The organism is Rhizobium sullae, assembly GCF_900169785.1.
Taxonomy (GTDB): domain Bacteria; phylum Pseudomonadota; class Alphaproteobacteria; order Rhizobiales; family Rhizobiaceae; genus Rhizobium; species Rhizobium sullae.
This window is the reverse complement of sequence record NZ_FWER01000023.1, coordinates 1-114499: the sequence shown is the minus strand read 5'-3', so window position 1 is coordinate 114499 and position 114499 is coordinate 1. Positions and strand designations below refer to the sequence as shown.

Here is a 114499-nt window from a genome sequence, read left to right as displayed (position 1 = left end):
TCCGGTTACTATAGGAAGAAGTGTCGCGTGGCATTTTGAGAATGCGGACGTTCCGTCGATGTCTGGGCACTTAAATTCGGGTCTTCCTCAATTTGTGTGGTTAACAGATCCTTAGCGATGATACCGGTATGAGCTGGCATGCGAACGAAATCGAAATGGTCGCTCGGTCCGGGTATTAGAGTGCAGAGCGTAGTAATTACCGACAAAGGCATTGGGTTGTGTCTGCCTACGGGCCAATGTCAGGCATATGCCCTGATTGTCGATGCCGGAGTAGAAATCGGCACGGCTGGTCGTACCGCAGGCTTCAAGACCAGCCGATCCAAGGTAATGCCGTGACGGTGAAGCTCCAGTTGAGCCGCTGGCGTTGCACACATCGGCAGTGCAAACGGAAAACGTTTAATGACCGGATCCCAGCGATTGCCTCCCCATATGCCTGCCGCACAAGTAGGTCGCCGAAACAGTCGGACTGCTTGGCCATAATACGGGCGGGCGAGCCGGCGAACGCTTGATGCAACGGCTCGGGATGTCGATCAGCGACGACACCATCCTTAGACAAGTCCAGCGGAATGCTGCTCTCTTGTCGACGCCCCAGAAGACCGTGCCGGGGGCAGGCGGGCTGATTTTGCTCCGGTCGCCGCCGACAGGAAACAGCACGCTCGGTAGGCTTCGATGCGAAGTGCAGGAAGTCGCACTTGCCATATTTTTCATGACCTGCCTACCGTCTATCCATGCCCCTTTCATGTTCAGAGGCCTCGTAGAGCGTGCGGACCGTCCCTTCGCGGCATCTGCCCTGCGCGATTTGCCGAAATTGGCGGCACTGGCGCCGGCCGTCAGCCGCACCAGCGTTCGGCCGCCACAAAGCGACCATTGCCCATCTCACGCCGGCAAATTGATCGTTGCAAATAAAGTGCATGACCCTAAAATGATTCAAGGGAAGACGTCGCACCGTTAGGCGGGAGAATGTTCGCAGGGCACGACCCCCTCCTGGTCGCGCTTTCGGTGGTGATCGCCATCCTGGGGGGATACACAGGATTCGGGCTTGCGGCCCGTGTGCGGGGCACCGGTAGTGCCGACCGCCGGCTGTTGCTTGCCTGCGCGGCTTTCTTCCTTGCGGTCGGCGTCTGGACCATGCATTTCGTCGCCATGTTGGCAGCGCCAATCCCCCTCGATGCCACCTATCTTGTCCTGCCGACGGTCGTATCCTTTCTTATCTGCGCCCTTGTCATGGGGATTTCGCTATTCTTCGTCTCGCTCGGCGAGCCTTCGAATGCGCGGGTGGTCCTCTCGGCGTTGCTGCTCGGCCTGGGCATCGCATCGATGCACTATGTCGGCATCCATGGTCTTGCCGGCACCATCAATATCGAGCATCAGCATGCAATGGTTGTGGCTTCCGTCGTGATCGCCGTGGGCGCGGCCTATGGCGGTCTGCGTATCTTTCTCGCCCGGCATGGCGGCATGCGGCTAGCGCTAAGTGCCACTGCGTTCGGAGTCGCCGTCTCTGGCATGCATTTTACGGCCATGTACGGCATGCGCTTCGTTCCGGGAAGTCCCGTCCACCATGCGGCGAACGGACTGGCTGTCTCCCGGGAGGCTTTAGCCCTAATAGTATCCCCTTTGTGTTTTCTGATTATCTTCGGCTTTCTGCTGCTCCTCGTACCCGAACCACGGTCCCGCTCGCTGAATTCAGCGCGCGCCAGCCGATCTGATACTATGGATGGTGAGGCGTCGGCGTTTGACCGGAATGGTTTGGGTTCCGCCGACGCACAGACACAACTAACGCAGGGCCCTGGTGGACAGCCGGGTGTCGCCGTAGCGACGCGGGTGCCTGTCGAGGGCGCCGACGGAACCCGTTTCATCGAGATCGGACGGATCCGCAGCATAAAGGCAAATGCCCACTATACACTCGTTCACGATGGCAGCCGAGAACGCATGTGTCCGTGGGCAATCTCGCAAGCCGAGGCGCGACTCGATCCTGCCACTTTCATGCGCGTCCACCGTAGCCATATCGTGTCCATTCCCCTCGTTTCGTTGATCCGCAAGGAAGGCGATGGTGCCGTGGTCGAGTTAGACGGGGAGGTGCCGCATCTGGTTCCAGTAAGTCGCGTCAAAATTGCCGAACTTAGGGCGCGCCTAGGGTTGGCCAGGCGCGGCGATTCATAATTACAGTGCATAGATTACGATAGCTGACGCAATTCGTGCTGGCTGGACCCCATTCTGTGCGATTTCCGACGCTTCGTGCCGCGGTTGGCTTGGCCATCTTGCGAGTATTGGCTGTCAGTAACAGCTTGCCGCCGCAATCTCCTAAGAGTGTTGATCCGCAAGGATCCCCACCGGGAAAGATATTGTGGGTAGGATGTGAGCCGTAATTCTTCACGAGCCGCCGGAACGCTTGGGCATGAGAAGCAATCTCGCGGCAGATCTTTCGCGCCGGGAGGATTGCATGGTTGATCTCGATTTGCTCGATGAGCGGCACGTCTCCATTGTCCAGGAAGCGATTGCCGAAGATCGTATCGGCTTCATCGTCCAGAGCATACATGCCATTGATGATCCGGCCCAGGTTCTATACGGCGAGTGCTTTCCTCACCTCACTGACCAAGACGGGATAGAACACGCCGACGCCGTGTTTGTTCCCGCACTGGAGGCTTTGGGGGAAGCGCCGGTCCTCGACCGGCATATGCTCAAGCTTGTCCTGAACGCGCTTGAATCCAATTCTCTGTCGGTTTTGGGATATAGTCTCTCAAGTGACAACGTCTCCGATCCTGGGAGTTGGGCTCATATTCGCGACCAGATTGCCGCTCGACCTGAATTGGCCTCGCGGCTTGTTCTCAAGTTTACCGGCATTCAGACCTTTGCCGACGCTGCGCTGGCGATTAGTTCACTTTCAGAGGCAAGAGATCTAGGGTGCCGGATTGCGATTGACGACGACCTGTCGTGGACTGGAATCATCTGCGCATTGACTCGCAAACATTGGCATTCGACCACATTATGCGAGAATGGATATATCACAACGTGACTGATCAATCTTGAAGTGATCTTGGCTGGATCCGCAAACGGTGTCTGTGCTCACGCAAAGACCGGGTAATCGGTGAAATGCAGTGAGTTGACAGCAGCCACATCAATCAGCCGCCGGCCACCGCGAACTTGTGTGGCAAATCGGAAACATCTGTTATCACGTCACGTGGTGCCGGATTTTTCTGAAAGAATCCGGATTTTTCCGAAATACATCCATCGCCAGATGTGTCCATGGTCATATGACGACAATCGATCGGTCATCATATCTATGACTCCAATAGAGCACTGAGGGAACTTCCGATATCCATGCTGCTTTGGGCGATTCGGACGCCAACAGGCAGTGCGGCTCGACCTTGAGACCTACGAATTCTGCAATCGAGACCGAGGCCGATGCCACAGGCAGACCATCACTGCCTGTGCGCTGAAGCAACGGTTTCGACCGATCAACGATACTGAGGTTAGGCCTGGGATGCTGGGAAGAAGTGAAGTCGCAGAACGCCATTCTCCGATCGAATGGCCAAAAGCAAATACACACATCTTCGACGAAATTTCGGAAAGCAAGGGGCTGTGCGTTATCACGGACCAAGGTGCGGCGGCTCATGTTGTTCGGCTACCCGGGTCACATGCGCTCAAGGCTCGGGAACATTTGGCGACGGTGATGCTCGCACCTTCGCCTGGAATAAGGGTGTCTTTCAACGATCACCTCGTGCACGAATACGATGGCGACGCCGGGATGATATCCGTTACTCCAGCAAATACAGAACGCAACGTGACATGGTCTTCCACTTGCGAGAAAGTAATCGTTACTGTGCCGCCTCAACGCTTTCTGGAGCTGGCGGCGCATGAGTTCGGCGCGGGTCATACCATACTTCAGCCGCCCCCACTCGGCGCCATAGACCTTCGGGCGCTGTATCTCGCGGAGATGTTGAAGGCGGAACTGGCACGCAAAGTTCCAAACAAGATCTATATCGAATCGCTAATCACCATCTTTGGTGTGCATATCGTCCGAAATTATACAGGCTTGGACACATTGCCGTCGGGCCGAAGGAGAGGGGGCGGCCTGTCGAACCGCAGTGCCGTGCGTGTTCGCGAGCTGTTGGAGTCAAGGTTTTCCAGCAAGATCACAGTGGCCGAGCTTGCGGCGGTTTCAGGCCTTTCTCCCCGCCATTTCATCCAGGCCTTTACGACGACCTTCGGCGAGCCTCCGCACAAATATGTTCTTCGACTGCGCCTGAATTTCGCTGAAAAACTCCTCGTCGAGAACGTACTATCGATCGCCGAGATCGCCCATCTGAGCGGATTTTCAGACCAGAGCCATCTGACGGTGACCATGTCGAAACACAGAAACAGGACTCCCAGACAGGTAAGGCAGCAACGGTGATGTCCTGTCGCTGCGACGTCTTGATCTCGTGAATGAATTCGGTCTCATTTTTTCAGGGAGAAGCATGAAAGCGACGGCACGAGTTCGCCTCACGCAAATATACTTATCTGATCTCACCTGATCATTTTATTTTTACTGAAAGTCAACGCTGGTCGATATTGCGTTTTGTCGCGACGAGGGTATCTGTTCTGAGCTTTTACGACGGAACGGCCGCACTTACTACAAGGCGAGCTCAGACCGGATCTTTCTAAAAAGAAACCGGAATTTCGCAAAATACGTGCACCATCGACTGTGGCTATCCTCGCGACAACACAATCATTTGGTGCGCCGTGGAGCTTTCTGGAAATCAGTCGATACGGTGTGTTGGGTCGTCCGGGGACATTCAGTTCCCGGAAACTGAAGTCTTTGTCCCAAGGGTCGAAGCGGCCTGGAGTGCTCTGCAGCGCCAATACGCCGGTCAGATAAGCGGGGCGGAGATTGACTATTTCTTTGCTTGTTTCGTGTTTGGGCTGACCACACCGGCTTATACCAATCAGGACCCATCCCTCCATTTCGACGTCTGCCGCGCTCTTGTGTTGATCAAGCTACCACCGGACCGGGCTGACGCTGCGCTGTATTCAGTGCCGGCCCCTACTCAGGCAGGAGTGGAAAGCGCTCGCGAGCTGATCGAGAGCAAAGGGATGAAGATGGGGCGTGCTCTGCAAGATGAGTGCTCCGATCCAGCAATCTTTTCAACGGCCAAGGCGAGCTCCGCGGCATCGGCGCGCCCGGGTAGCAACGAGGAAATGTACAATGATTGAACGCATTGAAGGGCATACTCAGCGCATGGCCCGGTTCGGTGTCCCCAACAACCGCATCGCAGGTGAAAGCGGCGACCGGTCACGTCGTCGGCGGCTGATGGCGATCCTTCGCATGGCCCATCGTGTTCTTGGTATTCGGCGCAAGGGTCTGGGTCTCGGAACGTTGGGCGTCGGCGGCGGACTGGCGGCGATCGCGATCGGCCTCGCGACGCCCGCCCATGCACAATATGCCGCCGGCGGCGGCACGGCATCAGCCGGCAACGCCGTCGCGATCGGTAACGGTGCCCAAGCGAATGGCGCGAACAGCGTTGCGTTGGGCACCTCTAACAGTGCAACGGGCAACGCTTCGATAGCCATCGGCTATTCGATGGGTGTCAATGGCCTCAACGCCATAGGCATAGGTGTCTTCGCGGGCGCGACCGGCGTCAACGCACTCGCCTTGGGCGGGAACGCTCAAGCCACCGGGGACGGAGCAAGCTCCATCGGCGTCAACTCGGTTGCAGCCACAGGGGCGGCCGCCTTTGGCCTGAACGCGCGTGCCGACGGGACGAACTCGACGGCGATCGGCTATGTTACCCGGGCGACCGGGCTGCGCGCCACCGCGCTCGGGTTTGGGGCAACAGCGTCCGGACTGGATGCCATTGCCCAAGGCAATTCCGCCGTCGCAAGCAATCAGAATGCAATCGCCATCGGGTTCCAGGCGAGAGCGACCGCGATCAACGCTATCAATCTTGGCAACCGAACTGTTGCGGGAGTGGGCGCCCTTCAAGAGAGCGCCATCGCCCTCGGCACAGACGTACTGGCGTCTCAGGTCGACGCCATTGCGGTGGGGCGCCAGAGCCGGGCGACTGCAGGAAGCGCGGTGGCTCTCGGCTTGAATGCGGCGGCCTCAGGCCCCGCCGCGATGGCGCTGGGGTCCGGCTCGGTCGCGAACAACACCAACTCTGTCGCGCTCGGCGCCGCTACCCAGGCCACGGGCGCCGGTTCGGTTGCTCTAGGCACCTTCAGCGTTGCTTCGGGAGCGAATTCCGCTGCGGTCGGCAACGCCACGGCCAGTGGCGACCGTTCGTTCGCCGGTGGACGTATTGCCACCGCCACCGGCGCCGATTCTGCCGCCGTCGGCTTCTCGTCCATTGCTGCAGGGATTAGCTCGTCAGCGTTCGGTCCCGTGGCCAATGCCTCGGCAGATTTCTCGTTGGCCCTGGGCAATCAGTCCGTGTCGAGCGGATTCGGCTCGGTCGCGGCGGGGTCGGGAGCCCAGGCCACGGCCGTCTCCACCACGGCGCTCGGCAACAACGCCACGGCGACCGCCGCGAACGCAGCCGCGCTTGGACTGGGCGCAGCCGCCAGCGGAATCAACAGTACCGCCCTCGGCCGCGGCGCCCGAACCACTGCCACTGATGCCGTCGCTGTCGGCGTTGGGACGACGGCGTCCGGCATAGGCTCCGTCTATGTCGGTTCGACCAATTTTGGGAATAGCGCCAGTGGAGACAACGCCATCGCCGTCGGCACGGACGTGACGGCGTCCGGGAACGACGTCATTGCGATGGGACGCGAAAGCTGGGCGACTGCAACCAACGCCATCGCGGTCGGTCGCGAGGCTTTCGCGGACTCCGCCGACGCCGTCGCCATCGGCACCAGGGCGTTCGCGAGCGGCGGCAAGGCTGTCGCTATCGGCTTCGAGAACGTCGCCTATGGCGACGGCGCGGTCGCCATCGGTGATCCGAGCTACGCGAGCGGCACCGGCGCCTTCACCGGCGGCGCCAACAACATCGCCAATGCCGACGGCACGGCGACCGCTACGGCGGCCAATATGGCCAATGGCGCGGTCGCGATCGGCAACAACAACGTTGCGATCGGCCAGGGCTCGTTGGCGCTCGGCAATTTCAGTCGTGCGGGCGCTGCAGGCGCGGTCGCGTTCGGTGACGCTGCCATCGCCAACAATGCCGACGATGTCGCCTTGGGTTCGGGCTCGGTCACGGCAGCGGCGGTGGGCACGGCGAACACCACGATCAACGGCACGGTCTATACCTTCGCCGGCACGGCGACGCCGACTTCCACGGTGAGCGTCGGCGCAGCGGGTGCCGAGCGCACCATCACCAATGTCGCAGCAGGCCGGATCAACGGCGGCTCGACCGACGCGATCAACGGCTCGCAGCTCTTCGCCACCAACCAGGCGGTCGACAGCCTCGCCACCACCGTCAACAACATCAACACCGGCGGCGGCATCAAGTACTTCCACGCCAATTCGGCGCTGCCGGATTCGCAGGCGCTGGGGATCGACTCGGTAGCGATCGGGCCGAACGCGGTGGCCAACAATGCCGGCGACGTCGCCATCGGCCTCAATTCGGTGTCGGGCACGACGACGCCCGTCGGCGGGGCGACGATCGGCAGCACGGCCTACACCTTTGCCGGCGCGACGCCGGCCGGCGCGTTCTCGGTCGGCGCGCTGGGCGCCGAGCGCCAGATCCAGAACGTCGCGGCAGGGCAGCTCTCGGGCAGCTCGACCGACGCGGTGAATGGATCGCAGCTCTTTGCGACCAATCAGCAGGTTACGCAGAACGCCACCGACATCGCCAATCTCGGCAATACCATTGGCGATATCGGTACTACGATCAACAACATCGCCGGCGATACGTCGACAATCTTCACCGACGCAAATGGTGACGGCATCCGGTATGTGCGCACCAATGACAGGACGCTGCCCGTCAGCGACTCCTCCGCTCAAGGCATCGGTTCCACAGCGGTCGGCTATGACGCCACCGCCGTTGCGGACAATTCGCTCGCCTTGGGTCGCGACAGCCAGGCGACGATCGACGGCGGCATAGCGCTCGGCTCCGGATCGATCTCCGACCGGGCGCTCGCGCCCGCCACCGGCCAGATCGCGGCCGGCCCAACCAACTTCATCGAATACAACACGACCGACAAGACGCTTCTGGGGGCGGTAGCGGTTGGCACGAACACTTCATACCGGCAGATCACCAATGTCGCGGACGGCACGAACGCCCAGGACGCGGTCACCATTCGCCAGCTCCAGGGCGCCATCGCCTCGGTCGCAGCGACGCCGAGTCAGTATTTTCATGCCAATTCGACGGCCGGCGATTCCCTTGCTGTCGGGGCTGAATCGATTGCTGTCGGTCCGACGACCGTGGTCAACGGTGACAACGGCATCGGCATCGGCAATGGCGCGATCGTCGACCAGCTAGCACCGGGCGGCACGGCGATCGGTCAGAACGCGCATGTCATGCTGGCCGACGGTGTTGCGCTCGGCACCAATTCGACGGCGGCAGGCGTTCAGTCCGTTGCGCTCGGTGCGGGCGCAACGAGCAACCACATCAATAGCGTCGCGCTTGGTGCGCAATCGATCACCACGGTGGGCGCGCAGACGAACTACGCCGGCTTTGGCCTTGCCGCCTTGCAGAACTCGGCCGGCGAGGTGTCCTTCGGCTCGGCCGGAGCGGAACGCAAGCTGACCAATGTCGCGGCCGGTTCGGCTGATACCGACGGTGTGAACGTCAGCCAGCTCAAGGGCCTCGGCACCAACATCACCAACCTGATCGGCGGCGGCACGACGATCAACCCGGACGGCACGGTCACCGGCCCGACCTACAACATCCAGGGCGGCAGCTATACGACCGTCTATGATGGCTTCACGGCCGTCGACAATGCCCTCACCAACATCGCCAATGGCGGCGGTATCAAATACTTCCATGCCAATTCGACGCTGGCCGACTCCATCGCCTCAGGCACTGACAGCGTATCGATCGGTCCTGAAAGCGTGGCGAGCGGGACCGACAGCGTGGCTGCCGGTCACGGGTCCACGGCGACGGGGACGGGTGCGGTCGCACTCGGCCAGGGCGCACAGGCGAACAACGCCAATGATGTCGCTCTCGGTTCGGGTTCCGTGACGGAAGCGGCCGTTGGTACGTCGGGGACCACAATTCGAGGCACCCGGTACGACTTTGCGGGAACCGCGCCAGTCGGGACCGTCAGTGTTGGCGCCGATGGCGCGGAAAGGACCGTGACAAACGTCGCCGCCGGGCGCATTTCCGCCGATAGCACCGACGCCATCAACGGTTCCCAACTTCATGCGACCAATACGGCAATCGAGGATCTGCAGGGCGGCATCGGAAATATCAACGACAGCGCGGTTTTCTATGACCTCAACCCGGATGGCAGCAAGAAGAACAGCCTGACCTTGCAGGGCGGTGACGTAAATGCACCGGTTGTCATCTCGAATGTCGGCAGGGGTGTTGCCAACACCGATGCGGTCAATGTCGCTCAATTGAACCAGAGCTTCACCGAGGCAAAGTCCTACACCGACAATCGCGTGAATTATGCCATTGAATCAGCCAACGATTATACCGACCAGAAGTTCGGCCAATTGAACCGGGAGATGGGCAACATCCGCTCAGAGGCCAGGGCGGCGGCCGCGATAGGACTTGCTGCGGCTTCCCTCCGCTACGACGATCGTCCAGGCAAGCTGAGCGTGGCGATGGGCGGCGGTTTCTGGAAGGGCGAAGGCGCGCTTGCCTTCGGTGCCGGCTACACCAGCGAAGACGGACGCGTTCGAGCCAACCTTTCCGGCACGGTCGCCGACGGTGATGTCGGTGTGGGCGCGGGTCTCAGCTTCACCTTGAACTGAGGCCGGCATGTTCAGGAGAGCGGGTTCTGGCTCCTCGGTTTTCATTGCATGCCTTTTCCTGTCCGGCCCACAGGCGGCCGGGCAGGAGGCAGCTTCCTCAGGTTATCGAATCAGGCCGCCCGAGGTCGCGGTTCCTGGTGACGTAACTCTCGGCCAATATCAGAGAATGATCAGACCGTTCGAGAATTGGACGCTGATCTGCGACGAAAATCTGAAAGCCCGCCAAAGGGTCTGCAACGTCACTCAGACGATTGAAAACCAGGCAGGACAGCTCGCTTTCAGTTGGTCACTTGCCGCCACACCGGAAGGCAAGCCATACATGATCTTGCGGACCGCACCGGTTGCCAAGAGCGACGGCGTTGTCTCGTTGAAATTCGAAGACCGGAAAGAGCCGGTAAAAGTTCAACTCGATGGATGCAATCAGGCCGTCTGCATCGGAATGCTGCCGGTCGGCCCCATCATGCGCGAGCAGATCTCGAAGAACTCGGCATCAACGGTGTCCTATTCGATAAGAGACGGGAGAACCGTCAGCGTAAACGCAACCCTCAGGGGCCTTTCCAAGGCCGTTGCGGCGATCAATTAACGGAGGCATTTCACGATGGACCAGCAATCGATTCATGACCGGATAATGTCTCGCAAGAGCAGTGATGTTGTTCCGAATCACGCCGATGATCGGAATAGACCGCGGCGGAACTGGCTGAAAACGACAGCCCTGTCGTTCCTCGGTATCGTTACCGTCGGCGCCGCCGGTTACGTTGCAGGGCGCTATGAAGCAATCGGGAATTTCCTGTCGCAGCCGGCAGTCGCAGAAACGAATGCAGCCGCTTCGACGCCGGCCGATACGCCATTTCGTCAGCACGCTAAACAGGCGGGTTTGCAAGCTTGCGCCAACATCTTTCCGGGCTTGGGAGCACTGTTGACGAACGGCTCGCAATACAGCGTTCAGTCGACCTGGAACATCGAAACCCCGGACAAGCACGCGGTGCAGGCCCTTGTCGGCATGAACTACGCCACCGAAGGATACAGCGGTACGGCTGCGGGTGTTGTGGTTGCGGCACCTACCGGTTCTCTTTGTGAAGGGTCGATGGTCCGTGTGGCACCATTTACAACTTCATGCGCCGATATGCCGGCCCTGCTTCCGAAGGGAAGCAAGCTTACCAACAATCTCGCACAGATAAGTGTCTACGAACTTCCCGATAACGGCGGCAACGCGATGCTTCTGCCGACCGGCGACGGCTGTGCCGTTGTTTCCGTGGCTTCGGCAACAGGAACACAAGGAGGTGGGAAATGAGATTAGGTTTTGCCCTTGGCGCAATCTGCATGGCGCTGCTCCCGACAGCGCATCTGGGGGCGGCTGATTTCCCCACAACTGCGGATGTACCCGTTCCACCACCTCAAGAGGAGCGCGGCATCTGGGGAGCAATCGCCTATTCAGAGACCGACGAAAAGCACGGTTTCTTTTGGGGTGCCGATAAGCGGCAGGAGGCCATGGATATCGCGCTCGAGCATTGTGAGAATGCCGACGGCAAGGGATGCGTTGTCGTCGAGGTGTTTCGCAACCACCGGCATTGGGACGACGATGATAATACCGGTTTTCCCTATCACCATTGCGGCGTGCTCGCCATCGGCGAGGAAAAGGCAAGCCGCGTCACGCCCTGGAGCGCAAAATCCGCACCGACCCGTGACGAAGCGGAGGACATGGCTATCCAGGCTTGCGAGGCGTCAGGGACACAATGCAAGGTCCGTGAATGGGTATGCACATGATTGTCCAAGCATAAGGGCGGAACTATGCAGCCAGTCAATTGCGCCGTTCGCCAACGAATTGAAGAAAAGCAGCATCGTGTCGACGAGATGCGACCGATCTCGCCGCCGCAGTGCCGGCAAGGAGCGAGGCGGCGGCTATGCGCGTTTGAGTAGACGAAATTGATTCGGAGTATTCTGCCGCAATTTGCGCATAACCGATGTCAGATGGCTCTGGCTTGAGAAGCCGGACAAGTAGGAAACTTCCGCTACGCTCACATCTTCATTTGAGAGCAGTCGTTCAGCGCAATCCAGGCGAAGATTGAGAACATATTGGTGCGGCGGTTGCCCGAACGTATTTGTAAACGCCTGTATAAAATGGCTCTTTGATAACTTTGCAATGCCCGCAAGCTCGTCGATCGAGAGCTTTCGACTGAAATTCTCGTCCAAATAATCCTGCACCCGTCTTGCGGCGAGCATAGGCAGTCGCCCTCTGCGCGCAGGCGTTTCAATAGCCACGCTGTAGTTTCGAAGCAAATGAATCCCGAAAATGGTGATCAGCGAATCGAGGTAGAGGTCATTGCCAGCATCCTTTCGCGACAGCTCCGCCTTCATGAGCCTTGCCAAATGTAAAGCCTGGGCATCTGGCTGCTTGGATGGTCCGGGACGTAGTTCCAACGAGAAGCCGGGATTTTCGCTTTGCGCGAGCTCCTGCAAGCTGGAAGGAGGAATCGAGACTGTCACTGTTTCGCAAGGATATGACCAGATCAGCCGACCGTCTATCTCCGCGGGATTAATGGTGACTGTACCGGCAGATGAGTTGAGCGTTTGAAATTCACCGGCACCAAAAGCGAAGGCGAGTCCTCGCGGCGGGACGAGATAAATAGTCGCCACGTGACTGTTCGGCCGATATGTAAGAGAGCCGGAGCCAGTCCGCTTCTCATACACAACACCACCGCGAAACGTTGTCGCCCGTGGACCGGCGGATTCAGGAATAATCTGAAACACATTGTGTTTTGCATTCAGCTGATCATCGTCAGCCGACGGCCTACTGTTGACGTCGGTACATTCAAGCATCGTCCGGTCTACCCCTCGGGCCTGCCTTGTCGCGACAATCCGGTCCAGTTCCTCCGCGCGGTGAAATCGTCAAATGCCATCTCCAAAACTCCTCGCAATGGATGAGAGCCAACAGAAAATGTCAACTTAAGATTATTGTTTTCAGAGCGTTCACGAAAAATTGCCAATCCTCGCGTGGACGTCCACGAAAGACTGGAACGAAGTCGCTTGCGCGGAAGAAAGTCCATCGAGGAACTGTATCTAGATTGGCCAATGCAGTAGCGAAAAAATTGGCGGCTAGCTTTTGGGTGATGGCATCACTGCCGTCGCCAAGTTCGAAAATAATTTGGTTAAGCAGGCCAAAATGTTTAACGTCAGTGGAGTACGGAAAGAGATAAAAAATGTGTGGCCGCTTCGAATTGAGCCCTATCTGCTGGTTTTGATTTCTAAAAAACGCATTTGTACTATTAATGCATTCAATGTCGTGCTGGGGCCTAACAATTGTGCCGGGACTTGTTGTTTTGAGCTTTAGGTTTTAAGCAATCCATTATTGGACTGGGAGGTCGGCAATGGAGCCACTATCGACATGGGCCTGCGATGGATGCGGCGAAAAAAGACCAGATGTATTAGCAGACGTATGGAAGCTGCTGCGCGTCTCTATAGCCAGACACAATGGGAAATGTTTGTTTGACGGCACCCTAAACCTGTGTCCTACTTGCCAACGTCAGCTTCTTCATCAGATCAAATCGCATAAGGTGTTAAGCCGTTAATCATCGCGATAGCCCTGACCGAGGGAGAACTTCGTGGAGATGTAGGAACACCCACCAAACACCATCAGCAACCAGAGGTGGAATTAATCGTGGCGCATTCGTACTTGCGTCGTCAAGATCAATGTCGCTAACAGTGAGTGAAATCGAGATCGGTAGATAGATGGCTCGCGGGCCGAACACCATCTTGCGAAGCATCGTGCCCCCTTGAAGGTCACGTGATTCATGATCTCCTTGTCTGCGAAGAGCTGAAGCAGGTACGTCAGGATGACGTCGATCTCGACGTTTGCGATGTCGCGCCCTGGATCGAACTGCAACTTTACGAAGGTCGTTCGCGGACAAACTGGCGGATCACGTTCCGGATTAACCAAGCCGAAATCGAGATCATCGACCTCGATTATGAAGATTACCACTAGGAGGTGGCCATGAGTGCGACCAGGGCATCCGTATGAAGAGTCCCGCCCACCCCGGCGGCTTCATCAAAAGTGAAATCATCGAACCGCTTGGGCTTTCGGTGACGAGTGCCGCGCAAATTCTCGGTGTTACACGGGCGGCGTTGTCGGCCGTGCTGAACGAGCGTGCGCATCTCTCGCCGGAAATGGCGCTGCGGATCGAAAAGGCGTTCGGCGTGTCGATGGACACGCTAATGCGGATGCAGAACAGCTACGACATTGCCCAGACTCGCAAGCGGGAAGGGGAGATCAACGTCGCGCCCTTCAAGGGCAAGCCGCTGGATCCGCAACCGGCGCTGATCTGAACGAGCAACAACTGGGAATACGGGCCGCGACGAGAAGTGCGGGCAAGAGGCACTGCATGAAAGTCTGTTAGACCAACTTTCGTCCATCGTCGCGGAAGGCAAAGAAAAGCCGAGCGCGTGATGGAACGAGCCGACAGCAACTGTCGCCTTGGCTTATAGACCATAGAACCGGTCGTTCCTTCCAAGGATAGCAGCCGGCAAGAATATTTCGCGAGGCCGATCAAGCGCCCGCTGACACTCCACTCCGAGAGATCTTTCAGATTTTACGGATGTTCCGCCGGGTTTATGGAGTTAAATGCGACGCCGAGGCGTTTTCCGGAAGCAATTCGCCTGGTCTCCGTTAAGGGAACGCTAGGATACTCATGGAAAAATATAGTCCCTAGTGCTATAAGGTAGATGGCAAATGAAGAACCAGAAGCCGTAGAATGGTAGGGTCGTCACTGGACGACCTGCGGGAGTGTCCGGGGGAGGTTCATCGCGTTATGGGGTTCGCCATCAACGATGCCCGGAACGGAGAAGAGGAGCTTTCCGACGTCAAAGCTCTTAAGGATTTTGGTGGCCGGAGCGTCCTCGAAATGGTGGATAACTATGATGGCGACACTTATCGCGCCGTCCACACCGTCCGCTTTGCGAGTGATCTGTATCCTTCGTTGCTTCAGAAGCAGTCAACGAAGGGTGCGGAGACGCCCAAACGCGACATCGAGGCGATCAAGCCCGCCTGAAGGCGGCGGCTCACCACCGCGAAGACTACGAAAAGGAGCAACGTCCCATGAGCGAAGAGACCCCCGCCGTGAAGAGCAGCGGCAATGTGTTTGCTGATCTCGGTTTTGACAGTCCTGAAGAAGAATTGCTGAAGGCCAAACTGGCGCGCGAGATTGGCATCATCATCAAGCGCCGGCGCCTCACCCAGGCGAAAGCCGGTGAGCTGCTGGGCTTGCCCCAACCCGATGTGTCGGCGATCGTTACCGGCCGCACAGGTAAGTTCTCAATCGGACGGCTGCTGCGTTGCCTTGACCGGCTGGATTATCGGATTGACGTGTCTGTGCGCCATAAGCCGCGCGGCGGCAGCCGTACCGCGGCAGCGGCATAAAAACTCTCGCACCCTTTGATGTGCGAAGGCTTCATTTCTTTGCAAGGTGTTTGCCGCCGAAGGCCGTCTGCCTTGATTTGATAATTGGCCTTAAATCCGTACGTTATGTCATGCGCTATAGTCGTGTCACGAAATGAGGTCCTGCCTGCCGATATCGACACGCGGTCGTGGCTGGCAGATCTCCTCGCCCGGATGCTGAATGTCCCTGAACCCAGACCGCCCGAACTGCAGCCCGTCCATGTAAAGCATCCGATAGAGCCGGACTAACGCCGCCGCCATACCGCATAAATTGGTCGGACCAGTTTTGGCCTTTAAAGCTTGCAATAGGCTCTCTATGTTCTAATGTGTCAACATTAGGTATTCGCGAGGAGTATTGCCATGTCGATCACAACGATATCGAGCCGCGAATTTCAGCAAAACGCCAACCGGGCGCAGAAGGCAACGCGCCAGGGGCCGGTGTTCATCACGAACCGGGGAAGGACAGCGCAGGTTTTGCTGAGCATCGAGGACTATCATCGTCTTACTGGGAAAAGGCAGAATATCGCGGACCTGCTGGCCATGCCTGGACTTGAGGATATCGAGCTGGAAATTCCGCCGCGTCTTGAGCGCGCGGCACTGATGGATCTTGATTGATGCTACTACTGGATACGAACGTCATTTCCGAACTGCGCAAGGTTCGGCTTGGCAACGCTGATCCTAACGTTGCGCGGTGGGTTGAATCGCTGGAGACGGCCACCCTTTTCATATCGGCAATTACACTTCATGAACTTGAAATCGGCGTTTTGCAAAAGGAGCGCCGCGATGCAGAGCAGGGCTCTATCTTTAGAGACTGGCTTGAAACACAAGTTTTGCCGGCCTTCGAGGACCGGATCCTAGCCGTGGATGGCGCCGTGGCAAGGATGGCAGCCAGACTGCATGTTCCAGATACCCAACCGATCAACGATGCGTATATTGCCGCAACAGCACTGGTCCACGGAATGACGGTCGTAACGCGCAACGCCGCTAATTTTGGGCCGACCGGCGTTAGTATCTTCAATCCTTGGAACCATGCACACTAACCTTGTTGACTCGGTCTAGCGCATCATGGCGACAGGGGTGACGGCGCTGACGACCAAACCCCACGATCGCATGAACGACGCCCAATTCCCTAGACTCCAACTTTCAACGATTAAAACATACTCCCGTCGTTTCCTGGAAAAAGCTTGTCGTTGAGCTGGAACTTTCGATAGGTGAGTTCAGGGAGGCCGCGTCCACAGGAGATCATCCGTCGAGCAGCGGCGGATCGCAAAAGGGTTAGATTTAGGGCCGCGACTACGACTTCATCCTCGACCGTCGTGATGATTTGACCGTGTCCGTCCAGATAGTTCGACTTTCTCATTTCCCTTCCTTCATCTTCTCCCGCATCACTCTGTTCTTCTCCCTTGCATGGTACCGACGCTCGAAGAACTCTTTATTGGCTTTGTTGTAGCTGCTTGGAGGCGATCTCCCGAGCAACACGGATTGCAGGCGTCGACTGCGGCGGGATAGCCACAACGGTACCACATTCGTCACATGTAGCCGCCATGATCTGCTTCGCCACGCCGATCCCGCTTTCGAAAGGCCCATCATGGTAGTCGAAAGTCGTCGCAACGACTTTTCGGCACTTCTCGCAGACCGCTTTGGCCTTATCTCCAGCATACCAGACTTTCATGATCGCCTACTTTGTTGGATGTTCAATTGCGAAGACCGTATCGGGGTCAACGAAGTAGAACCATCCATCTCGTTTGAGGATGCGGACTTCAATGCCCTCGAATTCATGGTGTTCAGAACTCTCACGATGCGTGCCATCGCACCTGTCGATGATCGTTATCAGCCGTTCGGGGGAAATTATCACCAGTCATCAAGGCATTCTTGTCCTCGACGCTCCCTCGAGCTGCGTGCAGATCATTCCCTTCCTTCAGTGCCTTTATGACGCGACACTTGAGGCCCTTGAAAGCCATTCCGTCCCTAAATTTACGAATCTCTTGGTAAGTTCAACAAAAAAGACGCGCTGCAAACGAGAAAGCTGCGGGCGCTGGCACTTTCCGGACGAAGCCCGTCGATGGAGCTCATGTGCAACAGGCCGCAATTTAGCGCGGTCAACGTCTGGAGGCATAGGTGGAATTTCGGCCGGCCACCGAAAGCGCTGCGCACGGCGTATCTTCGTAGCTGACGTGGACGGTTTCAAGTCCGGACAAGAGGACAGAGCCAGCTGCTCGAGTCGATCAAAAGGAAGGACGCATCGAGTGCGCCGATCTCTTCGGCGCGTGTTCGGATTAGATTGTGGCAGCAAGGTAGGAATGTCGGCTGTGGCGCAAAGTAGAAATGTTCATGGCACGGCCAGGGTATCGATCGTGACCATGTCGGATGTCCTAAATGCAGATCAAAGGCACGCACTCGGCGGTCAGCCTCAACAAGCTGAATTGAATTGGATATCAAACAGACGACCCCAGCGGGACGCCTCCGCTGCATGGTGACCTGTCAAGCGCAATGCATTCCAGACAGTGAGCGAAACTGAATCCAGGATCGGGATATCGAGGTCGTCCTCCAATTTGGGGAGCGTGAATGCGGCCGGGAAGTTGGTGCACCAGGTTAGAATGGCGTCCGGCTTTGCTTCGGCGACACGGTACACCATTTCGGCAATCGAGGTGTCCGAGGCGGCGGCGAACGCGAGGTTGTCATCGATTCTCAAGCACGCATCAGCGACCACATAAAAGCCCTGTCGCTTGAACGCCGAGACGAGCTTCTGCTGGTAGTCTTCCATATAGGGAGAGACGATCGCGATACGTCTGGTATCAATGACATCGAGCGCAGAATGCAATGCAATGGTCGAGGTGGTGGCGCGTATTCCGGTTTTGTCCTCGACCCGCCGGCAGAATTCCTGGTCGACTGAAAGGCCGAGCATGGCACCCTTGCTTCCATTCCAGGCAATGATATCGGGCTGAGCCTGTGCCAAGAGCGTTGCCGCTCCAAGCATTCCTTCCCAATCATAGTCATCGGGGAACAGATCGCGCGACCCATACACCGGCGTGCGAGAAAAGTGTGCCGAAACTTCTGGAAAATCCGACAGAATTGCCGTCGTAACACGCTCGACAACGACGTTCGCCGAGGGCGTCACCATAGCGATGGCCGTTCTGAATGCCGGCCTCAGGTTTGCGAATTTAGACGTCAAGCGGCCTCCTCAAGAACAAGACGATTGCTGCTCGCCTGCCAGCTGACGGGGACTTCGCTACCTGGCTCGATGTTGAACGGCAGCTTGCCATGATCGTTCTGCCGAACGGCCAGAAGCTGCTCTCCGTTTGAACGCCTCAGATGATAATGCGTGTTCAAGCCATGATACACGATTTGCTCGACGGTAACGCGTACCTGGTTGGCGCTCGGATTGTCCGATGGAGGTCCAATGTGGATTGCTTCCGGCCTCAGTGCAACCGTCACGTTTTTATCGGTTGGCGCAGCGCCTTCCAATGCAAGCGTCACGCCATCATCGCTTGTGACAACAAACCCCGTTGCATGACGCGATGAGATCTGTCCGCTGAAGAAGTTCGACGTCCCGATAAAGCTCGCCACAAACCGGGTCGTCGGGCGCTCATAGATTTCCTTCGGCGTTCCGATTTGTTCGATGCGACCGTTGTTCATAACGGCGATCTGGTCCGACAGGGTCATGGCCTCGTCCTGATCGTGGGTCACCATGAGTGTCGTGATGCCAAGCCGTTTCTGAAGTTGCCGCATTTCGATCTGCATGCTTTCGCGAAGCTTCTTGTCAAGCGCACCGAAGGGCTCGTCGAGCAATAGAACTGCAGGCTCGATGATCAGGGCTCGGGCCAGGCCAACACGTTGCTGTTGACCACCAGACAGCTGATGCGGCAAGCGCGCGCCGAATTCCGCCAGCCGCACCATGGCGAGCGTAGTTTCGACCCGTTTGGCGATCTCGGTCTTTGCCAACTTCCGCATCTCAAGGCCGAAGGCGAGGTTTTGGGCGACGGTCAGATGCGGAAAGAGAGCGTAATTCTGGAAAAGCATGCCGATGTTCCGGCGGTGCACTGGAACCTTCGTCACCGGCTCGCCTCCGATCAGGATATCGCCAGCCGTCGGATCAATAAGACCGGCGATCATCCGCATGACCGTTGTTTTTCCACAGCCGCTAGGTCCGAGCAGGGACAGGACATGTCCCCGCTCGACTTCGAAAGAAAGGCCTTTGACGGCCTGAGTGCCGCCATAGCTCTTGGCGATATTCCTGATCGAAATGTCCTTGCTGTGAAGGCCGAGAGCGGTCATCGCCATTACGCCGTGAAGATCTGGTTGATTTTCTCAATCCAGGCGGAGCGATTTGCGTTGACGTACGACCAATCGGGGCTGAACAGGCCAAGTTCATCCATCTTAGTATCGGGATAGGCGAGGAGGCCGGCGATTTCGGGTTTGAAGCTCAGCCCGGAGATAGAGGGAGCTGCCAGTGCGGTTTCTGCAAGTCCTGACTGCACCGATGAATCCAGCATGCGGTTCATGAACGCCGCGCCAAGATCGGCATTGGGCGCATTCTTGACCAGGACTTGGCAGTTGACCCCAGCAAAGGCTCCCTCCTTCGGGAAGCACATGTCGATACTCGCACCTTTCAGCTTGTACGGATAAACGTATTTGGAATATTCCGGCCCCCCAATAGCGCCCTGTCCCTGCGCTACCAAGAGGGCTGCGTCGTCGGTGCTGTAGAGATTGAGGATGTTGGGTTTCAACGCTTCCAGTTTCGACCATGCCGCGTCCGAGAGGTATTGCGCTTCCTTGTATGGCTTGCCGGTTGCGACAGCTGCAGCGGCAATCACGGTGAAAACGCTCGGGGTCGTCTTGGTTCCAACCATCGAAAACTTGCCTTCGAAGCGGGGATCCCACAGATCGGCATAACTTTCGAGCGGCTTGGTCGCAGTCGGGTTATAGAAAAGGCCGGCAGACGAGATAGCCAAGCCGACGCCGTATCCGTCCTGGAAGACGAAGCGAGGATAGACCTTGTCCATGTTCGGCATCTTATCCTTGGGGAGGGCATCGATCAGGCCTTCACGCTTGGCGATTTCGACGCCTAAGTCGTCAACGAACATGACGGTGAACTTGGGGGCATCTTTGGCCGCACGCAGAAGGGCGATCTGGCCGAGCGTCGAGCCCTGTTGAGCCTCCACTTTGCAATCGAAATCGCGCTCGAAATTCGGCAGCACGCTCTTGCGCATGAACTCGCCCTGGGCGCCGCCCCAGATACCGATCTGCATCGTCTTGCCGGCGGCCCAGCTATTGCGGACGAAGAAGTTCGGGGCGGCCAGCGACGTTGCCGCGGCAGCCACTGTCAAGAATGTACGTCTGTTCATTGCCGAGGAAAGCTTATCGGTCATTTCAGGCTCCTTTTGGGACGGTCGGGGTCAAGGGCATTAGAAGCTCATGGCGCGTCGGAGGCCCGCAAGCCGCTCCAGCACGAGGACGATTGCGAGAGAGAAGAAGATCATCAGCGAAGCGATCGCCGCGATGCCGGGATCGAACATGCGGCTGATCAGGGACACCATCATCATTGGTAGCGGCACGTGGCCGGCGTCGAAGAGCCACATGGAAACGGCGTAGTTGTCGAATGATGTCACGAAGGCGAACAGTGCGCCTGCTACTAGCCCCGGAACGATCTGTGGCCGGGTGACGCGCCAGAATGCCACCATTCGGTTTGCGCCCAAGGTACGCGCGGCGTCCTCGATGTCCGGATCGACCGTGACGAGACTTGCCGACACGGTGCGTACCACATAGGGCGTCGTCACCAGTACGTGCCCTACGACAAGGTTCAGGAAGGCGTTTTGTGAGCCGATCGACGAGAAAAGCCGCAGAAGCGCGATCCCGGTCACCAGGGTCGGGAAGATCAGCGGCGACAGGATCAACCCCTGGATAAGGCCTTTGCCCGGAAATCGAAGGCGAACCAGTCCGACCGCGGTCGGGGTTCCCAGGATGACCGCACCGACGGCGGTGACTGAACTCAGCAGCACGCTGAAGGTGAACGATCCCGTGAAGTCGGGTTCCGCGAGCACGCTGGCGTACCATTTCAGGGTAAAGCCCTGTGGCGGGAACGTCACGAACGGCGTGTCCGAAACAGACATCACGATCGGCATCGCAAGAGGCAGCATCAGGAAGACGACGATAATCGCCGTCAATGTGTAGATAAGGGGAGCGCCGCGCCCCAAGCCGTGCTCAGACATCAGAGGCCCTCCGATGCGCGGGAGCGAAACCGACGCTCGATCAACACCACGTAAAGAACGTTGATCATCATCACGATAACCACCATGACCGTCGAAATCGCAGCCCCGAACGGCCAATCGAAGACAGACAGGATCTGCTCTTCGACTAGGGTGCCCAGCATCTTGGTGAAGTTTCCGCCGAGCAGGGCGGGCAGGATGAAAGAGCTGGCGGTCAGCGAAAACACGAGGGTGCAGCCGACACCAAGGCCCGGAATGCTCAAGGGCAAGGTGACGCGGCGGAAGACGGCAAAGGCGGAGGCGCCAAGGGTTCTGGCCGCATCTTCGACGGCCGGATCTATTCGGCCGATCGCCGCCGCCAAGGGTAATGCCATCATCGGCAGGAAAACCTGGACCGAACCGATGACAATCGCCCATTCGGTGTAGAGAACTTCGACCGGACCAAGCCCCAGGCGCGACAGCGCCCAGTTCAGGACGCCGCTGTTGCCACCGCCAAGGATAATGCGCCAACCATAGGCACGCACCACGACATTCACCAGCAGAGGCGCGATTACCAGGATCGTCAGGACACGACCGATCACCGCCGGACCTCGCGCAATCACCAGCGCCAAGGGATAGGCAAGAACAGCGGCGGCAAGTGTTGTGAAGAGGCTGATCCGCAGAGTGGTCATAACAACCTTCTGATAGAGCGGAACAGTCGCCAGCCGCGTGTAGTTGGCGAGCGTGGAGCTGCCACCGACATAGCCATCTGCCATCTGCTGGAGAAAGCTGTAGCGGACCATCAGACCGACCGGGATTACGAAAATGACAAGAAAGAAAATCACGGCCGGCCCGAGCAGAACCAAGCCCGTCACGAAACGGCCGAGCGCGGGTGCGGTCTTCCGCATCGTGGCGTCACCTGAAAGCGTTGATGTTGCTTGCAATTGCATGGAGCGTCCAAAAGTCCGAGGTAATCGTCACAGCATGTCAATAATTATGCATCAGATTGTCGACAATACAACGAAAATATGTGCGCAAAAACTATCCATTAGCGCTGAGAAATTAAGCAAAATGCCTAAAGAATGGGTTTTTGCGAGGCTCCGAAAGGATCGGGCCGGAGGGCCAGACGCGCGGCCCATGACTGCGCACCACGACCAACGGCTCGACGCTGCCTCAGGGGAGGTCTTCTCATGCGGCGAGCGGGCGATATCAACTGGGGCGGAGGGCGCGCCCGCTCACGCAGTGAAAACCTTGGCGAGCGACACGGTCGGTCGTTCGTCCCGATCGAGATCCAGGCGGCCTTCGATGTTCGATAGATGTTCGGACATCAGGGCGATCGCCCTCGGCGTATCCTTGGCCTCGATGGCTTCCAATATATGCTCGTGCTCGTGGTAGGAGCAGCTTGGCCGCCCGGGGCGTTCATAGGCCTGGATGACGAGAGATTCCCGCGTTATCAGTTCGCCGAGGAACTTGGACAGGAGACTGTTGTCCGCGAATTCAGCCAGAAGCGTGTGAAATTCGCCCGAAAGTGCGATCATTTCGGCATGGTCACGCTCCTCGTCTGCGCGCCGCTCCTTGTCGACGTGCTGCTTCAGAACACGCCGCTCGGCATTCCCAAGCTTCTTTGTGACCGCTGTCACAATTGTCGCTTCAATGCCGCGCCGTGCTTCGAACAGTTCCCGAGCGTCCTTGACCGAGGGCCTGGCAACTGATGCACCCCGGTTTGGCTCGATCACGACCAGGCCCTCATAGGCGAGCCTCGAGAACACCTTGCGGATACGACTGCGACTCACCGAGAAGATCTGACGCATTTCGTCTTCGCGGAGGCGCGTCCCTGGGGGAAGCTTCTGCCCGCCAATGGCATCCCGGATTTTTGCATAGATGGCATCCTCTACGGAATACTCATCTTCAGAAGTTTGCGAGTCGGTCATTCCCCTTTGATAGCCCAACGTGATTTCGTTGACAATGTCAGCAGCAAATGTCCATCAAGCGGCCAAACTGCGTTTTTGGTCCGGGCCGAGCGACCCAGCCTTGGTGTTGGACACTTTGCGCTTGCATTTGGGTGTGTTGCCAAGGTGGCCTATTTTTATTGCCAAAATTATATTGTATTGTCGACAATAACATGCATTGTTGCCGACGCAATCATCTGAATTCAGTTAGCAGCCTTTTCAAAGACCATTGCTCTGCAGGAGAACTGCGCACATGCCGCACGAAAGTGCCGTAACCCTGTTTCGCGGGGTGTCCGTCTACGATCCATCAGTCGAAGCGGCGATGAGGGGTCCGCTTGACGTCCTGATAGAAGCCGGCCGGATAACACGGATCGCGAAGACGATAGAGCCGCCGCCCGGCGCCAGGCAGATCGCCGGGATCCAACATCTGTTAATGCCCGGCCTCGTCAACGGGCACTTCCATTCGTCGGTCAACCACATGAAGGGTCGCCTGCCGGGCCTACCACTCGAAATTTTCATGCTCTATGAATCGCCCGCCCTCGACGTCCTGATGCCCACGCCGCGGGAGGCGTACCTGCGCACCATGTTGGCGGCGATCGAGATGCTGAAGAGCGGCACGACCGCCGTCCAGGATGACGCGTTCTTCGTGCCGCAACCGACCACGGAGATCATCGATGCTGTTTGCCAGGCATATGCGGACTGTGGCATCCGCGCGACCGTTGCGCTTGACGAACCGCAAGTGCCTGAGCTCGAAAAGCTGCCGTTTCTGGCCGACCTCGTGCCGCCACACATTCTCGACGAGCTTTCCAGGTCACCGGCGCTCGGAAGGGAAGATCTGCTCGGACTCTACGACCATCTCATAACAAAATGGCACGGGCATGCGAACGGGCGCATTCGCGCGGCCGTCTCCTGCTCCGCGCCCCAGCGCGTGACGACGGACTATTTCCACACCCTCGACGAGCTCAGCCGCGATCACCAGATTCCATTCTATGCCCATATGTTGGAAACGAAACTGCAGCGCGTTCTCGGGATCGAGAAATACGGTGGGCGTTCGCTGATCCGCTATGTCCATGATCTCGGCCTGTTGTCGGAGCGAATGAACATCATCCATGCTATCTGGGTCGATGACGCAGACCTCGACCTGATCGCAGCGTCCGGCGCGGCGGTCGCCCACAATCCCATCAGCAATCTCAGGCTGGGAAGCGGGGTTATGCCGTTTCGCCGGATGCGCGAGCGCAACATCCCGATTTGCCTCGGTGTCGACGAGGCCATCGCAGACGATGCGGTCAACATGTGGTCGGTCATCAAGACGGCCGGGATGATCCACAACCTGTCGGAGGCGGACTACCGCCGCTGGCCCCAGGCTGCAGAAATCATGGATTGTGCCATCGAAGGCGGCGCCCGTGCGATGGGGATGCAGGGCAAGCTCGGTCGTGTCGACGTCGGCCAGATCGCCGACCTTATCCTGATTGATCTGAGATCGATGGCGTTCTCGCCGCTCAACGACCTGCAGCGCCAGCTTGTTCATTGTGAGGACGGGCGATCGGTCGCAATGACCATGGTGGACGGTCAAATTGTCGCCGAAAGGGGCACGACGACGCTGGTCAACGAAGCGGACATCCTGGCGGAGGCGCGGGAGATCTTTTCACGGAAAGCGCCGGCGCTCGCGGATGCAGCAGCGGCGATGAACCGCCTGCTGCCGTTCTACGACGAGATGTATTTCAAGGCGGCGGCCGTCGACGTCGGGATGAATCGCAAACTGGGCGAGACGAGGAGTTCATGAACATGCGCCAGGAATGGTACTCTTATTCTGCGATACCAAAGCGACCTCGGACACGTTGGCCGAACGGCAAGCGGCTAGCGGTCTACGTTGCATTGGGGATCGAGGAATATGCGTTCGGTACGGGTCTGAGCGAGAACCTTATCACCGGAACTTCCCATCCCGACCTGGCGAATACCGCATGGCGTGACTACGGCAACCGCGTCGGTGGATTCCGGCTGATCGACCGCCTCGGAAAATTCGGGATTCGGCCAGCGATCCTCCTCAATACCGATGTCTACCAGACATCTTCGGCCATCACGGATGCTGCCCGAGAGGCTAACGCCGAATTCGTGGCCCACGGAACGTCGAACTCCGATACTCTCGCGACCATGAACCCGGCCGAGGAAGAGCTCTACCTCAAAAGGGTAGCAGCCGAGATTTCCAAACAGGAAGGCAACCCGCCACTTGGTTGGTCAAGTCCGTGGCTCGCTCATAGCGCCACGACGCTCGACAACCTGCATGGCGCAGGGTTCAGGTATCTCCTGGATCTGCGGCTCGACGACCAGCCCGTCTGGCTCACGACGAAACACGGCAAGCTGCTGTCGATTCCCTACGCGCTCGAAATCAACGATAGTTCGACCATGATTGGACGGCAGACCGCAGCCGGCGACTTTGCCGATATGATCATTGATGAATTCGATGAGCTGCGAGCGGCATCCGAGGATCGCGCTCTCGTCATGAGCATCGTCGTGCACTCTTTCATCTCAGGTCAGCCGTTTCGGTTGAAGGCACTCACGCGGGCGCTGGAGCACATCAGCCAACATGTCGACGATGTCTGGTTCACGCTGCCGCGCGAAATCGCGGACGCCGTGGCGAACTATCCTGACCTGGCAGTTTGAGAGACCCAGGGCCTTGCATTCCGATTTCTGCATTTCGATGCGCGGCGTAAAACGGGTAAGAACAAGACCCGGTCCTGCGCAAGGTCGAACCAACCAAATGCGGCGCGCGCTCGGCTTTAACGCCACCGTGCCCGTGTCGGCGAACGCAAAGGCATGGAAGATGGAAGCTCACATTCCGAGAGTATCACGTAAGTGCTTCTGCAGTTGGTCCAAACACTAAGTGCTTCGTGTGCCAAATGTGCGCCCCGAAATTCTCAATATCATTCCGGAATCGGCCGGACCGCGTCTAGCCACGAGCAGAGGCGGCGCAATTTACTCGGTGCGCCCTCCGGGATCACAGGTCATTGCTGCAGCGGACCATTATGCCGCGGTGACGCTTGCGCCTGCATCGAGAATACGAGCCTGCTTGGGGAGCGACAGGATGCACGAGTACAATGCTGTGGTCGGGGCGATTACCATTCGACCGGCGCAAGTCGATGGCTGGGCGGAATGGGCAAGCATTAAAGAAACCCTCATTTTTGCTCTGAAGCCGCAAAGTCTCCTCGAGCTAGCCACCGGTGAATTTGACCTCGCCGAGGTCGAACTTCAGCCGCCGGCGTTCGGAACGGTCGACTTGAAAGCCTTGCGGATAGCCGAACTGCTGAAGATGGAACTGATGCAGCAGGGTCCGCCAAGCGCACTCTATGTGGACTCGCTGCTGACGCTCTTTGGCATCCATCTCCTGAGAAACTACTCAGCACTGCGCAAGCACACCATGAACCTGAAAGGCGGCCTATCTGCCTCGGGTGCTCGAAGAATCCACGAATTCGTGCATGAAAATTTCACTCGGAAAATAGCTGTGGCAGAGCTTGCGGCGATAGCCGATCTGTCTCCCTACTATTTCATTCGCGCGTTCACAAAGAGATTTGGGCAACCACCGCATCAGTATGTTCTCTTCTTGCGACTGTCCTTTGCCGAGAGGCTGTTGGTCGAGGGAAAGGAGACCATTGCTGAAATCGCCTATCTTGCCGGCTTCTCGAGCCAGAGCCACCTGACCGCATCGATGCGCAAATACCGGCAGGTGACGCCGGCAGAGCTCCGCGCAAAGAAATGAGGGTGTCAGCGTGGCGCGAGGTCGCAAACGCTGAATTAGTTGATTCTAAATAACAAAACCCCCATAAAAACAGACTTGAATCGATGAAATCTTTGCGACGAATGAGCTTTGCCGCAATTTTCTGACACCCGAAGCAATATCCTGAAATACCGCGAACCACCATTTGTGACCCCCTGAGGCGGTGCAACGATCCGGTGCTCGAGCGCTCTCTGCATTCAAAAAAAGCCACCCGTTAACGAGGCGGAGGCGAACGGTAACCTGGGCACTTGGCCACCGAAACTGCAAAGCCGAGGAGGCATCAATGGACAATCTCGACACGTTCACGCCGTCGCCGACAGTGCGCCAGTTCCGGCCGCCAGTAATAACGCATGACATCATCGGCTATGCACGAGAATGCAATCGCCAACCGATAGAAGTCGATCCAATGGGTGCGCAAACCAGTCTCGTTGGCGGCATTGGTTCAGGCTTTCATACCTGCGCATCGGCTCCGCGCACCAGTACGGTGAAGGCGTTCTCGAACTCAGTGGCGCTCTTTTTGGGGAACGCCGGTTGCCTTGATCATGCGAAGCCCACCAGTCCTTTGCTTTCCAAAGCAACGGAAGCAAACACCGGACCCCTGCTAGGTAGACGCCACACCGAGGGAGGCTTCGCGCGATGAGGATTGCCATTATAGGAGGCGGACCGACGGCCGTTTCCCTGCTCGATAGCTTGATCCACGCGCGTGAGACCATCGGCCCGGTGTCGCTGGACGTGACCGTCTTCGATCGATCGCCGCACCCGTGGTGTGGCACCAGCTTTGCCGCCGATAGGCCAGAGGCACTGGCGAATACGTATGCGCGCGATATGTCAGTGCGGCACTGGCAGCCCGAGCATGCGGATATCTGATTGAAGGCGAGCGGCTACGCAGAGTTCACAGGTGACAATTTCGCGCCGCGTTCGGTGATTGGGCAGTACTTCAAGGACTCTGCACAGCAAGCAGTTGTGAAACTGGAAGCCTTCGCGTTCATCCGCGAGTGGGTGACGGAACTGACCGTCATCGACGGTCGCGTCCGGGTGTCCACCCAGAAAGGAAGCGACGCATTCGATTACGCAATCTTGTCCGTGGGCCGTTCAGCGAACTTCGACCCCTACGGGCTGGAGGGCAAGGAGAACTTCTCCGCCAAGGTCTATCCCCTTGCCGATGCTCTGCGCGGCGTGGATCCTGACGAAAACATAGGAATTATCGGCTCTGGGCTGACCGCAATCGATTTGACTATGGCATTGAAGGCGAACAACCATCGCGGCCGAATTACCCTTCTGTCCAGACATGGTCTGCTGCCCGCGGTTCGGCCCCCGGCACTCAAATACGAGCTGAAATATTTCACAGTAAAGGCCGTCGAGAAAATCGCCGCGGCAAAGGGCGGCATCTCCTTGGAGGATCTCGTGCACCTCCACCGCAAGGAACTTGACAGCGCCGGGACGTCCCCGCAACCTATCCTAGATGAAGTATTTCCAAGAGACTACGGCATTGATCGGCTGCGGCGTCAGTTGATGCACATTGAAGACGGCCGGGCTGCGTATTCGATTACGATCAAAATGCTCTTAGCTCTCCAGGACGCGTGGTACTTCCTTGAGTCATCAGAGAAAGCACACGCGGCTAGGTTTCATCATGTTTGCAATAGTCTCTGCTGCCCAATGCCGAGACACCGCGCGGCGGACCTCCTCGACCTCGCCGACACGGGCCAACTAGACGTTATTCGTGAAGTGAAGTCAGTGGCCAAGCATGCACATGGACAGTTCGTCGCCATGACCGCAGGCCATCCACCGCTCACTTTCGACAGGGTGTTTTCCGCGGCTTCCAATGGGAATGCGCTCGATCCCAGAGCCGCATCGCTCCTCAATAGTCTGCTGCAGTCTGGACAGTCACGTGCCCATCCGTTCGGAGGTCTCGATGTTGAACGTACCACGAGTCGGCTCTTGGATGCCGGCGGCCGCCCACAGCCGTGCCTCTATGCAGTGGGCACCACGACGAGTGGAGCGTTTCAAATCTTGAACGGCTACAGCGTACTTAGGCTGCGTGCAGCCCAAATTGCCGACACAATATTCGAGAACCACCAAGAGAGGCGTGATCGCACACAAGAACGCCGCCGGAGGGCAGTCGTAATCGCGGGCGCCGAGCTCGATGCCCCGGCCCATGTGCCTTTTGATGCCGTCTCGACGTGAAGGCTTTCCAACGAGAGCTGTGAAGCCTCTCGAAAACAGAGCTGATCTGAGATCGTCTAGATAAATTACGGCTATGGGTCGCGTGGTTGTCGAGAATAACGTGGCGCCGCCAGGGCAGCGGAGATTCGGTGGCGACCGAACACCAGGCCTCGAGATAGGCCGGGTCGGAGCGTGGCGTCCCTTTTCTCCAGCGACAACTGGCTGGCAAACCGCGTGGCCGTTGCGGACCCGTGCAACGGTGCTATAGCGAACTGCTTCAACCGATCGAGCCGGGTTGTTTGGCCGCCCAGCCAGCCCCAAGGACGGCGTGCTCGTGATGGACCTCGACGGTTCCGGAGCCATCGAAAAGGGCGATCGCCGCCTCAGCCTTCGCCGCCTTGGGAGGGGAGGGAGGTCGCTATGGGGGCCCTCTAGGCTCGAATGACACGTCCGCGTTCCGCAGATCTGTCGACACTGATATGTCGATGGTGACGAGATGTCAGCAGAACATGTCAATCGTTGTTGGAGGCTGCTAGTCTGAGCCGCGTCGGTTCGATTCCACGACCAAATCTAGCACAGCCCCGCTTCCGGAGGTACGAATCCCGCTGCCCTCGGCGTTATTTCAGGCCGATGGCTTGGGTTCGAGCAATGAATCCTTCGCGGAGAAGACGAATAGTCATATTTGCAATCGCCATTGTCATCCCTCTGGTTTTAGCTTGCCATTTGCGTCCCGACGTAAGCCCGCCATCCGCCGAGCGCGGTCACTTCCTCGGCGTCTGCGACGGCATAAGCCTCACAGAGAAAACCTGAGATGCTGCTGCCATCTTCGAGGGTTACCTTTCCAATGCCGAGCGGCCCCGGAATTTTCTGGACGAAGTTGCCGAAGGCTGCGGGTGGGAGCGCCCAGACTTCGACCTCGAGCCCGTTGCCGGCGAAACCGGGTTCGCGGATGAGGCCGGGTTTTGGCGGTACAGTGTTCGGCAGCACGAAGAGCCGGTAGTCACCGGCTGTGCGGCAGGTTTTCAGGCGATATCCACCCGGTCCGGTGAGTTCGTGGTTGAGTGGCATGCCGGTCAAATGGGCGCCGACGACAGCGATCGGAACAAAGCCGTCGTCAAGCGGTGCAACCCGGCTTTCTTCTGGGAGCGATGCCTTCTTGTCCTTGCCCATGCCGGCCCCAAGCGCCCGGTGCATGGCGTCGGCAAACGGGGCGAGTGCATCATCCGTGAATGTCGGGCCGATCAGCGTCACGCCGCCAGGCAGACCATTGTGCCCGAAGCCCGCCGGAATGGCGATTGCGGCATAGTCGTAGAGATTGACGAAATTCGTGTAGCGCCCGAAATGGCCATTCTTCACGATCGGATCGGCCAGCATCTCCTCGACCGTGTAAGTTGTGGGCGCGGTCGGCAGCAACAGGATGTCCACCTTCGTCCACTCGGCCTTCGTCTTTTGCCGCAGCGCTTCGAGTTTGTATTTACCCTCGAAGGCAGCGACGGCATCATAGGCCTTCGCGCCTTCGATGATGGTGCGAACCGTCGGGTCGAAATCATCCGCGTTGCTGGTCAGGAAGTCCTTGACCGCTGCCAGTCGTTCGGCGACCCACGGGCCATTGTAAAGAAGTTCCGCCGCCTGCCGGAACGGCGCATAATCGAAGGGCACAATGGTCGCGCCAAGTGATTTCGCGCACTCGATCGCCGTACCATAAAGCGCCTCGATATCCCCGTTTCCGAAGAATTCTCGCTCGGTGCTCTCCAACACCCCAATCCGCAAGCCGGTGGCGGGGAGGGCTGCGGGCACGGCGTGACGCGAGAAGGGATCGGTTGCGTCGTAGCCTTCCATCACTTTGCGGATCGCAACACCATCGCCAACCGTGGCGGCAAACACGGTGACCACGTCCACGCTGCGGCAGGCTGGAACGACGCCGACGTTCGGCACAAGCCCAGGGGTCGGCTTGATGCCGACAAGATTGTTGAAGGCGGCGGGTACGCGACCGGACCCGGCCGTGTCCGTGCCCAGCGCGAAGGTCGCAAGGCCGGAGGCGACCGCGACCGCCGAACCTGAGCTCGAACCGCCCGACACATAAGCCGGATCGAAGACGGAGCGCGGTGCGCCATGGGGAGAGCGCGTGCCATTGAGCCCGGTCGCGAACTGGTCGAGGTTGGTCTTGCCGATGACTATAGCGCCTGCCGCCTTGAGGCGCTGGACCACGGTTGAATCCGCAGCCGGCTCATAGGCAAAGGCCGGGCAGGCGGCTGTGGTTGGCAGGCCAGCGGCGTCGATATTGTCCTTTACTGCGAAGGGGATACCCCAGAGGGCCAAGCTGTTTGGCTCGGGCGCGCGCGCCATCAGGTCGCGGGCAGCAGAGCGCAAATCCTCCTCCGGCGTGGCGGTGATGAAGATCGCCGGATCCCTGGAGGCGGCGCGCCGCTTGATCACCTCTTCAACGAGATCGAGCGGCGTCAGGCCGGATTGATAGGCAGCACGAACGGTTGAGAGGTCGAGAATTGTCGGCAGCATGTCAGCAGTTCTCCAGAACGACGATGATATCACCGGCTTTAACATTGCGCCCGGGTCCGGCGCGCAGATCGCGGACGCGTCCGTTCGCGTGGGCAGTGACGTTGATTTCCATTTTCATGGATTCGATGATGGCAACCGTATCGCCGGCGGTGACGGAAGCACCCGGTTCGACCAGCAGTTTCCAGATATTGCCCGGAACGCTGCTGGCAACGCCGAAGCAGTCAGCCGGAATATCGCCGTCAAGGCCTTCTCCCGTGCCTTCGTCGCTGACGAAACTGTCGAGGCCAGCGTCTATCCAGCTTTGCCGCTCGGCGTCGAAAGCCGCCTGCTGCGTCGCCTTGAAGCGGCCGATCGATTGAGCGTTTGAGTGCAGTTCTTCCTCATAGGCTCCGTAGGAGAATTCCGTCTCCTCGATCCGCACCGGATAACCGCCATGTGGAAAGATGGCGCGGGCCTCTGTCAGTTCCTCATGGCTGACCGGGAAGAAGCGGATCTGGTCGAAGAAGTTGAGCAGCCAGGGCTTGCCCTTGGCGAATTCTGGCGTCTGCCGCCAGGTGTTCCAGACTTGGATGGTGCGGCCGAACAGCTGATAGCCGCCTGGGCCTTCCATGCCGTAGATACACATATAGGCGCCGCCGATGCCTACGGCATTTTCCGGGGTCCAGGTGCGGGCCGGGTTGTACTTGGTGGTGACAAGGCGGTGGCGCGGATCGATTGGTGTTGCCACCGGCGCGCCGAGATAGACGTCGCCAAGACCCAGCACCAGATAGCTGGCATCAAAGACGATGTCCTTGACCGCTTGTTCGTCCGGCAATCCGTTGATGCGGCGAATGAACTCGATGTTCGACGGGCACCAAGGCGCGTTCGGGCGCACCAGTTCCTGATACTTGCGCATGGCAAGCTCGGTATCCGGATCGTTCCATGACAGCGGCAGATGGACGATGCGGCTCGGCACCGTCACGTCCTGCGCCGGCGGCAGTGTCGCCTCGATCTCGTATAACAGTCCAAGCAGACGCTTTCGCGTCAGCATTGTCCCGTCGTAGTGGATCTGCAGCGAGCGGATGCCGGGGGTGAGATCAATCAGGCCGGGAAGGCGCGCTTCCACAACGGCTTTCATCAGCAGGTGCACGCGTAGCCTGAGCGCGATATCGAGTGCCATCGGGCCATATTCGACGAGCAGGTTGTCGTCACCCTGGCGGCGGTAGACCACGCAGACAGGGCCTTCTTCCCGCGCTCCGACGATCGCCGAGCCAACATCCGAAACCCGATGGACAACGGGGCCCGCGACGGGATCGTCCGGGCGAGCGAGCGCATGAAAGCGGATGCGATCACCGGGTTTGAACTGACCCATCTTCCACTGCTCGTCACGTGCAATCACCGCCGGGCAGACGAATCCGCCGAGGCTCGGGCCGTCCGGACCGAGAATGATCGGCATATCGCCTGTGAAATCGATCGCGCCGACAGCATAGGCGTTGTCGTGCAGATTGGAGGGGTGAAGCCCAGCCTCGCCGCCATCGCTGCGTGCCCATTCTGGTGCCGGTCCGATGAGGCGGACGCCAGTGCGGGCGCTGTTGAAATGCACCTCGTAGGCGGTGGAAAACAGGGTGTCGATATCGTCCTGCCGAAAGAAATCCGGTGCGCCATGAGGGCCGTAGAGGACGGCGACGTCCCATTCGCGTGTGAGGTCGGCGGGCTCGTTGGCAGCCTGCGGTGGTTTGACGGGTGTCTGCCGCGCAAGGTGCAGCACATGACCGGTCTTCAGCGTGCCGGTCGTGTTGCCGCCGAACTGGCCGAGATCGAAGGTAGCCCGCGAGCCGAGTACGACCGCCGCAGCGAAGCCACCCGCGACCGCAAGATAGGCGCGCTGGCCGGGACCGTCGATGGCGCCGATGGAGAGCACTTGTCCGGCGCGAATGGTCACCCCCGTGCCGTGCGGTAGACGAAGGCCATCACAGGTCATCGGCATGTGCGCTCCGCCGAGTGCAATCACCACATCGGTGTAAAAGCGCAGTGTCGGGCCGGACACGGTCAGCTCCAAGGCAGCCGTCGTGTCATCGTTGCCGACGAGACGGTTGGCATGGCGGAAGGATCGCTCGTCCATCGGGCCGCTCGGCGGCACGCCGACATGCCAGAGGCCAAGGCGGCCGGGCAGTTCCTGGAGACTGGACTGGGCGCCCGGGGACAGAACCTCGATGACATCCGGCACGAAGGCAAAGTCGGGCAGAGCCGTCGTCGCGACGTTGCCGCTTGCGAGAAGATCGGAAGCGGCGATTGCGCGAAGGTAGTCGAGATTCGTCTCGATCCCGGTGATCGACGTCGCGGCAAGCGCTGCCTGAAGTTTTGCGATCGCCGCCGGGCGGTCGTCGGCCGCGACGATGATTTTCGCAAGCATCGGATCGTAGAACGGCGTCACCTCCGTGCCGGTTTCGATCCAGCCGTCGATGCGAGGGTTTGCGGGAAACACGACCTCCGTCAGCAAGCCGGCACTCGGGCGGAAGTCGGCGTGCGGCATCTCGGCATAGACGCGCACTTCGATCGACGCCCCTTTCGGTGCCAGAGCTTCGGCACCCGAAAGCACATCCTCGCCCGCGGCCTGCCGGATCATCCATTCAACGAGGTCGATGCCGAAAACGGCCTCGGTTACCGGGTGCTCCACCTGTAGCCGCGTATTGACCTCGAGGAAGTAGAATTCCCCTCGCGCCGGATCATAGATGAATTCGACCGTGCCGGCCGATGCATAGGACACCGAGCTTCCCAGATCGACTGCCGACTTGTGCAGCCGCGCGCGTGTCGCAGGCGAAAGGCCCGGTGCCGGAGTTTCTTCAACGACCTTCTGGTTGCGCCGCTGCAGCGAGCAATCCCGTTCGCCGAGCGCCACGACCTTACCCTTGCCGTCGCCGAAGATCTGCACTTCGACATGGCGGGCGTCGGCGACGAAACGCTCGAGATATACCCGGGCATCGCCGAAGCTGGCGCGCGCCGTGCGCTGTACGCTTTCGAAGGAGGTCTTGAGTGAAGCCGGATCGGCGCAAAGCTGCATGCCGATGCCGCCGCCGCCCGCAGTCGATTTCAGCATGACCGGATAGCCGATCGTTTCGGCCGTCGTCAACGCGATCTCCAAACTTTCCAGCAGACCGCTGCCCGGCAGAAGCGGCACGCCGCTTCGCTGTGCAAGTTCGCGTGCCGTGTGTTTCAAGCCAAAAGCCGAAAGATGCTCCGGGCGCGGGCCGATGAACACGATGCCCTCGGCGGCGAGCCGCTCGGCAAAGTCGATATTTTCGGAGAGGAAGCCATAGCCCGGATGCACGGCCTCTGCGCCCGTTGCCTTACAGGCGGCGATGACGGCGTCGACGTTCAGATAGCTTTCCGTGGCCGCTGCCGGACCCAGGCGCGCCGCTTCGTCCGCGAGCCGTGTTGCCATGGTAAACCGGTCGGCGTCGGAATAGACGGCGACGGAGGCGATGCCCATTGTCTTCAATGTCCGGATGACCCGGACGGCGATTTCGCCCCTGTTGGCGATGAGGACCTTCTTGAACATGCTCAGGCCACGGTACCTGGTGTAGCGTCCCAGATCAGCACGCGGATCGGCGTCGGATCAAAGCCGTTGCAGGGATTGTTGATTTGCGGGCAGTTGGAAATGACGCAGAGCACGTCCATCTCGGCCACCAGCTCCACATAGTCGCCAGGCGCGGAGATGCCATCGACGATGGTCATCTTGCCATCGGGGCTGATCGGCACGTTCATAAAGAAGTTGATGTTGGGCACGATGTCGCGCTTGCTCATGCCGTGCTTCATCACCTCCAGCAAAAAATTGTCGCGGCAGGCATGAAGATATTTGGTGCCGTGGCCGAAGCGCACGGTGTTGCTCTCGCAGGAGCAGGCGCCGGCCGACGTGTCGTGGCGGCCGCAACTGTCAGCCGTCATCCTCAGCATGACATTGCCTTCGTTGGAGATGATTCGAGTTCCGGTTCCGACATAGGCTGCCCCCTGATCCCGCATCGTGTCCTGGTTGGAATAGCGTTCAGCGAAATCGTCGGCCTTGTAGAACAGCGTGTCGATCGCCTGCTGACCGTAGCTGTCCTCGATACGGATCGTTTGCCCCCTGCGCACGACGCCGGACCACGGCGCTTCGGCCGGGATGAAATGATCCTGGGCTGCGTTTTCGACGGTACGCGAGGCGTCGGTCTGAATGAAATCGATCATGGTCGGCCTCCTCAAGCCTGCATCATGGCGTTGTTCTCGAAGCCGCGGACGGCTTCGGCGGTGGCGGTGCGGGCAAGATCGTCTGCTGCCGGCGCAGCGGCGCGGAAACGGGTGACCGTCACCGGTGCCGGCGCATGCACAGGATTGGGATCCAGCGGATGCGGGCAGTTGGAGAGACCGACGAGCATGTCCATCTCGGCTCGCAACTCGGCGTAGTCGCCGCTGTTGGATGCCTTGCCTTGCCAGCGGAAACCACCGGCATCATCGATTTGGACAGGCGCGAAAAGATTGAGCACGCCGGGAATATCGCGTCGATCTAGACCGAGCTTTCCGGCTGCGAGGATGAAGTTGTCGCGCGTGTTGCGGGTATTTGCGCCCGGATATCTGGCGGCGTTCGATGCGGCCGTCGATCCGCCCATCAGGCAATCATGGGCGCCGGAGCTATCCTCGATCATCGAGAACATCACGCGGCCCATGTCCGAGAAGACCACCCGGCCCTTGCCGAGCGCGGTCGTCCACTGAACCTTGACGGTATCGACCAGATTGAGCCTTTCGCTGGTGTCGGCCGCGTTCCAGGCGATCAGCGCGACGGTCGATAGGCCCTCCTGCTGATCGATCCGCAGCGCCTCGCCGCGCTTCAACAGGGTCGACCAATACCAGCCGCCCGGAATCGTTTCCTGATGGATGACGCGGCCAGCCTCGATTGCGGGCGCAGGTAGTGGGCTCGGTACGGGCAGCGCCTTGGGGGCGAACTCCAAGCCCTTCCTCTGGTGTTCTTCGTAGTGTTGCCGGTTGGCGGCGATTTCCTCTGCGGAACGTCGGACGTGCATGGCTATCTTTCTCCTGACGGGCTGGAAGACGGGTCGTCCCGGCGAGGGCCCTGCAAAACAACCGGGCCGTCCCGGTCAGGGCTAAAGTGTGAAGGCTCGCCCGCACGGCGGGGCGGCCAAATGGCAATGTCCTTGGTGATGGTCGCGCCGTAGCGCTGTTTTTCCTCCGCTCGGTCGCGTGGCCGCTCGAAGGCGACGACGCGGGTGGCGAGTGTGAAGGCCTCGCGCATGTCATGCGTGACCATGACGACAGTCATCTGCGTTTCATTCCAGAGCCGCTTCATCAGCGTGTGGATTTCGGCGCGGATCCCGGGATCGAGCGCACCGAAGGGTTCGTCGAGCAGTAGAACCTTCGGTTTCATGATTAGTGCCTGGGCCAGCGCCAGCCGTTGCTGCATTCCGCCGGAAAGCTGCGCCGGATATTTGGTTTCTGCGCCGGAAAGGCCGACTTCCGCGATAAATTGCCGGGGTTCCTCGAGGGCTGATCGCCGGGCTGCGCCGAAAAGCTTCGCCTTGTATCGCGAGGCTGTCAGTTCCTTGCCGAGCAGAACATTGCCGAGCACAGTCAGGTGCGGGAACACCGAATACCGCTGGAAGACGACGCCGCGATCCGGACCCGGTTCGGGCGGCAGCGGCTCGCCGTCCAACAGGATCGTGCCTCTGGTCGCCCGTTCCTGGCCAAGAAGCATGCGAAGGAAGGTCGACTTGCCGCAACCGGAGGGGCCAACGAGCGCGACGAAGGCGCCGGACGCGACTGTCAACGACACGTTCTCCAGCACGATCTGGTCGCCATATTCCTTCCAGACGTTGTCGATGATCAGTTCGCTCATCCCTGCTTCTCCAGCTCGGACCACGGGAAGACGACGATGCGGATCCGATCGAGGACGAAGTTGGTCAGAACGGCAAGCAGGGTGATCCAGACGACATAGGGAAAGATGATATCCATCGACAGATAACGGCGGACGAGGAAGATGCGATAGCCGAGCCCGGAGTCTGACGAAATCGCTTCCGCTGCAATGAGGAACAGCCAGGCAGGTCCCAACTGCAACCTGAGGCATGTGATCAGGCGCGGCAGAATTTGCGGCAGCACGACGCGTAGTGCGATCTGCCAGGACGAGCCTCCGAGCGTTTCCGCCTTGACGATCTGCTCGCGCGGCAGTTCCAACGTCTTGAGGGCAAGGTCACGGATCATCGTCGGCGCGACGCCAATGACGATCAGTGCGATTTTCGAGGCTTCGCCAAGACCCATGACGATGAAAAGAACGGGCAGCAGCGCCAGCGGCGGGACCATGGAAATCACGACCGCGAAGGGCGCGAGCAGCGAACGCAGATAGGGCAGCATGCCGATCGCCATGCCGATTAGCAGCGCCGTTGCCGTCGAAATCCCGAGGCCTGCGAAAAGCCGGCTCAGGCTAGCAACGGTATCAGACCACAGCAGGTAGTCGCCGGTGCGCGTATCCGGCAGGAAGGCCAGTCGGTTGATCGCCTCGGCAAACACCGAGAGACCGGGCAGTAGCTTATCGTTGGGATTTTCCGCCAGCCGCGCAATCGATCCCGCCCCATAGGCGGCAATCAGCAGCACGAATGGCAGAAGCGTCAAGGTGAGTTGTGCACCCCGGCTCGGCCTGGTGTTGATCCAGCGCATGACATGGCTCCGGTGATGAAAGTAAAACGGCGGTACAGCGAACCCGCACCGCCGTTGGAGATCGTTCAGAGCGAACCGTCAGCGGCGGCCTTCATGTAGGTCTCCGTGAAGCGTAGCTTGACGTTGCCGCTGTCGCCGAGAACCTTGCCGTCCGGCATTTCGATGCCGATGACGTCTGCGGACGCGGCACCACTGCCGAGCAGGCCTTTTTCAAATAGGAATTTGCGCACCAGATCCATCGTCTTTGGCAGGCTCGGCGATGCAGTAAAGGCGACCGCATCGGCCGGCTTGTCGAACAGCTTGGTGGCGGCGATCTGGGCTTCGAAGCCCTTCAGATCGGTGCCGGATGCGGAGCCCATTGCTTCGCGCGCTGCTTTGCCTTCATCATTGTCTGCCGTCATCAGCGCCGCGGTTTCGTACCAGATCCCGGCGAGGGCCTTGCCGAAATTCGGATTGTCCTTCAGCACGCCGGAATTGGCGACCATCAGGTCAATGATCTCTCCGGGGATCTGCGCACTGTCGAAAACCTTCTTGGCCGTCGGATCTTCGAGAATGGTCGCGACGAGCGGGTTCCAGGTAACGATCGCCGTGACATCCGCCGTCTTGTAGGCGGCGACCATGTCGGCATCCGATGTGTTGACGATCTTCACGTCCTGTTCGGTCAGCTTGAGGCTCTCGAGTGCCCGGGCGAACAGATAGTGTGACACGGAAAATTCGACGAGGTTGACGTTCTGGCCCTTCACGTCGGCAAGGCTGGCCTTGTCCTTGAGAATCACCGCGTCATTGCCATTGGAGAAGTCACCGACGATGACGGCGGTCGTATCGACGCCGCCAGCTGCTGGAATGGAGAGACCGTCCATGTTGGTGAGCGTGACCGCGTCGAAGGCGCCGGCCGTGTACTGGTTCATCGATTCAACGTAGTCGTTGAACTGGATCACTTCGATCTTGATGCCGTATTTGTCGGCCCATTTCTTGACGATGCCATGATCGTTCGCGTAGCCCCACGGCATCCAGCCGACATAGATCGACCAGGCGACCTTGAAGTCGGTCTTCGGTGCTGCGAAGGCGTTTGACGTCGTACCGAAGGCCAGCGAAGCCGCCAGCGCGGTGATGGAGAGCATCGTCGAAAAAGTCTGCATTGACATTCCCTTTTTTGCTTTTCTTCAAAAAGGGATCGGCATGGACCATCGCGCCGCCAATCCCTTGGCTAACGAGGTCTCCCGGGCTTTTGTCCCGCCGTGCCCGGCGGGATGTCTCCCCAACCGGTGGCAGCTCTCGGACCAGCACGCTTGTCGAAGCGCCGGAACCCTAGCCACCAACTCTACAGATTGACAAGCAAAAGCCGTGCCAAACTTTAAGTAATTGATTTTGCTTTAATTCATTGAGGAAGCAGTTCCTCCGCCGCAAAAAGTGCATGCACTTGCACATCCTTTGGGCGCCTTGCGCCACTTAAATCATCAGTCCTCTATTTCGGTTATGTGCCGGCGTTCACGTCATTGGGAATGTGCCAGAGGAATTCGGGGTCGGCGTATTGTGGGTCGCGCAAAGGTCTGAGTTAATCTCGCGCCACAAAATCTGGCAGGCTGAGTCGGGCGACGTCTTCGGGCTTGACCTCATATCCCTCGCCAGTCGGGCCTTCTGGGAAAGCCAGGATTCCGACGATCATAGCGACTGGAGCAAGGCGGAGCGTGTTCGTCTGCCGAACCTGAAACCATCCTCCACATCGATCTCGCTACGACTACCGAATGCGCTGCTTGAGCGGATCAAGGTCGCAGCCAGCAAGCGCGACGTTCCTTATCGGTCGCTCATCAAGATCTGGCTTGCGGAAAAGATCGACACATCGGGTGCACAACGATGACGTCCGCGAGGATCGACGCAAGCGATGCACTGTGGCAGGCGCCCGTTCGTCCTGACGTGTAGGGGCAGCAGCATGACCGTCAACCTTGACGCTTCGGCGCGCGTTCAGATCAGATCGAGTCTTAATGTTCGTTCTGGAGCGGGCCAAGGACAGTCACTCCTTCGATCCGAGCTGCGGCTGCCATCTTGCGGTCTGCAGTTGCCAAAGATATCCCCTGCGCCAACGCCAATGCGAGATAGCTGGCATCATAGCCGCTGAGGCTGTGCCGGTTGGCCAGCTCGAGCACCCGCCCGTCACCGCCCGAGCCGGCGTCTTCGATCGACAGGGCTCGCAGCTGGGTCATTACCAGCAGCGCTTCTCCTCGCCGCAGTCGGCCGCGTCGTTCGGCCATGAGAAAGAGATTGCGAGTCTCGAACCAAAAAAGACTGGGCACGAAGCCGACTGTCGAGCGCAGATTGGACATCAGCTGATCGGCTGCTTCGTGCTGTTCGTCGGGGAGAAACCAGGCTGCGGCAATGGAGGCGTCGAGAATAAACGACATCAGTAGCGGCGGCCTTCGTCCCGCCACTGACGAATTTCATCCTGCGTTGTGTGCGGCCGGCCGGCGCGTTGGGCCTTGATCTCGGCGATCAGTGCATCAACGTCGTTTTCGCGGCGAATGCGGGAGAGGCGGGCCACAGGCGTGTTGCCGCGCGAGATGATGACCTCTTCGCCGGCTTCCACCTTGGAAAGCAGCTCCGACAGATGTGTCTTTGCTTCGGCGACCTTGACGTTGACGGCCATGCGGGCTCTCCCTGACGATTGCGCCCAGCGGATCTGCCAACGACGCGCTTCATTTTAGGAAAGGATAAGGGTGATACACTGGGTTGGTCAAGGGCTAACCAACTTGCTTAGATACGGTTCTTGTCGATCGTCACAGCTCCAACATGTCAAAGCCGCGGTAACCAAAACGCGTTAGGGATCTGTGGCGAAGACCAACGGTGCGCGCGGTTCGCACGTAAGGTGAAGGTCACAATGCCCTTTTCGGTTCCGCGGGCGCTAGGGCCTATGCATCTCATGACAACTCCGCGGGCGATCCCGCGCGAGCTGCCAGCGAAAGAGCTGCGCGCGCCGTATCTTCGTCGCAGACGAGGACGGTTCCAAGTCCAGACAAGAGGACAGCGGCAATGGCCTCGACTTTGTTGATACCGCCCGAGGCGAAAACAACGTTCGGAATCTTGCGCAGCGCTTCCAGCGGCGGCGCGATCGCTCTTCGATTGAGCGGGTGATCGATCGGGGTTCCGTTCCTGTCGATGAATTGCGCCAGAACATCGCCACAAGCGCCGGCGGCGACAAGCTCGTCGATTGTAACGTCCTGCGGCAGGCCGTAGCGCATCAGAAGTGAGCGCTCGCTCATATCTCCGATGCTGAGCACGACAAGATCGTTTGCTGCAATCTGCCGGAAAGCGGCCTGGAATACGTCCTGCGTTACGATTGCCGTTCTGGATTCCGGGCTGCCGGCGTAAATGGGAGCCGCAAGATAGGCGCATTGCGCGTTCAATTGACGGGCAAGGTCGCTTGCGATGTCGAACGTGTTGATCTCGATCCCGTGCGTCAGTCCGCCCATCACCGAATTCACGCAGACATCGGGCCGGCGCATGGACGGCATGTGACGCACCATTTCGCGCAGTGTGGCTCCCCAGCCGACGCCAATCCCCGACAGTTTGCTATTGTTGAGCAGCTGGGCGATATAGTCCGCCGTTGCCTGACCGAGCAGCACCGGTATCAGATCGGGATCTGCCGGCGTTGGCACGATGATGGCCCGGCTCAGCGAAAACTCCGAAATCAGCTTCTGCTCAAGTTCGACACAGGTTGTGAGCCGCGAATTCAAGGTGATCGTCACAAGGCCGGAGCGGCGGGCTTCGGCGATGATCTTGTTGACACGAAGCCGGTTGGTGGAAAGCGCGTCGGCAATCTCGCCTTGAGTGCGCCCCTCCATGAAGTAGAGCCATACCACACGAACCTGCATCTGTTCGTCGGGAAGTGCAGCTGGCGCGCCGGCCGCTTTTGCCTGTGTCATCGGACCGCTCTTACAACTTCTGCTTTCGCCGCTATGGGCACCAGATTGACCGCTCTTGTCAATTGCCGTGGCTCGGTGATTTTTGCGCGCATCTCAGTTAGTTGACCCGCCGGCCTGTCGCGCTGTTGAAAAGGTGCAGACTGTCTTCCAGCGCGAAGCACAAGACCGTCTCACCGTCGGAAATTCTCCGGTCGCCCGGAATGCTTGCGACAATCAGTTCGTCCTTCGCATCGTTGAGGCGCAGATGGACATGGTTCTCGTCGCCCACCGTTTCGACGAGTTCGACCGTGCCCTTGAAACGAAGGGCAGGCGAGGTGGTTTCGCCGAGCCTGATGGCACTTGGACGAATGCCGATCATATCGGCGTCGGCCGTCATAGCGAGCTCGTCTGTCGCAATGGTGCCGTTCGTTCCAACGTCGATGAAGTTCATCGGCGGCGATCCGATGAAGCCTGCGACGAAGAGCGTTTCCGGGCGCTGATAGACTTCGATCGGTGTCCCGATCTGTTCGATCCGTCCGCCATTCATGACGACCAGACGGTCAGCGAGCGTCATTGCTTCCAGCTGGTCATGCGTCACGTAGAGGCTTGTCGTCTTCAGCCGCCGCTGCAGGCGTCGGATTTCCACCCGCATCTGTACGCGCAGCTTCGCGTCGAGGTTCGAAAGCGGCTCGTCAAAGAGGAAAGCGGTCGGATTGCGCACGATTGCCCGGCCCATTGCAACGCGCTGGCGCTGCCCGCCTGACAGTTGCCGTGGACGGCGATCGAGCAAGGCGCCGATTTCCAGGATCGCTGCGGTTTCGGCAATGCGCCGGTCGATTTCGACGCGCGCGACGCGACGATTTTTCAATCCATACTCGAGGTTCTGACGAACCGTCATGTGCGGGTAAAGCGCGTAGTTCTGGAAAACCATCGCGATATCGCGCTTTGCGGGCTCGACATTGCTGACGTCGGTTCCGGCGATGCGCAAATGCCCGGAACTGATGCTCTCAAGGCCGGCAATCATCCTTAAAAGCGTCGACTTCCCGCAGCCCGAAGGTCCGACAAGCACGATCATTTCGCCGTCGGCGACTGTCAGGTTGACGCCCTTGACCGCGGGAACCTGCCCGTAATTCTTCTTCAGATCGATCAGTTCTATGGCTGCCATTCGTTCCTCCCGCGCGCCTGTCATACATTTGTAACACGCTATTGACATTTGTAACAAGTCGCCCCTAACCTGTTTTCATCGCCACCTTGGGAGGGGTCAGCCGCAGCCGACAAAACCGGTTCACAAACAGCAGGCGATGGAGAGGAAAACGAGATGACAGATAAGTCTTTAGAAAACGGCCCGCTCGGGAGGGCCTTCAAAACCGTTGCGGCTGGTGCCGCAGCGCTGGTCTTAGGCTTGCAGATTGCTGGAGATGCGCTCGCCGCAGATCGGGTCAAGGTCGAATGGTGGAATGCGGCCAACGGCCGGCTTGCCGAGATCACCAAACAGCTAATCTCCGATTTCAACGCCTCTCAGGACAAGTATGAGGTCGTCGGCGTCAGCAAGGGCAACTATGAGGAAACCATGGCTGCGATGGTCGCGGCCTATCGCGTTGGCCAGCAGCCTGTTTTGATCCAGGCTGCCGAACGCGGCTTCCAGACCATGTACCGGTCCGGCGCGGTTGTTCCGGTCCCTGAACTCATGGAACGGGAAGGCTTCAAGATCAATTGGAACGATTTTGTTGCACCCGTTGCGGGCTTCTATCTCATCAATGGCAAGCCGGCCGCGATGCCGTTCAACAGTTCGACTCCAATCTTCTGGTACAATGCCGAGCAGTTCAAGGCGGCCGGCTTCGAAAAACCGGGCGAAACGTGGCAGGAAGTTGAAAAGCAGCTTTATACGATCAAGGAAAAAGGCATCTCGAAATGCCAGATGGCGCTCGCCAATGACTTCTACTGGAGCCTGATCGAGAATTATGCGGCCATCCAGGACCAACCGTACGGCACCAAAGCCAACGGTTTTGGCGGGCTGGATACCGAGTTCGTCTTCAATAAGAGCCCGCTGATCGTCGGTCAGGTGGAACGCTTGAAAAAGTGGATGGACGATGGCGTGTTGCAGATCGCCGGCCAGGGACTGTCTCCCGACCAGCTCTTCATCTCGGGCACCTGCTCGACCTATGTCGCGTCGACGGCCGCGCATGCCGCGGTGGAGGCGGGTGCAAAATTCAAATGGAGCGCGACCTTCCTTCCGCACGAGAAGGGTATCGAACCGAAGAACAGCACGATCGGCGGCGGCGCGCTCTGGGTGCTCAAGGGCAAATCCGAGGACGAATATAAAGGTGCAGCAGCGTTCCTGAATTTCGTCGCTTCACCGAAGACACAGGTCTGGTGGAGCAAGCAGACGGGGTATGTGCCGGTCACCAACGCAGCCTACGAGCAGGCCAAGGCGGAAGGCTATTACAAGGAGCATCCGACGCGCGAGATCGCCATTCTGCAGCTTTCCAGGGGCACGCCGGACGATAATTCCCGCGGCTTCCGTTTCGGCAATCACAACCAGTCGATGGCGCTTCTTGTCGAAGAGATTCAAGGGGTCTGGACCGGCCAAAAGACGGCCCAGCAGGCGCTTGATTCAGCGGCTTCCCGCGGAAATCAGATCCTTCGCCAATACGAGCAGCTCCATGCGGGAAAGTAATCCCGTGCAGGTAATCGGAGGCGCTGCACGGCGCCTCCGCATCCTGGGAAGGCCATTTTCCGGCCTGGCAACAGCGCGCGCACCGGAAGCGGGTCTCAAGGCCGCGCATTTCAACAAGCCCTGGCTTGCGGGCCTGCTCGTTGCGCCGCAGTTGTTGATCCTGCTCTTCTTTTTCTTCATTCCCTCCTATAAGGCACTGTCGCTCGCCTTCGTGCAGGTCGACCCGTTCGGCGGGCTGCAGATCTTCGTCGGGCTGAAGAATTTTCGGATGCTGCTTGCAAGCCCGGAATATAGAAGCAGCGCCGTCTTTACCCTCTGGTTCACGCTCCTCCAGAATATCGCGACGCTTAGCCTTGCGGGGCTCTTTGCATTCGCGACCGATTTTGTCATCCGCGGTCGCGGCATCTACAAGAGCATCATCCTGTTGCCCTATGCGATCGCGCCTGTCATATCCGGCGTGCTTTGGGCCTTTCTCTTCAATCCGGCTGTCGGTCCGGTCGCACAGTTCTTGCATGCTCTGGGCATCGCCTGGGATCCGAACAGGCGACCGTTCGATGCACAGCTTCTGGTGACGATTGCGTCGATCTGGAAGAACGTCTGCTATGATTATATTTTCCTGGTCGCCGCATTGCTCGCCGTTCCAGCCTCGCTGCTGGAGGCTGCCAAGCTTGATGGCGCAGGACCCGTTCGGCGGTTCTTCACCATTTCCCTGCCGCTTGCCTCGCCGACGGTATTCTTCCTGGCCGTCATGAACTTCGTCTACGGCCTCTTCGAAACCTTCGGCATCATCGATGCCGTTACGCGCGGCGGGCCGGCGGGCGCCACGAACAGCCTCGTCTATAAGGTTTATCAGGACGGGTTTGTGCAGCTCGATCTGGGTTCGTCAGCTGCCCAGTCGGTGATCTTGATGATCGTCGCGGTTCTTTTCACCGTCCTTCAGTTCCGCGCGCTCGAGCGCAAGGTCAATTATCAGGTGTAGCCATGGGTGAACGCAATCTCGGTCTTTCGATCTTCTGTCACGCCGTCTTGCTGGTTGGCGCCGCTTTCGTATGCTTGCCGCTCTACTTTGCCTTCGTGGCAGGATCGCTCACGCTGGAAGAGGTCCAGCAGGCTCCTTTCCCGCTCGTACCGGGCTCGCATTTTATCGAGAATGTCGCAATCGCCTGGAAGCAGGGCGAATTTGCGCGGCTTTTCGTCAACTCGATCATCGTTACGGGCGGGATCGTCATCGGCAAGCTGGCAATTTCGCTGATTGCGGCTTTTGCCGTGACCTATTTCCGTTTTCCATTCCGCATGACCGCATTCTGGCTGATTTTCGTTTCTTTGATGCTGCCGGTGGAAGTCCGCATCATCCCGACTTACGAGGCCGTCGCTGACGCCGCCGGTCCCATCCGCTGGCTTTCGGGGATCACCGGTCTTTCCGGCCTGGTACAGGCTCTGACCGGCTACAGTATTGAAACATCCCTGAAGTGGAACATGGTGAACACGTATGGCGGCCTGATCCTGCCGCTGATTGCCTCCGCGTCGGCGACATTTCTCTTTCGCCAGTTCTTCCTGACCGTGCCTGAGGAGCTCTGCGAGGCGGCGAAACTCGATGGCGCGGGCCCCCTTAAATTCTTCAAGGATGTGCTGCTGCCGCTTTCCACCGCCAACATTGCGGCACTTGCAATCATCCTCTTTCTCTATGGCTGGAACCAGTATCTCTGGCCGCTGCTCTTTACCACCGACAAGAACATGGCGACTGCAATTCTGGGTCTCAAGGAGCTGGTCCCGGTGTCGGATTCGGTGCCTGCGTGGAACATCGCCATGAGCGCTGCTCTCTTCGTCATGCTGCCGCCGGCAGCCGTCATTCTCCTCATGCAACGCTGGTTTACCAAGGGACTGGTGGATTCCGGCAAGTAAGCCTTTGCCCAGACACAAGGACAATTCCGAACATGGTTTACATCATCGGCCATCGTGGCGGCCGCAATCTCTGGCCCGAAAACAGTCTTTCGGGTTTCCGCAAGCTCTCTGAAATGCCCGTCGACGGCGTCGAGTTTGACGTGCACCTGACCCGTTCGGGCGAACTGCTCGTCATCCACGACGCGACGCTTGATCGCACGACCGATCATACGGGGCCGGTCTGTGACCTTGCTCCAGGCGAACACAAAAACGTCACGCTGAAAGACAGCGACGGCGACGCGATACCGGCGCTTGAAGAGGTCCTCGAGATATTCAAGGACAGCTCCCTTGAGCTGCATATCGAGCTGAAGGCCGACGCGAATGGCGTTGCTTACTCCGGCCTTGAGAGGAGGGCGGCAAGCCTCGTCGATAGCTTCGGGCTTGCCGGCCGTTCGCTCCTGACGAGTTTCCACTCTGACGTTCTTCAAACTGTCCGTGAGGTTGCGCCGCATATCCGGACGCTGTCGTCATTTGACCGCGCAGCCGCCGAGCGCCTTGGCCTCAGATCTGGCCTTAAGAAAATTGCAGAACTATCTGATATAATTGCCATCGAGAAGTCTCTTCTTGCCACGCACTGGGACGAGATCACATCCTTGATTCCCCTCGACCGCCTCGGAGCATGGGTGCCAAATCACAGTGCCGACCTTGCCTATTGGCTGGCCAAACCCGTCCGGCAGATCACGACGGACAGGCCGGATCTTGCCCTTAGCGTGCGGGGTTCGTGAACGTGTCCTTATCGGCGACAGACTGCACCGGCGCCTCCGATTGCTCCAACCCCGATCTCCTTCAGAACATTGATCTGGTTATTTTCGACTGCGACGGTGTCCTCATCGACAGTGAGCCGATCGCGAGCCGCACACTTGCAGAAACCCTGCAGGAGGCGGGTGTCGCAATCACGCCTTCGGAAGCCCACGTAAAATTCACTGGCAATTCGGAAGCCGTGATCCGCGACATGTGCGTGCGCGACTATGGCTTGGGCGACGTCGCAAGCATCTTCCAGGCCTGGCATCGGCGGCTTTATGCCGAATTCGAGCGATCATTGATGCCAATGCCCGGCATCGGGGAGATCGTCGCCAGCTTGAGCCGGCCGAAATGTGTTGCGTCGAACAGTACGATGCACCGGCTTCGCGCCAGTCTCGGCAAACTCGATCTTTGGCAGAGTTTTCACCCGGGGGTTTTCAGCGCTGAGATCGTGGCCCGGCCAAAGCCGGCCCCCGATCTCTTGTTGCATTGCGCCGAGAAATTCTCGGCGCGACCGGGACGCTGCGTCATGGTCGATGATAGCCCGCATGGCGTTGCGGCGGCGGTTTCCGCTGGCATGATCGCCATAGGTTTCGTCGATCCTGCCGACCCAAGGCCGGCAAGGAAGGCCTTGCTTGCCACTTCCGGCGCTTTTGCTGTCGCAACCGGAGCCGAAGAGTTAACGTCGACGTTGTTGGCAGCCAGTCAGTCAATTGAAGCATAGCACTCTCAGAAGCTCCATGACACGTGGAGCTTGCCCTCCCAGGCGTCGAGGTCCTTCTGGCCGAAGCTCAGATAGCCCCCCGTCGCTTCGATCTGCAAATTGTCGTTGAGCAGCATTCTGAATCCGGAGCGAAGCGAAAACGCCCAGGGCGAAGGCGTCACTTCCGACAGGTCGCCGGTCAGTATCTTGCCGTCGTTCGGTCGCTCGAATTCGTACTGCGCGCCAAGCTCTGCGAAGACAAGGAACGGCTGCCCGTCCGGCAGACGGAAGTAACGGCTGGCCTCGGTCGAGAGATCGAGGACGCCATAATTGAAGCTGTCGCCGGGAAGGGAAACGCTGACCGGTATGTTGAGGATGCTGCCCGAGAGGTCGTAAGCGTCGCTGTCGATATGGGACCAACTAACGGATGCCTTGGGGCGGATGAAATAGGCATCGACTTTATATTGGCCGTGGAGCGAGATTTCACCGGCAAGACGTTCCGAATCCTGTCGGCCACTCAGCACGCTCAGGTCGATATCGTTGTTGTAGCGCCCGTATGTCAGCGATCCCTCGATCGCCCAGTGTTTCGACAGGCGGTAGGCCGCATAGGGGCCGAAGCTAAAGCCCTCCGTGTCGATGCCCAATGTGCCGTCGAACGCATCGGTCGAACTGTTCTCAAGGGAAACGGTCATGCCGACGACGAGGTCGTTGGTGATGCGGCGATCGAGACCCATCGTCAACGAGCGGGCGAGCGTGCCGCTGTCGCGGTCATAACGTTCGTCGGATATGTCTGCGAACTGGATATCCGCCCAGAAGTTCCAGAGCGAGGGCGCCGGCAGATCGCGGCCCGGCGTCAACGGCACCTGGGGTGATCGGTCGGCGCTTTGGGCGGCGGCTCCTTCGGCAGCGAGGTCCCGGCAGATCGGCAGGTCGCGTTGCTGCTTGTTGGAATTTATCGACCGCGGGTCGATACAGGTGTCCGGCGTCCGGGCCGCAACCACGCGGCCGCCTCTGATGGCGGTCGGGGTGCGCGGCGTGACCCCCGGAAACACCGGTTGCGGGCCGACATCCGGCCGCCCGTGGGGCCAATTGAAATCCGGCGGGATAGGCTGCGGGCCGACGTCGGGGCGGCCATCAGGCCAGGCGATGCCCGGGAAGACCGGCTGGGGGCCGACGTCCGGGCGGCCATCGGGTCGGTCGAAACCCGGAAACACCGGCTGCGGGCCGACGTCCGGCCGACCATCGGGCCAGTCGAAACCCGGGAAGACTGGCTGTGGGCCAACATCCGGCCGTCCGTCCGGCCAGTCGATGTTCGGAAGGATACCACTACGCATCTGGTTCTGCGTGTCGAGCAGACACGGTTTTCCGCTCGATATATCATAGAGTTTGTGCGTGCCACCGTTGCCGTTTGAAACGACCGGCGAAAGCGAGAGATGGAGGCCGCGCTTGCTCTTGCTCCAGGTGTCAACCGTCTGATTGCCTTGCGCGGCTTCGAGACCGAAAGACCCGGCGCTCGTTCCCGAAAGCCAGACGGAGCCGGTGGCCCCTTTCGTGTTGCCGAGATAGGCAAGGCCGCCGCGGGAACTGCAGTTCGCGGCAAATGCGTCGCCGGCTACCCCGCAGAGGCCAGCGATCAGCGCCGCACCCAGATATGCCATCGATGCCGCTTGTCGGAAATGGAATTCAGCTCTGCGCATGCTTCCCCCAGGCGAGGGCGACGAAGAGGGCCGCGCGCGGTGCAGCACGCAGGCTATTTTCCTTAAGGAGCTTCAGCTGCACCTGCAGCTGATAAAAAGGCCCGCCATGCGATGCCAGGAACTCGCCGATCCTCCGCTCGTCGCGATGCTGTGGCGAAGCCGTGGCTCCGACGGACGAAGACGAATGCGTATCGGTCATCGTGCGCACCCCGCTTTGACGCTCGCCAACTCCAGGCCGGCCAATGACGCAAGATCACGGGCGGGAAAAGCCTCCCTCAGCAGCGAGCTTGCGATTCATCTTGCATAATTTACCTCGGCGCGCTTCTGGGGAACATGTTCGTACATGTTCGCACCTCCCCCCTTGGCGAAATCAAGCAACACTACTCGTATCGGGGACTAGTCCGAGGTTGCCATCATGTCGGAGTTGGCCACGGTTGTCAGGAAATTCCCAACGCATGAACTGATCGTCCGAAGACTTTATGCACGAATGCCGGAATTCCGGAGCCTTTGTGAAGATTACGCCACCGCGCGAGGTGCACTCGAACGTTGGCGGGCGGATGAGGGCAGGGCGCGCGATTTTCAGCAGCTGACTGAGGAAATCGAAGCGGAGATTGAAGAATTCATCCATGGCGCGCTGAAAGCGGTCCGCCACGCCAACCCGGAAAACGAGAGCTAGGGGCCAGTTGACCACACAGGGGGAATGCCAGGTCGCAAATTTCTCGACGATGACCAATGCCAACCATGCCAATACTGTCCCCGCTCTTTCTCTAAGCTCGGGCCGAATTCGGAGGTTCCCTTGTCTCGATTACATAGGATCGTAGCGCCTGTCGCCGCACTCATGCTGATGCTGTCGCCGCTTGTGGCTTGGGCGGATGACCTCCCGTCCTGGAACGACGGTGCAACGAAGCAGAGCATCCTCGATTTCGTCGCGGCAGTCACGACCGCAGGTGGCACCGACTACGTGGGGCCCGACGAGCGCGTCGCAGTCTTCGACAACGATGGGACCCTCTGGGGCGAACAGCCCATGTATGTCCAGCTTGCTTTTGCGTTCGACCGGATCAAGGCCCTTGCCCCCGACCATCCTGAATGGAAGGACACCGAACCGTTCAAATCCGTCCTGGCAGGCGATGTTGCTGGCGTTGCTGCGTCCGGCGAGAAGGGGCTGGTCCAGCTCATCGGTGCCAGCCACGCCGGCATGACCAGCGACGACTTCACGAAAATCGCAAGCGACTGGATCGGCGCCGCGAAACATCCGAAGACGGGCAAGTCCTACACCGAAATGGTCTATCAACCCATGCTCGAATTGGTCTCTTATCTGAAGGCCAATGATTTCAAGGTGTTCATCGTCTCGGGTGGGGGCATCGAGTTCATGCGACCTTGGACACAGCGCGTCTATGGCATTGAGCCGGAAAATGTCGTCGGTTCGTCGATCAAATCGAGATATGAGATGACGAACGGCAAACCAGCGATCGTCCGCTTGCCAGAAATCGACTTCGTCGATGACGGACCGGGCAAGCCGGTTGGCATCTATACCCATATCGGCCGTCACCCCATTGCCGCTTTTGGCAACTCGGACGGCGACTTTCAAATGCTGGAATGGACGACGTCCCGCCCGGGGCGCAGCTTCGGGCTGATCGTTCACCACGACGATGCCGAACGGGAATATGCCTATGATCGCCAGTCCCATATCGGGCGCCTGGACAAGGGCCTGGACGAAGGGCCGAAACGCGGTTGGACAATCGCCAGCATGAAGAGCGACTGGAAACAGGTTTATCCGCAATAGGCATCGACGGCGCGCGGTAACACTGTCAAGAGCCGCAAAGTGCCCACGAAGCGCAATGACGTGCAGACGCATTCAGGACCACGGATTGGGAGTTGATGGCATGTCAGACCTTTTAAGCCTTATCGGGCGCTCGCTCGGATCGGCAGCGCTTTGGTTGTCGGTCGCCGCGACGCCTGTCTTAATGTCCGAAGCGACGGCGCAGGATACTTCCCAAACGGCTGCAGCTGCGGCCAATGCGGATGCGGGTGCGGATGATCTTCTTACGGAAGACGAACTGGAGGTGCTCGTCGCTCGCATCGCCCTTTATCCCGACGAGCTCGTCGCTGTGATTACCTCGGCGTCGATCTTTCCGCTGCAGATCGTGGAAGCGCAACGGTTTCTCGATCAATCGAAGACCAACAAGGACTTGAAGCCCAAGGATAGCTGGGATGGCAGTGTCATTTCCCTTCTGAACTACCCGCAGGTCGTCAAGATGATGAGCGACGATCTCGAATGGACGCAGGCGCTCGGCAGCGCTCTCACCTATCAGCAGAAGGATGTGCTGATCTCCATACAGACGCTGCGCGACAAGGCGGTTGCGGATAACGTCATCAAAAGCGACGACAAGATCACCGTCGTCAACCAGGGCGATACCGTCGTCATACAGGCCAAGGATCCCGAGAAAGTTTATGTGCCGCAATACGAGCCGCAAATGCTCTATGAACCGGACTATCCGACGGCTCCGATCAGCTACTATCCCGATCCATACCCCAACTACTACTACCCGACGGCAACGTTCTTTGCGGGCGCCGTCACGGGGGCAATTTGGGCCTCGGTGGTCGACTGGGACGATTGGGGCGTCTGGGGTGGCGACTGGCACGGTGGTGACGTCGACATCGATTGCGACAAGTGCTTCAACAACATCGACATAGACCGCGACAAGTTCAAGATGGGCGATGTCGACTGGAAGAACGTCGACCGGTCCAAGATCAAGTTCGACAAGAACCAGTTCAATCGCATCGACCACAATGCGATGCGCAACGACTTCAAGGCAAACCGCGAGAACAACATCGGCATCAAGGCGAAGGATATTCGCCGCGAAGGCGGCAATAAGATCGTCAACAACCGACAGAAGATTACCGCAAACGACATCCGCAAGAGCAAGGTGGAAGCAGACCGGGTTCGCAACCGAAACACCAATGCCGCCAACCAGCGCCCGCGCAACGCAGCGCAAAATGCTTCAGTCAACCGGCAGAAGGCGTCGAATGTACGTGCAGGATCGGGCCAAAAGAATGTAACGCGACAGATCAAGCAGCCGAAGGCGGGCGCGCGAGTCCAGAACCGCCCACCAAGACACAATTCGGTGCTCGGCAATCCCGGAAACCGCCACCACACCAACCTGTCCTCCAACCGTGGCCGGCATTCCATGGGAGGCGGGCATCGCGGCGGCGGCGGTCACAAGATGGTCAGGCACGGTGGCGGACGCCGCCGATAATCCGGGCGTAAGGGAGAGCTGACAATGAACACAGATTACAAGAACATTCTTCGCTCGCTGGCCTGCGCCGCAGTTGTCTCGGGCACAGCGCTGGCGTCGGTCGTCCACGCACAAACCGCTGACGAAAACATGTCGATTTCGGACTTCGCTTCCGCGCAGGAGCCACCGACCTTCGCCACGCCCGAAGAAGCCGTCGATGCGTTCAAATCGACGGTCGAAGGCGGCGACGTGAACAAGCTCACAACCCTGCTCGGCCTGGACGCCGCCAAAACCAAGTCAAGCGACGGCGTGACGGAGGCTTACGCAGACATAAAGGCGCGTCTGAAGGAGAAGCTGGACGTTCAGGATGTGAACGGGCGCAAGGTTCTGGAAATCGGCGGCGAGCGGTGGCCGTTCCCCTTCCCGATCTCTAAGGGCGACGACGGGAAATGGGCGTTCGATACCTTTGTCGGGCTTGAGGAGGTGGCAAATCGCCGGGTCGGGGCCAACGAACTTTCAACCATCGACACCATTCATGACTATGTGGCCGCGCAGGAACAGTATGCCCTCGCCGATCACGACGACGATGGTGTACTGGAATATGCGCAGAAACTCATCAGCAGCGAAGGCACGCAGGATGGTCTCTACTGGCCGGCCGAGGCTTTCGGTGGCGAGGAAAGCCCTGCCGGCCCGGCGCTTGCCGACGGCGAAGATTTGAAGGTGGCCAAGGCCGGCAACGGATTCCATGGTTATCGCTATCGCATCCTCACGCATCAGGGAGATGCGATTGCCGGCGGAGCCTACGACTATGTCATCAACGGCAACATGGTCGCCAACTTCGGGCTGGTGGCATGGCCCGTCCATTATGGCATAAGCGGGGTGAAGACCTTCGTCGTCAACAAGAACGGCATCATCTACGAAGTTGACCTGGGCGACGACACGTCGAACATAGCTGCGAAAATCGAGACATTCAATCCGAACGACGACTGGCAAGCCGTCGAAGAATGACAAGGTAGCCCTAATGGAAAACCGGTTTTTCGCCGTCCTCCGGATGCTGTGCGGGCTGGTCGGCGTCGCGTTCATTCCTGGCGCTGCCACGGGCCAGGAAACGGCGATTTCGCTGGGTAAATATACCGGCGATTTCGGCGCGATGGAAAAGCGCCGCCTCGGCATCAAGGATATTTCGTCGAGCGCTGACAGCAACATCCAGGCCGGCAACAAGTATCTGCGCCATCTGATCGACACTTATATCGCCGACCCGCAGCTGACGCCGCGCGAACAGCTCCTCTTTGCTTTCGCCGCCTACAATGCCGGGCCGGGAAATCTGCGCAAATTCCGCGCCAGACAAAGGAAATGGGGCTCGACGAGAACCGCTGGTTCGGAAATGTCGAAAACGGCGCGGCTGCCATCGTCGGACGAGAAACCGTCCAGTACGTCAGCAACATCTATGAATACTACGTCGCCTACGACATGCTAGCCGAGCACGCGAAAAAGGGAGAGGGCCAGACAGCGGTCGCGGTGGACGACAAGAAATAGCTGAGAGAGCAACGATCGCGGGTTCGGCGCTTCTGGAGGCTGGCCCTCAGCGAAAAGCACAGGAAGACGACACATGCAGATATCCGAATTGCGCGTCGAACAGGAAGGCCTACAGCCGGGCATGGTCTGGATCGGCGGCGGAACCTTCATGATGGGATCCAACGATCACTACCCGGAGGAGGCACCTGCCCATCCCGTCAAGGTCGATGGGTTCTGGATGGACGAAGTGCCCGTCACCAATCGCGATTTTCTCGCCTTCGTCAATGCGACCGGCTATGTCACCTTTGCCGAAAAGCGACCCGAGGCGCACAACTATCCCGGCGCGCCGCAGCAGAATTTGCGGGCTGGCTCGCTCGTCTTCACGCCGCCGACGAAGCCGCTACAGGGACGCGATATCGCGCAATGGTGGATATTCACCCACGGCGCGAACTGGCGCCGGCCGCTTGGCCGCAAGAGCAGCATCGGCACGATCCTCGATCATCCCGTCGTGCACATTGCCTTCTGCGACGCCGAAGCCTATGCCGCCTGGGCCGGCAAAGAGCTGCCGACGGAAGCCGAGTGGGAGTTTGCCGGCCGCGGCGGGCTTGACCAGGCGGAATTCGCATGGGGCGACGAACTGACTCCTGGCGGTAAGCACATGGCCAACACCTGGCAGGGCGGCTTTCCGACCCAGAACCTGCTGGAGGACGGCTACGACCGTACGTCGCCGATCCGTTCCTATCCGCCGAACGGATACGGCCTCTACGACATGATCGGCAATACCTGGGAATGGACGACGGATTTCTGGACGACACGCCATCCGGAAGCGGCCGCGAAGCCCTGCTGCATCCCCTTCAATCCGCGCAACCTCGATGCTGACGCGAGCATCAACCCGGCCCAGGCCGAGCTCGCCATCCCCCGCAAGGTGCTTAAGGGCGGATCGCATTTGTGCGCGCCGAACTACTGCCGGCGCTACCGTCCTGCCGCACGCCATGCGCAGGAGACCGACACGTCCACAAGCCATGTGGGCTTCCGCTGTGTCGTTCGGAAATAAGCCCGTCGGCAGGCAGGATGTGACGCAGGCCTCCCTAGGCGGGGTCCTTATTTCCGGCGAGCTCACGCCAGCCTGCCTTGCGAAGCCCGGAAACCAGAGCGTCCACGATGCTGTCGATCGCCTGATGGCGGCGATAGCCAGCAGCCGGATCGCGGGCAAGCTGCGGAGAAATTTCCGCCATTTTAGCGAGCGCCTTGCGCGCCGCGTTCTCCTCGCCAAGCGCTCCTTCGGCTATGGCCACGAAAGACCAACTGATGCCCGAACCGTCAATGGTCGCGCGCTGCGCGGTCGCCAGCATCTCCTCATACTGTCCATTCTGATACTGGTCGATCGCAATCAAATGGTAATACCAGCCGGGCGGATTGACTGAGCGTTCGATCGCTCGCCGCAGGAAGGGAATTCCTTCAGCGGCGTTGCCGCGCACCGCCAGCCGCCAGCCGAGTTGGGCGAGCGTGTCCGGGTCGTTGGGATTGATCGCCAGGGCTTGGCGCTGGATGCGCACACTCTCGGCATAATTGCCCATATAGTGCTGTGTCGACGCAAGCGCCTTCAGGCCGGAGATATTGTCGCGCTCGAGCGCAATGGCATGGCGCGCCGTCGCAAGCGCGCGATGATAGGCGCTCTCCTCCTTCCCGTCGGCTGTCCAGCCGAAGCGCCCTTCGTCCATATAGAGCCAGGCCAGCATCGCCCATGCCTCGGCATATTTCGGGTCTCGCTGCACGGCCTGCTCCAGGCAAGACAGGGCGGATTCGTGCTCTACCCTTTTGAAGGAGCGGCGGTAGGCATAAGCGCGCAACACGCATTGATAGCTCGACATGTCGGACGCAGGTCCCGCCATCCGGGTACTCTCGTCCGTACGCAGCACCCCATAGGGCTGTCCCAAGGCCGTGGCAACCGCAGCGGCAATCTCGCGTTGCACGGCGCGCAGTGAATCAACGGTGTAATTGCGGTCATAGCTACCGATCCAGAGAATCCGCTGACTCTGGACATCGATCAATCGCGCGTTCACGTTGAGCGTTCCCGCGGCGGCGTCGGCATCAACCATGCCATTCACCACATAAGCAAGATTGAGACGGTTGCCGATTTCGATGGGATCAGAGCCCGAAAGGCTCTTGTCGCCCGCTGACGGCATGTAGAGGCGGAATACCCCGAAACGGTTGATGCCGCTCATGATCTCATCAGCCATGCCGTTGGCTAAAAGCACTTTAGCGGGATAGTCGCCATCCGCGTCGAATGGCAGCACGGCAAGGGCCGTTCCATTGGCGCCGACATCGCGCATCGAAGAGCTTGGCTTTGGAAGCAACACTGCGTAGGCGACAACCGCCAAAATCAACACGACGGCGATTGGCGCAGCCAGCACCTCAAGGCGAAGGACCTTGGACGTTGGCAGGATGCTGTTGTTTCGGGCGCCGGGCTCGCGGGAACCCTCGTCGCTTTCGGTCGGCACGGCGGAAGAGACAGCGGTACTGGTCTCCGCCGCTTCGATCGCTGGAGCATATTGCCCCTTCGGAATGGAGATGCGCAACGGATTGCCCCGCCCAGCCGAAACGTAATAGCTGTCCAGGTCGTGTCGCAGGCGGCGTGCTTCCAGCCGGACGACCGGATCGGTCTGGGGGTCGAAGTTCTCGTCGCGGCCAAAAACGAGGGTGGCGATCGTGTAGCCTTTCAGCTCGCGCGCACGGCCGGAAAGCAACTCCTCGACGAGGTACTGAAGAAGTTTCTTGCGGCGCGGCGTCGCCTTGAAAGCGGTGCTGGCTAGAACCCGTTGCAACTCCTCCCTTACGCCTGCCTCACCCGGATGGGCGTATGCGGGCGTCTTAACCCGCTCCGTCAAGCCGTTCGTCAGCATGCGACTTCACTCCCCGTGATCGATTGCTAATAAACTGCCGGATCATTCAACTTCAAAGAAGATAGAAATTCCACCTCAATTTCAACTTGCGAACCAATTCGGTTGCCAAAAAAGTGATCGCACATCCTTGCGTAAGCAAAATGATACACGTTCGCACCTGTTCGTACCTAGCGCGAAAGCAGGAGAATTGTTCTCCTGCGGAGGCGAAGCATGACCGATATCGAGGTAAAAGATGAAACGTCATTTGGCAATGTTCGCGCTCGCTCCTGTACCGGCCAGTTCAGCTCTCGCTCAAACCGGCCCCCACGGCGATGACGCCGGAAGCCTTGGCCAACGCGCCGGTTGAGAAAGGCCTCCTCTCCGAGCGTGTGATTACGGCACTGCTTGAAAAGCAGGTCTAGCAACGGGCGACACCAGGCGAAGGCAAGAGCTGGAGAAAGACGATCCCGACCAAGGTTTCTTTGCAATCCTCCCGCTGTAATGACCGAGGAAGGCCGTCGTAGACAAAACGTGGAAGCCGGGAGATTTTGTGAAAATCCCGTAGACTGTTCGCCCATTCCATTGGCCCGGCGCACGTTCCGCCCAGGCCCGTTCGGGGAAACATGATGGCACATCGGGAAGACATTCAGACTCTTGGCAACCGCATCGGACAATCGATCATCGGTCAGTCGGCAATGATCGAGCGGCTGCTGATCGGCCTGCTTGCCAACGGACATCTTCTGGTGGAAGGGCTGCCGGGTCTTGCCAAGACCCGCGCGGTCAAGAGCCTCGCCAAGAACCTGGAGGCCGACCTCTCTCGCATCCAGTTCACGCCAGACCTGCTTCCTTCTGACATTACCGGCTCCGAAGTTTATTTCAGCGCCGGGGGCAAGGGCGAGTTCAAATTCCAGGAAGGACCGATCTTCGCCAACCTCATCCTTGCCGACGAAATCAACCGCGCGCCGGCCAAGGTGCAATCAGCCCTTCTTGAAGCGATGGAGGAACGGCAGATAACGGTCGGCGGCCAGACCCATCCACTGCCAGAGTTGTTCCTGGTGATGGCTACCCAGAACCCGATCGAGCAGGAAGGCACTTACCCGCTGCCGGAAGCTCAGCTCGACCGCTTCCTCATGCACGTGCGTGTCGACTATCCGGATGCCAAGTCGGAAGCAGCGATCATGGAGCTGGTGCGTTCCGAAGAGAAACAAGCCCATGGTCACAGCGCCGGCCCGGAGAAACTCGCAGCTGAAGTGGTACTCTCTGCCCGCCGGGAAATCTCCGACATCACGGTCTCGAAAGCGATCGAGGACTATATAGTGGCGCTGGTGATGGCGACCCGCTATCCCGACAAGATCGATGCCGATCTTGCCAAATGGGTGCAGGTCGGCGTCAGCCCGCGCGGTGTTATCGGCCTTGACAAGGTTTCTCGTACCCACGCCTGGATGAATGGTCGCGATTTTGTCACGCCCGACGACGTACAGCAGACGGTTAACGACGTCTTCCGCCACAGGCTCATACTGTCCTACGAAGCCCATGCCGGCGGCATTACGGCGGACCAGGCGATCGACCGGATCGTGGAAAAGGTGGCGACTGCCTGACCGGGAGGGACTGCAATGGCAATTTCTGTGTCCGCCTTTGCCAGGACGACGGGGATCAAGCGATCGACGGAGACCGGCACGAAAGGCGTCTATGTCAGCGTCGATGACCTCGCTGCGCTCGAGCCGATCGCCCGCGATCTGACTTTCCTGCGCAAGACGCCCGTACATCGCCTGCTTGCCGGCCGCCATGAGTCACGCATACGCGGCCGGGGCTTGAGCTTCGAAGAGCTGCGCAACTACTTGCCGGGCGACGATATCCGGACCATCGACTGGCGTGTTACGGCTCGCACCGGAAAGCCCTTCGTGCGCGTGTATGACGAGGAGAAGGATCGGCCGGCGCTGGTCATCGTCGACCAACGCATCAACATGTTCTTCGGCAGTCGGCGATCGCTGAAGTCGGTCGCGGCGGCTGAGGCTGCAGCACTGTGCGCCTGGCGCGTGACCGCGCTCGGCGATCGCGTCGGAGGCCTTGTATTCAACGACGTCGCGGAGGAAGCGCTGCGCCCCCACCGCAGCCGCGAAGCCGTCATTCGCTTCTCTGAGGCGATCTCCAAAAAGAACAAGGCACTCAGCGCGACGTCCGACATGCCGAGGACGCCGGATCGGCTCGATGCCGTGTTGTCGAAGGTCGCGGCTGTCGCGCAACACGATCACCTGATTATCGTGGTCTCCGACTTCGACGGCCACAGCCCGGCCACTCGCGATCTTCTCTTGAAGATGTCGGTGGCAAACGACGTCATCTGCATCCTTGTCTACGATCCCTTCCTTCTAGAGCTGCCGCACCAGGGCGAGATGGTGGTGAGCGGCGGCGCGTTGCAGGCCGAGCTTCAGTTTTCACGAAACACCGTGCGCGATGCGGTCGACAGTTTCGCGCGCAACCGAGGCCGCGAGTTGCTCTCCTGGCAGCGGGACATGGGGCTGCCGATGCTGGCGGTTTCCGCAGCTGAGGAAGTTGCCCCCCAATTGCGCTCGCTGCTCGGCCAGCTTGCCTGGCGGCAAAGGAGGCGGTGATGGATCCGACTACGCCGCCGAAAGATCCGATGCTCGAGGCCACCTTGCGACAGATGGCCGATATTGTCCTGCCCCAGCCGGTCTCGATGATGCCTGCGACCTGGGGCTGGGCTGCACTGACAGGCGTTGTCGCGCTTGTCCTCGCCTATGCACTCTGGCGCTGGCTTCGCCGCCACGCACAAAACCGTTACCGGCGGGATGCGCTTGCCGATCTCGCGGCGCTGGAAGCCCGGATCGGGGGAGATGCCGAACGTCTGCAGGCGTTGGCGATGCTGCCCGCGATCGTCAAGCGCACGGCGCTTGCCGTCTGGCCCCGCGAACAGGTCGCATCGCTCAGCGGTCGGGAATGGGGAGAGTTCCTGCGGGCCCACGCCGGCAAGGCGCAGATCGACGCGGGGAGCTACCACTTCTTTGCTGAAACTGAATATCGGCTGTCGGCTCGTCCCTCGCTGAATGACGCCGCGGCCCGGCGCGTATTTGCCGCAGCCCGCCAGTGGATCGAGGCACACGATGTACGCCCTTGATCACCCTTGGTTGTTGCTTCTCCTTCCGGCGCCGCTGATCGTCTGGTGGCTGCTGCCGCCCTATCGCGAGCAGACGCCGGCGGTCCGCATTCCTTTCTTCGACGATATCACCAAGGCGGCTGGCATCGGCGCGACGGAAGGCTCGGTCGTGCCACGGGCCAATCTGCTTCAGAAGATCATTGCACCCATCTGCTGGCTGCTTGTATTGCTCGCATTAGCGCGGCCGCAATTCGTCGAACCGCCGATCGAAAAGACCGAACCGCAGCGTGACCTGATGCTGGCGCTCGACCTCTCGCAATCCATGGATACCCGCGATTTTAGCGATCCGCAGGGGAATGTGCGGGCCCGTGTCGATGCCGTGAAAGAGGTCGTGGCCGATTTCGTCGAAAAACGGTCAAATGACCGTCTCGGCTTGATCGCCTTCGGCAATGCGCCCTATCCACTCGTGCCTTTCACTATGGACCACGGCACGGTGCGCATGATGCTCGCCGATACGCTGCCGGGCATGGCCGGCCCAAGGACCGCGCTGGGCGACGCCATCGGCCTGTCGATCAAGCTCTTCCAGCAAAGCCAGGCGCCGGACAAGGTGCTGATCGTCCTGACCGACGGCAACGACACGGCGAGCAAGATGGCGCCGGACAAGGCGGCCGACATCGCCAAGGAGAACCGTATCCTGATCCACGCCGTCGGTATCGGCGATCCGAATGCGCAAGGCGAGGACAAGCTCGACGCCGCGACGCTGCAAAAAATCACCGCCACGACTGGCGGCCGCTATTTCTTCGGGGGCGACGAAAAGGCGCTCGCCGATATTTACGTCCTGCTCGACCAGATTACGCCCGCCAACCAGAAGACGCTGAGCTGGCAGCCGCGCATCGAGCTTTTCCATTACCCCCTCGGCGCCGCGATCCTGCTCGTCTTGGTCTATCACCTCCTGATGTGGATGGTCTCGGCCCATGCCGCGCGCCGAGGAGATGAGGAGGCCGAGGCATGATCACCGACTTTCATTTCCTGCGTCCCTGGTGGCTCCTGGCCGTGGTTTCGGCGGCGCTGCTCGTCTGGCTCATCGACCGGCAGACGGATATGCGGGCGCGCTGGCGAAATCTCATCGCCCCGAACCTGCTCGAACATCTTCTGATCGACCACGTCCGCACCCGTGGTCTGCGCCCGGTCCACCTCATCGCCGGGCTGCTTGCCCTCTCGGCTATCGCTGCGGCGGGGCCGACCTGGGAGAAGGAGCGTCCGCCCTTCGTCGAGGACCGGGCTCCGCTCGCCATCGCCATCGATCTCGGTCCGACGATGGATGCGACCGACATCTCGCCGACCCGGCTGGAACGCGTCAAGCTCAAGGTGCAGGACATCATGGAGCGACGGAAGGGCGCACGCACGGCGCTGTTTGCCTATGCGGGCTCGGCCCATATGGTGCTACCCCTTACCGAGGACGCCTCTCTCGTCGCAACCTACCTCGTCGCTCTCTCACCGGCGCTGATGCCGGTGCAGGGTAAGGACACGGCCAAGGTGCTGCAAGTCATCGAGACAGCGCTGGCAGACGAAACAGTGCCCGGCACCATTCTGTTCATGACGGATGGCGTTGAGCGCGCCTCGTTCCCGGCCTTTGCCGACTACAAGGGCCGCAACGACCTGATGGTGCTCGGCCTCGGCACGCGGGAAGGTGGCCCCGTCAGGATCGGCAATGGCGAGTATTTGACCGATGCCAGCGGCGCGCGCGTCCAGGCTAGGCTGGATGTCGATGCGCTGAAGGGGCTACAGTCCGTTTCCGGCGTGCAAGTCGCGACGGTTACCCTCGATGACGGGGATGTCGACTGGATTGTGCGTCGAATCCAGAGCGCCTTTACTCAGAAGACGGACGAGGGGCTGCAACGTTGGCGCGATTTCGGCTGGTATCTGACGATACCGATCGCCCTGCTCGTCATTCTGACGTTCCGCCGCGGCCACAAGATCCACTGGTTGGGAATGCTTGTCGTCCTGCTGCTTCCCCTCGGTGTTGCGCCGAAGGCAGAGGCCGCCGACCTTGTTGACGCCTGGTTGACGCAAGATCAGCAAGGGCAGCGCTACTTCCGGAGCGGCGATTATGGCGCAGCCGCCGATCATTTCGAAGACCTTGCCTGGCGCGGTGCGGCGCTCTATCGCGCCGGCCACTATCAGGACGCCATCGATGCCTTCGCGCAATCGACCGATGCCGGAAGCTATTACAATCAGGGCAATGCCTTGATGCATCTCGACAAGGCCGAAGAGGCCATCACCGCCTACCAGCAGGCACTAAAGCAGAGGCCGGCCTGGCCCGAGGCTGAGGCCAACCTGAAGCTGGCCGAACGGCGCAAAAAGGAAAAGGACGACCAGGAGAAGGAACAGCAACAGGAGCAGGCGGGCCTCGACCCCGACCAGATCCAGTTCGACGACAAGGGGAAGAAGGGCAAGGAGGGCCAAGTCAACGTCGCGGCGCAAACCGCCGAGATGTGGATGCGCAACATCCAGGTGTCGCCGGCCGATCTCCTGGCCCGCAAGTTCGCGATCGAAGCTTCGGGAGAAAAGCCGAAATGAGCATCTGGTCGCGCTGCGTTCACCTCGCCCTGCTGTTCTGGTGCGTCTCCATCGCCACGCCGGCGCTTACCGCCGACCCGCTTGCCCGGGCGACGCTGCAATCCAAAGGAACACTCTATGTGGGCCAGGAGGTGCTTGTCGATGTTGATATGCTCGTGCCCAACTATTTCCTGCAGCCGCCCCAGTTTCCGGCGATCGATCTGCCCGGCGCGATTGTGACGCTGCAGGATGGGCGGGCATTGAACCTCAACGAGACGATCGAGGGGACAAGCTATTCCGGCATCCGCCGCACCTATGTCATTACCACGCAAAGAGACGGCGAATTCACCCTGCCGCCGGCGGAGATCACCTTCGGCTATGCCGCCGTTCCGGGCCAGACGACACAGGGCAAGGCAAGCCTGCCGCCGCTGCGGTTCACCGTCAAGGCAGCCCCCGGCGGCGCGACCGGTGGTTCCGGCGTCGTGGCCGCAAAGCTAACGATCACGCAGGATCTCGACCGCGATCCCAAAAGGTTGAAGGCCGGCGATACGCTGGTCCGGACGATTACCGTCCGCGCAGAAGGCCTTCGCGCGATGATGATTCCGGTCCCGGAATTTCCGGTACCCCAAGGCATCCGCACCTACCGGCAAGACCCGGTTTTGTCTGAGGAAACAGATCGGACAGGGCAGCCTGTCGCCGGTGTCAGGAAGGATGTGGTTCAGTATCTTTTTCAGGACACCGGGCAATACGACCTCCCGGCGATCGAACTCAGCTGGTTCGATCCGGCGACGGCGGCAATCGAATCGGCTTCGGCCCCTTCGCTCACTGTTTCCGTTGCAGCGACGCCCGCTCCCGTGAGCTCTCTGGCGCCGCCGGGGCCTGAGCCGGATGCCTCGCCGTTCAACTGGCTTCTCGCCGGCGTGACCGCTGCTGTTGCATTGGTCACGGGGGTTGCCATCTGGCTTCTCGCCCAGGGGCTTACGAGGCTGGAGGAAGCCTTGGAGTCGCGCCGATCGGAATCGCGCGGCTCCGAAGCTGCCCTTTTCCGCCATGTCGAACAGGCCTGCCACAACGGATCGCCGCTGGAGATCGCCAAAACCTTCGATCGCTGGTCGCGCAAGGCGGGTGTCGTGCCCCTGCGGCCGTGGCTCGTTCGTTTCGGCGACGAAGAAACTGTGAAAGCCTTCGATGTTCAACAACAGGCGCTCTACGGAAACGCTGGTCCGCCACATCTATCGGGCGACCGGCTGGGCTCCGGCATTCGCAAAGCGCGTAGCGCGTGGCTGACCGGGGCTGATCCCAAACCCAGTCTTTGGCGCGGCAAGATTCTGCCGCAACTCAATCCCAGCTGGGACGATGGATAACCCTGCCGGCCACGCCGTTGCACCGGCGAACGCGATGCCACGGGATTCGTTGCTTGCCTTGCTCGCGTCGTCTCAATCAGCCGCGTTTTGAAAAGCGGACAGCCCGCCGCGGCGGATGCGAAGCAGCATGAGGCAGCGCCGCAGCGACGCCCGTTCGTCGGCATGGTACGGCAAGACGAAAGTGCTTTGCTCTTGGCAATGCGTCCGCGTTTTTGCGAACTTCCACGCTTCATTTTCCACGGGACATAGAAAGGATGCGCTTGCAGAGAGCAATGACGTCATCGTGCGCGCTCATGCTTGTCTTGGCTGCACGCTCCGTCGCTGTCGGATGCACTGGTGAGAACCCGGCATCGCTTGCGGTGCCGGGTCGGAAACGTTGTCGTTGCGACGCGGGTCGCTATTGGCCGCCGCCGACGCTGTTGAACTGCTCGGTTACGCGTTCCTGGATCTGGTCGATCGAGAAGCTCGCGGGACGTTGCGCCGGAGGAAACTCGGCGAACGTGCCGAGGAACTTTGCAACGAAGGCTTGCGCTGGAACAACCAGATATGCACGCGTAAGCACCCAATCATAATAAGTGTTCGAAGTGATGTCGGCACGTTCGTATGGGTCGGCGCGCAGGTCGAACATCTTCGGCACACGCAGGGGCGTGAAGGGCTCGGCCCAGATCCGGAGGGTGCCGGTTGCCCGCTGCTCCGAGAACACCAACTTCCAGTTCTCGTAGCGCATGGCCACGAGCTCGCCGTCGTCGTTGAAGTAGAAGAACTCCTTGCGGGCGCCCTCGTCGGTCTCGCCGGTTAGGTGGGGGAGCTGGTTGTAGCCGTCGAGGTGATTTTTGTATTGTTTGCCGTTGACGGTCGCGCCGGCCAGCAGCCGATCCTTGATATTGGCATCGCCGGCGGCGGCGAGCAACGTCGGGAACCAGTCGAGGCCTGAAAAGATGCCATTGGCGACCGAATCTGGCTCGATGTGTCCCGGCCAGCGGATCATCGCAGGAACGCGGAATGCGCCTTCCCAGTTGGTGTTCTTCTCGCTGCGGAACGGCGTCGTGCCGGCATCGGGCCAGGAGTTCTGGTGCGGTCCGTTGTCTGTCGTGTAGATGACGATGGTGTTTTCGTCGATGTTGAGTTCGTCGAGCTTGTCGAGGATGGTGCCGACCACCTTGTCGGTCTCGATCATGCCGTCCGCATATTCGGTGAGCGCGGTCAAGCCTGGCTGGCTGCGATTCTCGGGCCGGACATGGGTGCGAAAGTGCATCCGCGTCGTATTCATCCACACGAAGAACGGCTTCTTCGCTTGAGCCTGCCGGTTGATAAAGTCTATCGCTGCGGCGGAGGTCTCGTCGTCGACGGTCTCCATCCTCTTGCGCGTTAGCGGCCCGGTATCCTCGATCTTGCCGTCGGCCGACGCCTTGATGACGCCGCGCGGGCCGAATTGCTTGCGGAAGGCAGGGTCCCGCGGATAGTTGAAGTCTTCAGGCTCCTCTTCGGCATTGAGATGGTAGAGATTGCCGAAGAATTCGTCGAAACCATGGGCGGTCGGCAGGAACTCGTCGCGGTCGCCCAGATGATTCTTGCCGAACTGGCCGGTGGCATAGCCCTGGTCCTTGAGCGCCGAGGCGATGGTGACGTCGCTCGCCTGGATCCCGACATCCGCGCCGGGCAGGCCTACCTTGGATAGGCCGGTGCGCAGCGTCGATTGGCCGGTCAAGAACGTCGAACGGCCGGCCGTGCAGCTCTGCTCGGCGTAGTAGTCGGTGAACTTCATGCCTTCGTTGGCGATCCGGTCGATGTTCGGGGTCCGATACCCCATGAGGCCGAAGCTGTAGGTCGACAGGTTGGTCTGACCGATGTCGTCGCCGAAAATGACAAGAATGTTCGGCTTGGCCTGTTCCTGCGCCTGCGACACCCCAGCGACTGTCAGCGCGGTCGTGGCCGAGAGCACTATTGCCCCCAGCAGTCCTCGTATTTGCATGGCTGGTCTCCTTCGATGGGTTGCGACGTTGCAGAGTTCAGAGCCGCATTGCAGATTCACTCACATCGCTCAGTGCCAGAAAGCCAATTGCCAGGCGCAATGAGATCGCGGGCACTTAGCCGCCCCACTATCGCTCTCAAATAAAACTGCGGTAGGTGCGAACATGTACGAACATGTTACCAAAAGCCCGTAATTCAGCCTGTAGCCGGTGTCTCTAAACCGGTACCTCTAATATGTAGGGTTGTATTTCCGCCGGACGGCGTCCACCGTTAGTCGCACGGCAAAAAGGGGCCGGTTTCGTTCCGAAGGGCCGCGCTCGCCAGCGTCTTCTTTCTTCCTCAAGCCGGTTTTGCGCTCACGACTGCAATCCCACAGCTCCCGCCTCCGGCGACACCATCGTCGACGATGGCAACCCGAGGGTTCTTCAACCACCGGCTCGAAGAACTGGCCGTCGATATTCTGGCCGGCACCAACTCGGCGGGGCCTTCATCACGGTGGGCGTTCTCGTCAACGGCGCCAGCCAAACGAACATTTCCAACTGCGGTAGCATCTATCAAGCGGTCGAGCTCGGCAGCGGCGATGCGATCGTCAACTATAATCCTGGCTCCATTAATGGCAGCGTCGACCAGGGAAGCGGCGATGATCTCTTCCGCATGGAAGGCGGTCTCGTGAACGCCGACGTGGATTTTGCTTCCCATTTTCAAATGAAGCGATCAGCTGAAAACCGCGGATTTCAAGCTTGAGTAGGGGAGGGGCCTTTACTCTGGATGCGATGACTGTCGATTCAGCCTAGACCTTCAACCACCAAGCATCATCATGCCGACGGCTCGCTGGCGACTGGCGCGATCGCGCTCGCCGAAGTGCAGGCCTATGCGTACGGCGCGTTCATGGCAGCAGCAGAACTCTGCCGCAACCTTGGCGAAGGTGCGCGCGCCGTTGCCTTGACAGAACGCGACGGCGCCTTGCGGACGAGCTTCGATATTGCATTTTATGACGAGGAACTGGAAACTTATGTTCTGGCCCTCGATGGCTCGAAGCGACCCTGCCGCGTCCGCTCTTCCAATGCCGGACATGTCCCGCTGACAGGCCTTGCGCTTCCGGAACGTGCCGAGGCCGACGTCCGCACGCTTTTGGGCGGCTCTTCGTTTCCTGGTTGGGGAATACGCTCCGCCGCGTCGACAGAGGCGCGCTTTAATCCCATGAGCTATCACAACGGGTCGATCGGGCCCCACGACAATGCGCTGATCGGGATCGGAATGGCGCGTTACGGATTTAAACGGGAGGCGGCCAAAATTCTGGAGGGCCTGTTTGCCGCGGCATGCATCAGGTGAATCGATATCAGACGGTTCCCAGGGCCTCTCGCCGATGCTCCAACATCGGCGGCGAATCCAAGATGTCGCCAAGGTAATCGATGTCGACACCAGCGACGCCGCATTCTGAAAAGATGTCGCGCCATCTAGCGACCCATCCCGCCACTTGGTTCCATTCGTGCCGAGCGTCCTCTTTCGACATTCCGAAATGAGGTGCCGCAGCCACGGCGTGCGCGATGCTGAAGTCGTTTACAAACTTGGGGTTCGGAGAGATCTGGATCGCCTGTTGTCCGAGACCGTTCATTTGTGTCGGAATGGCGAAGGCCGGCGACAGCAGCCATGAACCGTCCTCGGCGAGAAGAAAGGCGTGGTTCTTCGTGTGGTCGTCGGTGTTGTCGATCATGATGTTAAACGCCATTCTGCGGAAGAGTTCTCGCTGCATCGACCGGATGCAGTCGGGGGCTCCATGCCGTCGGATGATCGCAGCGATGGTGGCATAGCTGTCTTCGGCCTCCGAAGCCAGCATCGTGCGTGCTGAAACAGCGTGGACGCGCTGGTCATCGACACGGTCAAAACGACGGACCATCAGAATATGATCGACACCGCCGGGGATAACCCGTGACGATGCGACGTATAGCCCGGCTCGACGGCCCAGTTCCATGCAGGCATGCTCGACAAGGAGTTGGTCGACGTTGCTGCCACGCGGAAACTTGGCGATCCACTCTTCCCCATCAGCTTCGACTAGCATCTTGGGGTGGGCGCCGCCCATGCTGCCGGCGCTGGCGATGAGCTGCCTTTCTCGCTCGTTAAGAGGTTCGCGCTCGATAACCCGTGCAATCAGCGCCTCTGCTTCCTGAAGAGAATCCACGCTCATGAGTGGCTGCTTGTCGACGGGACGATACTCGTCGGAGCTGGAAGACATCCCAAGTGCACCGAAACGCCGGTCGCCCGCATACCAGAGCTTGTCGAGGGGACTCATGCGCGACGGGCGTGACACGACCCTGATCATGCGCTCTCCCCAGCGATCCGGCATGGCGTCTTCGACTGCGCCGGGAGCCACCATGTCCTTCAAAGGGGCATGCACCTTCTTGTCATGGGTGAGATCTGGAGACAGGTGAAATCCCGAACGCCTCCAGTCATCGTCCAGTTCGAGAAGGCATCGGCGATTGCCCGCCTCAAGCTTCACCCGGCCGACGAGGAGCGGGTGAAGCGGGTTTTCGAGATACCAGACCGCAAGAGAATTTCCTCGGAAGTCGTTCATATTATCCTCTTCTTCGGCTCGCCCGATTCACGTCGAGCATCGTGGCGTACTCGTCCTCGCCAGGGTTGAGGATATCAGCGAGCTTTTCGGACTTTCCGAAAATCCAAAGCGCCGCAGCATAAACACCGATGGACACCTTTGCGTCGCCCGCCTCCATCCTGCGCAGCGTAGGGACCGAAGTCCCCATCCTCGCGGCCATGGTCTTCAAGCTGTCTCCCCTGCGTTCGCGGGCGGTCCGCAGATGAGAGCCTAGCGTTTCCAGCGCAATCACCGTCCCGTCAGTCAGGATTTCAAGTGATGTGGAACTCTTGGACATGAACGTAACATTTCTCATATTGCCGAGATTGTGAACATATATGTTCCTTATGGAGCCATTTCAACAGTGTCAAATTTTCCCTACAACGTGGATAGACTCCAACACATCTTCAGGCATTCGACAACGCGGGCAGCCGACCATGTTCCCGTCATCGAGACTAACGGAAGACGAACCAATGATGTGGGTGAAATTTGGTGGCAATTGCTACCTAACACCGGACAATTGGGCTCGCGTGGATGCCGCGCAGAAGCGCGATATATGTGGCCGGTTGTCTGACCATCGCCTAGCTCCAGGCATAGGTTTGCTAGCCTACAAGAATTCCTTTGTTCTGGACCTGCATGGAGTTGCAATGGGCCTAACTGCGCTTCGTAAACCGCCGGGCCAAGCAGCATCCCGCGCTGGCGGATGAAGACGACGCTGTTGGCCGGTGGCTGTCTTGAACGCGTCAAAATCGCCTCCTAAATTTTCATGTGTCAAACATGCCGGAAAGAAGGAGGTAGGAATGGCAAGCTCTCGGTTTGATCATCCTGTTTATGTTCGCCGTAAGCATTTTATCGAGGAGATTACGGAGCTCGGTGAAGCGTTTGACTTTCTTGAGGAATGGCCGGAGGAGAGCCGTGATCTGGCTTATGAGACAGTGGTAAGGGCTTGCCGCGAAGCTGCTTGCGGAAGGTTCCCGCTGAACGCGGCGCGGCAGAATTTCCAGTGTTTCGTCAAGAGGGCAGGGATGCTGATTGAAATTGAGGACGTGCCGAATTTTGCTGGGGCGGCGAGTAACCGCAATATCGGGAACGCCTAACCGGTTCATATTGGCGGGTCGGACAAGACCGATATGCTGACAATCGCCGCCCTCCCACATCGGCGCCAATGCCCTAAGGTCATGATCGGGCCACGGCAACGAAAAGGAATTGCCCTTGCCTGTTGATGCGAAGCAGGAGGGGCCTATTCTGCTGACGGGACTTCGTCCACTGCTCTTCGACATCAGATGGTTGGGTGACGTTCTGGTCGTTGGCCGAAACGATGACGTCGCCCTGCTGTAGACCATTGTCTGCAGCGGGGCTATCTGGCGCGACTTCTTGCACAAAAACTCCCGTGCTGTCTGGCTGGAGTCCGAGTTGCGGACGCGCCTCTTCCGGGATCGGACTAAGCGATAGTCCAAGACGATCTCCCGATTCCGGAACTGGCGCGACTGCGCTCGTTCGGATCTCGTCATCGTTGCGCTGGCCAATGGTTAAGGCGACTTCCTGCGTGGAGCCGCCGCGGTTGCTTGTCAGCGTCACTTTTGTTCCGGGTTTTTGGTTCGTAACCGCAAGCGTGAGGTCGTGGGCGCTCCGGATATCCTTGTCGTTGAAACGCGTGATCACGTCACCTGATCTTATGCCTGCCTGTTCGGCGGGGCTGCCGGGGTCGACAGAGGCAATCAGCGCGCCCTTGCTACCCGGCATTCCCAGCGCCTCGGCAATCACTGGCGTGATCTCCTGGAGCCGCACGCCGATAAAGCCACGCTCGATCCGGCCCGTCCGGATCAACTGATCGACGACGGTCCGCGCCGTACGCGATGGCACCGCAAAACCAATGCCGATGCTGCCGCCCGATTGCGAGACGATCGCGGTGTTGACGCCGATCACTTCGCCCCGCGTGTTGAAGAGGGGACCACCGGAATTGCCCTGGTTGATTGAGGCGTCCGTCTGTAGAAAATCATCGTAAGGGCCGGCTTGGATGTCGCGCGACCTGGCCGAGAGAACGCCGACCGTGACGGTTCCACCGAGCCCGAAAGGGCTGCCGATCGCGATGGTCCACGCGCCAGGTTGGACGGCGTCCGAATCACCCCACACAGTCGCTGTCATATCGGGCCGCGGATCGACTTTCAGCACCGCGATGTCGGTTGCCGGATCACGGCCGACGAGCCTGGCACACGAAGTCTCCTTATCAGTGAACACGACATGGATTTCACTCGCATCGGCAACGACATGGTTGTTGGTGACGATGTATCCATCGGCATTGATCACAAAGCCGGAGCCAAGGGCCTCTCGCACCTGGGGCTGGACCTCTCCCAGCTCACGGCTATCGAAAGGGCTGAAGAAGTTGCGGGATGTCGTCTGGTCCTCAATGAACTGTCGGGTCGTTACTGCGACGACCGCCGGTATCTTCTGCCGCGCGATGGCGGTGAAATCGTTCGGGGCTTCCTTGGCCGTGACTGGAACAACACTGCCGGCTGAAAGCATCAAAATGCCAGCGACCAAGCCAGCAGATAGCTGATTCCTCGAATCCGGAAGCATCGTTTTGTGACTCCTGTTCCAGCTAAAGTCTCTCTGGCTTGTTCGGACCGCACGATGCGCATGGCTTCGAACCCGGCACCATTGACCCGAAAGGCTCCGAACCCGGCGGGACGGACCCAGCAATTCGGAGACGGGGTACCTGACTTGGTCCGTCACCTCGCGGAGTCTACTGTCGGTTAGCGGGGCGACGAGGCGGCATTCTCTCGGTGATATCCGTAACCGCATCCATTAAGAAATGTTCCCTGATGAGATTGCAGGCATGCAGCGGAGCGTTCTCTGAACCGGTTCGCCCCGATCTCAATTTGGGGCCGGGCCAGCTTTCTCGGGGCGTCCGAGTGGACGACCTTGGAGTGCGCGCGCCTGCCTCGATTTTATCGTACCTTCAGCCTCTGATGCGGTTTAAAGGGCTGAGACAATCCAGTCGGGCCGGGAACGAAGGCTACGACCCACCAGATACTCCGCCTCGTACCGCACTTTGGAGATCGCATAGCAACTGGGTTTCGAAATGACACTTGGGCGAATGTCTCGCCCAAGTTCCCTGCATTCATTTACGCACAGATGACGTTACGGATTCAATCACCTCTGCCGCCATCTTGAATTCCTTCTTTCGGTTGGCGATACCGTGGCGTCGGGCGATCCAGTCGAAATCGCTGTAGGCGACAATCACCGAGCCGTCTTTTGCCTGATAGACGAGAACGCGCACTGGCCAATCCAGGCCCGAGGTCGGGTTGGCGGTGATGAAGGTGGTGCCCAATGCGGGATTTCCGAACAGGATCAGGCGGGACGGCCGGACTTTGTTGCCCGCGGCATTGCCGAGCTCGGCTTGATCGATGTCGTCGAACAGCATGATGCCCTTCTCGACGACATCGGCTTTGATTCTCCGGACGGTTTCGCTGACGGAGTACCGGCTCTTGAGCGTGACCACGCCGTCACGTTGGCCAGCCTGTGCGATTCTGGTGGGGGTCACGCCAAGCGCGACCGACATTAGCACAGTGAAGGCGAGTAATAGACTGGTAAACCTGCCCATTTTTTCATTCCTTTGTTTGGTGGAGGTGGTTACGTTGGAATTGTCGCAGGCGATGTTCGAGATGGATAATGCCGTTCGATGTATGTTTCGATGACCCAGGATTATCGCTGGGACGGAACGGGCGCTGAACCGATGGGAAAGGCGAGCACGATGGCGGCAAACAGCGCCGCAACAAGCACGCCGACGCAGGCTGGCCAGCCGACGTGATCGTAGACCTGGCCAAGTGCGAGGCTGCCCGCGAGACCGCCGGTGTAATAGGACGCGAGATAGATCCCGCTGGCGCCTGCCTTGTCGGTGACGGCACGTCGTCCCACCAATCCGGTGGTGATCGCTTGGGCCAGAAATGTGCCAACTGCGACGAGCGCAAGACCGGCCAACACCAAGGGCAGGCTGACACTCAGGAGTGCCGCGAGGCCGACAACCGCAAGCCCGAGCGTCGAGATGATCCCGAGCTTTGCACCGACGCGGCCCGAGAGATTGCCCGCCAAAGGCGTCGTCAGCATCGACGGCAGGAAGACCAGGTAGACAAGGCTCAGAGTCATCGGCGACAAGCCGAGGGCCACAAGCTGGAAATTCACATAGGTGAACGTGCCGATGAAGGTGAACAGAATCAGGAAGCCGATCGCGAAGGCGCGGCGGAGTTCCGTGTCGGCGAAATGATAGGTCCAACGGCGCATGTTGAACGAGCCGTCCTCGCTGGTTTGCATCATTTTCGAGGTCTTCTTGAGCGCCAACCAGACGAGAAGCGCGCCGGCAAGATTGAGGGCCGCGAAGGTGAGGAAGTTGATTTCGAGCCCTCCGAGACCGGCCACGGCGGCGGACACAATGCGGCCGAAAAAATTGCTTGCGACATTGCCCGTGACATAGGCCGCCAGCGCGCCGCTTGCCTGAGCAGGCGAGAAGTGCTCGGAGAGATAGGCCATGGTCAGTGTGAAGGCGACCGACATGCAGAGGCCTTGGACGACGCGAAGTGTGGCGAAAATTGAGAGATCGTCGGTGAACGCTAGCGCCGCCGTCGGAATCGACAGAAGCGCGAGGCTGATCCAGATGCCGTTGCGCCGATCGATCCTGCGGCCGAAAAAGGCGACTCCGAGCCCCGCGACGGCCATACCGAACGTGCTGGCGTTGACGGCGAATCCCATGGCGGCGCGACTGACCTCGAATTTCGCGACGAGCGCGGGCAGGATCGCCTGGGCGGCAAAGAGATCGACCAGTGTCAGGAAGGCGATCAGCGCGATGACGGCGAAGCGCGCGCTATCGGTAGCAGTAGAGCCGAAGCTCGTGCGTGGCGGATTAAGGACATGCTCTATGCCCGACATGGCGATAGCTCCAACGGTTGGGTGATTTTGTGCGGCATCTCCGGCCTGACGGATCCGGAGATGCCCGTCAGCGAGCCTTGAAAGCTCACATGGATTCGTTTTTGTGCTGTTCGGATGTCAGGATGTCGGCGGAGTACAGAACAGCCGGCTCGCCGCCATTGTTCTTCCACCAATGCGACAGGGCGCCGAATTCGGCCGTCACGTCGCCCGCCTTGTGCTCGATCGGCACCTTGCAGGTGCTGCGGTATTCGGTGATCGAGCCGGAAACGATCAAGATGTTGGCCGGGCGGGTCTCATGCGAGTGCCACGGCACGACGCCGCCGGGCTGCACGACGAGCTTGCGCATGCGCAGCGCGCTGTTTTTCCAGGCATCGCCCTTCGGCGAGAGGTCGATCGAAGAGACGATGTCGTCGGTGACATCCTTCGGCATCATTTCGCCCGGCTGCATTCCGTTCTCGGCGACCTGGTCGGCGGGGCATTCGCCGGCATAGGCATGGCCGGTCGGAATGACGGTGAAGGATGCGAGGGCAAGAACGGTGGCGAGCGTCAAGCGCTTGGCATTGAGTTTGAGTTTCATTGAAGTTCTCCTTGTTGCGCTCGGATGAAATATTCATGCCGGGCATGACAGGGAGCATGGAGAAGCCTATCGCGGATGAGAAATGCCGCCTCATTCTCGATTCCATAGCCTGAAGCTATCGTGAAACGCGAGGCGTGCAGAGGCGCCTGATAGTCGGTGCGCAGGTGACGGAAATGTCTTGCCGAAGACTTAATGCGGGCGGTTTTGCGGCATTGCCCAGCCGTAGGATTTTACGGCGCCGACGAACGTCGAGACAGCAGGAGAGAACCGGCGGCCGGCCACAGTGACGAGGCAGACTTCGCGCGTGACGTCCGGCTCGGCGACTGGCCGAACCTGCAGACCTGGCACCACAGCGCTATATTCCGGAATGAAGCAGATTCCCAATCCGCCGGCGACGAGATTCTGGATCCAGTCCTCGCGTTCGCTCGAATAGGAGACGACGGTGTGGACACCCTGGGCGTCACAGAGATCCGTGAGGTAGTCCCAATACTCGCAGTTGACGCGGCGGAGATAAATCTCGCCATCGATCGCTGCTATCGGGATCGCATCATACTGGCTAAGGCGGTGTCCCGCCGGAAACGCCAGCATAAACCGCTCCCGGAAAAGTGGTGTCACGTCGAAACGCTCCGGAAAGTTATCGGCGCTCGACATGATTGCGACGTCAAGTTCGCCTTGCTCCAGCAGTTCGGATAGCTTGGCCGGAATTCCCTCCATGAGCTGGAGCTGGATTCCTTTGTGGCGCATATTGAAATCAGTCAGCAGACCCGTGAAGCGACGCGGGCCTATCGTACACATGATCCCTACTTTCAGATTGGCCTCATTGAGGCACAGAAATCGCGACGCCTCCATTTTGACTCCTGAGAGCTCTTCCTGAACCTGCTGAAAGCGTGGGCGCAGGAGATTGCCGAGATCCGTGATGTGTGTAAGGTTGCGCTCGCGGCGGAAAAGCAGGCCTCCCACCTCGTCCTCGAGCTGCTGGATCGCGCGGCTTAAGGCGGGCTGCGTGACATTGCACTTCTGTGCCGCGCGCGTGAAATTGCGCGTTTCGCAAACGGCCAGAAAATACCGGATGTGATGGATATCCATATCCGCTCCCCAAGATACTCAGATGGATGCCAATGCATCTACTCTGGTCCCGAGCACCATCTTCTTCCAATGCCATAGACTTATCAATTCCATGAGAGAGCGGCATTTCTCTTATGACCGTGAGCACGCCATTCTGAACCGGTAGCCGCGCATCGGCGCCGAAAAAGATGGAGAATGTGATGCTCAACGTGCTTGATACCGAAGCCTTGGCTGGCCGCAAGATGCTCGAGGGCCGCACGGCGATCGTGACGGGCTCCACCAGTGGCATCGGCCTCGGCATTGCCCATGCACTGGCAAGGGCGGGCGCTTCGGTCATGCTCAATGGTTTTGGCAATCCGGTCGAGATCGAGACCCAGCGCGCCGAGATGGCCGAGACCAACGATGTCGATGTCGCCTACGACAGCGCCGACATGTCGAAGCGCGATGCGATTCTGACGATGGTGGAACGCGCGCGAGCCCGGTTCGGGCAGGTCGATATCGTCATCAACAACGCCGGCATCCAGCACGTTTCTCCCATTGGCGAATTTCCGCTGGAAAAGTGGGACGCGATCATGGCGATCAACCTTTCTGCCGCCTTTCATCTGGTGCAGGCTACGTTCGACGGCATGTGCGAGCGTGGCTATGGCCGCATCATCAATGTCGCGTCGGCCCACGGGCTTATCGCCTCGCCCTTCAAATCGGCCTATGTGGCTGCCAAGCACGGCCTGGTGGGCTTCACGAAGTCGATTGCGCTGGAAGGTGCCGAGTTCGGCGTGACGTCGAATGCGATTTGCCCCGGCTACGTCTGGACGCCACTCGTCGAGCAGCAGATCGATGCCCAGGCGAAATCGCACAACATTGCCCGAGACGCCGTGATCCGGGACGTGTTCCTGAAGAATCAGCCAACCAAGCGCTTCGCCACCGTCGAAGAGATGGGCGCTCTCAGCGTCTTTCTCTGCTGCGATCTCGCGAGTTCCATCACCGGCACGGCCATTCCGGTCGACGGCGGCTGGACGGCACATTGACAATGCCAATCAGAGCAAATCGGGGAGAGACTTCCATGAACAACCACGCAGACGTCACGACAATGACCGCCGACAGTGCCGCCGTCGCCTCCTGCGAGCGTGGGCCTCGAATGATCAACTTGGCGCTCCAGGGCGGCGGCGCGCATGGCGCTTTCACCTGGGGCGTTCTCGACCGCCTGCTCGATGAGTCCAACCTGTCCTTCGAAGGCATCGTTGCGACGAGCGCTGGCGCGATGAATGCCGCGGTTCTGGCTTACGGCCTTGCAGAGGGCGGGCGAAGCGGTGCGCAGACGGCGCTCGCCGGCTTCTGGCGACGTGTCAGCCATGCGGCAGCATCCGGCCCGCTGCAACCGTCGATCTTCGACCGGATTACCGGATCGCGCGCGCTCGAATTTTCGCCCGCCTTCATGATGTTCGACATGGTGACGCGCCTGATGTCGCCCTACCAGTTCAATCCGTTCAACTACAACCCGCTGCGGCAGGTGCTGGAACAGTCGATCGACATGGATGCGATCCGGATGGCGCGCTGTCCGGTCAAGCTGAATATCTGCGCCACCAATGTGCGGACCGGCAAGGTCAAGGTATTCGGCAATGACGAGCTCTCGATCGAAGCGGTCATGGCATCAGCCTGCCTGCCCTTCCTGTTCCAGGCAGTCGAGATCGACGGGGAGTCCTACTGGGACGGCGGTTACATGGGCAATCCGGCGATCTTCCCGCTGATCTACGGCTGCGACACGCCCGATGTTTTGATCATCCACATCAATCCGATCGAGCGAGCCGAGGTGCCGCGCACGGCTCCCGAAATCCTCAATCGCATCAACGAAATCAGCTTCAATTCGTCGCTGCTGAGGGAAATGCGAGCGGTGGCGTTCGTCACCGACCTGATCGACGCCTCGCCGGAAAGGTCCGGCAATCTCAAGCGGATCTTCGTGCACGGCATCGCTGACGACGAGACGATGAAGAACCTCTCCGTGTCGAGCAAACTCAACGCCGACTGGGGTGCGCTGGTCGATCTCCGCGACCGGGGCCGAGAATGCGCCGATATGTGGCTGATCGCCAATTACCAGGACATCGGCAAACGGTCGACCGTCGATATTCGCGAACGATACCTCTAATTTTTCGGTTAGCTCCTCCCACGCTGCCGGGCCTGCTCCTCCCTCCCGGCACGCCGCCTCGCCCCNGCCGCCTCGCCCCCTCCCGCCAGAGGGGGCTTTTTTGCCTGCTCGAGGCACTGCAGGCGCATAGCGTCAGTCATCGAAACCATGCCGCAACAGCATTTCAAACATCACCGCCGATGCGGGAAAGTAACTCCAGTCAAGCCGGCAAGCGGTTTGATCGAACCTCAACCAGGAGACATTTCCATGAACTCGACCCGCATCCTCATCGGCTCCGCCCTTGCCGCCATGACCTCCATGGCTGCCTCCAGTGCCTTCGCTGGCCCTGCCGCACAGCCCGAATTCTCCTTTGAGAAGTGCTACGGCGTCGTCAAGGCCAGCCTCAACGATTGCCAGACAGCTACCCATTCCTGCGCCGGCACCTCGACGGCCGACAACCAAGGCGATGCCTGGATTTACGTGCCGGCCGGCACCTGCGCCAAGATTTCCGGCGGCGCGATCGAACCCAAGGCCTGAGGCCGTCTGAGCTTCATCCAGCCAGTATGAAGGAGTGACCAATGTCCAAGATATTTCCCAGTCTTCCAGTACCGGATGCCGCGGGCATTGGTCTGCGCTCCCGGCACATTTCCGAAATGCTCTCCCGCCGGCCCTCGGCGGGGTGGCTGGAAGTCCATGCTGAAAACTACATGGGCAATTCAGCCGCCGTCGACGCGCTCGAGAAGTTGCGCGAGACCTATCCGCTGTCGGTGCACGGCGTCGGTCTCTCGCTCGGCAGCGCTTCGGGCCTTGATCGAGATCATCTGGAACGGTTGCGTAGAGTGTGCATCCGCTTCCAGCCAGGGTTGGTTTCCGAGCATCTGGCCTGGAGCCTCGCCGACGGCGCCTATCTCAACGATCTGTTGCCGCTGCGCTACGACGAGGATGCGCTCGATATCGTCGCCGCCAATGTCGATGAGCTGCAGAACACGCTGCAGCTCCGTGTTTTCATCGAGAACCTCTCCGCCTATATCGCTTTTGCCAATTCCACGATGACGGAGGCGCAGTTCTTAGCCGAGCTCGTCAGGCGCACCGGCTGCGGCTTGCTGCTCGATGTCAACAATGTTTACGTCTCGGCCTGCAATCTCGACTTCGATGCCAAGGCCTTCATCGACGATCTCCCCGCAGACGCCATCGGCGAAATCCATCTCGCCGGACATGCGGTCAACGAGGTGGAGGGCGATATCGTGCTGATCGACGATCACGGCTCCCGCGTCCCGCCGGTCGTCTGGTCGCTCTATGCCCATGTGCTGCGCAAGATCGGCCCGCGCCCGACGCTGATCGAATGGGACACCGAGGTTCCCGCACTCGACGTGCTGCTCGGCGAAGCCATGTGGGCCGACATGATGGCGGCAACGATCAGCTTTGAGAAGCGCGGTACGCTACCAATTGCCCACCAGCCAGACCGGCGGTTCGAGCGGCTCGCACTGCCCTCGACCAGCAACCTGGCGCGCGGTGCCATGCCGGCCATCGCGGCACTGACCACGATCACGCCCTCGGTCTTCGCCAGCAACTCGGTCACGAGGAGGGCGCGCCATGCTGTCTGACTTCGCGCTTCAAAACGCTGTCGCCGCGAAGATACTCAACCGTCCCGGGCTGGATCTTGGTTCTTCTCTCGAGATTGGCAACCGTTTCGACCCGATGCGCCGCTTCAACATCTATCGCAACAATACCTTCGCATCGCTGACGGCCACGCTCGTGTCGGTGTTTCCGGTGACCCTCAGCCTGATCGGGGAAGGCTATTTCCGCCATGTCGCGGCGAGCTTCATACGTGTCGGTCCTCCGTCCGAGGCGCGGCTGGTACGCTACGGCAGCGGCCTCGCCGATTTCCTCGGCCGGCTCGACGACCTCAAGTCCATGCCTTTCATCGCCGACACCGCGCGGCTCGAATGGCTGATCGCCGAAGCGCTCGACGCAGCCGTCCTGACACCCGCGACCACGGCAGAACTCCAGCGCGGCGGCGATGACACGACGCCAGACCTTGTCCTCCAGCCGTCGCTGCGGCTGGTCTTCTGCCGCTGGCCGGCGCTCGACATCTGGTCCGCGCACCAGGCGAACGGCGACCTGGAACTACTCCGCGACATCAAACGGCAGCCTCAGCGCATTGCACTCTGGCGGAACTGCGACAGCGTCCGTTTCCTGCGCGTGAACGGTGCCCACTACGCTTTCCTGCGTGCGCTCAAGAACGGGCGTGGATTGGAGCCAGCGGTGATGAAGGCCGCAAACCGCATGCCGGACTTCGACCTCGTTGCCTCGCTCGGCGGTCTTTTCGCCGAGGGACTCGTCACCTGCGTCCGGCACCTGCCTGCAAACCTCAACTGAAGGATTGGATCGATGACCATGCTGACTCCGACATCCATGCCCGCACGAAGCGGTCTCGCCGGCCTCTATTCGCAGGCGCTCCAGTTTGCCTCATCTGTTCCGCTCTCGGCGGTGCAATTCGTGGCGCGACTTGCCGTTGCGAATGTGTTCTGGCAATCGTCCCAGAGCAAGCTCGCCTCCTGGCCGGTCACGGTTCAGCTCTTCGCCTTCGAGTATCGAGTGCCGGTGCTCGATCCCGGTGTTGCTGCCGTACTCGCGACGGCTGCCGAGTTTTCGGGTGCGATTCTGCTCTTGTTCGGGCTCTTCTCCCGTCTCGCGGCACTGATGCTGCTCGGCGTCGTCGCGACGATCCAGATCTTTGTTTATCCCGGCCATTGGGGTGAACATCTCATGTGGACCGTTCCGCTACTGCTCATTTTCGCGCGTGGTGCTGGCGTGATCTCGCTTGACCATCTCGCCAGCCGCTTCTTCTCGCGGGAGCGCTGAGCCATGCGGATCGAAACCGAGGGCGCGATGACGGGCGGTGCGCTGAACACGATCCGCCCAATGCCTGGTAGTGGCCGCCCACGCGTGGCCATTCTCGGTGCCGGCTTCGGCGGGCTTGCCGCGGCCATGGGGCTCAAGGGCGCCGACGTCGATATCACCGTCATTGACCGCCGCAACTATCACCTCTTCCAGCCGCTGCTCTACCAGGTGGCGACGGCGGGTCTTTCCCCGGCACAGGTCGCCATGCCGATCCGCCGCATCCTGTCGCGCCAGAAGAATGTGACCGTACTGATGCAACGGGTGGAGCGCATCGACAAGGCGATGCAGCTGATCCATACCGCCGAGCGCGCCATACCCTATGATTACCTGATCGTCGCCACCGGCGCCCGCCACGCCTATTTCGGTCACGAGCAATGGGCCGAAAGCGCACCAGGTCTGAAAACGATCGGCGACGCAACCGAAATCCGCGCCCGCATCCTCTCCGCCTTCGAACGCGCCGAGGTCACACAAGATGAGAAGCGTCGTGAAGCGCTGTTGACGTTTGTGATCGTTGGCGGCGGCCCCACCGGCGTCGAAATGGCGGGTGCAATCGCCGAACTCGCCCGCAAGGTCGTCGTCCGCGACTTTCGTCATATCAATGCGGCTTCGGCGCGGGTGGTGTTGATCGAAGCCGGCAATCGCATCCTGCCGACGATGCCCGCCTGTCTTTCGGCAAAGGCCCAGCGGCAGCTCGAAGGTCTTGGCGTCGAGGTGCTGCCGACCGCCGCTGTCACCCATTGCGATGCCGAAGGCGTCATGCTCGCCGATGGCCGGCAGATTCACTCGGCTTGCGTGCTTTGGGCTGCAGGTGTCATGGCCTCGAAAGCGGCCAAATGGACGGGCGCTGAGGCCGACCCCGCTGGCCGTGCCGTGGTGGATGAGCGACTCAACATTCCGGGCCATAACAATGTTTTCATTATAGGCGACACCGCCGCCGCAAAGAGGGAGGACGGCTTGCCGGTTCCGGGCATTGCGCCGGCCGCCAAGCAGATGGGCGAGCATGCCGCGCGTGCCATCCGGGCGCTCATATCAGGCAATCGCGTCGAACCGTTCCGCTATCGCCATTTCGGAAATCTTGCCACGATAGGCCGCAAGTCGGCAGTCGCCGATTTCGGACGGATCAGACTCTCCGGTTTTTCGGCTTGGCTGGTCTGGAACCTCGCCCATCTCTGGTTCCTAGTCGGCTTCCGCAATCGCCTCGTGGTTTTCATGGATTGGGGCCTGGCCTATCTCCGCTACGAGCGGAGCGCCCGCCTCATCACCGACCGCCATGAGCGCTGATTTCCTTCCACGCGTGAAGATGGGCCGTGCGGTCACCGCGCTGCTGCTGCTTGCCGTCATCTCGACGGCGGGGCTGGTCCATCTGATCTGGCAACGCACCGCGAGTGCCAATGTCGACAATGTCGTGGCGGCCCTCGATGCGCAGAGCACCGGAGCCGTCCGCAACGAGCTCGCCTCGCAACTCGCCCTGGTGTCGAGCACGGCGGAAATCGTCCGCTCCGTCTTCTTCCAGGGCGCAATCAACCCCGACGATGAGGTCAAGCGCGAATTCCTCTTCCTCTCGCTGCTGCGGGAACAGCCGGCAATCGCATGGATCGGCTTCGGCTTTCCCGACGGGTGTTTTTTCGGCTCGCATGCCGCACCGGATGGCCGGATCGAGATGATCGAAATCGGCAAGGCAGCGCCCGGCGAGCCTCGTGCGCTGCGCCGTGACCGCTACAAGCCGATCCCCGGCGACATCTTTTTCGAGGAGCGTCTCAAGACCGAGAGCGCCTATGTAACCGAGGGCTCGGCCTGGTATCGCAAGGGCAAGGACAGCACGGATCCGGCCTGGACCGTCGCCGATATTCTGCCCAGCGGCTTCGAGCCTTCGATCGTCCTTTCAAAACGTGTCGAAGCCTTCGGGCGACTTGAGGGCGTGGTCATGGTGGCCGTCAGCCTGCGGCAACTGTCACTGACGCTACAGGATCTCAAAATTCCCTCCGAGAGCAAGGTCTATGTGGTCGGAAGAGACGACGTCGTTCTCGCGACATCTGAACCATCGGATGGCGTCATGGCCGCCCATCTGGCCGATTTCCCGAAGACCGATACCCTTTCGGCCGCCGTCGCGTCGGCGCGCCAAATCAATCCCCGAACCGTCTTCCGCACCCTCCAGCAGAGTGACGTGCTCGGACCGGTCTTCGTTTCATCCAGCGCGCTGCCCTTCGAGGACTGGCGGCTGCTGACAGCCATTCCACGCTCTACCTTCGCCGGTGATATCGATGAGAACACCAAGCGCGTCCTCTTCATCGTGGCGGGGATCGCCCTGCTCGCGGCCATCACGGCTATCATCTTCGCCCGACTTCTCTTCGCCCGGCCGCTTGCTCGGCTTGCCAGACAATTGCATGCAGTCGAACGTTTTGAACTCGAAACTGTCAGCCATACGCCCACCGTGCTGGCTGAACTGAACGACTTCTCAGTGGCACTGAAACGGATGTCTTCTGGGCTGGCGGCCTTTGCCCGTTTCATGCCGCTCGATGTCGTGAGGCCGCTGATCGACGGTGGTATCGAACCCAAGCCTGGCGGCAGGCTCACCGATATCACCGTTCTCTTTGCCGACCTGCCGGGCTTCACTGAGATGACCGAGGAGCTCGGCGCCGGTGTCGAGCCGCATCTTACTCGCTTTCTCACGCTCTCAATCGCCGCCATCCATGCGCAAGGGGGCACAGTCGACAAGTTCATCGGCGACGCTGTCATGGCAATTTGGAACGCGCCGAATGGCGAGCCCGATCACGCACTTCGCGCCTGCCTCGCCGCCGAAGCTATCCGCGACGCAATGCATGCGATGCCCCCACTGGCACCCCAGCACGACACTGTGCGGGTCAGGATCGGCGTCAACAGCGGCACAGCGCTGGTCGGCAACGTCGGCTCGGCCGAGCGGCTGAGCTACACGGCGATCGGCGATGTCGTAAACCTCGCGAGCCGCCTCGTCGGCGTCGCCAAGGAGAACGGCGTAGAGATTGTGCTGAGTGGCGAGACGTTTGCGCGGACGTGCGGCAGGCTCGCGGCGCGCCCGCTCGGCGAGACTGTGGTGCGAGGCAAGGCGCAACCGGTGCCTATATTCACTATCGATGGAACTGGTCCCGAGGCGTGAGGGAGAACGCAGCATGGACAATGTATTTCCCCTCATCGGTCTGCTGATCTGGCTGCAGGTCAAACATTTCGTGGCTGACTATCTGTTGCAGCCGCGTTGGATGCTCGAGGGCAAGGGTCACGTTAGAAATCCCGGGGGTTACGCGCATGCTGCCATCCATGCCGTCGGTAGCCTCCCCGCCCTGGTATTCTTTGGGCTGGACACCAGTGCCATTCTCGGTTTGGCAGCAAGCGAATTCGCAATCCATTATACAATCGACCACGTGAAAGCCATTCTTTCCCGTCAGCATTCTGGAGGCATGACCCGCGCATTCTGGGCTGCGCACGGAGCAGATCAGCTACTGCATCACCTGACCTACGCTGGAATTCTGGCAACGGTGATATGACCAATACCAACTGCCTTTCGCAAACTGTGTCGGGGACGGCGCGAATGTCTGCTTCTACCCGCACATAAGTAGACATGGCAATAGAGACGGCAACTCGAGGATGATTGTTCCGATCCCATAAGATGCGAGAGCCAAGACGCGGGAAGCATAGCTTTCCATCCATGTCGAATGCGCAGGGGAAGCCGCCGGACGCCGTTCCGGCGTCGGCCGCAAACGAAAGACCGCGGAAAAAAGCAAAGCAACACCGTGGCAGCCAAGGCCGGCTGAATTTATTTGGTCGGAGCCTCGGTGCTCAACAGCGTACGGACTAGCGCGGCCTGGCTTCGCACGCCGGTCTTGTCGAAGATGCGCTGTAACTGGGTACGCAGCGTGTTGACGCTGACCTGGAGCACATCGGAGGCCGCTGCGAGTTCCAGGCCATCGATGATCAGACGCGCAAGTCGGGTCTGTGCTGGTGAGAGGCTGAAGACCTCCCGCGCACAAGCGATCCGGCGTTCGATCGTCTCAGCGTCGTCGAAGGAGATCAGCACCCTGCCATCCTCGAGCAGGACCCAGCAGTAGAGCGACACTCCCGCAGCATCCTCGCCGAGCTTCACGGCCCAGGCCTGTTTCGGCACGACGTTCAATGGGCGCTGGCTCTGCAACTCGCAGAAAGCCGAGCGCACTGCGTCACGCAACCCAACGTCGCGTTCACGCCGCCGGGCGCGCAGCCTTCCGGCGGCGGCGGCCAGGCCCGGATGGCCGAGTATGCGCTCCCGCGCAAGCCGGTTCGTCCAGAGAATCCGCACGTCTGCGTCGACTTCTATCAGCGGGCAGCTCGCCTCCTCGACCGTGCACTCCATCACCACTGCACAGCCGATCTTCCAGACGCCGTCAATCCGGTGAAGAATCCGAAGCTGGCGCTTGCGATCCTCGCCAGTGTCGCTGCCGATCTGGTCGAAAGTCACCCAAGCCATGTCCCGGTCGATGACGACGTTGACCTTTTCCCAGCGGACGCGGCCCGCAAAGGTATGTTTCTCCGGAAATCTCTCCACGATTTTCTTAATCCGTGCAGCGATCGCATCCCAGCCTTCGTCCACCCGCACGCCGAGCGAAACCCAAGCTTCCATGCGTCGGGTGTGGGGCGATTGCACCCAATGGTCCGCCCATGCTTCGAAGTCCCGCTGCAACCAGGCATCGGTCTCGGCGCGGATCACTCCCAGGATCGCCGCCGGGTCAGCCTCGCTGTCTTCCATCTCGCGGCCTCCTATGGCAACGGATCGCAATATAGCATGGCTGGCTCACCAGGGCATGGTAGCGCCTCTTGTCCGGATAAGCCGACCAGAAGCAGGATCATGCCGGCGGTTACGGCGATCGGCGCGAGCAGCCGGACGCTCGGACGTAACAGGTTGGACTTATCGCCGTAGTATTGGTCCTCGGCAGCGGCGCTCATCCGTTGGGGATGGCGACGGCAGCCCATATGCGCGGCGACGAGAATGTGAAAGTCCATTTGCTGCCTCCCGGTTCGGGCTACATCTGGCGCATCCTCGCACGTATTCGGGCCGTGCTCTGTCATGCAAGCGGATGACATCGGGATCGGCTCATGGCTAGTCGCTGGCAAAGAGCCGAGACGGCATGTGGACGATCTGGCGAATAGATCGCTTGGGAAGATTGCTGTGGTGAGATGTTTCGTAAGCATCGAGATCGATGATTCTGGTAGTTGCGTCCACAGATGAACGACCGAACGCTGAATCGCACGACCACGGTCAGCGCAGAGTTGCCGTTAAAGATACTCCCGAAGCATCGCCAAGGCGTTCCCCATCCGGCGACTGCAATCCCCAGAAATGAAGGGACACGCCGACAATCGGCCCCTGCTGGCTGCGGGCCTCAACCGTCTTCGCCCCGAGGGCGTCGATCGGCGGCGTTACCGATCGACGGCGCGGATGGGCCCCGTCAGCAGTAGGATCGCATGCAAATGAATGGCGTTTATGAGAAGGCCCCCGACATCGTTTGCTCGGAACGGTGCAATAGAAAGTGGATTTCAGCAGGCAGGAACCTCTATTGCTGGTTGACAGCCTGTCGCAACTGCCTCAGCAGATCCGAGATCTGCTGGTCTTGTGGTCTCAGTTCGGTCATGCGCTCTGCGAACTTCAACGCGTCCGGCAACCGCTGAAGCTTGAGACTGTATTGGAGCGCGAGGCCCGTCAAATCGGGATCCGAGCCGGCGGCCGCCCAGGCATCGAGCCTGTTCAGCGCGTCTCCCGTCCTTCCGACGGAGTCGAGGGCAACCGCAAGCGTCATCTTGTAGCGGAAGTTCTGAGGATCGAGCCGGATTGCATCCTCCAGTTCCAAAATGGCGTTATCAATCGCCTTCTTGCGAACCAGGGACAGAGCATGCCCGTAACGCAGATCGGCGCGATTGGGCGCGACCGAGATTGCTTCGGCATAGGTTTGCTCGGATCTGTCGGTCTGGCCGGTGGCACGATAGAACTCCGCAAGATTAACCCGTGATCCTTCCAATGTCGGGTCCAGCGAGATTGCTCGCTGAAAGGCGGCCTCCGCCTCTGCCATCCGCTGCTGGCCGAACAGGAAGAAGCCATAGTTGCTCTGCGTTTCCGCAACGTCTGCGTTCGTATCGACGTAGGCACGAAGGTCGTTGACGGCGGCTTCGAAGTTGCCTCGCTGGTTGCCGAAGAGGTCGGGAGGTGTGCTTCCGAGGGCCGTTGCCGCTGCTACGCGCACGGCGCGCGTTTCATCGCTGAGCAGGCGGCCGATCGCCTCCAGCCGGCGCTCCGGCGGAAGGTTGACTGCGGCTTCCGCTGCTCCAAGCCTGACGAGTGGATCTGCGTCCACGGATGCGGATCGAACGTCAGCGGTGACGTCCGCTCCGTCAATTCGGCTCATTCTGGCAACGGCGCTGCCCCTGACGATCCCGGCCTCGTCTTGATCGTTGACGAGCTTGCGGAGTGCGTCCAAAGCAGCCTGCTCGCCATTCGCGGCGCCCGCGAACGCATGGGCGATCGTCGGACGCTTGCGCCATTCCGCTCCGTACCATTTGTCCATGGTTTCCGCTGCCCACGCGTTGCTCTTGCCCGCGTGACAGGTCATGCATGCATTTGGCGTTCCGAAGGTCGCCGACAGATCCGGTCGAGGAATGACGAACGAGTGATCGCGTCTCGGATCGACTTTCATATACGTGCGCTGCGGCATGTGACAGTTGGCGCATTGCGCGCCGGCCGAGCCGACTGGATGGTGGGTATGGCTCGGATCGTCGAACAGTCCGGTCGGATCCTGCTTCGCAAAGCGCTCGGGCTTGATTTCCGAGTGGCATTGCGTGCAGAGCGCGTTGCCCGCAGCCTTGAGGCCGGCCTCATGCGGACGATGGCAATCGAGACAGGTCACGCCCGCCCTTGCCATTTTGCTTTGCTGAAACGAGCCGTACTCGAAGACCTCGTCGAGTATCTGCCCATCGGGAAAATAGAGATCCTCTCGCAGCATTGCCGGGGAGAAGTAATCGAGGAAAGGCTTCCCGGCCACGTGGCCGCTTAGGAGCCTGGTCCGTCTTGCATGGCAGGCAAAACAAGCGCTTGCGTCGGCTTTCGGCAATCCGAACTCTGGATTGCCGATGGAGGAGGTCTTGCCGGACGCCGCCCAGGCGACGTGCTTCGCGCCAGGACCGTGACAGGATTGACAACCGATGCTCGTGGCGACGTAGGTCGACTTGTATTCGTTCGTCGCCGGTTGAAAGCCCGCTTGTGGATCGGTCGAGTGACAGTCGATGCAGGTGCGGTTCCAGCGGTAGAACGGACCCGTCCAGTGATAGGTCGAGCCTGGTTTGGCTGGGGTGTTGTTGCCGAGCCAGAACCACTGCTGTCTGGTTGTGTCCCAGGCGACGTCAAGCGCCTGCAGCCGGCCGCCTCCCGTGTCGACCAAGTATTGTTGAAGGGGCTCATAGCCGAATGTATATTTCACCTCGAACTCGGCTTCCTTGCCGTCCGGTCCGTCCGTTCTGACGAGGAATAGTCCGTCGCGGCGGGAGAACGTCGTGACAGTGCCGTCATGTTCAAACCGGGAATTGTTGAAATCTGCCCGAACGGCGTTTTCGTCGGCTAGCGCCATGGCCCTTGCATGGTCGGATTTCGCGAAAGCGGCCGCCTGATCGCGATGGCAGGACGCGCAGGTCTTCTCGTCGACGAAGCCCTCATGAATAGATATCCGAGGATCCGGGACAGGCATCGCGACATCATTGGTCGCAAGGCTCCCCCGGTCGGATGCGAGCAACACCAACAACAGGAGGATTATCCTTCCAACCGCCGCTGACCGAACAGATGCTGCCACTCAATCGCTCCATCGTACCAGTTTAGGAAACGTCACGCCGCCGCGGCGGCGTGACGGGAATGGGGTCAGTAGCAAGGCGGGTAGGGATAGTAGCCGCATTGCGGGCCGTTGGTATAGTAGGGATAGTAGGGACGCGCCGCTGCCGCTCCGATGGCCGCACCGGCGACCACGCCAGCGGTGACCGGGGCGCCGCGATACCAAGCCCCGTGATAGACGGGCGCATGCCAGTAGCTGCCTCCCACACGGTTGATGTTGGTGTCGCCGATCTGCACGTCATCGCCTCTGAAGCTGCCTCCGCCAAAATCTCCCCCATGAGAACCGCCGCCAGCAAGCTGCCACCGCCAGGCAACATACCTGTCCCGGCAAACGCGGTTGGAGTCCAATGTCACCGCCGAGCCGCACAAGGCCTTAATCTTTGAAGATCTGCTTCCAGTCGGCCTTCATGTCGACAACGGTCCAACCTATGATCGCTGCCGCGTCGAGCGCCTTGTCGAGGCGGCCGAATGCAGTGTCACGGTCGTAGGCATATTCGCGCTCCGCATCGGTGTGGTGGACGAGGACGCCGAGACGCGCGGGCGCACCGCCCATCGTCGTCCATTGCAGCATTTCAAGGTCACCGTCGGAATTGCCGAAGGCCGCAATCGGCCGGCGGCCGATATGCTCGTTGATCCCAACCGGCTTGCCTGCCTTGTCGTCGATGAAGTTGACTTGCGGCAGGCGGTACAAGGTCGGCGTGTCGTCACGCATCCTGAACTCGGTCTTGATCGACGACCCGACAACCTGCTCTGGCGGGACGCCGTAGACCTGCTCCGTCCATGGCCGCATGAACTCAACACCGCCGCCCGAGACGATGAAGGTCTTGAAGCCGTTGGCGCGCAGATAGGCGAGCAGCTCGACCATCGGCTGATAAACGAGTTCGGTGTAGGGGCGCTTGAACTTCGGGTCGCGCGCAGTGGCAAGCCAGTCGGTAACGATCTTCTGGAAGTCGTCGTTGGTCAGTCCGGAATGGGTCGCCATGATGAGTTCCAGGAGACCCTTTTCACCGGATGCGGCCAGCGTCTTCATGTCGCCTTCGAGCACGGCCTTGAACGGCTGCGTGTCCTTCCATTCCGGGTGTTCCGGAGCAAGCGCCTTCACGCGGTCGAGCGCGAAGGCGAGTTGCGTGTACATCGGATGCTCGGCCCAAAGCGTGCCGTCATTGTCGAACACGGCAATGCGCTCTTGTGCCGGGACAAACTCGGGCGAACTCTCCTTCGTTACCTTCTCGACGAAGGCGACGATCGCCGCCTTCGGGGCAGTGTCGTTCCAGGAGGGAAGAGGATCGGTCTGGGCGAGAGCCAGCGGTGCGACGAGCAGAGCCGCGGCGGCAGCCAATATGACGCGACGGGTCAGTTCGGGGAGATCATACTTCGCAAGCATGTGACACTCCGTATTGTTATGTTGGCGACCGATCGCAAATTGCGATCGGCGGCCAGATTGACACTAGCTTCACTGCCCCGCGCGCAGCTTAACTGCGGCCTCGATTTGCGCCTTCACAGCGTCGAGGTTGAAGCTTGCGCCCTTCTGCAGCGGCGGATACTCGATTGCCGTTTGTGCGAGGGCGGCTACCTGCTGTTGGACGAACACGAAGCGCCAGAACTCGTAGACAAACCAGCCCATGAAATTTCCCTGCGCGCCATCCAAAGTCCCGTTTTCCGGATCGCCTAAGCGCTCGAACGGGTCCAGGCGCAGGTTTGTCAGGGTGGGCGCGTTGAGCTGGTTCTTGACGCCGATCCAACCGTGGGGTTGGTCAATGAAGCGATACTTGTAGTCGCCTATGCGCACCGCTCCGAGAGTGCTTTCGCCAAAATAGAATACCTCCTGCCGGGCCGAGGGTCCCTTGCCGGTGACCAAGTCCAGCTGATTGTAACTATCGAGATGGTTCTTGTAGGTTTTGTCGCCGACGGTTTTGCCCTTCAGCAGTTCCTCCTTGATGTTCGGATTGCCGGCAGCGGCAACAAAAGTGGGGAACCAGTCGAGGCCGGAGACGATGCCATTTTCGACCTTGCCCGCAGGCACTTTGCCGGGCCAGCGTATCATCGCGGGGGCACGGAAGCCGCCTTCATAGACGGTGCCTTTTTGCCCCTTGAACGGGGTGTTGCCGCCGTCCGGCCAGGTGAAGGTCTCGGTGCCGTTGTCCGTCGTGAACACGACGATCGTGTTGTCGTCCACGCCCATGTCCGTCAACTTCTGCATGGTTGCGCCCACTATGTCGTCGAGCTGGGCCATGCCTGCTTCCTGAAGCGACCATCCGTTCTCTGAATTGCGCAAAGCCTCATATTTGGGGGACAGATGGGTTACGATATGCATACGTGTGGGATTGATCCACAGAAAGAACGGCTTGTTGTCCGCCTTCACTTTGTCGAGCCATTTGAACGCGATATCGCGTATTTCTTCATCCACCGTCTCCATCCGATCCGGATAAAGAGTACCGGCATCTTCGATCCTCTGCTTTCCGACCTTGCCCCAGCGCGGGTCTACCGTTGCATCGTCGGTTTCGGTCGCAAAGCTGTGAACCATGTTGCGGGGGCCGACCTTGTCCAACAATTCTTGCGGGTAGCCGGGGTGCGACGGGTCCTCCATGGCGTCGAGGTGATAGAGATAGCCGAAGAACTCGTCGAAGCCGTGGACCGTGGGCAAGTACTCGTTGCGGTCGCCGAGATGGTTCTTGCCGAACTGCCCCGTGGCGTAGCCCAAGTCCTTGAGCGCCGTCGCGATGGTCATTGCTTCCGCCGGCATGCCGACAGTGGCGCCGGCTTGGCCAACGGTGGTCAGGCCGGTGCGAATTGGAAGTTGGCCCATAACGAAGGCCGCGCGACCAGCCGTGCAACTCGCCTCGGCGTAGTAGTCGGTAAACAGCATGCCCTCATTGGCGATCTTGTCGAGGTTCGGCGTGCGCCCGGCCATCATGCCGCGGTGATAGGCGCCGATGTTCCAGATACCGACGTCATCTGCCATAATGACGACGATGTTGGGTTTTTCCTGTGCCGCCGCGGGGTCGATCGCTGCAATCGCGGCAAATGCGGAACCCAAAAGACCAAGCCAGACGTTTTTAAATCGATGCATTGTTCAATTCCTCCCAACTGCCCGAGGCGGGGCCGGTGGCCTGCGACCTCGTTGAAAACTGCCCAACTGACACGTGCCCAATTTCGCACTGAGGCGGTCAGAGTCCGGCGGCCCAGGCGTGATCCTAGGCCGCCGTGTAACGTTAGTTGCCGTTCGGCAGTGCGATATTGAAGCCTTCCTTCGCAAGCTGCTCCCGCACCCACTGGAAGCGCTCATAGTTCGAAAGCGTGATCGGACCTGTGTAGCCCATGCTTTGCAGCTTGCGCGGAGGGTATTGCACGTAGGTGGCCATGATCTTCTTCAATTCCTCGCCCATGACCACGCCCATCCAAGTCCGCTCCGTAAAGTTGTTCATGAAGATGTCGTAGCGTTCCTGCGGGTCCTGCCACAGGTCGAATACCTGGGGCACTGTGGCTACGTATTTCTCCGCGCCCTTCCAACCGAGGTTCGAATCGACGGCCAGCCCGCCCGTTGAGGCTCCGTCATCGCCGCGGATATTGAACGCGAACTTGTAATTGTTGACGCGTATCGCGCCGGGCGAGAGCTCGTTTTCCGTAAAGTAGAACCATGATTTGCGGTCCGACTTTCCGTTGCCGAGCAGGATCGGCGACATGTCGTAGCTGTCGAAGATGACGGGTTTGTCTTCGCGGTCCTTGTCGGGCAGCGGCACCCCGCCGACGGCGGCGAAGGTCGCCATCAGATCAAGACCGCCGACGATGTCGTGGTTCTTGACGTCAGGCTTGATCTTTCCGGGCCACACGGCGATCGCGGGAACGCGGTTGCCGCCTTCGCGCAGCGTGCCCTTGGTGCCGCGGAATGGGGTGTATCCGGCGTCCGGATAGACGTCCTGCCAGGCGCCGTTGTCGGTTGTGTAGAAAACCAGCGTGTTCTTGTCCATGCCGGTTTCACGCAGCTTGTCCAAGATCCGGCCGATGTGAGTGTCGAGTTCTACGATCGAGTCTGCATACTTCGACTTCGACAGGGACTTGTGCTGGAACTCGGGGGCCGGAAGGTTCGGCTGGTGTACCTTCATGAAGTTGACGTTGATGAAGAACGGTTGATCCGGCTTCTTTGCGGCGGCATCCAGGAACTCGATCGCCGCCTTCTCAACATAGCCATCGAAATATGGGATGCCGACGACACCTTCCTTGCCGTCGATCACCGGCGTGTCGACGTATTGGCCGTTGATCTTGAAGTCTTCCTTAACCTCGCCGCCAGCCTTGCCGGACAGCGAGCCTTTGGTAACCTTCTGGAACATCGCTCTGAGTGCCGGATCCATGTCCGGGAACCAGGTCGGGTCGGCATAAGTGTAGGCGTTGAGATGATAGAGGCCGACATATTTCATTTCGTCATAGCCCTGCGCGATCGGCAGCGCGTAGTCTGCCTCGCCAAGGTGCCACTTGCCCGTGAAATAGGTCTGGTAGCCGCCTCGCTTCAACACCGACGCCAACGTCCATTCGGCTGCAGGCAGTCCGCCGCCCTGGCCCTGGAAGGCGACCGTCGTCATGCCGCTGCGGTTTGGAATACGGCCGGTCTGCATCGCGGCGCGGCCGGGCGTGCAACTCGGCTGGGCATAGAAGGAAAAGAAGGTCATCCCTTCGTCTGCCAGCTTGTCGATGTTCGGCGTCGGCATGCCGCGGCCCTCGCCGCCGCCATATGGGCCGAGATCGCCGTAGCCTGTGTCGTCGGAGACGATGAACAGGATGTTGGGTTTTGCGGGCGCGTCCTGGGCTTGCATGGATGAGGCTGCGCACCAGGCAATGGTGGAGGAAGCCAATGCTCCCACGCAGCGGATAAGGATTCTGCTGTTCATATCAAATCCTCGATTGGACGTTCGCCTAAGTGATGGCAGCAGATACCGGGCGTCGCCGCGCGGTTGCATGCATCAGGCGAAACGGGCTTTACACTGCGATAAACCGACGGAGCACCTACCCAGTCGGCCGACGCGCATCTTAGTGGATGAAGGTGGTCGCCGATATTGCCCTTTAGGGAATCTGGTATGCGACGTCCCAATCAATGGTAGTATTTTGTGAGATGACATTACACTGCTAAGGTGTTAATGTCGTGCGGCTTTGGGGGAAGCCGGATGAGGTGGGGCAAGCGGTCAGGTCGATTGCAGTGTGCTGGCCTCTTGCTGGCGACCGCCTCATTGATGGTTTCAAACTTCCACGCGGCAAATTCAGGCACATCGATCCCTATCATCGACCGGGTCCCGCGCATCCTTATCCTCTATCCCTACGATGAGAGGCTCGTGGCGACGACGGTTGCCGGAGAAGCGTTGCGTAGCCGTTTGCTGGAAGCGACAGATGGCAAGGTTGATTTGTTTTCCGAGTTCCTGGATCTGTCGAGATTTCCGGAAGCCGACCATGTCGCACGCATGGCGCAATACCTCGCAGAGAAGTATGCCGCGCGTCGTCCCGATGTAGTCGTTGCGCTTGGCAAGGAGTCTGCCAGCTTCATATCGGCAAACCGCAGCGCGATCGCACCCACCGCAAAAATTGTCGCAGCCGGTTTCGGCAACTCCACTGCCGAGAAGATCAATCTCCCGGATGACGTCATCGGCGCCTTCGCGACATTCGACATCCTGAAGACCGCTGAAATGGCCCGCAACCTGCAACCCAATGCCCGACACCTCTACATCATCGGCGGATCGTCCGACTTCGATCGGGGATGGTTGGCGACGGCCCGTGCCGATCTCGGCGAATTCTCGAAATCATACAAGACGACATATTTGGAAGATCTGACGATCGAAGAGTTCATCGAACGTGCATCACATGTGCCTTACGACAGCATCATCCTTGCCTTGACGGTTTTCAAAGATCGGGCAGGAAGGAACTTCATCCCGCGCGAAGCGGTGAGGCAGATTGCAGCAACCGCCAGCGCGCCCGTTTACGGCCCCTATCAGACATACATCGACCACGGCGTCGTCGGCGGCAATACCGTCACGTTCGAGACGTTGGGGCGCACCGTCGGAAACCTCGTCATCGATGCGATCGCCGGCAAGCCGGTGGCGGACGTCAACGCGTCGCAGACATTCATCGTCGATGCCCGGCAACTTCGGCGCTGGGGGCTGCCGGAGAAGGATCTGCCGCCGGGTACCGTCCAGATGTACAAGCAGAAAGGCTTTTGGGAGGAACATTGGCTGGCGGCGACGGGGGTCCTTGCCGTCGTTTTTATGCAGGCAGGCGTTATCGCAACCCTTCTACTCGAGCGACGCAGACGCCGTGACGCGGAGCGCCGGTCTCGCCTTCACCTACTCGAGGTTGTTCATCTCAACCAGTCCGCAACGGCTGGCGTTTTGTCGTCGTCTATCGCCCACGAACTGAACCAGCCCCTGTCGGCCATCCGAAACAATGCCGAAGCCGCCTTCGAGCTGCTGCGAAGCGAAACCCCCAATCTGGAATTGATCCGGCAGATTCTTCAAGACATCCAGGAAGACGACCAGCGGGCAGGCGATATCATTGGCAGGATGAGGGGGTTGCTCAAGAAGAGAAGCGAGATCGACTGGCAAGAGTTCGACCTCAACGACGTCATGTCGAGCGCCATTCGCATCATTCACGGTGAGGCCGAACGCCGGGGCATTACGTTGAAAGCAGCTGAGCCTACAGCAGAGTTACGCGTACGTGCCGACAAGGTTCACGTGCAACAGGTCGTCCTCAATCTGGCAACCAACGCGATGGACGCCATGTTGGATGTCGGTTGTCCCAGGAGAACACTGACGTTCGCGACAGGACTGGCCAACGAGAAGGCCGCGCTCTGTGTAACCGACACAGGCAACGGTATTCCAGAGGAGCGCCTTCCCAGAATCTTCGACCCATTCTATACGACCAAGCAAGCCGGGACCGGATTGGGTCTTTCCATAGCGCGCGCTATTGTCGAGACCTACGGAGGCACGATCTCGGCTTCCAACCGGCCCGAAGGCGGCGCAATCTTTCGCGTTGTTCTGCCCCTGGCTCGGCGGGAGGAGAACGTTTGATGAAGCCGGTCATCCATATTGTAGACGATGACGAGTCCTACCGAACGGCGACTGCGAGGCTGCTTTCCGCGTATGGCCTCAAAGTCGAGGCCTACGAATCCGGCGATCAGTTTCTCTCTTGCCTTTCAGACTGCGAGCCGGGCTGCGTTCTTCTTGACCTGCAGATGCCGGGCCAGAGCGGCTTGCAAGTACAGCGGCAACTGCGGGAGCGGGCACCTCTGTTGCCGATAGTCTTCCTCACAGGCGAAGGAGATATAAAGGCCAGCGTAGACGCGATGAAGGCGGGCGCACAGGACTTTCTGGAAAAACACACATCGACGGCGGTGCTGATAGAAACGATCGAGCGAGCGTTGGCCCAATATGAGAGGCAGCGCAGCGAGCACGAGCGGCGTCAGGAAGAGCGGGCGTTGGTGGCGAGCCTGAGCGCGCGCGAAGCCCAAGTCTTTGAGTTGATCATCCGTGGCCGTCTCAATAAGCAGATCGCTCATGCCCTTGGCGTTTCGGAGCGTACGGTCAAGGTGCACCGCCATCGCGTGATGGAAAAGCTCGGCGTGCGGTCCGTTGCAGAAGTCGTGTCGATTGCAGCCAGTATCAGTCCTGTAGAACGAATCCCTTCTGGGCGGAACGTCCCGGCGAGTTCCCTTTAGGGCAATATCAATCGAACGCCAACACGCCTACTATTAGGGCTATCGTGTATCTCTCACATAGTCACGAGTGGGGGCTTGAGATGGGAAAGCTGCGCCGCACGGTCGCCGTTGTAGACGATGACGCAAGCATACGGCGGAGCGTCGGACGGCTCCTCAACGCCTATGGTTTTGCAGCCACAGAATATGCATCCGCTGAAGCCTTTCTCGCTCAATATGAAAGCATCGACGTTGCCTGCCTTGTGCTGGATATCGATTTGGACGGTGGCATGTCCGGCATGCAATTGCAGCGCAGGCTGAAAGAGGCGCGCTCGAACCTGCCGGTCATCTTTATCACAGCACTCGAAGAGCGACGCCTGCAGGCAGAGGCCGAGTGGGCGGGGTGCATCGCGTACTTGCGAAAGCCGTTTGCCGGATCCGATCTTATCGCGGCAATCAATAAGGCGCTCGGTGTGTAAGCATGGGAAATCTCCGGAATGCAAGCTGACGGACAAGAAACGGATGGTCACGACATCGATGATTAATCGCTTTTTTTCGTCCGAAGCACGCCGATGAGGGCCTTCCCGTCGGTGAAATAGGGATCGCCGCCTCCGTTGCGACCGGTGCTTGTCGCCCCGATGCCATCGATCTCATAGCTCGACAGAAGTTGGCTCGTCTTGAGGAGATCGCCGATAACCAGGTTCCGCTCGGCGTCGATATCCGGGCCGATGTGATGCGTAATCTGCCCGGTGTCGTGACTGAGACCGACGCCACGATCAAAGCTTGCCGAGCCAAACCATAAGGGACGGTTGTCCTCCCCGGTTTGCGTCGTCAGCCAGAAACGAACATGGTTGCGCTCGTCGGCGCTTTTGCCCACAGGCTTCTCGAAGGCCAGGTCCTGCTTTCTTCCCTCAAAAAACAACGGACTGACCGGTGCGTCGAGGTCGGGCCGGTCAAGCACGACGCTCAATCCAATATCGATCGATGTGCGCAAGGTGATTTTATCGGCAGGATCCCACCCGGCGGCCGCAAAGGCACGGACCACATCCTCCTTCGAACCGACGAGACCGACATTGATCGGATCGCCCGGTATGTCTTGCGCGGTGGTCGTGACCATGTCGCCGAGCTTCGCAACGCGGTCGGCATCGCGAAAAATCCAGATCTCGGGAACGACAAAATAAGCAAGCAGCCAATATATGCATAGCAGGACGATCGCGGCGCCCAGCGCCCTGCGAATTTTCGTGCGATGACGCATTGGATTTTGCCCCCAAGTCCCTGCGCAACGGTACGACGAAAATGGAAAGGGTGCATCCAGAAAGTGAGAGACTGCGTGGGATTGAAAATGCTCAAGGAGTATTTATGTTTGCCGACAAATATCAACCAGCGGCTGCGTCTGCGATGCCGTCCCGGGTTCGGGATTTCCGAAAATCTCACTTGATATCTGTATCACGGAGTAATATATAAATTGTCAGTGAGAGTTTTTAAGGATTTGGAGTTCGATGACTGGGCCGATGAGTACGACGTGACAGACGCCATGCTGTGTGCGGCCGCCAAGGAGATCGAAGCTGGATTGGTCGATGCCAGATTGGGCGGCTTTCTTCTCAAGAAGCGAGTGGCAGCTCCGGGGCGCGGCAAGCGTGGAAGCTATCGGACTATCGTCGGCCATCGTCAAGCAGACAGGCTCATTTTCGTACACGGCTTCGCAAAGAACGAGGCTGAAAATATCACCAAGAAGGAGAAGGAAGCCCTTCGAAAGCTATGTGATGTCTACATGCTTGCAGACGACAAAAAGCTCGCGGAAATGATTGAAAAGAAACAGATACTGGAGATTCAGTGCGATGAGCAGGATCCTTAAGAACGTTCATAAGTCTGCTGCGCGACTGCACGAAGCCGGCTTTGTGGACGATGTGACGATGAGGGAGTTCGACGCTCTTTGCCTCCCTCCTCTTCGTGACTACACGCCCGAGGAGATCAAGAAGATCCGAAACGCAAACAAGGTCAGCCAGGCTGTGTTTGCCCAGTTCATCAACGTCAAGAAGATCACCGTTGCCGCGTGGGAACAGGGAACGAAGAAGCCCAGCAGCACGGCCATCAAGATACTTGATCTCGTCGAACGAAAAGGACTGGAAGTGCTGCGATAGCAGCTTGCTGCACGGAAGGATTTGCCCGCCTTGTGCGGGCATTTTCAATTTGGGAGATGGAATAATCTCAATCCAGCATGCGCCGGTGACACCTCAACTGGGCACAAGAGCCGGATTTCGTGGCTGACTGGTCGGGGCACTCGAGAGGGGGCGGCGGCCCGTGCAGGCTTCGTGCACGAGACCGCCTGCCAGTTAGTTGCCAGCCTCATTCGCCGCTTTTTCGATGACGTCGGCAACCTTTTCCGGCTGCGAGGCGAAGACCGCATGGCTGGCCTTGATCTCGGTCACCTCGCTGCCAGCGCGTTCCGCCATCTGACGCTCGAGGTCCGGATTGATGGCGCGGTCCTCGGTGGCGACCACCGACCAGCTTTTCTTCGTCTTCCAGGCGGGATCACCGGCTTTGGCCGAGAAGGCTTCCTTGGAGGCGAAGACCTGTGATCTCGCCAGGAACGCGGCTTCGTCTTTCGGAAGGTCGGCGGCAAAGTCGTTCGCGAAGGCGGCGGGATCAAGATAGAGATACTTTCCGTCCGTCGTCTCGCGGATGTTCATGCCGCCGGCCGGCTTGGAGCTTGCGAGGCTGAGCAGGCTTTCGCCCTTGTCCGGCTGGAACGCGGCGACATAGACGAGACCGGCGACGTTCGGGTTATGGCCGGCTTCGGTGATCACCATGCCGCCATAGCTGTGGCCGACGAGCAGGGCCGGGCCGTCCTGGAGGTCGAGGACCCGTTTGGTCGCGGCGATATCGTCGGCGAGCGAGGTGATCGGTTCCTGGACAATGGTAACATGGAAGCCGCGCCGTTCGAGGATTTCGGTCGCCTTGCGCCAACTGGAGCCGTCCGCCAATGCGCCGCGGACGATGACGATGTTCTTCACGTCCGCGGCCTGGGCTGCGAATGGGATCACGCTGGAGACGAATGCGATGGCGAGAGTGGAAAGATAGAGGCGATTCATGGGATTATTCCTGTTGTTTGAGGTTAGGGATGAGGGATGGGATGGTCAGCCGAAGGTGAAAGCGTAGGCTTCGACCCCGGAATCGAGGAAACGGATCTCGAAGTTCCGCGCCTCCACGTCGCCGGACTGGCGGACGAGCTGGTAGAGTCTGGTCGCAGTCACTGTGCCGTCGCCGTTGGCATCGATATCGGCTCCGCGGTCGGCTCCCGGAGCCTTGCCGTCAATTGTCACCTGGAAGCGGACCGGCTTGCCGGACGGACCCGGACCGAGGACGAGATGGAGGTCGCGGGCGCTGAACCGGTAGGCGATGCGGCCGTCCGGCTGGTTGAGGGTTGCCTGTTCCGCACCGACGGTCCAACTGCCGGAGAGGCCCCATTCGTTGAGGCTCGGCTCTGCGACCGAGTAGTCGCGGGCGGCGTCGGCTTGCAGGTTTTCGGGGGAGGCAAAGTTGGTGGCGCGCTTGTAGCCGAGATAGGTCTCGCCGGAGCGGGCATTGCGAAGGTCGGGGCTTGCTTCTGCGCCCTTCGCGTTGGGGCTGACCGGTGCGCTGGCCGCCATCTCGCTTCCAGCTTCGCGCAGCAAATCCTGGATGGCCTGCTCGGTCTGGCGGTAGTTGCCTTCGCCGAAGTGGTGGTAGCGGATCTGGCCCTTGGCATCGATCAGGTAATGGGCCGGCCAGTAGCTGTTTTCGAAGGCACGCCAGATGCGGTAGTCGTTGTCTATCGCGACGGGATAGGCGATCTTGAAGTCGTCGACCGCCTTTCTGACGTTGTCGATCTTCTTCTCAAAAGCAAATTCCGGGGCATGCACGCCGATCACCACCAGGCCCTGCTCCTTATATTTCTCGGCCCAGGCACGGACAAATGGCGTGGTGCGGATGCAGTTGATGCAGGAGTAGGTCCAAAAATCGACAAGCACGATCTTGCCGCGCAATTGTTCTGTCGTAAGCGGCGGCGAGTTCAGCCATTCGACGGCGCCGTCCAGGGAAGGCGCTGGGCCCTCGATGGGCAGGTCGCTCCGGAACGGCCGCTTCGTATCGGCGGCTGCGATCGTCCGGTCATTGCTGGCGGCCTTGGATGGCGCATCGGCGGTGGACTTTGCATGCAGGCGGTCGAGCACGGCCTGTTCGAAGGAGGTGGTGCTGGCATAGGAAAGCTGAGCCAGCAGGCCGGTATCCAAGCCGAGCGCAATGGCGGCGACGCCGGCCAGCACGGCCGCGCCCAGAACCTGGCGGATCCGCTCGCCGACGCCGAGCGACCGTTTCATGCCGGCAAAGATCTTTCCGCCGGCAGTAAGGGCGATTGCAAGCGAGGTCGCCGCGCCAGCAGCATAGGCGAGCAGCAGGAACGTCGTCTCAAGATTGGCGCCCTGCAGCGCAGCGCCCGTGAGCACGATGCCGAGGATCGGCCCTGCACAAGGCGCCCAAAGCAGGCCGGTCGCAACACCGAGCACGAGCGAGCTTGCCGCAGTCCGTGCGGAACCCGACTTACCCGAGGCGTTCAGCAGCCTGTTGCCGAAGTCGACCACCGGCTGGGTGACGATGCTCGCCACATGCGGCGAAAGAAGGCTGACGCCAAAGATGGCAAGCACCACGATTGCGGCGAGGCGGCCGTATTCATTGGCGTGGATTGCCCAACTGCCGCCGACCGCGGCAAGTGTCGCAACAAGCGAGAAGGTGGCGGCCATGCCGATCAGCATCGGCACCGTGCTGCGGACGAAAGGTTGCCCAGCGCGGGCGAAGACGAATGGAAGGACAGGGAGGATGCACGGGCTGAGAATGGTCAGCGCTCCCCCGAGATAGGCAATGATAAGAAGCGTCATCATCGTTTCCTTTGAAACCGAAATGTCGGGCTCTGGACGGCGATGCGGCTCGACCAGCAACGGGGCCAATCTGGCGGGTGCGACGTATCCAGGATGTGTCCGGTTTAAGGGGAATTGTACCGAAGTGTAGAAATCGGCCCGGTGCTACAGTGCGACACAAATTGCCGGCGGAGCTTGCCGTCCTGGTGTGCCGGCTGCAGGTGAATTGTATCGGAATGTATCCGGAGGGCTTGATGCTACATCCGCATGCAATAGGACGCGATGCGCGAAACATCGGGGATACATGCCGGCCGTTTTCTGCCGCCATCAAACTCAAATCGGAGAAAGCCAATGTCCAGTGAGATCAATCACCATCGCCGTCGTTTCTTTGGCATGGCCGCCCTGACGGTGGCAGCGGTCGAATTTGGCCTCAGCAGGACCGCTGGCGCTCAGTCGCCCCAGGTTCCCGTGGCGGTACTGCCTGCCGTCAAGGCCGGCACGCATATCTCTTTCGAGACATTGAAGCAGGTCAGGACCGGAATGCTTGATATCGGCTATGCCGAGGCTGGCCCGGCAGATGGCCCTGTCGCCCTGCTGCTGCATGGCTGGCCTTATGACATCTTTAGTTTCGTGGATGTTGCGCCACTACTGGCATCGGCCGGCTATCGCGTACTTATGCCATACCTGCGCGGTTACGGAAGCACACAGTTCCTCTCCAAGGATACGCCGCGCAACGGCCAGCAGGCTGCAATCGCCGCCGACATGATCGCCTTCATGGATGCGCTCAAGATCGAACGCGCCGTCATCGCCGGCTACGACTGGGGCGCCCGCACGGCAAATATCATGGCGGCCCTCTGGCCGGAACGCTGCAAGGCAATGGTCTCCGTCAGCGGTTATCTGATCGGCAGCCAGGAAGCGAACAAAAAGCCGTTGTCCCCGCAGGCCGAACTTTCCTGGTGGTATCAGTTCTATTTCGCCACTGAACGCGGCCGCGCCGGCTACGAGGCCAACAGGCATGACTTTGCAAAACTGATCTGGAAGCTCGCCTCGCCGCAGTGGCGTTTCGACGACGCGACGTTCGACCGCTCGGCTCAGGCCTTCGAAAATCCGGACCATGTTGCGATCACGATCCACAATTATCGCTGGAGGTTGGGACTTGCCGAGGGTGAGGCCAAATATGACGAACTGGAAAAGAAGCTCGCCGCCTTTCCGGTCATCACCGTGCCGACGATCACCCTGGAAAGCGATGCCAATGGAGCGCCGCATCCCGAACCGGCCGCTTACGCGAAGAAGTTCTCCGGCAAGTATGAACATCGTACCATTACCGGCGGCATCGGTCACAACCTGCCGCAGGAGGCGCCGCAGGCTTTCGCGCAGGCCATCCTGGATGTCGATCGCTTCTGAAGCCCGCTTGGTTGCCGTCAGAGCATTTCCACACTTCGCGGCAGCCCGATCAGCGTTTAAGAAAAGCAGTGGGCTACGATCTCGCCCGGAGCTGATAAAGGATTTGAGGGTCCGAAGATGGAGCATGTCGACCATATCCTGATCGTCGATGACGACCGCGAGATCCGTGAACTGGTGTCGAGCTATCTTAAGAAGAACGGCCTTCGCGCGACGGCCGCCGCGGACGGTCGCCAGATGCGCAGTTTCCTCGATGCCAATGCGGTCGACCTGATTGTGCTGGACGTGATGATGCCGGGCGATGACGGGCTCGTATTGTGCAGGGAGTTGCGGGTCGGCAAGCACAAGGCGACGCCGATCCTGATGCTGACGGCCCGCAGCGACGAAATGGACCGGATCATCGGGCTTGAAATGGGCGCCGACGACTATTTGCCTAAGCCGTTTGCCGCACGCGAACTTCTGGCCCGCATCAAGGCGGTGCTGCGGCGCACCCGCATGCTGCCGCCGAACCTGCAGATCAGCGAGGCAGGCCAATTACTGGCGTTCGGCGAATGGCGGCTCGACACGGTCGGCCGGCATCTCCTTGACAGGGAGGGAACGGAGATTGCGCTGAGCGGCGCCGAATACCGGCTGCTGCGCGTCTTTATCGACCACCCGCAGCGCGTCCTCAGCCGGGACCAACTCCTGAACCTCACCCAGGGCCGTGATGCCGACCTGTTTGACCGCTCGATCGACCTCCTGGTGAGCCGCCTGCGCCAGCGGCTCGGCGACGCCGCGCGTGAGCCGGTCTATATCAAGACGGTGCGCAGCGAAGGGTATGTCTTTGCGGTTCCGATCGAGATCGCGGAGCCCAAGCTATGAAGGCGGACGGCATGTCTCGTCCCGGCGGGTGGCCAAGCACGCTCCGCGCCCGGCTTTTTCTCATCCTGTTTACCGGTCTTACGATCGCCTACGGCCTTTCCTTTAGCGTGCTCTTCCTCGAGCGTTACATGTCGGCGAAGGCCGTCATGCTCGGTACGCTCGAAAGTGACATTGCGACCTCGATCGCGATCCTCGACCGTCTGCCGGCAAATGAAAGGGCTGACTGGCTGGATCGCCTGAGCCGCGGCAATTACCGTGTCGTGCTCGGGCCGGGCCTTCCCGGAGTGCCGGACATGTCCGGGCGGGCAACCGAGATCGCCGGCAGGATCGAGGAGGCAGTCGGGCACCGGCTTCCGCTGCGCATCGAATCCATTCCCGGCGACGCCAAAAGGCTGCAGGGCCATCTAACGCTTTCCGACGGCTCGCCACTCACCATCGACGTCACGCCGACCGGCGTCCTGCCGATCGCCGAATGGCTGCCCTATGTGCTCGCCGTCCAGATGGCGCTTCTGGTGCTCTGCACCTGGCTTGCGGTTCGCCAGGCGATCCGGCCGCTGGGCGACCTCGCTGCCGCTGCTGATGCCCTCGACCCGAACAAGAAAGCCTCGCCGCTCAGTGAAACGGGGCCGCGCGAAGTCGCCCATGCCGCGCGGGCGTTCAATGCCATGCGCGACCGCATTGCCCATTACCTCGAAGAGCGGGTACAGATCCTCGCGGCGATCTCCCACGATCTGCAGACACCGATCACTCGCATGCGGCTGCGCGCCGACATGGCGGACGACTCGCCCGAAAAGGATAAGCTCCTCCATGATCTTGGCGAGATAGAACGGCTCGTGGAGGACGGCATAGCCTATGCGCGCAGTTCGCATGGCAATGGTGAGAAGACCTCCCGTATTGAGCTTGCGTCGTTCATCGACAGCATTGCGTACGATTATCAGGATACCGGAAAGTCCGTGACCGTCACCGGCCCCGTCCAAGGCACGGCCACGACGAAGCCCCATGCGTTACGCCGCATCCTGTCGAACTTCATAGACAATGCGCTGAAATTCGCCGGTGCCGCCGAAATCAGCGTGGAGCGAAAAGGCGAGCGCAATATCATCATCACGGTGCTGGATCGCGGACCCGGCATTCCGGAAGAGATGCTCGAAGCTGCGATGCAGCCTTTTTTCCGCCTTGAGCAATCCCGCAACCGCGAGACCGGCGGAACTGGTCTGGGCCTTGCCATCGCCCAGCAGCTTGCCGCGACGATCGGCGGCTCGGTCAGGCTCTACAATCGCGCCGGAGGCGGACTGGCGGCCGAGGTCAGCATCGGCTAACTCCAGGAATTTCGGACGTTTTTGGAAAAACGTCGGTCGGGCCGCTGCTGCGCTTTGTTACACTTTCGCCGATTTCGGAAACATGCCGGACGCGTCAATCCGTCAAACGACTCCCTGTCAGAAGACGTTGCAGACAGCGACACAAACAAAGGAATGCTCCATGACGAAGATCGACAAGGTTCTCTACACCGGCAGGACTCATACCACCGGCGGGCGCGACGGGTTCTCGCGCAGCGATGATAGTCAACTGGACATCAAGCTTTCGCCTCCGGGCAGTACCCACGCCGGCACTAATCCCGAGCAGCTCTTCGCAGCCGGCTGGTCGGCCTGCTTTATCGGCGCTATGGGCCTTGCCGCCGGAAAACGCAAGCTCCGGCTTCCCGAGAACGCGGCCGTCGATGCGGAGATCGATCTCGGCACTACGGATGGCGCCTATCTCCTGCAGGCCCGCTTGAAAATCAGCCTGCCGGGTATCGAGCCGGAACTCGCCCGAGGGCTTGTCGAGGAAGCCCACCAGACTTGCCCATACTCTAAGGCAACGCGTGGCAACATCCATGTGGATCTGCAGATCGCCGCGTAAATGCGAAGAACTGCAGTGCCCTGGCTTGGCGCTTGATAAAGCGCAAACTCTAAAGGAATGGGAGATGGCTCAAGCCGTGTCCCGGAGGGTCGAATGAAACCCGTGATAATCTGCATCTGAGCGCGGCTATCTTCGCTACGTCCTGTGTCTACGATGACGGTTTGCAGGAGCCCTCGCCGCTAGCGGGGCTTCGCGCCGCTGCATTTGCGTGGTCTTTGACAGGCGCGATTTCCGCTGACAGGTCTACGTCAGACAGCGGTCCGTCATTCGTCTGGCAAAGTCGATGCTGCAACAATTCAAACCTGTGAATTCAGTCATCCCTCCGCCGTCTTATCTGGGATTATCGCTTGTTTAGGAAATCCCGGACGCGCCCGCTCACTCTTGATACACATTTGCTAATCGTGGGCTAACGTCTCGACTTTAGGCGTTAGTTTAATTCCGAGCGCCCGCAGAACCTTAATAATCGCCCGCGCGATCACCCGCTAGGCTATGGATCTGCGTGATGTCATTCTGTCCGGCTCCGATTTCGAATTACGAGTATGGCTCGCGCGATAGCAATCGCTGAAGATTCGTGCCACTTGAAATCGGCCCATGCAGGTCTCATTTAGAGCTCACTTCCCGTTTTGACGGCCTCTTGCTTGACCTCCGGTTGGAGCGTTCGATGCTGTCCGGGTTGAAAGGGCGCTCCCCGAAAGGGTCGAGCGCCCTTTTTGTCTCGATTGTGCTGACGTATTAAAAAAATGAGCCCGAGACGGCCGATCGACTCAGGCCGCCGAGCGGTGTTTTTTAACGCGAGCTCTCGGCGTTACTTGTTTCGATGCTGGTTCGGCGTCATCGTCAAATAAGGACGACAAGATCACCGGTTCCCGGTCCGGAAACCGGGCGACGAGTTCCAACGTGCCGCCCATGGCTCCTACATAGCCGCGCAAGGTCGACAACAGCAGATCGCTTCGCTTCTCCAGCCGCGAGATATTCTCCTGTTTTACGCCAAGCGTTTCAGCCATGCGAACCTGGGTCAAGTCTCGAGCTTTCCGGAGGTCCTGAAGTGTGCGGTATTCCTCTAGGCGCTCGTTGCCGAGGCGTTCGAGACGCTCGCGGCGCTCCGCGGGGAGGTTCTGAAGAACCTCATCTAATGTTCTAGCCATTCTTTTTCTCCTTCATTGCCTCGAGATGCTGCGTAAATCTCTTGTCGGCTTTCGCAATCATCACTTTGTAGAACCGCGCCTGGCTGACGCCGGACTTGTCGCCGGCGACTAGAAGTATGGCGCGACGCTTGGGGTCGAAAGCGTAGGCAAGGCGCCACACCCCATCCGCCGCCTTGAACCGCAACTCCTTCATATTCGCATGGGCAGAGCCCTTGAGCGTGTCGGCATAGGGTCGTCCGAGCTGCGGACCGTAGGCCTTCAAGAGCGGCAATGCCACGAAGATCTGGTCCTGCACCTCTTCCGGCAACGCGGCAAACTCCGGGTCGAATTCGTCGTGGAGCTGAACTGTCCAATCTTCGGTCATATATGATCTCGAAGTTATATGCTGTCAAGGTTCTAAGGTTGGGGGAGTATGTGCTGCGGTTTCAGTTCCTGCGTTTGTCGTAGATCAACGCCCGATCGATATGGCTGGGGTTGTAAACCAGGAAGGATCAGGAGGGAAAGAAGAGAAGTTGTTCGCAGGCCGAGACTCCGGCTGACGCTGGCACTCAATCGCGACCGACGCGACATCAGGCCTGCGACCCTCGCAAGGCGATGCGCCTCGCTTGCCCGCACATTCCGGTAGCATTGATCGTATTTGTCTTAGGCTGGAGATGTCTCAAGGATGGAAATGGGTCCCCGGGTCTGAATCACCCGTTCAAGCCGTAGCCCCGCGGCGTCGAACAGGCTTGCATACTGTGCCTCCGTCCTCTCCAGGCCGCCGGTGATGGCGAGCATGACCACGTCGATTCCTTTGATCTGGTTCGGTTCGTCACCCGGTGGCACGAGCGTCTCGGCCACGAGCACCTTCGCGTCCGGTAGCATAGCCTTGCGGCAATTTCGCAGGATCGCCGCGGCAGGCTCATCGTCCCAATCGTGAACGACCTTCTTGACGACGTAGACGTCACCACTGGGGACGCTCTCAAAGAAGTCACCTGCGATAAATTCGGTGCGCGGCAGATTGCCTCCGGCACCCTGCTGTGCTGCCGCGACGCCCGAAGGCAGATCGAAAAGCACGCCGCTCAGATGGGGGTTGCGGGCCAGGATCGCTGAGAGAAGCTGACCATGTCCGCCGCCAACGTCGACGATCCGCGTGAACGGGCTGAAATCATAAGCTTCGGCCACGGCCTCGTTGCTGCCTTGGCTCAAGGCCACCATGGCACGCTGAAACAAGGCAGCCTGCTCTGGGTGCTCTGACAGCCAGTCAAACCTTGGGCTCCCGAACACCTTGTCGAAAGCTGGCTCTCCTGTGCGGACAGAATACAGCAGTTGCTCGAAGGCAAGATAAGCCTCGCTGTTGATCATACGGACGAAGTCACCGGGACCCGGCCGATCAGAGCGCAGCGAGGCGCCAAGCTCCGTCAACTCGAAATGACGAGGCAATACTTCCCTAAACACCCCTTCAGGCGCGAGAAGTCGCATTACACGATAAAGCGCGTCAGCATCTGCCTGAGTGGCAGCCGCTAACTCATCCACCGACTGCTCGCGGGCGGCCAGGAGATCGGGGACGCGGAGTTCGATAATGACCCGCAACCCCTGTGACACGGCGAACCCGAATCCTAACCTCATGATCTGTTGCACGGGGTTGGGCATGGCATTTTCCTCGACTGTGTGCGGACAGCTTATCAGAACGAAGCGAGCGCAACACTTCCCCAAATTGGAGGATCACCGAGGTGGTTGTCGAAAGCGTCGGTTTGCTCAGGCGCTATCACGATAGCTCCGGAAGATAGTGCAATCCGGTCTTCGGTTAGAAACTCAGCGTCGACGGCAATCCACCCTTCTGCGACATTCTTGGCGAAACCCACTCCAGTTCTCTTTCGAATTTGACACCTGATGCCAAAGAGACCAAAAGATACACGTCGAGAGGTCCTCGTGACGCAGACGCTCATATAATCAACACGATCGACCAAACAGGACACTTGACGCATAACCTAAGACCTCAACCCCGTCGACCAATGGCGTGCCAGCGCCTAGTGGCGCTCGGTTGGACAGAGGAATCGGTCGCAGCCGCCTTGGCTCTTTCGGTTCGCCAGATCCGTCGGCTGCGTTTGCTCGCCAACGTCTTTCCCGCCATGCTCGAACATATGGCACGCGGCGACTTGCCGTCCGAGCAGCAGCTTCGCACCATTGCGGCGGCGAGCCACAACAAGCAGGCCGAAGTCTGGAAAAGTACAAGCCGAAGAAGCAGGAACAGGCCTCGTGGCGGGAGGTCGCAAGAGCGCTCACCAAGACCCGCATGCTTGCCAAGGACGCGAGTTTCGGCGACGATCTGCGCCAGGCCTACGGCATCGTCTGGCAGAAGGACCTCTTCGCGCCGGCCGATGAGGATAGCCGCTACACCAACGGGCGTCGAAGCGTTCCTCGGCGCTCAGCAGGAGTGGCTGTCGAACAACCTACCGAAGCGCGGCGCCATCATCGAGGTCAATGGGTGTGGTCATGCATAGTGACCGATGACGACGGCATTTTCGGGACCGGCGCATGAACGCGCTACTTCTGGTTTGGCAATCTGGGGTGATTGAGCTTGCAGAATGATGATTTGGAAAACATCCAGCACGGCCAGGTGTTCCGTGCCAAGCAATGGATTTATCGGCTTATAAAATATCTGTTAGTGCGACCTGAGCCTGTATTTGATCCCACACTGATCGGCAAGATTGTCGCGGTCGTCGGATCGGCGCCACAGGCGAACATGCCCGCCAACATGGATGACACGTATCGAATCGTGACGATCAATGGTTCTCAACATACGGTGGAATCATGGGGCGTCGCCAAGCCACACATAACGATCATGCAGTACAACCAGATTGAAGGGCTTAATACGAATGCTCGCGAAGTCCGCCGGATTTTGAGGGGAAGGGAGACTGGAACTCTTTATCTTATGCTTTGGCGCCATGGCCGGCGCCAACTCGAGCAGGGTCTGCGAGCATTTGATTACCGGTGCGACAATCTTGAGATTATCGACCGTTATAGGCGAGTTTCACTAGTTCGGAAGGTGAGTGGAGTTCTTAATTTCGAGCTCGACGCCTCGACGAAATACTCGAACGGCATTATCGCGGCTTTACTCGCTCTCAATAGCAATGCGTCTGCCGTGATTTTGTCGGGAATTGATCCATCATCAGCGGGACACGCGTATAATCATGTTGGACTGGCACGAAAACATTCAGAGCCGGATATGAACATGATCCGGCGATTGATTAAGTTGGGGATGCCGATTTTCACGGCTGATCCGAATGTATCTGAGGCCACCGGTCTACCCCTGTGGCAACCGGTGCCGAGAACCTGACGACGGCTACGCAGGTCTCTTGAAGACGGCCCTTCCGGGTGAAGCCGTCAGTACGATCGCTCATACTCGCTGCTGAACATGGAGCATTCGATCTCTTGTCGCAAACCACTCGTCGGCGTAGTCATTATCCTTATACTCGTCGAAATACGGGCCACCGTCCGTGAAATGCACAATTTTAGCATCATCTCTCTTGTCGTATTCATTCACGAGATAATTCCATGTGACCGGCAGTTCACCGATCAGATCATCGCTTTCAAGCCATTTGAACTGATGTAACTGTAGGCCGGTCGCGGTATCCACGTACTCGGGACTTAGCGCTTTGCACCGAGCATTGTTGAAGAGGATCAAGCTGGACCAGTTTTTCTTTTCGTATTTCGTTTGCGTTTGGCCCAGGAACTTCGTCTCTATTTTTGGCTGGTAGTCGTGCTTGACGCACATGGCTGAGAAGCGGTCATCTCTGAGTGCCCATAATTCAGCGATATCTGCTCTCGCGAGCATGTCGCAATCCATAAAGAGGCTCCATCCCTGAAAGGAACTCAAGTATGGCGTTAGGAAACGAGAGAACGAGAACTCCGTCGACTGCAGCGCGTTGCGCTCTCTCGTAAAGACCTTGCCGAGGTTTGGAAGATAGATCGCCGTTATACGAACCGGCACACTCGATCTCTCCAGAATGCTCTGCGACAGCACGTGGTGAGCGACGACTTCTTTCGAATCGAAACCGACATATATGTTGACGACTTCCGTCATGTGTTCTCCTCTCGTTCGGGACCCTTGGTTGCTTGGCAAGTCACGGAAAGTGAGCGGCTTATTTGTTGCGATCCAGGCTGCGCTGCTTTCGGGTTTTTGGTCGAATTCGTCGAAACGCAGCATTCAATGCTCTTTGCCATTTGGTAATCGACATCAAACTATCGATATGTGCGAGAGCGTCATCAAGTCGCGCAGCAAGTGTTTCATTTATCGCCGACTGAATTTCCGCTGCGCTCGCATCTTGAAACTGTTGGCTCAGAATTTCGAACCGCGCCGATGTCAATTGGCCGAAATTCGTAATGAACTTACGTTCGGCCAGAAGCCGTAGATAGGCTCTCTCGAACGTCCAGTCGTGGACATCAAAGACCTTCCATCGCGGGCTTCGTCGCCCTGAGAAACCGGCCAAGACAATTTGGGATTTTATCTGGAGTTCTCTCATCCAGATGATCAACGCAAACCCGCTCGTCGGTATTTTGTTCGGCGGGTATTTGGTCGATAGCAGGGGTTCAAGATCCGCGTGTAACACCTTGGCGCCGTTGAAGTTTGAGGCGGGACTGAAGCGCTCGTCGGCTGCCGTCCGGATGTTGAGTATTCCTGCGAACTCACATTTCGAGAAATATCGCAAGACATCGTCGACCTCATGTCGGTGCACGATGTTTGCTCCCATCGATCCACTGCGGGCAACGAGCATCGAACGTCCGGCGAAATTCTCGTGCAGGACTTTGTAGGCTTTGTTGAAGAAGATAAACAAGGTGTCGTCCGGCACATGCGAGCGGATCAAACGGGGATCGAGGACGTCACTATTTGCGACCAAAACGATGTGCGGATGCTTCTCGAAGAAGTCCCGCCAAGCTTCGTTGCTTTGGGTGTTATACAGGTCTGGAAAGCTGTCAGGCATCGGGCAAACGTCGTTGATCGCCAAAATATGCCTTAACTTTTCCTGCGCGGTAAACGCCGCCGAGGTATCCACCCAAGGAAAGAAGCAGATCGGCGATTTTCCGTTGCACGCGGCGTTCCTTCACAAATTCTGCCCAAGATGTTTGGAGTAGCATCTGCCGATATTCGTAGGCGTAGGGAGTGTGCATCCATCGGATCGAGGATTGCCAAGGCTTTCGGCGTCCGGTGAAATGAACGATCACCGGGTCGCGGACGAATGGCATGATGCCTGTCTGCACGTTCCACCGAGGGTTTAATGGTTCCCATGCTCCCTGAAAAGCAATGTTAAGTACATCCTGATCGTTCGCATCGTAACGTTCTCCGGATTGCAGTAGTTCTCGGGCTCTCTTGAAGAGCCCCGTGGTGCGAACGGCCGTACTGTCAAGAAGAATAACCCCGGCGTTGAAGTATCGTGGTCCATGTTTGAGACCAAGCTTCAACTCTCGTTTTTTGGCTTTGTCAGGAAAAGCAGTGACGTAATCGTCCACGGCGCCAATTACATTGCCGCGAAGATCCGACTGAAATATTGCGTCGATAGGATCGACCACTAATACGTCCGCGTCGATGTACAGGACGCGATCGATGGATTCATCAATGATTTCATCGATATAGAGACGTGCAAGGGTCGCTTTCGTCCAACGCCCGCTTGCCTCAGGAAGGTCCGTCGGCAAGGTGAAATCGACGATTGTGATGCTGCTGCCATGTCTTGCGTTGAATGCCGCAACTGAGGCTTTATGTTCCGGCGAAAGATCGATCCCGACAATCACCTGCCCCAAATCGCGATCGCGCGAGTGCCGTGCGACTGACAGAAGCGCGCAACAAGCAGCAGGCAGCATGTACTTATCCGTGAATGTATAAACGGCGGTCCTACCCATTCACACGTCTCATTGCCGGTTCAAATCTCAAAGTTTGCGTCGTTGATCAGAGCGAGCGCGCACGTTTGCGAAGATGCAGCATAGTCTAATGCAACCGCCTCGAACAATACCAAAAAGCAATCTGGTTCTTTCAAGGGACGGCGAAATAAAAATTTAGATAGGAGTTTTCAACTATTAGCCGCATTTTCTGAACTGGCGGAGCTGCCGGCTGCGCGCAATGTCGATGAATCTGGCGCCAGGCTGAGCGGCGATTGACATGATCACTCGCAATCGCGAGTCTCTTTAACTGAAACCGTAACTCTGCGAATCTGAACAGAAATGACGCGGCACCATTTTGTAACGGAACAGCGCCTTCGAGAACTAAAGCGGCGGCACACCGCTTGGCTCGACAAGCTCGGAATTCGGCACAGGCCGTGGCTGATTTTTGGGTCCGCCCCAAATCCAACGATTACCGACGATTTCATAGAACTCTGTGCACGTGTGGACGTCAACAATTCCGGCCGCACAGCTGAAATGCTTGGTTTCGGCCGAGCCGACCTGACGATTCGCAAGCGACGAAAGTCCTGGCTGGAGCATCCGAGGCTTAATACCCGCGGTTTAGTTTGGTTTCACACCGCACCGACGGCGATCATGCGGCTTCAACTGTTGTTGAAGCCGCATGTCCGTGTCGGCACCCTGCAGAAACTTACAAAGGATGAGCGGAACGCGATTATGAACGAGATTGTCGGGCCGATCCCTGAAGGCATCGGCAAAATAGGGAAGGCTACAAATGGTGTGGCGGCCATCTGTTATGGCCTTTTTCTGGGCGCTCCCAGCATTGTCGTTTCGGGAATGTCTGTTACAAAAATGGGGCACTCGTACAATGAGGTCGGAAAAACGCGCAAGCAGATTGACGAGGATATCTACGCGCTCACGAAACTCAGCGCGTATCCAAACCTTTTTACGACGGAGGCTGAGCTTTCGGAGATTACAGGGATGACGCTCATTCAGAACGCGACCGAACTTTCACCGCCACGCTAGAGCGCGTCCATCTTAATCGGGGTCATATGTGGCTGCCGCGAAGTAGTCGGCACATTCCTGTGGTTTGAAGAGCGCAATGATTTTGCCGACAGTATCCGACAAGGCTTCGACGGAGCGCGCGGCGCAAGTGAACATACCGATCTCGTTGAAATTATTCTGCTCGCCATTCACATAACGATGCCGAATGGCTTTCATGTACTGAGAGCCGGCATACGCGCCAATTCGCTAAAATCAACCCCCTTGCTCGAACGAGAGCGGTATGCACACCTCATCGCCCGTACCGAATAAAGCTTGAATCAGATACCGCTAAGGTCTGAATTTACTCGCAGCAACATTGACGTCATTCTGACGTTCCAGTGATTGCAAGGGAGCGTGTTATGGCGCTTGCCGATACCGAATATTGCGAAGCCTCAGCGATCAAAAATGCCATCTCCTTCGGCATGATGGCGGCACACGATTCGTCAGCATGCGCCATGAGACACAAATCCGAGGACGTGTTGCGGCTAAAGGCGGAAGGTAAGACAACCGATTGTATCGCCCGAGAGGCAGGCGTTAGTCGATCGACCGTGACCAGAATTTTACGCTACGTCGAACGAGCATCGGCGGGGTAGGGGTCTCTCAGTGAGGACAATCCATTGTGCCCACGCTGCCGCCGAGCGTGCAGACACCGTCTGCAGAAGCCGTCGGAACAGGGCTGCGAGACATTCCTAACTCCCTGATTCGAAGGCAGGGAATCACGGCAAACAGCGACCGTCGTCTCAATTCCGATTCCGTGTTCAACGGACGCCCTCTAGTCACCTGGAACTGAAGTAAGCCTCATTATATATTGCTTCTGTTGGAACGGCAGGAGGGTTAGTGATGGTTGG

104 protein-coding genes, 5 pseudogenes and 1 riboswitch are annotated in these 114499 nt (G+C 59.4%); of the genes and pseudogenes, 62 read left to right on the top strand and 47 right to left on the bottom strand.

All coding sequences use genetic code 11. The features are described from left to right. Positions 1-138: 138 nt before the first annotated feature. The 8 genes and pseudogenes from BN1800_RS40445 to BN1800_RS20930 all read left to right on the top strand — a co-directional run. A pseudogene (locus BN1800_RS40445) lies at positions 139-595 on the top strand (ISL3 family transposase); the annotation flags it as partial. Positions 596-960: 365 nt separating this feature from the next. Beyond that, a complete protein-coding gene (locus BN1800_RS20965) occupies positions 961-2160 on the top strand; it encodes an MHYT domain-containing protein (protein ID WP_087000733.1) in 1200 nt (399 codons plus the stop codon). Positions 2161-2440: 280 nt separating this feature from the next. Continuing rightward, positions 2441-3013: an EAL domain-containing protein gene (locus BN1800_RS20960; protein WP_087000731.1), complete on the top strand. Its 573-nt coding sequence runs from the start codon at positions 2441-2443 to the stop codon at positions 3011-3013. Between the two features lie 468 nt (positions 3014-3481). Beyond that, a complete protein-coding gene (locus BN1800_RS20955; RefSeq protein WP_244564580.1) occupies positions 3482-4393 on the top strand; it encodes a helix-turn-helix domain-containing protein in 912 nt (303 codons plus the stop codon). 792 nt (positions 4394-5185) lie between these two features. Continuing rightward, entirely contained in the window at positions 5186-9838 is a 4653-nt protein-coding gene (locus BN1800_RS20945; RefSeq protein ID WP_087000729.1) for a YadA-like family protein, read from the top strand. A 7-nt stretch (positions 9839-9845) separates the two neighbouring features. Next, positions 9846-10421 (top strand): invasion associated locus B family protein, encoded by a 576-nt coding sequence (locus BN1800_RS20940; protein ID WP_087000727.1) that lies wholly within the window; start codon positions 9846-9848, stop codon positions 10419-10421. Positions 10422-10436: 15 nt separating this feature from the next. Continuing rightward, positions 10437-11129 (top strand): hypothetical protein, encoded by a 693-nt coding sequence (locus BN1800_RS20935; RefSeq protein ID WP_179213835.1) that lies wholly within the window; start codon positions 10437-10439, stop codon positions 11127-11129. Continuing rightward, positions 11126-11602, top strand: a complete 477-nt coding sequence (locus tag BN1800_RS20930) for a DUF4189 domain-containing protein (protein WP_087000725.1) — start codon at positions 11126-11128, stop codon at positions 11600-11602. Before BN1800_RS20935 ends, BN1800_RS20930 begins: the two co-directional genes overlap by 4 nt. Positions 11603-11737: 135 nt before the next feature. Here the strand turns inward: BN1800_RS20930 and BN1800_RS20925 are convergent, their stop codons facing one another. Then, on the bottom strand, positions 11738-12655 hold the full coding sequence (locus BN1800_RS20925; protein WP_087000712.1) for an AraC family transcriptional regulator: 918 nt from the start codon (positions 12653-12655) through the stop codon (positions 11738-11740). Between the two features lie 964 nt (positions 12656-13619). Between BN1800_RS20925 and BN1800_RS42535 the strand changes: the two genes are divergently transcribed. From BN1800_RS42535 to BN1800_RS20895, 6 genes are all read left to right on the top strand, one after another. Continuing rightward, positions 13620-13817 (top strand): hypothetical protein, encoded by a 198-nt coding sequence (locus tag BN1800_RS42535; protein ID WP_244564579.1) that lies wholly within the window; start codon positions 13620-13622, stop codon positions 13815-13817. Positions 13818-13849: 32 nt separating this feature from the next. After that, a complete protein-coding gene (locus BN1800_RS20915) occupies positions 13850-14158 on the top strand; it encodes a HigA family addiction module antitoxin (RefSeq protein WP_087000711.1) in 309 nt (102 codons plus the stop codon). A gap of 482 nt (positions 14159-14640) precedes the next feature. After that, on the top strand, positions 14641-14880 hold the full coding sequence (locus BN1800_RS20910) for a type II toxin-antitoxin system RelE/ParE family toxin (RefSeq protein WP_244564578.1): 240 nt from the start codon (positions 14641-14643) through the stop codon (positions 14878-14880). 47 nt (positions 14881-14927) lie between these two features. Then, positions 14928-15248, top strand: a complete 321-nt coding sequence (locus BN1800_RS20905; RefSeq protein WP_087000828.1) for a helix-turn-helix domain-containing protein — start codon at positions 14928-14930, stop codon at positions 15246-15248. Positions 15249-15626: 378 nt separating this feature from the next. Beyond that, positions 15627-15881, top strand: coding sequence for a type II toxin-antitoxin system prevent-host-death family antitoxin (locus BN1800_RS20900; RefSeq protein WP_087000709.1), 255 nt, complete (start codon positions 15627-15629; stop codon positions 15879-15881). Continuing rightward, positions 15881-16306 (top strand): type II toxin-antitoxin system VapC family toxin, encoded by a 426-nt coding sequence (locus BN1800_RS20895; protein ID WP_087000707.1) that lies wholly within the window; start codon positions 15881-15883, stop codon positions 16304-16306. Before BN1800_RS20900 ends, BN1800_RS20895 begins: the two co-directional genes overlap by 1 nt. Before the next feature lie 392 nt (positions 16307-16698). Here BN1800_RS20895 and BN1800_RS20885 read toward each other — a convergent pair whose 3' ends face one another. The 7 genes from BN1800_RS20885 to BN1800_RS20855 all read right to left on the bottom strand — a co-directional run bounded on the left by BN1800_RS20885 (position 16699) and on the right by BN1800_RS20855 (position 23382). After that, the gene (locus BN1800_RS20885) at positions 16699-16938 is read right to left on the bottom strand and encodes a hypothetical protein (protein WP_087000703.1); all 240 of its coding nucleotides are present in this window, start codon (positions 16936-16938) and stop codon (positions 16699-16701) included. Positions 16939-17676: 738 nt separating this feature from the next. Further along, positions 17677-18387: a maleate cis-trans isomerase family protein gene (locus BN1800_RS20880; protein ID WP_143534032.1), complete on the bottom strand. Its 711-nt coding sequence runs from the start codon at positions 18385-18387 to the stop codon at positions 17677-17679. A 47-nt stretch (positions 18388-18434) separates the two neighbouring features. Beyond that, a complete protein-coding gene (locus BN1800_RS20875) occupies positions 18435-19541 on the bottom strand; it encodes an ABC transporter ATP-binding protein (protein WP_087000826.1) in 1107 nt (368 codons plus the stop codon). Positions 19542-19546: 5 nt separating this feature from the next. Then, positions 19547-20635 carry an extracellular solute-binding protein gene (locus tag BN1800_RS20870; protein WP_087000699.1) on the bottom strand — a complete coding sequence of 363 codons (1089 nt, stop codon included), beginning with the start codon at positions 20633-20635 and terminating at the stop codon, positions 19547-19549. Positions 20636-20671: 36 nt separating this feature from the next. After that, positions 20672-21475, bottom strand: coding sequence for an ABC transporter permease (locus tag BN1800_RS20865; RefSeq protein WP_087000697.1), 804 nt, complete (start codon positions 21473-21475; stop codon positions 20672-20674). Further along, the gene (locus tag BN1800_RS20860) at positions 21475-22359 is read right to left on the bottom strand and encodes an ABC transporter permease (RefSeq protein WP_179213834.1); all 885 of its coding nucleotides are present in this window, start codon (positions 22357-22359) and stop codon (positions 21475-21477) included. Before BN1800_RS20860 ends, BN1800_RS20865 begins: the two co-directional genes overlap by 1 nt. A gap of 327 nt (positions 22360-22686) precedes the next feature. Then, positions 22687-23382, bottom strand: coding sequence for a GntR family transcriptional regulator (locus tag BN1800_RS20855; RefSeq protein WP_087000693.1), 696 nt, complete (start codon positions 23380-23382; stop codon positions 22687-22689). 271 nt (positions 23383-23653) lie between these two features. On the opposite strand from BN1800_RS20855, the gene BN1800_RS20850 reads away from it, so the two are divergent. From BN1800_RS20850 to BN1800_RS20825, 5 genes and pseudogenes are all read left to right on the top strand, one after another. Then, on the top strand, positions 23654-25183 hold the full coding sequence (locus BN1800_RS20850) for an amidohydrolase family protein (RefSeq protein WP_244564577.1): 1530 nt from the start codon (positions 23654-23656) through the stop codon (positions 25181-25183). Beyond that, positions 25180-26061, top strand: coding sequence for a polysaccharide deacetylase family protein (locus BN1800_RS20845; protein WP_210191285.1), 882 nt, complete (start codon positions 25180-25182; stop codon positions 26059-26061). Before BN1800_RS20850 ends, BN1800_RS20845 begins: the two co-directional genes overlap by 4 nt. A gap of 421 nt (positions 26062-26482) precedes the next feature. After that, on the top strand, positions 26483-27154 hold the full coding sequence (locus BN1800_RS20840; RefSeq protein ID WP_244564576.1) for an AraC family transcriptional regulator: 672 nt from the start codon (positions 26483-26485) through the stop codon (positions 27152-27154). Positions 27155-27455: 301 nt separating this feature from the next. Next, positions 27456-27812 carry a hotdog family protein gene (locus BN1800_RS20835; protein WP_087000691.1) on the top strand — a complete coding sequence of 119 codons (357 nt, stop codon included), beginning with the start codon at positions 27456-27458 and terminating at the stop codon, positions 27810-27812. Continuing rightward, positions 27809-29356, top strand: a pseudogene (locus BN1800_RS20825) (FAD/NAD(P)-binding protein). The gene BN1800_RS20835 and the pseudogene BN1800_RS20825 overlap by 4 nt, the downstream one beginning before the upstream one ends. Before the next feature lie 690 nt (positions 29357-30046). Here the strand turns inward: BN1800_RS20825 and atzF are convergent. From atzF to BN1800_RS20790, 7 genes are all read right to left on the bottom strand, one after another. Then, positions 30047-31852 carry an allophanate hydrolase gene (gene atzF, locus BN1800_RS20820; RefSeq protein ID WP_087000685.1) on the bottom strand — a complete coding sequence of 602 codons (1806 nt, stop codon included), beginning with the start codon at positions 31850-31852 and terminating at the stop codon, positions 30047-30049. 1 nt (position 31853) lies between these two features. After that, positions 31854-35390, bottom strand: coding sequence for an urea carboxylase (uca, locus tag BN1800_RS20815; protein ID WP_087000683.1), 3537 nt, complete (start codon positions 35388-35390; stop codon positions 31854-31856). A gap of 2 nt (positions 35391-35392) precedes the next feature. After that, positions 35393-36055 (bottom strand): urea amidolyase associated protein UAAP2, encoded by a 663-nt coding sequence (locus BN1800_RS20810; protein ID WP_087000681.1) that lies wholly within the window; start codon positions 36053-36055, stop codon positions 35393-35395. An 11-nt stretch (positions 36056-36066) separates the two neighbouring features. Continuing rightward, entirely contained in the window at positions 36067-36885 is an 819-nt protein-coding gene (locus BN1800_RS20805) for an urea amidolyase associated protein UAAP1 (RefSeq protein ID WP_087000679.1), read from the bottom strand. Between the two features lie 2 nt (positions 36886-36887). Next, on the bottom strand, positions 36888-37715 hold the full coding sequence (locus tag BN1800_RS20800; RefSeq protein WP_087000677.1) for an ABC transporter ATP-binding protein: 828 nt from the start codon (positions 37713-37715) through the stop codon (positions 36888-36890). After that, positions 37712-38530: an ABC transporter permease gene (locus tag BN1800_RS20795; RefSeq protein WP_087000676.1), complete on the bottom strand. Its 819-nt coding sequence runs from the start codon at positions 38528-38530 to the stop codon at positions 37712-37714. The genes BN1800_RS20800 and BN1800_RS20795 overlap by 4 nt, the downstream gene beginning before the upstream one ends. Before the next feature lie 65 nt (positions 38531-38595). Beyond that, entirely contained in the window at positions 38596-39669 is a 1074-nt protein-coding gene (locus tag BN1800_RS20790) for a putative urea ABC transporter substrate-binding protein (RefSeq protein ID WP_027512984.1), read from the bottom strand. A 76-nt stretch (positions 39670-39745) separates the two neighbouring features. Beyond that, positions 39746-39853: riboswitch (guanidine-I (ykkC/yxkD leader) on the bottom strand. 292 nt (positions 39854-40145) lie between these two features. Here BN1800_RS20790 and BN1800_RS20785 point away from each other — a divergent pair. Beyond that, positions 40146-40388 (top strand): BrnA antitoxin family protein, encoded by a 243-nt coding sequence (locus tag BN1800_RS20785; RefSeq protein WP_087000818.1) that lies wholly within the window; start codon positions 40146-40148, stop codon positions 40386-40388. A gap of 121 nt (positions 40389-40509) precedes the next feature. Here the strand turns inward: BN1800_RS20785 and BN1800_RS20780 are convergent, their stop codons facing one another. The 4 genes from BN1800_RS20780 to ugpC form a co-directional block, all read right to left on the bottom strand. Next, positions 40510-40929 carry a type II toxin-antitoxin system VapC family toxin gene (locus BN1800_RS20780; RefSeq protein ID WP_087000674.1) on the bottom strand — a complete coding sequence of 140 codons (420 nt, stop codon included), beginning with the start codon at positions 40927-40929 and terminating at the stop codon, positions 40510-40512. Next, positions 40929-41171 carry a type II toxin-antitoxin system Phd/YefM family antitoxin gene (locus BN1800_RS20775; RefSeq protein WP_027512987.1) on the bottom strand — a complete coding sequence of 81 codons (243 nt, stop codon included), beginning with the start codon at positions 41169-41171 and terminating at the stop codon, positions 40929-40931. Before BN1800_RS20775 ends, BN1800_RS20780 begins: the two co-directional genes overlap by 1 nt. A gap of 271 nt (positions 41172-41442) precedes the next feature. Beyond that, on the bottom strand, positions 41443-42447 hold the full coding sequence (locus BN1800_RS20770; protein ID WP_027512988.1) for a sugar-binding transcriptional regulator: 1005 nt from the start codon (positions 42445-42447) through the stop codon (positions 41443-41445). Between the two features lie 97 nt (positions 42448-42544). Further along, positions 42545-43591 carry a sn-glycerol-3-phosphate ABC transporter ATP-binding protein UgpC gene (ugpC, locus tag BN1800_RS20765; RefSeq protein ID WP_087000672.1) on the bottom strand — a complete coding sequence of 349 codons (1047 nt, stop codon included), beginning with the start codon at positions 43589-43591 and terminating at the stop codon, positions 42545-42547. A gap of 153 nt (positions 43592-43744) precedes the next feature. On the opposite strand from ugpC, the gene BN1800_RS20760 reads away from it, so the two are divergent. The 5 genes from BN1800_RS20760 to BN1800_RS20740 are packed head-to-tail and all read left to right on the top strand — an operon-like array spanning position 43745 to position 48509. Continuing rightward, positions 43745-45103 (top strand): extracellular solute-binding protein, encoded by a 1359-nt coding sequence (locus BN1800_RS20760; protein ID WP_027512990.1) that lies wholly within the window; start codon positions 43745-43747, stop codon positions 45101-45103. Positions 45104-45116: 13 nt separating this feature from the next. Further along, on the top strand, positions 45117-46082 hold the full coding sequence (locus BN1800_RS20755; protein WP_027512991.1) for an ABC transporter permease subunit: 966 nt from the start codon (positions 45117-45119) through the stop codon (positions 46080-46082). A 2-nt stretch (positions 46083-46084) separates the two neighbouring features. Beyond that, positions 46085-47005 carry an ABC transporter permease subunit gene (locus tag BN1800_RS20750; RefSeq protein ID WP_087000670.1) on the top strand — a complete coding sequence of 307 codons (921 nt, stop codon included), beginning with the start codon at positions 46085-46087 and terminating at the stop codon, positions 47003-47005. Between the two features lie 32 nt (positions 47006-47037). Continuing rightward, on the top strand, positions 47038-47769 hold the full coding sequence (locus BN1800_RS20745) for a glycerophosphodiester phosphodiesterase family protein (protein WP_087000668.1): 732 nt from the start codon (positions 47038-47040) through the stop codon (positions 47767-47769). A 2-nt stretch (positions 47770-47771) separates the two neighbouring features. Then, complete coding sequence (locus BN1800_RS20740) at positions 47772-48509, top strand: HAD family hydrolase (protein WP_084606662.1); 738 nt, start codon at positions 47772-47774, stop codon at positions 48507-48509. 5 nt (positions 48510-48514) lie between these two features. Here BN1800_RS20740 and BN1800_RS20735 read toward each other — a convergent pair whose 3' ends face one another. Next, positions 48515-50146 (bottom strand): autotransporter outer membrane beta-barrel domain-containing protein, encoded by a 1632-nt coding sequence (locus BN1800_RS20735; protein ID WP_087000816.1) that lies wholly within the window; start codon positions 50144-50146, stop codon positions 48515-48517. Between the two features lie 25 nt (positions 50147-50171). Then, complete coding sequence (locus tag BN1800_RS20730) at positions 50172-50384, bottom strand: hypothetical protein (RefSeq protein WP_027512996.1); 213 nt, start codon at positions 50382-50384, stop codon at positions 50172-50174. A 216-nt stretch (positions 50385-50600) separates the two neighbouring features. Between BN1800_RS20730 and BN1800_RS20725 the strand changes: the two genes are divergently transcribed. The 6 genes from BN1800_RS20725 (at position 50601) to BN1800_RS20700 (ending at position 55990) form a co-directional block, all read left to right on the top strand. Continuing rightward, positions 50601-50861, top strand: coding sequence for a hypothetical protein (locus BN1800_RS20725; protein WP_087000666.1), 261 nt, complete (start codon positions 50601-50603; stop codon positions 50859-50861). 162 nt (positions 50862-51023) lie between these two features. Beyond that, on the top strand, positions 51024-51968 hold the full coding sequence (locus tag BN1800_RS20720; RefSeq protein WP_087000664.1) for an HAD family hydrolase: 945 nt from the start codon (positions 51024-51026) through the stop codon (positions 51966-51968). 100 nt (positions 51969-52068) lie between these two features. Beyond that, on the top strand, positions 52069-53442 hold the full coding sequence (locus BN1800_RS20715) for a DUF3300 domain-containing protein (protein ID WP_087000663.1): 1374 nt from the start codon (positions 52069-52071) through the stop codon (positions 53440-53442). Positions 53443-53466: 24 nt separating this feature from the next. Further along, positions 53467-54429, top strand: coding sequence for a DUF2950 family protein (locus BN1800_RS20710; protein WP_087000661.1), 963 nt, complete (start codon positions 53467-53469; stop codon positions 54427-54429). Between the two features lie 13 nt (positions 54430-54442). Further along, positions 54443-54898, top strand: a complete 456-nt coding sequence (locus BN1800_RS20705; protein ID WP_244564575.1) for a transglycosylase SLT domain-containing protein — start codon at positions 54443-54445, stop codon at positions 54896-54898. A 132-nt stretch (positions 54899-55030) separates the two neighbouring features. Further along, positions 55031-55990, top strand: coding sequence for a formylglycine-generating enzyme family protein (locus BN1800_RS20700; protein ID WP_027513003.1), 960 nt, complete (start codon positions 55031-55033; stop codon positions 55988-55990). 34 nt (positions 55991-56024) lie between these two features. Here BN1800_RS20700 and BN1800_RS20695 read toward each other — a convergent pair whose 3' ends face one another. Beyond that, complete coding sequence (locus tag BN1800_RS20695; protein WP_087000659.1) at positions 56025-57839, bottom strand: hypothetical protein; 1815 nt, start codon at positions 57837-57839, stop codon at positions 56025-56027. Between the two features lie 605 nt (positions 57840-58444). Between BN1800_RS20695 and BN1800_RS20690 the strand changes: the two genes are divergently transcribed. Genes BN1800_RS20690 through BN1800_RS20665 form a run of 6 tightly spaced genes read left to right on the top strand, consistent with a single transcriptional unit; the run spans position 58445 to position 64853 of the window. Then, a complete protein-coding gene (locus tag BN1800_RS20690) occupies positions 58445-59416 on the top strand; it encodes an AAA family ATPase (protein WP_087000658.1) in 972 nt (323 codons plus the stop codon). A 15-nt stretch (positions 59417-59431) separates the two neighbouring features. Then, on the top strand, positions 59432-60427 hold the full coding sequence (locus BN1800_RS20685; protein WP_087000656.1) for a DUF58 domain-containing protein: 996 nt from the start codon (positions 59432-59434) through the stop codon (positions 60425-60427). After that, positions 60427-60951 (top strand): DUF4381 domain-containing protein, encoded by a 525-nt coding sequence (locus tag BN1800_RS20680; protein ID WP_087000654.1) that lies wholly within the window; start codon positions 60427-60429, stop codon positions 60949-60951. The genes BN1800_RS20685 and BN1800_RS20680 overlap by 1 nt, the downstream gene beginning before the upstream one ends. After that, positions 60938-61942: a vWA domain-containing protein gene (locus BN1800_RS20675; RefSeq protein WP_087000652.1), complete on the top strand. Its 1005-nt coding sequence runs from the start codon at positions 60938-60940 to the stop codon at positions 61940-61942. Before BN1800_RS20680 ends, BN1800_RS20675 begins: the two co-directional genes overlap by 14 nt. After that, a complete protein-coding gene (locus tag BN1800_RS20670) occupies positions 61939-63510 on the top strand; it encodes a vWA domain-containing protein (protein WP_087000650.1) in 1572 nt (523 codons plus the stop codon). The genes BN1800_RS20675 and BN1800_RS20670 overlap by 4 nt, the downstream gene beginning before the upstream one ends. After that, positions 63507-64853 (top strand): BatD family protein, encoded by a 1347-nt coding sequence (locus tag BN1800_RS20665; protein WP_087000648.1) that lies wholly within the window; start codon positions 63507-63509, stop codon positions 64851-64853. The genes BN1800_RS20670 and BN1800_RS20665 overlap by 4 nt, the downstream gene beginning before the upstream one ends. Before the next feature lie 397 nt (positions 64854-65250). Here the strand turns inward: BN1800_RS20665 and BN1800_RS20660 are convergent, their stop codons facing one another. Further along, positions 65251-66825: an arylsulfatase gene (locus BN1800_RS20660; protein WP_087000646.1), complete on the bottom strand. Its 1575-nt coding sequence runs from the start codon at positions 66823-66825 to the stop codon at positions 65251-65253. Between the two features lie 494 nt (positions 66826-67319). On the opposite strand from BN1800_RS20660, the gene BN1800_RS20655 reads away from it, so the two are divergent. Continuing rightward, positions 67320-67568, top strand: coding sequence for a hypothetical protein (locus BN1800_RS20655; protein ID WP_087000643.1), 249 nt, complete (start codon positions 67320-67322; stop codon positions 67566-67568). 72 nt (positions 67569-67640) lie between these two features. Then, positions 67641-68144 (top strand): annotated as a pseudogene (locus BN1800_RS20650) (amylo-alpha-1,6-glucosidase); the annotation flags it as partial. A gap of 19 nt (positions 68145-68163) precedes the next feature. Here BN1800_RS20650 and BN1800_RS20645 read toward each other — a convergent pair. Together BN1800_RS20645 and BN1800_RS20640 are read right to left on the bottom strand one after the other, a co-directional pair. After that, positions 68164-69396 (bottom strand): type II toxin-antitoxin system HipA family toxin, encoded by a 1233-nt coding sequence (locus BN1800_RS20645; protein WP_087000639.1) that lies wholly within the window; start codon positions 69394-69396, stop codon positions 68164-68166. A 1-nt stretch (position 69397) separates the two neighbouring features. Further along, on the bottom strand, positions 69398-69712 hold the full coding sequence (locus tag BN1800_RS20640; RefSeq protein WP_087000636.1) for a helix-turn-helix domain-containing protein: 315 nt from the start codon (positions 69710-69712) through the stop codon (positions 69398-69400). Between the two features lie 502 nt (positions 69713-70214). Between BN1800_RS20640 and BN1800_RS20635 the strand changes: the two genes are divergently transcribed. Continuing rightward, on the top strand, positions 70215-70511 hold the full coding sequence (locus BN1800_RS20635; protein ID WP_087000634.1) for a DUF982 domain-containing protein: 297 nt from the start codon (positions 70215-70217) through the stop codon (positions 70509-70511). A 79-nt stretch (positions 70512-70590) separates the two neighbouring features. On the opposite strand, the gene BN1800_RS20630 is transcribed toward BN1800_RS20635, so the two are convergent. The 5 genes from BN1800_RS20630 to BN1800_RS20610 form a co-directional block, all read right to left on the bottom strand. After that, complete coding sequence (locus BN1800_RS20630) at positions 70591-71991, bottom strand: Do family serine endopeptidase (RefSeq protein ID WP_087000632.1); 1401 nt, start codon at positions 71989-71991, stop codon at positions 70591-70593. 544 nt (positions 71992-72535) lie between these two features. Beyond that, complete coding sequence (locus tag BN1800_RS20625; RefSeq protein WP_244564574.1) at positions 72536-72976, bottom strand: DUF302 domain-containing protein; 441 nt, start codon at positions 72974-72976, stop codon at positions 72536-72538. 143 nt (positions 72977-73119) lie between these two features. Continuing rightward, positions 73120-74337: an MFS transporter gene (locus BN1800_RS20620; protein ID WP_087000628.1), complete on the bottom strand. Its 1218-nt coding sequence runs from the start codon at positions 74335-74337 to the stop codon at positions 73120-73122. A gap of 85 nt (positions 74338-74422) precedes the next feature. Beyond that, positions 74423-74914, bottom strand: a complete 492-nt coding sequence (locus BN1800_RS20615) for a cupin domain-containing protein (RefSeq protein WP_087000626.1) — start codon at positions 74912-74914, stop codon at positions 74423-74425. 189 nt (positions 74915-75103) lie between these two features. Continuing rightward, positions 75104-76000 (bottom strand): LysR family transcriptional regulator, encoded by an 897-nt coding sequence (locus BN1800_RS20610; RefSeq protein WP_087000624.1) that lies wholly within the window; start codon positions 75998-76000, stop codon positions 75104-75106. 179 nt (positions 76001-76179) lie between these two features. On the opposite strand from BN1800_RS20610, the gene BN1800_RS20605 reads away from it, so the two are divergent. From BN1800_RS20605 to BN1800_RS20565, 9 genes are all read left to right on the top strand, one after another. Then, a complete protein-coding gene (locus BN1800_RS20605) occupies positions 76180-77004 on the top strand; it encodes a 3-hydroxybutyrate dehydrogenase (RefSeq protein ID WP_087000622.1) in 825 nt (274 codons plus the stop codon). 35 nt (positions 77005-77039) lie between these two features. Further along, entirely contained in the window at positions 77040-78119 is a 1080-nt protein-coding gene (locus BN1800_RS20600) for a patatin-like phospholipase family protein (RefSeq protein WP_087000620.1), read from the top strand. A 246-nt stretch (positions 78120-78365) separates the two neighbouring features. Continuing rightward, positions 78366-78635, top strand: coding sequence for a BufA1 family periplasmic bufferin-type metallophore (locus BN1800_RS20595; RefSeq protein WP_087000618.1), 270 nt, complete (start codon positions 78366-78368; stop codon positions 78633-78635). Between the two features lie 41 nt (positions 78636-78676). Next, positions 78677-79702 carry an MNIO family bufferin maturase gene (bufB, locus tag BN1800_RS20590; protein ID WP_087000616.1) on the top strand — a complete coding sequence of 342 codons (1026 nt, stop codon included), beginning with the start codon at positions 78677-78679 and terminating at the stop codon, positions 79700-79702. Beyond that, positions 79692-80477, top strand: a complete 786-nt coding sequence (locus tag BN1800_RS20585; protein ID WP_087000614.1) for an HvfC/BufC N-terminal domain-containing protein — start codon at positions 79692-79694, stop codon at positions 80475-80477. Before bufB ends, BN1800_RS20585 begins: the two co-directional genes overlap by 11 nt. 12 nt (positions 80478-80489) lie before the next feature. Beyond that, positions 80490-80963 (top strand): DoxX family protein, encoded by a 474-nt coding sequence (locus BN1800_RS20580; protein WP_087000612.1) that lies wholly within the window; start codon positions 80490-80492, stop codon positions 80961-80963. A 3-nt stretch (positions 80964-80966) separates the two neighbouring features. Continuing rightward, positions 80967-82283, top strand: coding sequence for an NAD(P)/FAD-dependent oxidoreductase (locus tag BN1800_RS20575; RefSeq protein WP_087000610.1), 1317 nt, complete (start codon positions 80967-80969; stop codon positions 82281-82283). Further along, complete coding sequence (locus BN1800_RS20570; protein ID WP_087000608.1) at positions 82273-84135, top strand: adenylate/guanylate cyclase domain-containing protein; 1863 nt, start codon at positions 82273-82275, stop codon at positions 84133-84135. The genes BN1800_RS20575 and BN1800_RS20570 overlap by 11 nt, the downstream gene beginning before the upstream one ends. 13 nt (positions 84136-84148) lie before the next feature. Further along, complete coding sequence (locus BN1800_RS20565) at positions 84149-84520, top strand: DUF3307 domain-containing protein (RefSeq protein ID WP_087000606.1); 372 nt, start codon at positions 84149-84151, stop codon at positions 84518-84520. A gap of 269 nt (positions 84521-84789) precedes the next feature. On the opposite strand, the gene BN1800_RS20560 is transcribed toward BN1800_RS20565, so the two are convergent. The 7 genes from BN1800_RS20560 to BN1800_RS20530 form a co-directional block, all read right to left on the bottom strand. Next, positions 84790-85755 carry a helix-turn-helix domain-containing protein gene (locus BN1800_RS20560; protein ID WP_051336795.1) on the bottom strand — a complete coding sequence of 322 codons (966 nt, stop codon included), beginning with the start codon at positions 85753-85755 and terminating at the stop codon, positions 84790-84792. Between the two features lie 11 nt (positions 85756-85766). Then, the gene (locus BN1800_RS20555) at positions 85767-86009 is read right to left on the bottom strand and encodes a hypothetical protein (protein WP_037143540.1); all 243 of its coding nucleotides are present in this window, start codon (positions 86007-86009) and stop codon (positions 85767-85769) included. Between the two features lie 548 nt (positions 86010-86557). Continuing rightward, a complete protein-coding gene (locus BN1800_RS20550) occupies positions 86558-88837 on the bottom strand; it encodes a tetratricopeptide repeat protein (protein WP_087000604.1) in 2280 nt (759 codons plus the stop codon). 65 nt (positions 88838-88902) lie between these two features. Beyond that, complete coding sequence (locus tag BN1800_RS20545; RefSeq protein WP_342210312.1) at positions 88903-89220, bottom strand: hypothetical protein; 318 nt, start codon at positions 89218-89220, stop codon at positions 88903-88905. Between the two features lie 25 nt (positions 89221-89245). Continuing rightward, positions 89246-90256, bottom strand: a complete 1011-nt coding sequence (locus BN1800_RS20540; protein WP_087000602.1) for an HAD family hydrolase — start codon at positions 90254-90256, stop codon at positions 89246-89248. A gap of 69 nt (positions 90257-90325) precedes the next feature. After that, complete coding sequence (locus tag BN1800_RS20535) at positions 90326-91942, bottom strand: arylsulfatase (protein WP_087000600.1); 1617 nt, start codon at positions 91940-91942, stop codon at positions 90326-90328. A gap of 142 nt (positions 91943-92084) precedes the next feature. Then, entirely contained in the window at positions 92085-93755 is a 1671-nt protein-coding gene (locus BN1800_RS20530) for an arylsulfatase (RefSeq protein ID WP_087000598.1), read from the bottom strand. Positions 93756-94028: 273 nt separating this feature from the next. Here BN1800_RS20530 and BN1800_RS20525 point away from each other — a divergent pair, with 273 nt between their 5' ends. From BN1800_RS20525 to BN1800_RS20515, 3 genes are all read left to right on the top strand, one after another. Further along, on the top strand, positions 94029-95918 hold the full coding sequence (locus tag BN1800_RS20525; RefSeq protein ID WP_087000596.1) for a sensor histidine kinase: 1890 nt from the start codon (positions 94029-94031) through the stop codon (positions 95916-95918). After that, entirely contained in the window at positions 95918-96565 is a 648-nt protein-coding gene (locus BN1800_RS20520; protein ID WP_087000594.1) for a response regulator transcription factor, read from the top strand. Before BN1800_RS20525 ends, BN1800_RS20520 begins: the two co-directional genes overlap by 1 nt. An 80-nt stretch (positions 96566-96645) precedes the next feature. Beyond that, positions 96646-97020, top strand: a complete 375-nt coding sequence (locus tag BN1800_RS20515; protein ID WP_027513018.1) for a response regulator — start codon at positions 96646-96648, stop codon at positions 97018-97020. Between the two features lie 62 nt (positions 97021-97082). Here the strand turns inward: BN1800_RS20515 and BN1800_RS20510 are convergent, their stop codons facing one another. Next, positions 97083-97796: an LssY C-terminal domain-containing protein gene (locus BN1800_RS20510; protein ID WP_087000592.1), complete on the bottom strand. Its 714-nt coding sequence runs from the start codon at positions 97794-97796 to the stop codon at positions 97083-97085. A 216-nt stretch (positions 97797-98012) separates the two neighbouring features. Here BN1800_RS20510 and BN1800_RS20505 point away from each other — a divergent pair, with 216 nt between their 5' ends. Together BN1800_RS20505 and BN1800_RS20500 are read left to right on the top strand one after the other, a co-directional pair. Next, positions 98013-98396: a type II toxin-antitoxin system RelE/ParE family toxin gene (locus BN1800_RS20505; protein ID WP_280173965.1), complete on the top strand. Its 384-nt coding sequence runs from the start codon at positions 98013-98015 to the stop codon at positions 98394-98396. Continuing rightward, positions 98380-98682, top strand: a complete 303-nt coding sequence (locus BN1800_RS20500) for a helix-turn-helix domain-containing protein (protein WP_027513020.1) — start codon at positions 98380-98382, stop codon at positions 98680-98682. The genes BN1800_RS20505 and BN1800_RS20500 overlap by 17 nt, the downstream gene beginning before the upstream one ends. Before the next feature lie 192 nt (positions 98683-98874). On the opposite strand, the gene BN1800_RS20495 is transcribed toward BN1800_RS20500, so the two are convergent. Next, entirely contained in the window at positions 98875-99633 is a 759-nt protein-coding gene (locus tag BN1800_RS20495; protein WP_087000588.1) for an alpha/beta fold hydrolase, read from the bottom strand. A gap of 45 nt (positions 99634-99678) precedes the next feature. Then, the gene (locus BN1800_RS20490) at positions 99679-101454 is read right to left on the bottom strand and encodes a cytochrome c biogenesis protein DipZ (protein ID WP_179213840.1); all 1776 of its coding nucleotides are present in this window, start codon (positions 101452-101454) and stop codon (positions 99679-99681) included. 330 nt (positions 101455-101784) lie between these two features. Between BN1800_RS20490 and BN1800_RS20485 the strand changes: the two genes are divergently transcribed. From BN1800_RS20485 to BN1800_RS20470, 4 genes are all read left to right on the top strand, one after another. After that, positions 101785-102837, top strand: coding sequence for an alpha/beta fold hydrolase (locus tag BN1800_RS20485; RefSeq protein ID WP_087000586.1), 1053 nt, complete (start codon positions 101785-101787; stop codon positions 102835-102837). 117 nt (positions 102838-102954) lie between these two features. Further along, positions 102955-103695, top strand: a complete 741-nt coding sequence (locus BN1800_RS20480; RefSeq protein ID WP_027513024.1) for a response regulator — start codon at positions 102955-102957, stop codon at positions 103693-103695. Positions 103696-103706: 11 nt separating this feature from the next. After that, positions 103707-105011 carry an ATP-binding protein gene (locus tag BN1800_RS20475; RefSeq protein ID WP_244564572.1) on the top strand — a complete coding sequence of 435 codons (1305 nt, stop codon included), beginning with the start codon at positions 103707-103709 and terminating at the stop codon, positions 105009-105011. Between the two features lie 160 nt (positions 105012-105171). Further along, positions 105172-105591, top strand: a complete 420-nt coding sequence (locus tag BN1800_RS20470) for an organic hydroperoxide resistance protein (protein ID WP_087000582.1) — start codon at positions 105172-105174, stop codon at positions 105589-105591. Between the two features lie 764 nt (positions 105592-106355). Here the strand turns inward: BN1800_RS20470 and BN1800_RS20465 are convergent. The 3 genes from BN1800_RS20465 to BN1800_RS20455 form a co-directional block, all read right to left on the bottom strand. Then, entirely contained in the window at positions 106356-106736 is a 381-nt protein-coding gene (locus BN1800_RS20465; RefSeq protein ID WP_087000580.1) for an XRE family transcriptional regulator, read from the bottom strand. Then, complete coding sequence (locus BN1800_RS20460) at positions 106729-107100, bottom strand: type II toxin-antitoxin system RelE/ParE family toxin (protein ID WP_087000578.1); 372 nt, start codon at positions 107098-107100, stop codon at positions 106729-106731. Before BN1800_RS20460 ends, BN1800_RS20465 begins: the two co-directional genes overlap by 8 nt. A 278-nt stretch (positions 107101-107378) precedes the next feature. Further along, positions 107379-108368: a methyltransferase gene (locus BN1800_RS20455; RefSeq protein WP_087000576.1), complete on the bottom strand. Its 990-nt coding sequence runs from the start codon at positions 108366-108368 to the stop codon at positions 107379-107381. A 345-nt stretch (positions 108369-108713) separates the two neighbouring features. On the opposite strand from BN1800_RS20455, the pseudogene BN1800_RS20450 reads away from it, so the two are divergent. Both BN1800_RS20450 and BN1800_RS20445 read left to right on the top strand, forming a co-directional pair. Next, positions 108714-109210 (top strand): annotated as a pseudogene (locus BN1800_RS20450) (plasmid partitioning protein); the annotation flags it as partial. An 86-nt stretch (positions 109211-109296) separates the two neighbouring features. Continuing rightward, the gene (locus BN1800_RS20445) at positions 109297-110055 is read left to right on the top strand and encodes a membrane-anchored protein (protein ID WP_244564571.1); all 759 of its coding nucleotides are present in this window, start codon (positions 109297-109299) and stop codon (positions 110053-110055) included. Between the two features lie 60 nt (positions 110056-110115). On the opposite strand, the gene BN1800_RS20440 is transcribed toward BN1800_RS20445, so the two are convergent. Genes BN1800_RS20440 through BN1800_RS20430 form a run of 3 tightly spaced genes read right to left on the bottom strand, consistent with a single transcriptional unit; the run spans position 110116 to position 112613 of the window. Then, the gene (locus BN1800_RS20440) at positions 110116-110802 is read right to left on the bottom strand and encodes a glycosyltransferase (protein ID WP_087000574.1); all 687 of its coding nucleotides are present in this window, start codon (positions 110800-110802) and stop codon (positions 110116-110118) included. A 58-nt stretch (positions 110803-110860) separates the two neighbouring features. Continuing rightward, positions 110861-111724 (bottom strand): hypothetical protein, encoded by an 864-nt coding sequence (locus tag BN1800_RS20435; protein WP_087000572.1) that lies wholly within the window; start codon positions 111722-111724, stop codon positions 110861-110863. Continuing rightward, positions 111693-112613 carry a glycosyltransferase family 8 protein gene (locus tag BN1800_RS20430; RefSeq protein ID WP_087000570.1) on the bottom strand — a complete coding sequence of 307 codons (921 nt, stop codon included), beginning with the start codon at positions 112611-112613 and terminating at the stop codon, positions 111693-111695. Before BN1800_RS20430 ends, BN1800_RS20435 begins: the two co-directional genes overlap by 32 nt. 318 nt (positions 112614-112931) lie before the next feature. On the opposite strand from BN1800_RS20430, the gene BN1800_RS20425 reads away from it, so the two are divergent. Further along, positions 112932-113633, top strand: a complete 702-nt coding sequence (locus tag BN1800_RS20425; protein ID WP_087000568.1) for a hypothetical protein — start codon at positions 112932-112934, stop codon at positions 113631-113633. 12 nt (positions 113634-113645) lie between these two features. Here BN1800_RS20425 and BN1800_RS43965 read toward each other — a convergent pair. Beyond that, a pseudogene (locus BN1800_RS43965) lies at positions 113646-113756 on the bottom strand (IS630 family transposase); the annotation flags it as partial. A gap of 254 nt (positions 113757-114010) precedes the next feature. Here BN1800_RS43965 and BN1800_RS43960 point away from each other — a divergent pair. Continuing rightward, the gene (locus tag BN1800_RS43960; protein WP_087000565.1) at positions 114011-114244 is read left to right on the top strand and encodes a helix-turn-helix domain-containing protein; all 234 of its coding nucleotides are present in this window, start codon (positions 114011-114013) and stop codon (positions 114242-114244) included. Positions 114245-114499: the final 255 nt, after the last annotated feature.

What these genes read in the sequence shown, in the direction of transcription:
- BN1800_RS20770 (WP_027512988.1), bottom strand. Translation starts at nt 42,447, where the DNA reads ATGACACAGGCAAAAGCGGCCGGCGCGCCAGCTGCACTTCCCGACGAA.
- BN1800_RS20600 (WP_087000620.1), top strand. Translation starts at nt 77,040, where the DNA reads ATGAACAACCACGCAGACGTCACGACAATGACCGCCGACAGTGCCGCC.
- BN1800_RS20530 (WP_087000598.1), bottom strand. Translation starts at nt 93,755, where the DNA reads ATGAACAGCAGAATCCTTATCCGCTGCGTGGGAGCATTGGCTTCCTCC.
- BN1800_RS20510 (WP_087000592.1), bottom strand. Translation starts at nt 97,796, where the DNA reads ATGCGTCATCGCACGAAAATTCGCAGGGCGCTGGGCGCCGCGATCGTC.
- BN1800_RS20440 (WP_087000574.1), bottom strand. Translation starts at nt 110,802, where the DNA reads ATGACGGAAGTCGTCAACATATATGTCGGTTTCGATTCGAAAGAAGTC.
- BN1800_RS20465 (WP_087000580.1), bottom strand. Translation starts at nt 106,736, where the DNA reads ATGGCTAGAACATTAGATGAGGTTCTTCAGAACCTCCCCGCGGAGCGC.
- BN1800_RS20775 (WP_027512987.1), bottom strand. Translation starts at nt 41,171, where the DNA reads ATGGCCGTCAACGTCAAGGTCGCCGAAGCAAAGACACATCTGTCGGAG.
- BN1800_RS20630 (WP_087000632.1), bottom strand. Translation starts at nt 71,991, where the DNA reads ATGCTTCCGGATTCGAGGAATCAGCTATCTGCTGGCTTGGTCGCTGGC.
- BN1800_RS20900 (WP_087000709.1), top strand. Translation starts at nt 15,627, where the DNA reads ATGTCGATCACAACGATATCGAGCCGCGAATTTCAGCAAAACGCCAAC.
- BN1800_RS20495 (WP_087000588.1), bottom strand. Translation starts at nt 99,633, where the DNA reads ATGAATCGCCTCTATCTTTCCACTCTCGCCATCGCATTCGTCTCCAGC.
- BN1800_RS20625 (WP_244564574.1), bottom strand. Translation starts at nt 72,976, where the DNA reads ATGTCGGTCGCGCTTGGCGTGACCCCCACCAGAATCGCACAGGCTGGC.
- BN1800_RS20660 (WP_087000646.1), bottom strand. Translation starts at nt 66,825, where the DNA reads ATGCAAATACGAGGACTGCTGGGGGCAATAGTGCTCTCGGCCACGACC.
- BN1800_RS20675 (WP_087000652.1), top strand. Translation starts at nt 60,938, where the DNA reads ATGTACGCCCTTGATCACCCTTGGTTGTTGCTTCTCCTTCCGGCGCCG.
- atzF (WP_087000685.1), bottom strand. Translation starts at nt 31,852, where the DNA reads ATGCTGCCGACAATTCTCGACCTCTCAACCGTTCGTGCTGCCTATCAA.
- BN1800_RS20585 (WP_087000614.1), top strand. Translation starts at nt 79,692, where the DNA reads ATGCTGTCTGACTTCGCGCTTCAAAACGCTGTCGCCGCGAAGATACTC.
- BN1800_RS20580 (WP_087000612.1), top strand. Translation starts at nt 80,490, where the DNA reads ATGACCATGCTGACTCCGACATCCATGCCCGCACGAAGCGGTCTCGCC.
- BN1800_RS20850 (WP_244564577.1), top strand. Translation starts at nt 23,654, where the DNA reads ATGCCGCACGAAAGTGCCGTAACCCTGTTTCGCGGGGTGTCCGTCTAC.
- BN1800_RS20965 (WP_087000733.1), top strand. Translation starts at nt 961, where the DNA reads ATGTTCGCAGGGCACGACCCCCTCCTGGTCGCGCTTTCGGTGGTGATC.
- BN1800_RS20720 (WP_087000664.1), top strand. Translation starts at nt 51,024, where the DNA reads ATGCTGATGCTGTCGCCGCTTGTGGCTTGGGCGGATGACCTCCCGTCC.
- BN1800_RS20685 (WP_087000656.1), top strand. Translation starts at nt 59,432, where the DNA reads ATGGCAATTTCTGTGTCCGCCTTTGCCAGGACGACGGGGATCAAGCGA.
- BN1800_RS20560 (WP_051336795.1), bottom strand. Translation starts at nt 85,755, where the DNA reads ATGGAAGACAGCGAGGCTGACCCGGCGGCGATCCTGGGAGTGATCCGC.
- BN1800_RS20425 (WP_087000568.1), top strand. Translation starts at nt 112,932, where the DNA reads ATGACGCGGCACCATTTTGTAACGGAACAGCGCCTTCGAGAACTAAAG.
- BN1800_RS20945 (WP_087000729.1), top strand. Translation starts at nt 5,186, where the DNA reads ATGATTGAACGCATTGAAGGGCATACTCAGCGCATGGCCCGGTTCGGT.
- BN1800_RS20690 (WP_087000658.1), top strand. Translation starts at nt 58,445, where the DNA reads ATGGCACATCGGGAAGACATTCAGACTCTTGGCAACCGCATCGGACAA.
- BN1800_RS20635 (WP_087000634.1), top strand. Translation starts at nt 70,215, where the DNA reads ATGGCAAGCTCTCGGTTTGATCATCCTGTTTATGTTCGCCGTAAGCAT.
- BN1800_RS20805 (WP_087000679.1), bottom strand. Translation starts at nt 36,885, where the DNA reads ATGCACGTCCGACGTTCCGCAGAGGAAATCGCCGCCAACCGGCAACAC.
- BN1800_RS20930 (WP_087000725.1), top strand. Translation starts at nt 11,126, where the DNA reads ATGAGATTAGGTTTTGCCCTTGGCGCAATCTGCATGGCGCTGCTCCCG.
- BN1800_RS20665 (WP_087000648.1), top strand. Translation starts at nt 63,507, where the DNA reads ATGAGCATCTGGTCGCGCTGCGTTCACCTCGCCCTGCTGTTCTGGTGC.
- BN1800_RS20860 (WP_179213834.1), bottom strand. Translation starts at nt 22,359, where the DNA reads ATGCGGAAGACCGCACCCGCGCTCGGCCGTTTCGTGACGGGCTTGGTT.
- BN1800_RS20870 (WP_087000699.1), bottom strand. Translation starts at nt 20,635, where the DNA reads ATGACCGATAAGCTTTCCTCGGCAATGAACAGACGTACATTCTTGACA.
- BN1800_RS20715 (WP_087000663.1), top strand. Translation starts at nt 52,069, where the DNA reads ATGTCAGACCTTTTAAGCCTTATCGGGCGCTCGCTCGGATCGGCAGCG.
- BN1800_RS20535 (WP_087000600.1), bottom strand. Translation starts at nt 91,942, where the DNA reads ATGCATCGATTTAAAAACGTCTGGCTTGGTCTTTTGGGTTCCGCATTT.
- bufB (WP_087000616.1), top strand. Translation starts at nt 78,677, where the DNA reads ATGTCCAAGATATTTCCCAGTCTTCCAGTACCGGATGCCGCGGGCATT.
- BN1800_RS20760 (WP_027512990.1), top strand. Translation starts at nt 43,745, where the DNA reads ATGACAGATAAGTCTTTAGAAAACGGCCCGCTCGGGAGGGCCTTCAAA.
- BN1800_RS20810 (WP_087000681.1), bottom strand. Translation starts at nt 36,055, where the DNA reads ATGATCGATTTCATTCAGACCGACGCCTCGCGTACCGTCGAAAACGCA.
- BN1800_RS20855 (WP_087000693.1), bottom strand. Translation starts at nt 23,382, where the DNA reads ATGACCGACTCGCAAACTTCTGAAGATGAGTATTCCGTAGAGGATGCC.
- BN1800_RS20515 (WP_027513018.1), top strand. Translation starts at nt 96,646, where the DNA reads ATGGGAAAGCTGCGCCGCACGGTCGCCGTTGTAGACGATGACGCAAGC.
- BN1800_RS20845 (WP_210191285.1), top strand. Translation starts at nt 25,180, where the DNA reads ATGAACATGCGCCAGGAATGGTACTCTTATTCTGCGATACCAAAGCGA.
- BN1800_RS20910 (WP_244564578.1), top strand. Translation starts at nt 14,641, where the DNA reads ATGGGGTTCGCCATCAACGATGCCCGGAACGGAGAAGAGGAGCTTTCC.
- BN1800_RS20735 (WP_087000816.1), bottom strand. Translation starts at nt 50,146, where the DNA reads ATGGCATATCTGGGTGCGGCGCTGATCGCTGGCCTCTGCGGGGTAGCC.
- BN1800_RS20540 (WP_087000602.1), bottom strand. Translation starts at nt 90,256, where the DNA reads ATGCTTGCGAAGTATGATCTCCCCGAACTGACCCGTCGCGTCATATTG.
- BN1800_RS20780 (WP_087000674.1), bottom strand. Translation starts at nt 40,929, where the DNA reads ATGTCGTTTATTCTCGACGCCTCCATTGCCGCAGCCTGGTTTCTCCCC.
- BN1800_RS20490 (WP_179213840.1), bottom strand. Translation starts at nt 101,454, where the DNA reads ATGACGCTTCTTATCATTGCCTATCTCGGGGGAGCGCTGACCATTCTC.
- BN1800_RS20645 (WP_087000639.1), bottom strand. Translation starts at nt 69,396, where the DNA reads ATGAACGACTTCCGAGGAAATTCTCTTGCGGTCTGGTATCTCGAAAAC.
- BN1800_RS20430 (WP_087000570.1), bottom strand. Translation starts at nt 112,613, where the DNA reads ATGGGTAGGACCGCCGTTTATACATTCACGGATAAGTACATGCTGCCT.
- BN1800_RS20640 (WP_087000636.1), bottom strand. Translation starts at nt 69,712, where the DNA reads ATGTCCAAGAGTTCCACATCACTTGAAATCCTGACTGACGGGACGGTG.
- BN1800_RS20610 (WP_087000624.1), bottom strand. Translation starts at nt 76,000, where the DNA reads ATGGATATCCATCACATCCGGTATTTTCTGGCCGTTTGCGAAACGCGC.
- BN1800_RS20795 (WP_087000676.1), bottom strand. Translation starts at nt 38,530, where the DNA reads ATGCGCTGGATCAACACCAGGCCGAGCCGGGGTGCACAACTCACCTTG.
- BN1800_RS20955 (WP_244564580.1), top strand. Translation starts at nt 3,482, where the DNA reads ATGCTGGGAAGAAGTGAAGTCGCAGAACGCCATTCTCCGATCGAATGG.
- BN1800_RS20915 (WP_087000711.1), top strand. Translation starts at nt 13,850, where the DNA reads ATGAAGAGTCCCGCCCACCCCGGCGGCTTCATCAAAAGTGAAATCATC.
- BN1800_RS20730 (WP_027512996.1), bottom strand. Translation starts at nt 50,384, where the DNA reads ATGACCGATACGCATTCGTCTTCGTCCGTCGGAGCCACGGCTTCGCCA.
- BN1800_RS20670 (WP_087000650.1), top strand. Translation starts at nt 61,939, where the DNA reads ATGATCACCGACTTTCATTTCCTGCGTCCCTGGTGGCTCCTGGCCGTG.
- BN1800_RS20605 (WP_087000622.1), top strand. Translation starts at nt 76,180, where the DNA reads ATGCTCAACGTGCTTGATACCGAAGCCTTGGCTGGCCGCAAGATGCTC.
- BN1800_RS20455 (WP_087000576.1), bottom strand. Translation starts at nt 108,368, where the DNA reads ATGCCCAACCCCGTGCAACAGATCATGAGGTTAGGATTCGGGTTCGCC.
- BN1800_RS20695 (WP_087000659.1), bottom strand. Translation starts at nt 57,839, where the DNA reads ATGCTGACGAACGGCTTGACGGAGCGGGTTAAGACGCCCGCATACGCC.
- BN1800_RS20725 (WP_087000666.1), top strand. Translation starts at nt 50,601, where the DNA reads ATGTCGGAGTTGGCCACGGTTGTCAGGAAATTCCCAACGCATGAACTG.
- BN1800_RS20620 (WP_087000628.1), bottom strand. Translation starts at nt 74,337, where the DNA reads ATGTCGGGCATAGAGCATGTCCTTAATCCGCCACGCACGAGCTTCGGC.
- BN1800_RS20905 (WP_087000828.1), top strand. Translation starts at nt 14,928, where the DNA reads ATGAGCGAAGAGACCCCCGCCGTGAAGAGCAGCGGCAATGTGTTTGCT.
- BN1800_RS20925 (WP_087000712.1), bottom strand. Translation starts at nt 12,655, where the DNA reads ATGCTTGAATGTACCGACGTCAACAGTAGGCCGTCGGCTGACGATGAT.
- BN1800_RS20575 (WP_087000610.1), top strand. Translation starts at nt 80,967, where the DNA reads ATGCGGATCGAAACCGAGGGCGCGATGACGGGCGGTGCGCTGAACACG.
- BN1800_RS20710 (WP_087000661.1), top strand. Translation starts at nt 53,467, where the DNA reads ATGAACACAGATTACAAGAACATTCTTCGCTCGCTGGCCTGCGCCGCA.
- BN1800_RS20480 (WP_027513024.1), top strand. Translation starts at nt 102,955, where the DNA reads ATGGAGCATGTCGACCATATCCTGATCGTCGATGACGACCGCGAGATC.
- BN1800_RS20875 (WP_087000826.1), bottom strand. Translation starts at nt 19,541, where the DNA reads ATGACCGCTCTCGGCCTTCACAGCAAGGACATTTCGATCAGGAATATC.
- BN1800_RS20520 (WP_087000594.1), top strand. Translation starts at nt 95,918, where the DNA reads ATGAAGCCGGTCATCCATATTGTAGACGATGACGAGTCCTACCGAACG.
- BN1800_RS20835 (WP_087000691.1), top strand. Translation starts at nt 27,456, where the DNA reads ATGGACAATCTCGACACGTTCACGCCGTCGCCGACAGTGCGCCAGTTC.
- BN1800_RS20895 (WP_087000707.1), top strand. Translation starts at nt 15,881, where the DNA reads ATGCTACTACTGGATACGAACGTCATTTCCGAACTGCGCAAGGTTCGG.
- BN1800_RS20460 (WP_087000578.1), bottom strand. Translation starts at nt 107,100, where the DNA reads ATGACCGAAGATTGGACAGTTCAGCTCCACGACGAATTCGACCCGGAG.
- BN1800_RS20745 (WP_087000668.1), top strand. Translation starts at nt 47,038, where the DNA reads ATGGTTTACATCATCGGCCATCGTGGCGGCCGCAATCTCTGGCCCGAA.
- BN1800_RS20555 (WP_037143540.1), bottom strand. Translation starts at nt 86,009, where the DNA reads ATGGACTTTCACATTCTCGTCGCCGCGCATATGGGCTGCCGTCGCCAT.
- BN1800_RS20865 (WP_087000697.1), bottom strand. Translation starts at nt 21,475, where the DNA reads ATGTCTGAGCACGGCTTGGGGCGCGGCGCTCCCCTTATCTACACATTG.
- BN1800_RS20485 (WP_087000586.1), top strand. Translation starts at nt 101,785, where the DNA reads ATGTCCAGTGAGATCAATCACCATCGCCGTCGTTTCTTTGGCATGGCC.
- BN1800_RS20680 (WP_087000654.1), top strand. Translation starts at nt 60,427, where the DNA reads ATGGATCCGACTACGCCGCCGAAAGATCCGATGCTCGAGGCCACCTTG.
- BN1800_RS20840 (WP_244564576.1), top strand. Translation starts at nt 26,483, where the DNA reads ATGCACGAGTACAATGCTGTGGTCGGGGCGATTACCATTCGACCGGCG.
- BN1800_RS20750 (WP_087000670.1), top strand. Translation starts at nt 46,085, where the DNA reads ATGGGTGAACGCAATCTCGGTCTTTCGATCTTCTGTCACGCCGTCTTG.
- BN1800_RS20470 (WP_087000582.1), top strand. Translation starts at nt 105,172, where the DNA reads ATGACGAAGATCGACAAGGTTCTCTACACCGGCAGGACTCATACCACC.
- BN1800_RS20525 (WP_087000596.1), top strand. Translation starts at nt 94,029, where the DNA reads ATGAGGTGGGGCAAGCGGTCAGGTCGATTGCAGTGTGCTGGCCTCTTG.
- BN1800_RS20790 (WP_027512984.1), bottom strand. Translation starts at nt 39,669, where the DNA reads ATGCAGACTTTTTCGACGATGCTCTCCATCACCGCGCTGGCGGCTTCG.
- BN1800_RS20880 (WP_143534032.1), bottom strand. Translation starts at nt 18,387, where the DNA reads ATGGTGACGCCCTCGGCGAACGTCGTTGTCGAGCGTGTTACGACGGCA.
- BN1800_RS20800 (WP_087000677.1), bottom strand. Translation starts at nt 37,715, where the DNA reads ATGAGCGAACTGATCATCGACAACGTCTGGAAGGAATATGGCGACCAG.
- BN1800_RS20615 (WP_087000626.1), bottom strand. Translation starts at nt 74,914, where the DNA reads ATGAAACTCAAACTCAATGCCAAGCGCTTGACGCTCGCCACCGTTCTT.
- uca (WP_087000683.1), bottom strand. Translation starts at nt 35,390, where the DNA reads ATGTTCAAGAAGGTCCTCATCGCCAACAGGGGCGAAATCGCCGTCCGG.
- BN1800_RS20885 (WP_087000703.1), bottom strand. Translation starts at nt 16,938, where the DNA reads ATGAAAGTCTGGTATGCTGGAGATAAGGCCAAAGCGGTCTGCGAGAAG.
- BN1800_RS20595 (WP_087000618.1), top strand. Translation starts at nt 78,366, where the DNA reads ATGAACTCGACCCGCATCCTCATCGGCTCCGCCCTTGCCGCCATGACC.
- ugpC (WP_087000672.1), bottom strand. Translation starts at nt 43,591, where the DNA reads ATGGCAGCCATAGAACTGATCGATCTGAAGAAGAATTACGGGCAGGTT.
- BN1800_RS20940 (WP_087000727.1), top strand. Translation starts at nt 9,846, where the DNA reads ATGTTCAGGAGAGCGGGTTCTGGCTCCTCGGTTTTCATTGCATGCCTT.
- BN1800_RS20705 (WP_244564575.1), top strand. Translation starts at nt 54,443, where the DNA reads ATGGAAAACCGGTTTTTCGCCGTCCTCCGGATGCTGTGCGGGCTGGTC.
- BN1800_RS43960 (WP_087000565.1), top strand. Translation starts at nt 114,011, where the DNA reads ATGGCGCTTGCCGATACCGAATATTGCGAAGCCTCAGCGATCAAAAAT.
- BN1800_RS20935 (WP_179213835.1), top strand. Translation starts at nt 10,437, where the DNA reads ATGGACCAGCAATCGATTCATGACCGGATAATGTCTCGCAAGAGCAGT.
- BN1800_RS20475 (WP_244564572.1), top strand. Translation starts at nt 103,707, where the DNA reads ATGTCTCGTCCCGGCGGGTGGCCAAGCACGCTCCGCGCCCGGCTTTTT.
- BN1800_RS20700 (WP_027513003.1), top strand. Translation starts at nt 55,031, where the DNA reads ATGCAGATATCCGAATTGCGCGTCGAACAGGAAGGCCTACAGCCGGGC.
- BN1800_RS20570 (WP_087000608.1), top strand. Translation starts at nt 82,273, where the DNA reads ATGAGCGCTGATTTCCTTCCACGCGTGAAGATGGGCCGTGCGGTCACC.
- BN1800_RS20500 (WP_027513020.1), top strand. Translation starts at nt 98,380, where the DNA reads ATGAGCAGGATCCTTAAGAACGTTCATAAGTCTGCTGCGCGACTGCAC.
- BN1800_RS20960 (WP_087000731.1), top strand. Translation starts at nt 2,441, where the DNA reads ATGGTTGATCTCGATTTGCTCGATGAGCGGCACGTCTCCATTGTCCAG.
- BN1800_RS20565 (WP_087000606.1), top strand. Translation starts at nt 84,149, where the DNA reads ATGGACAATGTATTTCCCCTCATCGGTCTGCTGATCTGGCTGCAGGTC.